Here is a 115,343-nt window from a genome sequence, read left to right on the forward strand (position 1 = left end):
GTCGGTGTCGGCGAAGACGCCGGAGGCCTGGTCGGCGACCAGCGCCTCGTCCTCCCAGCTGTCCCACAGGCGCGTCACGACGTCGAGGAACTCGTGGGCGCGCGCGTACCGTTCGGCGTGCGGCGGGTGCTCCTCCAGGCCGAAGTTGCGGGCGGCCTGGGGCGCGCCGGTGGTGACGATGTTCCACCCGGCGCGGCCCTTGCTGAGGTGGTCGAGCGACGCGAAGAGCCGGGCGAGGTTGTACGGCTCCAGGTACGTGGTGGAGGCGGTGGCGATCAGGCCGATGCGGGAGGTCGCGGCGGCGAGCGCGGACAGCCAGGTGAAGGGTTCGAGGCGGAAGCGGCTGGCGTAGCGGACGTTGTCGGGCAGGGAGGGGCCGTCGGCGAGGAAGACGCCGTCGAACGTGGCGGCCTCGGCGCGGCGGGCGAGGTCCTGGTAGTAGCCGATGTCGAGGAGCCGGGCCGGGTCCGAACCGCGGTAGCGCCAGGCCGCCTCGTGGTGGCCGCCCGGGTAGATGAAGAGGTTCAGGTGCAGTTGGCGGGCGGGGGTGGTCATGCGGGGTCTCCCGGGACGGCGGTGGCGGACTGTTCGTCGGTGACGCCGAGCAACGTCAGCAGCCGGGCGCGCAGTTCGGCGTACGCGGGGCTGCCGGGCGAGCGCGGGGCGGGCAGTTCGACGGGCAGGTCGGCGGCGATGCGGCCCTCCTCCAGCACGAGCACGCGGTCGGCGAGCGCGATCGCCTCGTCCACGTCGTGTGTGACGAGGAGGACGGCGGGCTGGTGCAGGTCCCACAGGCGGCGCAGCAGGGCGTGCATCCGGATGCGGGTGAGCGCGTCGAGGGCGCCGAACGGCTCGTCGGCCAGCAGGAGTTGCGGATCGCGGACGAGGGACCTGGCCAGGGCGACGCGCTGCTGTTCGCCGCCGGACAGCTCGGTGGGCCAGGCGCGTTCGCGTCCGGCGAGGCCCACCTCGGCGAGCGCCGTCCTGCCGCGCGCGGCGGCGTCGGGGGCGGTCAGGCCGAGCGTCACGTTGTCGAGCACGCGTTTCCACGGCAGGAGGCGCGCGTCCTGGAAGACGACGGAGATGTCCTCGGGCGCGGACAGTGTCCCGGCGGCGCCGGTGCCGTGGTCGATGCCGGCGAGGGCGCGCAGCAGCGTGCTCTTGCCGGAGCCGCTGCGGCCGACGAGGGCGGCGAACTCGCCGGGCGCCAGCGTCAGGTCGAGCCCGTCGAGCACGCGCCGCCCGCCGTACGTGCGCGTGAGCGCCTCGGCCCGGACGGCGGGTCCGCGCCGGGTGCCGGTCAGTCCGCCAGGGTGCGGCGCCATGTGAGGGCCCTCCTCTGCACGAGCCGGACGAGTCCGTCCGAGACGAGGCCGAGCAGCCCGTAGACGACCAGGCCGACGACGATGACGTCCGTCTGTCCGTAGGTGCGCGCCAGTTCCATCATGTAGCCGATGCCGCTGGTCGCGTTGACCTGCTCGACGACGACGAGGGACAGCCACGCGGTGGTGACGGCGAAGCGCAGCCCGAGCAGGAAGCCGGGCAGCGCGCCGGGCAGGACGACGTGCCGCAGGAACGCGGCGCGGCCAAGGCGGACCGTCTCGGCCAGCTCGACGTAGCGGGTGTCGATGGTGCGCAGGCCGTTGTGCGTGTGGATGTAGACGGGCACGAGGACGCCCAGCGTGATCGTGATGATTTTCATCGACTCGCCGATGCCGAACCAGAGGATCAGCAGCGGGATCAGCGCGAGCGACGGGATGGACCGCTTGATCTGCACGGGCCCGTCGATGACGCCCTCGCCGAGGCGGCTGAGGCCGGAGACGACCGCGAGAACGAGTCCGGCGGCGATGCCGATGGCGAGTCCGGCGAGGGCACGCCTGGCGGAGGCCCACAGGTGCTCCTGGAGGCGGCCCTCCTCGATCAGGTCGGCGGCGGTGCGCACCACGTCCCAGGGCGCGGAGAGGTTGCGCGGGTCGATCCAGCCCGTGGCGGAGCCGATCGACCAGACGGCGAGGAGGAGGACGGGGCCGATGGCCCAGCCGAACGGGATGGGCCGTCCGGGGCCGAGGCGGCGCGCGCGGCGCAGGGGTGGCGGCGGCGCGGGGGCCTCAGCGGGCGTGGGGGCGGCGGCGCGCGGGGCGTCGGTGGTCGTCACGGCGTGTCACCGCCTTCGCCGTCTGCCAGGGCCGCCTGTGCCGCGTCGGCGGCGACGGACTCGAAGCGGCGGTCGAAGAGGGTCTCCGCGTCGAAGGACTCGTTGCCGAGTTCGGCGGCGAGCAGGTCGATGGTCTGCTGCTGGCGTTCGATGGCGCCCGACCAGTCGGCGGGGATGTCGGGGGTGCCGCTCTGCTCGACGAGGTAGGCGCCGTCCTCCTCGGTCAGGCCCTGGTCCTCGACGTAGTACCCGGCGATCCACTCCTCGGGGTGCTCCTCCACCCAGACGAGGGCGCGCGCCCACAGCTCGACGAACTCCCGTACGGCGGCGGCCTTCTGCGGGTCGGACACGGCGGACACCGGCACCCACAGGTGCGACGGGTCGTCGCGCAGGCCGTGCTCGATGATCGTGCCGCCCTCCGCGCCGTACTGCTCGACGTAGCGGCGGATGTGGACGCCGCCGATGGGGGCGACGTCCACCTGGCCGCTGCCGAGGGCGGTGGGGTAGACGTCGCCGGTGCTGGGCAGTTCGACCAGCTCGACGTCGTCCCTGGTGAGCCCGGCGGCGTCGAGGACGCGGAGGATCAGCGCGCCCTGGGCCTGTCCGGGGCTGAAGGCGATGCGCTTGCCGCGCAGGTCCTCCAGCGTCGCGACGTCCGCGCCCGGCGCGATGCCGAGCTGGTAGATCGGGTGCGCCGTGGGCTCCTGGCGGAACGCGGCGGCGACGAGGCGGGTCTCCAGGCCCGTCCAGTGCGCGTGGATCGACGGGATCTCGGCGGCCGAGCAGATGTCGAGCGCGTCGGCGCGGAACGCCTCGGAGCACTGCGGCCCGCCGCTGAGGTTGGCCCACTCGACGCGGAACGGTATCTCGTCGATGAGTCCGGACAGTTCGAGGGCCACCTGGATCTCGGGCGTGCCGATGGTCAGGGTGGTGTCGGGGTCGACGGCCTCCGGGATCTCGGCGGCGGCGAGTTCGGCGTTGTCCGTGGGGCTGTCCTGGTCGGCGCAGGCGGTGAGCAGCAGGGGCAGGAGGAATGCGGCGCCGAGGAGGCGTCTGTACCGGGGCATGGGAATTCCTGGGACGTCGGGAACGGGGACGGGAAGTCCGGGAAAAAGGGGCGGCACGGCATGCCGGAATGGCGCGGCGAAAGGCGCGGGAGGGAAAAGGGCCGCGCGCGTACCTGTTCGGCCCGGCGCGGTGATTACCGGTGGGGAAATGCGTGGGTCAGCGACAGAGCGCGACGGCGCACGGCACGGCGGTTTCCGTGCGGCGCGGGAAAGGGAATGGCGTGGCCCGCATACGCCGAACGTAGCGAACACGCGGACGAACGGTCAACGGCCGCCGCACGCCCCCGGCCACGGCCGGAAGCGCGCCCGTAACGCGGCTTCATGTGCCGTCATCAGGCCCGGCGGCGCGGCGCAGGTGGGAACGGTCCGCGCTCTTCCGGAGAACGCGCCGTTAATTCCTCGGTACACACCTTGCGCCCGCGTGAATTCGGCGGCGTTCTCCGTCAGGCGGGGAGGAGGCGCTTCTCCATCAGCGTGACCGCGTACGGGCTGCCGCCGAGGCCGCCGTCCTTCGCGGCCTGCTCGCCCACGACCCGGTATCCGGCGGCGAGGTAGTACGCGCGCAGCCGCTCGTTGCCGGCGAGGCAGTCGAGGCGGCACAGTTCGCGGCCCGCCTCCGCGATCCGCCGCTCGGCCTCGGCGAGCAGCTGCCGTCCGGTGCCGGGCGGCGCGGCGCTGCGGTCGGTCATGAGGCGGTGCACGTACCCGGCGACGGGCGGCTGCGGCCCCCAGGCGGCCGGGTCGTCCCACCACAGCTCCCAGGCGCCGACCGGCGGACCGCCGGGCGCGGCGGAGGCGAGCCAGACCTCGCCGTCCGCGAGGCGCCGCCTGAAGTGGTCCTCGCCGAGCTGGCCGGGCAGCCACTGGTCGATGCCGTGGGCGAGCTGCCAGCGGGCGGCGTCGTCACGCAGCCGTACGAGCGCCGGCAGGTCGGCCGTACCGGCGCGCCGGAAGACGGGCGGGGCGGGGGCGAGGAGCCGTTCGCGCAGGGCGGTCACCAGGTCGTCGCCGACGCCGAGCACGGCCTCCGCGTAGGCGCCCACCGAACCGTACTTCCGCCTCAGTCCGTCCAGGAACAGCCGCATCACCTCGGCGGGCGCCCGCCCGTAGCCGGGCCAGCCGGGGCTGCGGCCGCCGTGCGCCGCGCGCCAGTCGGCGAGCAGGCGGTCCCTGGCGAGGCCGGTCAGGGCGAAGTCCGCGACGATGTCGTCGTCGGGGACGCCGAGCAGCGCCAGCACGAGGGCGGCGAGCAGCCCGGTGCGGTCCTTGCCCGACATGCAGTGGATCACCACGGGCCCCGCGCCGGGGTCGGCGATCACCTCAAGGGCCCGGCGCAGTTCGGCCGCGCCGTCGTGGGCCACCTCGCCGTACCGTGCGACGAGGTAGGGGGCGGGATCGACGTCGGGGCCGAGGCCCGGCTGGTCGTAGGGCCGGTGCTCGACGCTCAGGTGGTGCCAGGCCAGGGACGGGTGGTCGGGGACGCGGCCCGCGCCCTCGATCTCCCAGCCGTACCGGAGGTCGATCACCGTGCGCACGCCCAGGTCGAGGAACCGCTCCCAGTCCTCGCCCGCCAGCTTCCCCAGCGAGTCGGACCGGTAGAACCGCCCCCACCGGACCGTCCGGCCGTCCGCCGCCGGATACCCGCCCGTGTCACGGAAGTTGTGCACCCGGTCGAACGGTATGTGTCTGCCCATGCCGGGACTCTACGCGCGGCCCGCAGGCGGATGGCCTGCGGGCCGCCGGTGGGGTCAGTCGTAGGGCTGGAAGGTCATGAACGCCTCGGCCGGGTTCCCGTCGTGCACGAGGGACTCCTGCGCCGTGACGTCGTCGAAGGCGAACGCGTACGCCCTGCCGTCCTCCATCTGCCCGTGGATGAGGCGGGCGTAGTGGTTGGTCACCGGGTCCTGGTAGAAGGAGCCGGGGTCGGCGTCGGGCTGCTGCGCGTTGGTGAGCAGTGTGGTGCGGTTGAAGCCCGCGCACAGCGTCCGGGAGATGGGGCCGCGCACCAGGTCGTTCGGCGCGTCGAGGAACTTGTGGCAGCCGAAGACGCTGTCGGAGTCCGGTTTCTGGAAGCTGGTGACGACGGCGCCCGAACTGTTCGTGAAGTTTATGACGTTGCCGGAGACACGCCCGAAGTACTGGGTGTTCGGCTCGTGGGCGAACGGCGTGACCGTCAGCGTGTTGGAACTGTAGTGACTCCACACGCGGTTGATGTAGTCGTCCATCACGTTGGCGGGCACGCCGCCGACGCCGATGCCGTGGCCGGGCGAGAGGGCGCGCAGCGGGGTGCCGCCCGGCCCGTTCACGATGAGGCCGCCCCAGCCGGCGGCGCGCAGGCCGTCGAACACGGCGCCGTAGCCGCCGGGCCTGAGCGTCCCCGTCGTCCGCACCGCGCCGTCACCGCCGCGCACACCGACCGAGTAGGGGGACGAGAACATGTCCACCTGCGTGCTGTTGATCCACAGGCCCGCGTCGTTGAGCGTGTACTCGGACCAGTTGAACAGCACGTCGCTGTTGGGGTCGGACGGGTTCTGCACGGCGGGCTGCACGAGCCCGCCGGTCGTCAGGAAGAACTCCAGCTTCTGCCCGACGGAGAAGTACACGCGCCCGGAGAACTTGGGCAGTTGGATCGTCAGCGACTGCCCGGGCGCCGGGCCCTGGATCGAGGCGTCGGGGGCGGGAGTGGGCGGACTGCCCCCGGCGGGCCAGGCGTGGAACGCGCCGGAGGCGTCGGCCCAGCCCTGCTGGCCGCTGCTGAGCTGGGTGCCGAGGTTGTAGAGGTACACGGGCTCGCTGCGGCCCGAGTCGTTCGTGATGGTGAGCGGGATCGTGTCGGGCACGGCCTGCGCGGCGGGCGCGGGCCCCAGGACGGTCAGCCCGGTCGCGGCGGCCACCGCCGCGACCAGCGCCGCCAGTCGTCTCGGTACACGGAACACCGTTGTCCTCCTCTGCGACTGAGAGCGCTCTCACCGTCCCGACCCGCCCCGCACATGTCAATCCACCCGACACCGACCCCCACGCCCACCCCGCATCCCTCTCACATCCCCCACAAGCCGTGCGCCTGACCTGAAGGGGTCATGAGACGTACGTCTCGCACGCAACACCTCGAATGCTCACCAAGTTCCTCGGCGGACTCAGGCGTGCCGCTGTCCATCCATCTCCCCGGGAACCCAGTCGATGCACTCGGGCCGATCGCCGGTTCCCAGACGGCAGAATTCCTCAAGGGCGGCGCGAACCCGATCGAGGGGCAGAGTGCTCCTGGGGTCGAAGAAACGCGGAATCCCGGGGTCGGACACGACGCGCGGATCGAAATCAGGGGGACTCTCATTATCGGAAACCCAAATCTGTTCCGAAATAGGGTCCTTCGTCGCACGCTCCTGAGTTGCGAACCAGACGAGTCCACCGTATCCGCTCGTCGCGTTGACTGCGACCTGAAGGGTGTTGTCAGGCCACCAGTCGCGGACGGACTCCGAGTGACGCCCGGGCGCAAACATGAAGGACGCCACCTCCCCCGGACTGATCCATGACTGATCCCGGCGCTCCGATTGCAGGTTCTCCATGACCTCTGCAACCAACCCAGCCTTCTCCAGCCGACTTTCCGCGTACCAGTAGCGGCCATGGATGACCGCATTAAGAATCACGGCGCTAGGGCCTCTCCGGCGATAATTTCTGGCTCCGACGCGCCAGGATACCACACACTCACACTTGAACCTGCGGGCAGAATTGCCCTGACCGCTCGTTGACACCCATACATGCCGCCACATACGCCTGCGTCATTGTTCATCACCACCGTCGCTTCGCGCACCCCGTTCTGACGCATCCACATCGCAAATTGCGATTCGACGTGCTGCGACGCCGGGTAACGCGTCGCCCTCGGATTGATCGGCGCTCCATGCCGCCTCAGGTAAGCGTCGGTAGCCTCGACGAGGCTCCCGTCACCACCTGCCTGTATCTCGCCGTGGAGCCTTCCAGAGGAATCAAAGATCCGCCCGGTCGTCACGCGCCTTGAAGAAAGCTCATTCAGCACACCCGCTATGTCAATTCCGCAAGTGTTGTGGACGAGGATCGAAGTATCACCCGCGATCACATAATACGTGTGAACACCCTCGACCGTCAGATTGTAAGCGGCAGCGAACTCGGAGAAGTGCAGACTGGAAGCAATCTCAACAGTCTCCCCGGAGTCGGCGAGGACTCGGTCGCCCACCGACAATGCGCCTGCGTCCACCCACTCACGGGTGTCTTCTCTCCAGAAAGGGTGTCCCTCTGTCGCGGTGACCGTACGGATCGTCCCGTCGGGTTCTTCTACTCCAAGGGTGACGAATTTCTTCTTCCCGGTTCGGGCGATCTTCGCCGTCACCGTGCGGCTACTCGTTTCACCAGTTCGGGGATCCGTCGCCACCACCGTGTCACCGACAGCCAGCTCTTCGATGGGTTTTTTACTCCCATCAGCCATCAGTACTCCAACCCCTGCAGCAAAGCTGTTGAGGCCGTTGATTACACGACAGAAACTGCGGCTTGTTCTTGCAAAAGAGAGAGATCCAAGCTGCGCCAGTGGATGCGGCACGAGCTGCAGTGCCGCAGCGCCACAGGCGAGGTATTCACCATCGGCACAGTCCGCTATGTGCTGCTCATCTATTCCGACAGCTCGTTTCGCAAATCCGCTGAAACCTCTGAAACCGCTCCCGCGTTCCTGATTCCCCTGGCGATTTCCATCCCCGCGCCCGCTATCGCTTCCGCCGCCGAGGAGTTGACCAAGGCCCTCTTGCGAGTCGTCTCCGGATGACCCTCCGCCGCCGTTCAGCGACAGAATGTAGCGCATCCAGACTTTCTGGCGGAACTTCTTCTCCAGGGCTGCCTTTTGCTTCTTCTTGCGTGCCAGGTCGTCCATGGACGGCTTGAGACCGGTGGGGTCTGTGAAGGTGGTCGGGTTGTTGTTGGAGTAGGCGTAGCCGTTGATCTGCTGGGGGTCGGTGAGGTCGAGGACCGGGTCGACGGAGATGAAGCGGCCGAGGGAGGGGTCGTACTCGCGTGCGCCGAGGTGGGTGAGGCCTGTCGAGTCCGTGGTTCCGCCGACGAATCCGCGGGTGCCTGGCCAGAAGGCGGGTTCGTCGCCGCGTGTACCGCCGAAGGGGAGGGTGCGGCGTTGGGCCAGTTGGTGGGTGCCCGTGTCGACGGCGAGTTCGCCCGTGTTGTGGTGGTCGGGCAGCGTCAGGTAGAGCGTGCCGTCGTTCTCCTGCACGGCGGTGCCGCCGCCGTACAGGTCGATGTAGCGCGTGGCCTGGGCCTCCGGCGCGCCTGTGGGGACGGTGATCTCGGTGTGGCCGAGGTAGAGGGTGGTCCCGCTCGGGGTACTGGCCAGGAGCCGGTTGCCGTCCGCGTCGTAGCCGTACTCGGTGACCGTGCCGTCAGCTTCCTCGACGGTGGCGAGGTGGCCCTCCGGGTCCCACGTCAGTTCCTGCGTGTCGCCGCCGGTCTGACGGGTGAGGGTGTTGCCTGACTCGTCGTAGCTGTACTCCTGGAGGGACGTGACGTCCGGCGCCTCCTGGACGACGGACGTCAGGGTGTGGGGCTGGGCGGCCCCGGGCTCGGGATAGGCGTAGGTGCGGCTGATCTCCTGCTCGTGCAGGGTCTCGGTGCGCCGGTTGCCCACCAGGTCGTACGTGTAGGAGTGCCAGTAGGGGGCCGTTCCGCCCATGGCCGCGTCACTGGGCGCTGCGGAGCAGGTGGTGTCGCCTTCGGCCCACGCCTCCGTCAGACGACGCAGGTAGTCGTAGCGGAAACACTGGTTGTCCGTGCCCACGGCCGAGTCATCCGCGAGGGAGAGCAGGTTGCCCGCGTCGTCGTACGCGTAGGTCACCGACCTGTCGACGCCGGAGACGTCCTCGCGGTCCACCCGCGTGTCGTGCAGGCGCTGGGTTCCCCACTCGTAGGAGTTGGTGACCCAGGTCTTGAGTGCCCCGCCGGTGAGGGTGTGCTGGAGCGGTTTGCCCGTGAGGCTGTAGCGGATGTCCGAGACGTAGGACGTGTTCCCGCTGCCCGTGAGGCCGGTGACGCGACGGATGCCGTCGTAGAGCGGTGTGACGGTCGTACCGGCGAGGTCGCCGGCCGCGGGATAGCTCGTGGATCTGGGGGTGTTGTCGAGATTGAACTCGGTCCCGGTGGTGTAGGTCCCGCTCAGCGCCTCCTCCCCCGGGACCGAGGGGACGATCACCGATGTGCCGAGGGGACGGTTGCGGTCGTCGTACGTCTCGATGCGGGTGGTGTACGCGAAGCCGTCGGCCGTGTGGCGGGTGGAGCTGGTGAGCTGGCCCTCCGCCAGGGTGTCCCAGACCCAGGACGCCATGAGGCGGCCGCTCGCGGACCCCTCGCGCAGCGCTGTCCGGCGGCCCAGGTTGTCGTAGGAGTGGTGGACGGTCTCGCCGCGGGCGTCCGTCGTGGTGACCAGCTCGTCGCGGGCGTTGTACGTGCGCGTGGTGGTGCCCGCGTCCGGGTCCTCGGTGGTGCGGAGCCTGCCGAGGATGTCGTACTCCCATGTCCACTCGTTCCCGGCCGGGTCCTCGGCGCGGATCAGCTCGTCCCGCGCGTCGTACTCGAAGCGGGTGACGTCGTGCTCACCCGTGGGCGTGGAGCCGTGGTACTGCCACAGTTCGGTGGTCCGGCCCTGGACGTCGGTGAGCGTCGTGGTCGCCGTCTCCCCGTCGATCGGGTCGACGCTGACGCGGTCGCCGCCATGGGTGTAGGTGGCGCGCGCCCACTCGTTCGTGGTGCCGTCGCCGTTCCCGGCGAGCCGGCGTTCGGTGACGACCCGGCCGAGGCCGTCGTAGGCGAAGGCGGTCTGGCTCTCGATGTCCCCGGGCTGGGCGGGGTTGAAGAGTTCGGCCCGGGGACCGCCCGTCGTGTAGTAGCTCGCGTACGTACGGTCGGTCTGGCCGCGGTTGTCGTAGAGGGTGTCCGTCAGCAGCCTGCCGCCGTCCGGGCCGGCGGTCTGCGTCTGGCGTGGGCGCAGCAGCCCGTCGTACAGCGTCCAGTCGGTCCGGGTTCCGCTGCCCATGAGGGTGGTCGTGCCGACGGCCGTGATCTTGTTCTCTTCGACACGGTATGTGTACGCGTAGTCGGGGGTGCCCTCCGTGCTGGTTCCCGGCAGCCGCACCTTGCTCAGGCGGCCCAGGGCGTCGTACGTGAGGTGGGTGGCCAGGCCCCGCGTGTCGATGGTGCGTCGGGCGACCCCGCGGACGGTGTCGTACTGGGTCCTGGTGACCTGTGCGGTGTCCGCGTTGCCGACGACGGCGGGCGGTGTGGTGACGGTGCTCTCGGACGGCCGTCCGGTGGCCGGTGTGTAGGCCGTGGTGGTGGTCCGCCCGGCATGGTCGGTGACGGTCAGCACACGCCCGTACGAGTCGAACGTCGAGGAGGCCGTGCGGTAGCTCGGTGTGCCGCCGCTGAGCCCGTCGATGCTCTGGACGCTCGTCGGGTCGCCACGCGTGGGAGCGGCCCCGAAGGATCCGTTGTCGTAGGAGGTGCGGACGTCGGAGACGACGCGTTCCGGCGTGGCCGGCTCGGACGAGCAGGCCCCTGTCCACTCACGGGTGCGGGCGGGCCGGTCGAGAATGTTCGCGGTCGCGTTGTCGGCGTAGGCGGTGGTGGCGCAGCGGTCGTCGCCGGACTCGGCCGTGTCGCCGAGATTGGCGACGCGGGTGACCCGGCCGGCGACGGTGTCGTACGTGGTGTCGACGCGGCTCTCGCGCCAGCGCTGGCCGGCTCCGGCGTCCAGGGAGACGAACGAACGCTCGGACGCGGTACCGGTGAAGTTGGCGGTGACCGTTCCCCAGCTCCGGGTACGGGACGCCGTCTGGTGGTGCCAGGGGGTGCTGACGGTCTTCTCCAGCACGACGCCGTTCGGCTGTGAGAAGGCGACGCTGCGATAGGGGTACCCCGCGTGGGCCTCATGGTCGGTGAGGGTGCCGCCCTGGCCGTCGGGGACGGTGACCTCGCGCTCGCCGCCGTCGGGTCCGGCGCGGTCACCGTCCATGCCGCGCAGGAAGTAGTGGTCGGCCTGCGTCGTCATGCCCTCGGGGCCGCCGGTCTGTACGCGCACCTGCCCGTAGCCGCGCCACTGCGACCACGTCTTGTGCTCCGGCTCGGTGAGGCCGTCATCGTCGTCGTAGTGCCAGGCCGCGCCGCCCAGATAGCTGTAACGCGTGTACATCTCGGGGGCGCCGCCGGTCCGGTCGGAGGCGACGACCTCGGCGACGACGTACTTGTTGAACCATTCCTGCTTCGGGTCCTCCGCGCCGGGCGGGGTCCAGTACTGGGGGAAGCAGCGGCTGGTGTTGCTCTGCACGGTGGGCAGCGCCGTGCGGTCGCAGGCCGCCCCCGAGTAGTTGATGTCGACCTGGCCGCCGAACTCGTCTGTGAGGGTGGAGAGCCGGTGCTTGATGAACGGGGCGATGCCGTCTCCCGGCGCGTCGAGCCGGTTGGCGCCCTGCTCGTACACGAACTCGACGGCGGGGAGTTCGATCGCGGGGCTGGTGGCTCGGCCGGTGCGCTGGATGGACGTCGGCAGCAGGGTCCAGTCGATGTCCGCCCTCCCCCAGCGGTGGGAGATCTGCCAGGTGTCGATCGGTGTGTAGGTGCCGGACTCGTTCAGGTTCTGGGTGGTGATGCTCGTCAGGCGGTTGCGCGACCAGAAGGTCGGGGACAGCCGCCCTTCGTCGCAGTCGGTGCCCGCCTGGCAGTTCAGGTCCCACGGCGTGTCGTACCAGGCGGAGGGGACGTCGTCGATGTCGCCGGGGGCACAGGTGACGCCGGTGGCGGGCAGACAGCGTTCGGCAGTGCCGAAGACGACCTGCGAAGGGGCCTTGGCGAAGACGGCGTTGGAGCGCAGCCCGTAGTTGATGCTCTTCAGCACTCCGCCGCGCACGTAGGGGGTGTCGTCGGAGGCTTCGAGGTAGCGGCCGTAGGAGTTGGCCTCCTGGTCGTAGAAGTAGGTGATGACGTTTCCGCGGGTGTCGACGACGTAGTCGAGGTTCCACCGCCAGGCCTGCTGGCACCAGGAGTTGACGAACGTGGCGGCGCGGCAGGGCTCGCCGGTGTTGTTGCCGTAGACGGGGACGTTCCACACCGACTCGGTCTCCGGCCGCCCGCTGGTCCACCCGGGGAGGCGGTTGTAGCCGAAGAAGTACTGGGTCCCGTCGGAAGTGGTGACCTTCCAGTACTCGCCGTCGTCGTCGCCGCTGGAGCGCGCGGTGTCCGCGAAGCGCTCGATGCGGGTTCCGTCGTCGTCGCGCAGCCGCCAGGCGTTGTCGCCGACGGAGATCAGATCGCCCGCCGTACCGCCCATGCTGAGGGTGGCGTTGTCGTAGGCCCAGCACAGGTCGGGTACGTCCACACCACCGCGCTTGAGGCCTTCGTCGGCGCAGCTGTGGTAGGAGCGTTCGATGTAGCCGGGCCACAGGTCGAAGCCGTCCCCGACCCAGGACGACTGGTTGTTGGTGGCGGAGGTACGGCCGTCAATGCTGCCGGAGGAGTAGCCGATGCTCACACCGGGCGTGAGGCCGCCCGGCACGTCCGGTACCGCGAAGTCGTAGGACCAGGTGAAGTCGCCCGAGTTGAGGCTGACCTCCCAGGTGCCCGAGGGCGACAGCTCGGTGGCGGCGTAGTCGCCGGTGGGGCCGCTGTCCTCGGCGACGGCGGCCAGGACGACGGGGCCGCTGGACAGGTCGACGGCCCCGGATGTGGTCAGCGTGCGGGCGTCGGTGTCGTTCCGGAAGCCGAGCGGTGTCTGCTGTCGGCACTCGGGCACGCCGGGAGTGGTCGCGGCGCAGGCGGGCAGGCTGACGAGGCCCAGCCGTGCTCCGTAGCCGCCGCCGTACGCCTGGGCGAAGGAGCGGTAGTCCAGCTCCACACCCACCCGTTGGGTCGTCGCGGTGGTGCGCGCACCGGACGGGGCGGAGGTGCTGCTGAGGGAGATCAGCAGGCCGTCCACGCCAGCGCGTTCCGTGGCCCGGCGGTCGAGGATCCGGAGCCGGGCGCTGGTCGCCGCGTCGGCCTCCTCGGCTGAACGGGCCGCATCCGGCGGGGAGATGAGCCGTACCGGGGGCTGTCCCGCGTTCCGTGTGGCCAGGCCCTCCGTACCGGTGGTGAGGTCGGCGGTCCCGGCGCCGGGCCAGTCGGTCGCAGGCTCGGGGAGCGGTTCTTCCGCGGCGGGGTCCACGGGCCGCGGCCGGACTCCGCCCTCCTCGCCCTCGATCACCGTCTCGGAAGCGGGCAGGTCCGGGCGGCCCGAGCCGTCGTCCGCCACGGCGATCACCGCCGCGGAGGGCAGCAGCCCCAGGAACAGCGCCGCGGTCACCACTCCTGTCACATGGGACCGCAGCGGCTGGGCCAGTCGTCGCAGCGGACCGACTCTCCGGTACCTGCCGGTGTTCATTGCCCGTGGCCGCCTTTCCTGAGCGGGAAGGGAAGAAGGGACTGCTGAGCGTGGTGCGGATGGGCGGCGACGGTGTGGACGATGTCCGCCGGCCACGGCTTTCAGGGGAGGTCGGAGTCGGCGTCGCGCTCACGTGCCGCGAGCCGGCGGATGTCGTCCTCCGGGACGACGCCACGGAAGGCCCACACGTCGTCGATCGCGCCCGACCAGTACTCGCCCCAGGCACCGGCCGCGCGGCTGCGGCCTATCTGCAGCCCACCGCCGGCGCGGAACGGCCAGGTGGAGGACCGCCAGGAGAGGATGTCCGTGCACTCCGGGTCCTCCGCGCCCTCGCAGACGACCTGGCGGAGTTCGCCGTTGACATAGAGGAGCATCTGGTCGGCGAAGGCGTCGTAGACCGCCGCGACGTGGTTCCAGCCGGCGGAGGTGGGGAAGACGTCGTGCTCGGCGATCTGATGGGTCGTGCCGCTGCCGTCCGCGGTGGCGACGTCCAGCTGCCAGCGCCCGGCGTACTCGGGATCGTCCGCGTCGGGGACATAGCGCAGCACGAGGGCGCTGTCGGTGGTGCCCGCCAGGGAGAGGACGGTCGCCTGCCGCTGGGGCCGGGCGGGTGCGGCCACCCATGCGCTGACGGTCCAGCTGTCCGAGGAGTCGAAGGGCGCGCCGGTGGTGGCGGCGTAGTCGCCGCTGCCGTCCAGGGAGAGGGCTTGGCCGTCCCCGATCACGCCGGGGCCGAACGTGGCGTCGCCACCCAGCGTGGCACCCGGCCCGGCCCCCGTCGCCTCCGGGGTCACCGGCGGAGTGCCCGAGGCACCGTCCAGACGCCAGCGCCCTTCCAGGACAGGATTGCGGCGGAAGAGATCCTGGATCTCGTCGCCGGAGACGACGCGGTCGTACAGGCGGATCTCGTCGAGCCCGCCCCGGTAGAAGCCCGCGAGAGCGCTGCCGTGGAGAGCGGCGCCGATGTACAGGGGACCGTTCGGTGTCCAGTTGTCGGTGTAGGGGACGGTGTCCACCGCTTCACCGTTGATGTGAAGGGTCATCGTCCTGGCGACGTGGTCGTAGACGGCGACGACGTGTGTCCACTCCCCCACGCCCGACGAGGGGCAGGTGCCGTCTTCCGGTGGGCACGCGCCCTGCGCGGCGCGGATGATCCCGGCCGCCGGGTCGTCGGTGCGTGCGCGGGAGAAGACCCAGCCGCCCAAGGCGGTGGAGTGGTAGATCTCGAACGCCGCATTGCCCGTGGACTCCTGGGTCACGGCGGCCATGGGCACGTCCGGTTTGTCGTCCGGCAGGAGGGCCCACAGGGAGACGGAAAAGCTCAGGTAGGTGTTGACGACGGGGCGGGGGACGACGGCGTGGTCGTCCACGCCGTCGAAGGCGAGGCCCGTACCGGAGACGCCTTCCGCGCCCAGGGCGGCGCCGCCGTGCAGTGTGGCCGGGGCGTCCTCCCCCCGGCCGGTCACGACGACTGCGCTGGACGGCTCGTCGAGTGCCCACGCGGCCTTCGTGAGACGGCCCGAGGTGACGGGCGCGCCCGCGTGGAGCGCGGCGACATCCGCGGCACTGAGGGCGTGGTCGTAGAGGCGGACGTCGTCGATGTCGCCGGCGAAGAAGTTGGTGGCCGCGCCGCGGTGGGCCGACGCGCCGATAAGCAGGGAGGCGCGGGAGTCCCAGTGGTCGGTGGACACGGCCGAGGCGACCGCCTGGCCGTCCACGTACAGGGTCATGGTGCCGGTGGCGACGCTGACAGTGCCCACCACGTGCGTCCACTCTCCGAGGCGGGCCTCCTCGCAGGCCGTGTCCCCGGTGGGGCAGGCGGGCTGGGCGGCGCGCAGGGCCTGCGTGCCGGTGATCTCGTCGTTCGTCTGCCGGTACAGCACCCAGCCGCCGTACGCGGTGGAGTGGTGCAGTTCGAAGGCCGAGCGGTTGGCGCCCGCCTGGGAGACCGCGACCATCGACCGGGCTTCCTTGTCGTCGGGCAACCGGGCCCACAGGGCGACGGAGAAGCTGCGTGTGGTGTCCACGACCCCACCGGGGGTGCGGGCGTGGTCGTCCACCCCGTCGAGGTGCAGCCCCGCGCCGGCGACGCCCTCGCCGCCCGGCCGGGCGCCGCCGACGAGGGACGCCTCGTACGGGCCGCCGGTACCGGTGACCGTGGCGGCGCCGCCCCGTTCGTCCAGGGTGAAGGCGGCGCGTTCCGGCTGGCCGGTGCGGACGCGGAAGCGGTAGGTCGTGATGGAGCTGGTGTTGCCCGCGGCATCGACGGCCTGGGCGGTGACGAAGTTGACGCCGACCCGCGTCGGCATGAAGTCGATGGTGCGGGCGGCCCCGCCAGTGGTGGCGACGGTGGCGGCGGTGGACGGGTTCGTGTTGATGCCGTACCGGTACGCGACGACATCGCCGGAGCTGGAGTCGATGGTGAACCTGCCGTACCTGCCGACGCCGTTGAGCCAGGGGTCCTGGGGGTTCTCCGGGTCGGATGGCGGGTACTGCACCGAGGTGACGGCCGGGCCCGCCGGGGCGGTCGGGTCGTATCGGAAGTAGCAGGCCGTGGCCGACCCGTCGTAGCTCCAAGGACTCCAGGACGCGCCGTCGAAGACGCGGACGCCCCAGCCGAGCAACTCGTTCGCCGGGAGACTGTCCGGCAGAGCGTACGTGAAGGTGGAGCCGGACGCCTTGCGGCCCGACGTGGCGGAGGTCCAGACCGTCTGGAAGCCGCTGCCGACGCGGCGACCGGCTCGGAACTGGACGGTGACGTCGTCCCCGTCCGGGTCGTGCGCCTCGGCGTAGACGCGCGGAAGGCCGTTGACCCATGCGGCGTTGCCGCTGGTGACGCAGGCTCCGCCAGGGGACATCGTGAGGCCGGACAGACGCGGCTGGCCGGGCGGGCGGTTGTAGTGGACGCGCAGGAACGCCGTGTCGTCGAAGCGTTTCCAGGCGGTGTACTCGCTCTCGTTCGTGGCGCGCAGCCCGAAGGTGACGGAGGACCAGCCCGCCGCGGCGGCGTCCGCGACGGCGCGCCCTGCCCAGAACTCGATGTCACCCGCCGGGCAGCCCGAGCCCCAGCCGTGCGCCTCGTTCCGCGTCTGGAGACGGTCGATCCAGTAGTCGCTCGTGAGCTGCTTGTTCCACGTGGTACCCGCGCTCACGTCGCGGGTACGCCACAATTGCACTTCCTGCGGAGTGCAGTTGTAGGAGAACTCGTTGCTGACGACGAACTCGGCGTCGATGATTGACTTGCCCACGAAGCGTGAGGTGGGCAGCTGGTAGAACAGTCGCTTCACGTCGCGGTAGTTGCACGAGGAGTCGTAGTCGTAGGGGCACATGCCCACGCCCTCGTCACCGGAGAACTTGAAGAACGAGGAGTTCGGGTGGTAGCTCGACACCATCCCCCATTCGGTGTCCCGCTCGGTCCACCACTGCGGGTCTATGTAGACCGGGTAGGTGGTCTCCGGTCCCTCCAGCAGTCCCTGATCGGGGGTGAGCACGACCTCCCCGCCGTCGGCGGCGACCTCGGCCGTGACGGGTGCCAGGAGCGCGCCGTCCGGGGGGCCGTCCGCGGCAGCCGACCGGGCCCCCGCGGGGGAGGACCCCGATGAGTCCCACATCATCGGCTGGGCAGCGGAGAACACGATGCCTCCGGCGCCCGCGTCAACGGCTTCGAGCCCTCCCCCACCGTCGGCCCGCAAGTCGAGCCCTTCGGCGGTGACGGGCAGGGACAGTTCGTCCAGCGCCGGATCGGCCGCCGCCTCCGGAGTCTTCACCACCAGCAGGTGGGCGACGTTGTCCACCTCCGCGCGGACCTGGAGGTCCACGCCCGGCAGCACGTCGGGATAGGTGGCCACGGCGCCTGAGACCTGGGGCTCGGGCAGGTCACCTGGCCAGTCAACGGTCAACTCGCGTCCGGCCAGGCCTTCCAGCGTGAACATGGGCTCATCGCCGCCGCCGGAGACGACCACGTCGAGTGCCGACGCGACCGGTGCGATTCCCCCGTCCGGCAGCGAACGCAGAGTCGCGTCCGCGTCCACCCATCGCCCGTCCTCGTTCCGTACCCGCACAGGCCGGACGTTCTCCACGGTGGTCAGCGAACCGTCCGGCTCCGCGAACGTCTGGCTCGTCTCGGTCGTCAGGCTCGCGATCTCCACAGCCTCGCCGGAACGCGCCGCTTCCACAACGGCCTCGGTCGGTCCGGGTCCGTCTGCGGAACTCTCCAGCGGACCACCGTTCCCTGTCGCGGCCGCCGTCTGTGGCGTCAGCGGAAGCACCAGTGCCACCGCCAGCAACGACAAGCAGACCCGCCAGCGCACCGGTCGTGAACGCGCGCGTGCCACCATCCCCACCCCTTGGTCACCCTGAGGGACGACGGCAGACGACTGCTCGGCAACTCATCACTTTGCGTCACGGTCCGCTGACAGCGCCCATGCCAACGAACGGAGATCTTCCTCCCGGCAGGGCCTCCACAGGAGAGCCGACAGGTGTCGCTCTCCCCAACAACGGGTTACATCTCCCTGCGCCGTCCGCACGAAAATCCACACATCAGGGCAATCGCCTTCACATCGCGCAGACGAGTCGGACCCCGGCGGGCCCCTCCGACCGCCGCGGCCCACCGCCGACGGCCCTTTCCGATCTCACACACCGCCCCACGGGGCTTCGCACATCAACCGGCCACCAACCTCCACGACCGCTCGGTGCTCCCTCACGTCCCCTCGCCGAACATCCCGGCAAAGGGATCAGGCTCACCGGTCCACGGATCGATCCCCTGTGTGCGCAGCGCTTCTTCGTCCCGTTGATGAAGAAACCTGACGAGATCCTTGCCCCACAGCACCGTACCACTGAGCGGATTTTCACCCAGTTCCGCAGTGAAAATCTCCAGGAGAAGGGAAACCATCCCGCATTCAAATTTTCGCCAATGCGGGTAGCCATGTCGCCGGAAAATGACAATCGGCCAGAGGTCCGGGCTACCTGCTTCTGTAACCTCCCAGCACAACAGGTCCGACTCGACGTTCACTCCCCACGCAATGAGCGAATCGCCACGCACGCCATCAGGAACGCCGTGCGGGGCGTCATCCAGCCATGCTTGTCGAGCATTCTCGGATTCCCGGTACATGCCACTGAGGCTACCGACATCCCTGCTGCCGGGGACAAGGACCTCAAGGAAATCCTCGATTCCACCCCGCCCGTAATGCTGAACAAAAGCGCGATAATCGGAAGGGAATCCGTGACCCCACGTTTCGCATACCTGCCCCCAATCCACCTCCTCACCCGCGTTCGGCGACGGGGGCATCATCTCAAGAAGCCGATCCATACGGTCGTTTCCTTCCATTACCGCCTCTCCCCCTCCGGAGGTTCTGTGAGACGAGGATCATCGACGGGCATCCAAACCGGTCGCCCCCGGGGCCACCCTCTCGGGTATTCTCCCTTTTTGATCACCATCTCCAAAAAATTTTCGACCCCTCCGTCAAATATTTCGAGATCTGGGCACTGACGGAAGGCAATACCAACGTTCCAGACCTCTTCACCTCTCTCCGGCGCCGGCGGCAAGAGGAAACATGTATCTCCGTTCCAGTCGTGATAGGCCCACGGCACAACCGTCTCCCAGACTTCCAAGGCACGCGGATTGATCCAACGTTTCAAAGGCTCGTAGGACTCCTGGAAGGCTTTTCGTTCTTCCTGCATAAAATGCAGAAGCCCTCTGGACCCACTGGGATGAGGAATGTAGAGATGCCCGGCGATCACGCCGTCACCGTAACCTGCCACCAAATCCTTGTATTCGCCGGGAAGTGACTCACCGAGCCACTCCTCGATCGGCGCCCAGCAGCCGTCGGACAAGGAGCGGAGAGAGTTCCGATCCCCAAGGAATGAGAACCGCCGCTCAAGTGTCATGTGCCCCTCCCATACTCCAAGTGCTCGATCATCACATTCCGCGATCAGGCCCGTACCACGTCGTGCCACGGTCATCGCGGAACATCGGCAGGCTCTCGAATTTAATAGGCCCAGGATAGAAAGCCGCGCTGTTCGGACCTACAACGTCTTCCCCCGCGAGATAGCGGAACAGCCACTCGGAGAAATCCATGGCATGCTCGTAGCACTCGTCGTCTCGTATGCGTCAAGAGCGCTTCCACCGTCCCGGTCCGCCCCGCCAGTCCCGACTTCACAGAAGCTTGCGACCGGCCCGGTCCTTTCTCACGCCCCCTCACCGAACATGCCCGCAAAGGGATCTGGTGCGCCCGTCCATGGATCGATCCCCTGAGCCCGCAGGGCCGTCTCATCCCGCCGATGAAGAAATTCGACGGACCGCATGTTCCACACGTCGGTCCCGCTGAGCGGATTCTCCTCAAGACGCCCGGCAAAGGTACTCAGCAAGAATTCAGTCATTCCAAGCTCATAACGCTGCCAGTGTGGATACCCCTGGCGCCGGAAAACCACTACCGGCCATGCATTCGGGTCGGCACCCGAAGCGTCCCAGCAAAGAATGTCCGCCCCAGCGTCAACCCCCCAGGCGACAAGATTTTCTCCGTCCACACCATCGATGACCTCCGAGTGATGGAACTGCGCATCTTCCAGCCAGGTCTGACGAGCGTTGGCTGTCTCTTGATACATACCTTCACTGTCAAGAGCGAAGCGAGTATCCGGAATGAGCAAGGCGAGGAAACCTTCCACGGCCCCCTCGCCATAACAGCGCACGAACTCCCGGTAGTCTTCGGGAAATCCATGCCCCCACGCCGCCGTGACAGCACTCCAATCGACCACATCACCCGCACCAGGCGATGGCGGCATCACCTCAAGAAGCAGTCGCACCAGGACCCCACTCCCCCTCAGCCCCGTCCACACCCTGTCACTCCCCGGAAATCACTCCATCACGTAACCTGCCACCAAATCCTTTCAGGTCCCCTCACCGAACATCCCCGCATATGGATCAGGCTCACCGGTCCACGGATCGATCCCCTGTGCCAGCAGCATCTCCTCATCACGCTGATGGAGAAATTTCAGGCTGCGCTTGCCCCAAAGATCATCACCGCTGAGAGGATTCTCTTCCAGCTCACCCAAGAATATGCTTTCCAAGAAATCCACCATGCCGCATTCATACCGAGTCCAATGCGGATATCCTTGGCGTCGAAATACTACCACCGGCCAAGTATTGGGGTCTCGCTCCGACGCGTCCCAGCAGAGCACGTCGGCGCCGGCGTCGGCCCCCCAAGCGATCAGCCGCCCTCGCACCTGATCCCCACCGCGCCGACGTGCGTGGTCGGACCATGTGAGCCGGGCGTTCTCCGATTCCGAAAGCATGTCGAACCCTTCCGGGAGCCGCCCCGGTTCCGGGACGAGTACGGTCAGGAACTGCTCGACGGAGCCCAAGCCGTACACTTCGACGAATCGTCGATAATCGTCCGGAAACTCCACACCCCAAGTCTCGGCAACCTGCCTCCAATCCACCGCCTCACCCGCATTCGGCGAAGGGGGCATCATTTCAAGAATCCGTTGCCCCAAGACACTATCGAGGTGGCCTCCCTCGCCGATAGACCGAAACCGCCGCTCAGATGTCATGCGCCTCTCCCACATTTCCAGTGCCGATCCCCACATTCCGCGATCAGGCCTCGGCGGACAGCAATTCCGGCGCCTCGGGGTCGACGGGTTCCACCTCGGCCCGCGTGTCCCCCAGCCCGGTGGGAGCCGTTTTCCCCTCGTCGAGAGGCAGTTGGCCGGGGGCGCGGCCCGGGGCCTCGTCGGCCGATGCGCTGTGCGGGAGCCCGTCGGCGCTCCCCCAGGCCTGGTCGGGAGGCGGTCCACCGGCCGACGTTCCGCCGGGGGGCGAGTCGTCGGCGGTCGCCGCGGGTTCCATGGCCGTCAGGCCTGCGAACAACAGCACCACCGACAGCACCAGTGAGCGCACGCGGTACACGCTTCCCCCACACCCCAAGCGAACGAGACGTCACATTCTTGAGGCCGTCACGCGTTCACCACAAGATCACAGTACGGACACCTGGTCGCCAGCAAGTGGCAACCGGGCGTGCACCATCCATCACAGCAAGTCCCTGCTCGGGCAAAGGTGTCCCGGAACAGAGGGGAAACCGGGGAGCCTACCCGTGGGTGGGGTGGGCACACATAAATATTTTGCAGTCGCAGGAAAAAATGCATAGCATCCAACGCCATGTGCCCTGGGGAGATGCCGCTCGGACTGCGGGAGCGCAAGAAGCTTGCGACGCGTGAGGCGCTTGCCGATGCCGCGCTGCGGATGGCCGCCGACCACGGCATGGAGCAGGTCACCGTCGAGGCCGTCACGGCCGCGGTGGGTGTCTCCGTCCGCACGTTCTTCAACTACTTCCCCACCCTGGAGGACGCGTTCGTCAGGCCCGATCCGGACACGCACGAGCGGACCCTGAAGGCGGTCCGTGAGGCGCCCGCCGGGCTGAGCACGCTTGAGGTGCTGCGCGAGGCCATCGGGCGGCAGCTCGCGCACATCGAGGAGGACCACGACCGGTGGCAGCTCCAGGTGTCCGTGCTGGACCGCAACCCCTCGCTCCTCCCCAAGTTCCTGGCGGCCAGGGGCGCCGACGAGACGGTGCTGATCGAGACCGTCGCCGCCCGTGAGGGGTGCGACGCCTCGGACCTCTACCCGAGGCTGGTCACCCATGTCGCCATGGCGGCCGTCCGCGCGGCCGTCGAGACGTGGGCCGCCGACCGGTCCGCATCCTTCCAGGACGTCTTCCGCCGCGCGTTCGACCTGATCGCCGCCGGGCTCGCCCGCTGAGCACAACCGAGAACACCGAGCACCGAGAACTGAGGACCGCACCTTCATGACCGCCACAGCGCCGCCTGCCGAACAGGCGGCTCCCACGATGACGCACCGGCAGGTGCTGGAGGCCATGTCCGGGCTGATGGCCGGCATGTTCGTGGCCATCCTCGCCTCGACGGTCGTCGCCAACGCCCTGCCCCGCATCGTCTCCGACCTCAACGGCTCGCCCTCGTCGTACACCTGGGTGGTGACGTCCGAGCTGCTCGCGATGACCGTCACCGTCCCGTTGTGGGGCAAGCTCTCCGACCTGTACGACAAGAAGCTGCTCATCCAGCTGTCGCTGTCCATGTTCGTCGTCGGCTCGCTCGTCGCGGGCTTCTCCCACGGCGTCGGGCTGCTGATCCTCAGCCGCGTCGTGCAGGGCATCGGCGCCGGCGGCCTGACCGCGCTGGCGCAGGTCGTGATGGCCGCGATCATCCCGCCGCGCGAACTGGGCCGCTACTCCGGCATCTTCGGCGCCGTCTTCGCCGTCGGCACGGTGGCGGGCCCGCTGATCGGCGGCGTCCTCGTGGACACCTCCTGGCTCGGCTGGCGCTGGTGCTTCTTCATCGGCGTGCCGTTCGCCCTGCTGGCCATCTTCCTGCTCCAGCGCACGCTGCGGCTGCCGGTGCAGCGCCGCGAGATCAAGGTCGACTACGCGGGCGCCCTCCTCATAGTCGCGGGCGTCAGCGCCCTCCTCCTGTGGATCTCCTTCGCGGGCAACGAGTTCGACTGGGGCTCGTGGCAGACCGCCGCCCTCGTCTCGCTGGCCGTGCTCCTGCTCGCCGCCGCCGTGCTCGTCGAGTCGAAGGTGGACGAGCCGGTCGTCCCGCTCTCCCTCTTCCGCAACCGCACGGTGACGCTGAGCGTGGTCGCCAGCGCCCTCGTCGGCGTGGCGATGTTCGGCGGGACGGTCTTCCTGTCGCAGTACTTCCAGATCTCGCTGGGCAACACCCCGACAGTCGCCGGCCTCATGAGCCTGCCGATGATCCTCGGTCTGATGGTGTCGTCCACCGTCGTCGGCCAGATCATCAGCAAGACGGGCCAGTGGAAGCGTTATCTGGTCATCGGCGGTGTGCTGATGACGGTCGGCCTGGCGCTGCTCGCCACCATCGGCGCCGACACGCCGTTCTGGCAGCTGGCCGTCTTCATGGCGGTCATGGGCGCGGGCGTCGGCATGCTGATGCAGAACCTCGTGCTCGCCGCCCAGAACGACGTGGCCGCCGCCGACCTCGGCGCCGCCACCTCCGTGGTGTCCTTCTTCCGCAGCCTCGGCGGCGCGATCGGCACCAGCGCCCTGGGCGCGGTGCTCGCCAACCGGGTGGCCAGCGAGACCGAGAAGGGCCTCGGCACCTCGGCGGACGGCGGCGGCTCCAGCCACGCCATCCCCGATATGAGCACGCTGCCCGACGCGGTGCGCGAGGTGATCGAGAACGCGTACGGCGTGGCGACGGCCGAGACGTTCCTCGTCGGCGCGCCGGTCGCGTTCCTGGCACTGGTGGCCGTCCTGTTCATCAAGGAGAAGCCGCTGAAGACGCAGAGCGGCCTGGAGCGGCTCGCGGAGGAGGCGCAGCCGCAGCCGCAGGCGGGTCCGGTGCACTGATCCGCTGCCGGTGATCCCGGACGGCCCGCCCCCGCGCGTACGGGGGCGGGCCGTCCGCGTACGCGGCGCGTCTCAGGCGTCGCCGGGCAGGCCCATCTCGATGGCGACGACCTTGCGCACCTCTTCGTCGTCGGCGAGGATCCGCCGCTCCACCGACCCGTCCTCGCGGGTGACGGTGTACTCCCGCCCGGAGAGCGAACGGTGCACGCCCTCGCCCGTCCGCTGGACGAAGACGCGCTCCTTGAACGGGGACCTGGGGTGCGCCGCGACGAACCAGTTGGCGACGGTCTGGTCCACGGGCATGGCGGGCTCTGTCGTGAAGACGTACTGGTCCGCCCACCCGTCCGCCCCGTGGAACTGCATCACCCAGGCCCGCTCGTCCCCGGTGTCCAGCCCGTCCGTGACCGGCGCGGTGCGCAGCAGCCGGTGGCGGCGCCCTCCGGCGGTCTGTTCGGCGCCCTCGGTGAGCGGCAGGGGCGCGAGCGGTGCCCCGGCGGCGCCGAATCCGGCGTCCGCGAGGAACGGCAGCGGCTCGCCCGGGACGCCCACCAGCAGCGTCATGTGGGTGCGCGGGCGGTCGCCGTGCCGCTCCGCGCCGAGGACCACGCGCGCGGCGACGGGCCGTACGGCCAGCCCGGCGGCCCGGAGGGCTGCGGCGAAGAGGCGGTTGTGCTCGAAGCAGTAGCCGCCCCGGCGGCGCCGGACGATCTTGTCCTGGAGATCGGCGAGTTCGAGGGACGGGACGACGCCCCGCACGGCGTCGAGGTTCTCGAAGGGCACGGCGGTGATGTGGGCGAGCTGGAGCGCGCGCAGCGTGGCGAGGTCGGCGGCCACCGGCCCGCCGTGGCCTATGCGGTCGAGGTACGCGGCCAGGTCGAGGCCGTCCTGCTGGTGCGGGTTCATGGGGCGAACCCTACGGCCGCGCCCGCCCCGCGTACGCTCCTGTCCATGGCGGCCGACGACGACTCGTTCCTCACCCTCGTGACCGCGCGGCTCGCCGGGCTGCCGTCCGTGCGGGCGGTCGCGCTCGGCGGCTCCCGCGCGACGGGCACCCACCGCCCCGACAGCGACTGGGACTTCGCGGTCTACTACCGGGGCGCGTTCTCGCCCGCCGCGCTGCGCACGCTCGGCTGGGACGGCGAGGTGTCCGACGTCGGCGGCTGGGGCGGCGGCGTCTTCAACGGCGGCGCGTGGCTGACGGTCGAGGGCCGCCGCGTCGACGTGCACTACCGCGACCTCGACTCCGTGGAGCACTGCCTCGCCGAGGCGCGGGCGGGCCGCTTCCACGTGGAACGGCTGCTGTTCCACCTGGCGGGCATCCCCAGCTACCTGCCGGTCGCCGAACTGGCCGTGAACCGCGTCCTGTCCGGCGAACTGCCCCGCCCCGCCTACCCCGAGGCGCTGCGCCGTGCCGCCCCCGGCCGGTGGGCGGGCGACGCGCGGGCCACGCTCGCCTACGCCCGCGCCGCCCACGCCCCGCGCGGCCGCCTCACGGACTGCGCGGGGGCGATCGCCACGGCCGCCTGCCAGACCGCGCACGCCGTCCTCGCGGCACGCGGCGAGTGGGTCACCAACGAGAAGACCCTTCTCGAACGCGCCGGGCTGCGCGGCACCGACGCCGTCCTCACCGGCGTCACCCCCGACGCGGACGCCCTCCGCCACGCGCTCGACCGCGCGGACACGCTGCTGGCCGGAGCGGTCGAACGGGCCACGGGCGGCGAGGACTACAGCCCCCTGTAGTGCGGCGGCGCCCGGCCCTCCGGGAGACTTCCCCCATGCGCGAACGATGGGCCCACGTGCGGCGGGGCGGCGGCTACCTGCTGACCAACCTCCTGTCCGCCATGGCGACACTCCTCACCCTGCCGCTGCTGCTCCTGAGCCTGGTGACGACGGCGCTCGGCGGCCTCGGCCTGGTCCTCTTCCCCCGGGCGCTCCTCGGCCTGCGGTGGTGGGCGGAGTGGCACCGGCGGCGTGCGGCCCGGCTGATCGGCGCCGACGCCGCCCCGCGCCGCACGGACCTGCCGCGCGGCGTCCGCGCGCAGTGGCGCGGCATACGCGAGGACCCCGGCGTACGGCGCGATCTGCGCTGGGCGGCGCTGCACTTCCTCGGCGGCTTCGCGGCCGGGTCGGCGGCGCTGGTGTGCCTGGGCGGCGCGGCGGGCAGCGTGGTGGCGGCCGCGCTGTGGTGGGTCTTCCCGGAGGGCGACGGGTTCACGGCCTTCGGATTCACGGTCGACGGCTGGGGCACCGCGCTGTCCCTCGGCCTGGCGCAGGCGGTCGTCCTGGCGGGGCTCGCGTACCTGTGCGTCCCCTGGCTGGCGCGCGCCCACGCCGGGTTCACCGTACGGGCGCTGGAGCCGTCCGCGCGGGAGCGGCTTGCGGAGCGCGTCGGCGAGCTGGCGGAGAGCCGCGCCGGTGTCCTGGACGCGCACGGCGCCGAACTGCGGCGTATCGAACGGGATCTGCACGACGGCACGCAGGCCCGGCTCGTCGCCATCGCGATGCGCCTCGGCGTGGCGCGCGAGGCCCTGGAGGACGACGCGTCGGGCACGCTCGCGCGGCTGCTGCGGGAGGCGCACGAGGGCGCGGAGGAGGCCATGGCCGAACTGCGGCAGGTGATCAGGACGATGTACCCGCCGATCCTGGCCGACCGGGGCCTCGACGGCGCGCTGGCGGCGCTGGCCGCGCAGTCGGCGGTCCCCGCCGAGGTGGAGACGGGCGAGCTGGGGCGGTTGCCCGCCGCCGTGGAGGCCGCCGCGTACTACACGGTCGCCGAGGCGGTCACCAACGCGGCGAAGCACAGCGGCGCATCCCGCGTCGCGGTGCGGCTGAACCGGTACGGCGACAGGCTGCTCGTCGAGGTCACGGACGACGGCCTCGGCGGCGTGGACGAGAGCCGCGGCAGCGGCGTCACCGGCATCCGGCGCCGGGCGGCGGCGCTCGACGGGACGGTGCTGGTGTCCAGCCCGCCGGGCGGACCGACCGCGGTGACCGTGGAGTTGCCGTGCGGGTCGTGATCGCCGAGGACAACGTGCTGCTGTCCGCCGGGCTCGAACTGATCCTGGCCGCAAAGGACATCGAGGTCGCCGAGGTCGTCACGGACGGCCCCGGCCTCGTCGCGGCGGTGGAACGGCACGTGCCGGACGCGGTGATCGCCGACGTGCGGCTGCCCCCGTCGTTCCGCGACGAGGGGGTGCGGGCGGCGCTCGCCGTGCGCCGGGCGCGTCCCGGCCTGCCGGTGCTGGTGCTGTCGCAGTACGTCGAGAGGGTGTACGCGCGGGAGTTGCTCGCGGACAGCGCGGGCGGCGTCGGGTACCTGCTGAAGGACCGGGTCAGCCGCGTGAGCCTGTTCGTGGAGGACCTGCGGCGCGTGGCGGCGGGCGGGACCGTCATGGACCCCGAGGTGATCGGGCAGTTGATGGCGGGCGCGTCCGGCCGCGGCCTCGCGTCCCTGACCGGCCGGGAGCGCGAGGTGCTGTCGCTGATGGCGCAGGGCCTGGACAACGGGGCGATCGGCAGGCGGCTGGTCGTGACGGACAACGCGGTGCACAAGCACGTCGGGAACATCTTCGCCAAGCTCGGCCTGCCGGTCGCGGACGGCGGGCACCGCCGGGTGCTCGCCGTGCTCGCGTACCTCGGCGCCTGACCGCCCGGGCCACGCCGCGTCAGGGCAGGATCGCGTCCACGTAGCCGCCGTCCACGCGCAGCGCGCCGCCCGTGGTGGCGGACGCGAAGTCCGAGGCGAGGTAGACGACCATGTGGGCGATCTCCTCCGGCTCGATCAGGCGCTGGATCAGCGACTGCGGGCGGTGGCGCAGCATGAACTCGTGCTGCGCCTCCTCCCAGGGCAGGTCGCGGTCGACCAGCTGGTAGACGAAGTCCTCGACGCCGCCGGTGTGGGTGGGGCCGGCCATCACGCAGTTGACGGTGACGCCGGTCCCGGCCGCCGCCTTGGCGAAGCCCCGGCCGACGCCGAGCAGCGCCGTCTTGCTCACCCCGTAGTGGATCATCTCGGCCGGTACGACGACGGCGGAGTCGCTGGCGATGTACTGCACGCGGCCGTGGCCCCGGCCGGTCATGCCGGGCAGGTAGGCGCGGGTGAGGCGGACGGCGGTGAGGACGTTGACCTCGAAGTAGCGCCGCCAGTCGTCGTCGGTGATCTCCAGGGCGGGCTGCGCGCCGAAGACGCCCAGGTTGTTGACCAGGATGTCGACGTCCGGGACGAGTTCGAGGAGCCGGGCGGTGCCGTCCTCGGTGGTCACGTCGGCGGCGGCGGGCACCGGCTCCGGCGCGTCGGGGACGTCCTCCGTCAGCCGGGCGACCGCCGCGGCGACCCGGTCGGCGCTGCGGCCGTTGACGGCGACGCGCGCCCCGGCGCGGGCGAGGCCGGTCGCGATCGCCGCGCCGATGCCCTGGGTCGAGCCGGTGACGAGGGCCGTCCTGCCCGCGAGGTCGATGTTCATCCCGGTGTACCGCCTTCGCTGTCGTGAGGGTCACCACCGCGACCCATCACATCATCACCACGGCGCTCGGCGCGGGAGGGCGGCCAGCGTGCCGGGGGTCAGCGCGCCAGGTCCTCGACGACCTCCGCGCCCGGCAGCTCCGCCAGGGCCTTGCCCGGCAGGATCAGCTTGCCGCGGCGCGCCCCGCTGCCGACGAGCACCCAGGGCAGCGCGGTCAGCGACGCGTCGACCAGCAGCGGCCAGGCGGCGGGCAGGCCGACCGGCGTGATGCCGCCGTACTCCATGCCCGTCTCCCCCACCGCCGTCTCGCGCGGGGCGAACGACACCTTCCGCACGTCGAGCCGGCGCCGCGCCACCCCGTTCACGTCGAGCCGCGCCTGCGAGGGCACCAGGCAGGCGGCGAGCCGTACGTCCCCGCCGCGCTTGCCCGCGAGGACGACGAGGTTCGCCGAGGTGGACGACAGGTCCTGCCCGTACGTCGCGACGAACGCGGCGGTGTCCGCCACCTCGGGGTCGCTGTCCACGTACACCACCTCCCCGGCGGGCACCGGGCTCTGCCAGGCGCGGAGGGCGGCGGCCACCGGCGCGGGGAGCAGATCGAGGCATTCGATGGCGGGGCGGGCGTCGTCGAAGTCGCCGAGGGGAGCACGCATGGCGCGCACCGTACCAGCCGCCCGCGGTGCGTCAGCGGCCGGTGCCCGGGACCGAGACGGCCATGGACATCTCGGCGGGCTCGGTGCCGTCGTTCCGGTAGCCGTGCGGGACATGGGACTCGAACGCGGCCGACGTCCCGGCCGGGAGGGTGTGCTCCACGCCGTCCACGGTGAGGACGACCGTGCCCGCCGTGACGTGCAGCAGCTCCGAGGTGCCGACCGGGTGCGGGTCCGACTGGTGGCCCTCGCCCGGCATCAGCCGCCAGTGCAGCAGCTCCAGCGGGCCGGGCGCCTCCGTGCCCGCGAGGAGGGTGCCGTGGCTGCCCGCCTCGGTGTCCCACAGGCGCACGGCGCGGTCGGGCGGGAAGAGCCGGACGGCGGGCTCCTGGTCGAAGTCGAGCAGCGTGGGGATGCCGACGCCCAGCGCGTCCACGATCTTGACGACCGTGCCGATGCTCGGGTTCGTCCTGGCCTGCTCGATCTGCACGATCATGCCCCTGCTGACCCGGGCGCGGGCGGCGAGCGCGTCGAGGGTGAAGCCCCGTTCGGTGCGCAGCCGCTTGAGGTTGCGGGCCAGCGCCTGGGTGAGCTGGTCGATGTCGGTCACACAGGCCCTCTCGTGGGGATTAATATTTTGTCAGCGGCAGTTCAGTCTGATGGACTGCGCACCGGCGGCCGGACGAGACCACGCGTCCCCGGCAGGAGCCGCGACGACCCGACCCGACCCGACCCGACCCGGCCCGGCGAACAGTGAACGAGGTACCCCGATGCTTGCCCTTGCCCTGGCCACCAGCCTCCTGTGGGGACTGGCCGACTTCGGCGGCGGACTGCTGACCAGGCGCATGCCCGCGCTGACCGTCGTCGTGGTCTCGCAGGCGCTGGCCATGGCCGTGCTCGGGGCGATCGTAGTGGCCACGGGCGCCTGGAGCGAGGCGGGCCCCCGGCTGTGGTTCGCCGTGGCGGCGGGCGCGGTCGGCCCGGTGGCGATGCTCTGCTTCTACCGCGCGCTCGCGCTCGGCCCGATGGGGGTCGTCTCGCCGCTGGCCTCGACGGCGGTGGCGGTGCCGGTGGGCGTGGCGCTCCTCGCGGGGGAACGGCCGGGCCTCGTGCAGTATTCCGGCATCCTGGTCGCCTTCGTGGGGATCATGCTCGCGGGTGGCCCGCAGCGCGGCGGGCCCTCGGTCCAGGGCCGCACCATGGGGTACACGCTGGTGGCCGCGCTGGGCTTCGGCGCGGTGCTGGCGCTGATCGCCGAGGCGTCCGAGACGACGACCGGGCTGTTCCTCGCCCTGTTCGTCCAGCGGGTCGTGAACGTCGTGGTGGGCGGCGGCGCGCTGATGGCGGGCGCGCGCCGGGGCGGTCCCGTCCTGCCGCCCGGCGGCCGCGCGGTGGTGACGGCGGCCCTGCCGTCGCTCGCGTTCGTCGGTCTCGCCGACGTGGCGGCCAACGCGACGTACGCCCTGGCCGCGCGGATCGGGCCGGTCACGGTCGCGGCGGTGCTGGCGTCGCTGTACCCGGTCGTCACGGCGCTGGCGGCGCGCGGTGTCCTGCGGGAACGGCTGCGGCCCGTCCAGACGGCGGGCGCCGGTCTGGCGATGGCCGGCACGCTGCTGCTGGCGACCGGCTGACCGGCCCGGCGGGTCAGGGGCACTCCTCGCCGAACTTCACGGCGTCGAGCACCGCCGCCACGCCTTCGAGGGGCAGGCCGGGCGCCGGGGTCTGGGCGCAGACCTGCCAGTTGGACTCGACGAGGATCATGCGGCCTGCCCCGGAGACGTCCCGCGCCGTCACGTCCGAGGCGCCGTCGAGCGCGGCACGGGCCACGTTGACCGACTCGCCGACGAGGTCGGGCGCGGTGGCCCCGGCGCCGGGCAGCGCGGCGGACCGGTCCTCGGCCGGGCACTCCTCCTCGGACTTCACCACCCCGAGGTCCACCTCGGCCGCCCCCCGCTGCGGCCCCGGCGCGGGCACCTGGAAGCACACGACCCAGTTGCCGTCCATGAGCTGCGTGCGGTCCCTGCCGAGGGCGTCGTGCGAGGCGGAGCCGGGGAATCCGGCGGCGTCGAGCGTCTCCTGGGCCGCCGTGAGCGGCAGCCCGGTGACGTCGGGCAGTTCGCCGGCGCCCGCGGGCCGGTCGTGCGGCGCGGGGGTCTTGGCGCTGCCCGCGGGCGGCTGCCGGTCCGCGGCAGGCTCGCCGCCGCAGGCGCAGAGCAGCACGGACGCGGCCACCCCGAGGACGGCTCCGGCGCGGCGGCCGGTGGCGCGTATGCGGCCCGTGGGGCGCGTGGGTCCGGAGCGATGGCCGACGGTCAACGTGTCCCCCGTATGGACGTGCGGTCGATGTCGGCGGAATGCTACGCGGCGGCGCGGGGGCGTCAGTCGTTGGGCCGCAGCGTCCAGCGCACGGTCATCTCGCTCGTGACGGCGCCGTCCGCGCGGCGGACGGCGACGGTGACGGGGAACTCGGGCCGTCCGCCCGCCTCCAGCTCGGCGGCGATCTCCGCGGCCGGGCGCTCCAGTTCGGCGGTGGCCGTGACCTCGCCCTTCGCCACCTTGCGGTAGGCGACCTCGGCGTGGACCGGCAGCGGCACCATGCGGTCGAGGAGGCCGCCGAACGCGGCGAGGACGACGGCGCCGGTCGCGGACTCGGCCAGGGTGAACATCGCTCCGGCGTGCGGCCCGCCCAGGTGGTTGTGGTACTCGGGCCGGTCGGGCAGGCGGAGGACCGCCCGCTGGGGCCCGGCCTCCAGGAACTCGAAGCCGAGCGTGCGGACCATCGGGACGAGGGAGGCGAGCAGTTCGCCGGCCGCGGGAGTGCCTGAGTCGGTCATGGCGGCGATATTACCAGCGGGTAACGCGGCGGTCAGGGGGTGTTCGGCACCGGTGCGGGCGGCGCGCGGAACGGGCTTTCGTCCCAGCACGGCAGCAATCCGGCGGCCGGTGCCCCGGCGCGGGCCCGGCGGCTTTAAGGTCACCTCCCATGGGACCAGGAGAGCAGCGGCACGGGGGCGACGCCACCCCTTCGTGGTCGAACCCCTATCAGCAGCCGGGTTATCAGCAGCCGAATCCGTACCAGTCGCAGCAGGGCGCGTACCCGCCGCACGGCTCCGGGCCGGTGACCGGCGGCGGCACGGTGTGGAACCCGCCGGGCCCGCCCGCGCCGGTGGACGAGCCGGGCGGCGGGCAGGGCGGCGGCCCCGGCGGCAGGCGGCGCGGCGGGCGGCTCGCGGTCGCCGTCGTCGCGGGGGTCACGGTCGTGGCCGCGCTGGTGGTCGCCGGTGTGTACGTCCTCGGCGGCGACAGCGGCGGCGGGGACGAACCGGCGGCGCACGGCGGCAGCGAGGAGCCGGAGCCGGAGGAGGAGCGCTCGATCGCGCCCGACGACCCGCGGCAGGGCGTGCTCCAGGTGCCGGACCCGGTCGTCGCCCCCGACTGGCAGGTCCAGACGAGCGAGAACCGGGGCAGCGCCTTCGACGTCCCGCCCGACGACTGGTCCATAGGCCCCGAGGGCACCTACATCGGCTACGAGGACGACCGGCCCGACGCGGAGGACCCCGGCTCCCCGCTGGTGTCGATGACGGCCGTCGCGATTTATCAGAACGGCTGGTGCCCGGAGGCCGAGGGCGGCAGCGAGCGCGCGCTGGCGGGCACCAAGGGCGCCCAGGGCGCGACGGGCACGGCCGAGGCGGCGGAGAACGAGGCCCGCAACTGGGTGCTCGCCGCCTACGACCAGGCGCAGGAGGGCACGCTCGACGTCTCGGCGGCCGAACCGTTCGAGAGCGACCACGGGCTCAGCGGCCATGTCGTGCGGGCGACCGTCACCGGCGTGCCGGAGGACCCGGAGCAGCCCTGCGGGACGCCGGACGGGAAGGTCGTCGCGTTCACCTACCTCAACGAGCGCAACGACCTCGCCACCTGGGTGCTGGTCGCCGACGCGGGCGTCCCCGACGAGCTGGACGACGAGACGATCGACACCATGATGCGCAGCCTGCGGCCCTACCCGGCCGAATGATCCGCGCCCCCCGCCGACCCGACGCGCGGCGTGCCGAACGTCCCGGCGGGCGGCCGGGGCGAGGGCACGGCGGCCTCGTCGGCGACCGGCCGCGCGTCGCCGGTCAGCCCGGCGAGCGCCGGGCCGTGGACCAGGCGGGCGGGGAACGGGTCGGCGGCGGCCCGGCGCGTCAGCGCGTCGAGCGGCAGCGGGGCGTGCCCGGCGACGATGACGGCGTTCCCGAAGCGGCGCCCGCGCAGCATCACCGGCTCGGCGATCAGGCAGACCTCCGCGAAGGCGGCGGCCAGCGTGGCGAGCTGGGGCCGCAGGAAGCCGAACGGGGCGGTGTCCGCGACGTTCGCCGCGTACAGGCCGCCGGGGCGCAGGACGCGGGCGGCGGCGCGGGCGTAGCCGAGCGTGGTGAGCCGGGCCGGGACGCGCGCGCCACCGAAGACGTCCGCGACGATCACGTCGGCGGAGGCCGCGGGGGCGCGGGTCACGGCGTCGCGGGCGTCGGCCGTCACGACCTCGATGCCCGCGCCGCCGGGCAGCGGCAGCCGTTCGGCGACGAGCGCGGCGAGCGCGCGGTCCGCCTCCACCACGCGCTGGCGCGAGCCGGGGCGGGTGGCGGCGGCGTAGCGGGGCAGGGTGAGGCCGCCGCCGCCGAGGTGGAGGACGTCGAGCGGGCGGCCGGGTGACGCGGCGGTGTCGAGGACGTGAGCGATCCGGCGCACGTACTCGAACTCCAGGTGAAGAGGATCGTCCAGATCGACGTACGACTGGGCCGTCCCGTCCACGGTGAGCAGCCAGGCGTTCGGCCTGTCGAGATCGGGCAGGAGGCGGGCGGTGCCCAGGTCCACGGCCCTGACGACGGGGATCGGCTCGGTCACGGCTCCATTGTCCCGCGCGTCCCGGCGGCCCCGCGGGCGGGTGGGCGCGGCGGCGTCCGCTGTGCGGGGCGGCCGGGCGTCTGGCTTAGAGTGATCTCCGCTTGCCAGCCTTGCCCCGTCCTGCTCAGTCTTGCCCAGCCCGCCCCTCCGCCTCCGCCACACTCACGGGATGCCGCAGAGTCCATGTCTTGGTTCGAATCGTTGATCCTCGGGCTCGTGCAGGGGCTGACGGAGTTCCTGCCGATCTCGTCCAGTGCCCACCTGCGGCTGACGGCGGTCGCGTTCGACTGGGAGGACCCGGGCGCGGCGTTCACGGCCGTCACCCAGATCGGCACCGAGGCGGCGGTGATCATCTACTTCCGCAAGGACATCGCCAGGATCGTGGCCGCGTGGTTCCGCTCGCTCACCGACAAGGCCGCCCGCGCCGAGCCGGACGCGCGGATGGGCTGGCTGGTGATCGTCGGCTCGATCCCCATCGGCGTGCTGGGCCTGACGCTGCAGGACGCGATCGAGGGCCCGTTCCGCGACCTGCGGCTGATCGCCGTCAACCTGATCGTGCTCGGCATCGTCCTCGGGGTGGCGGACCGGCTGGCGATGCGTGACGCGACGGGCGGGCGGCACCGCGCCGTCCGGGAGCGGAAGACCCTCGACCAGCTCACCGTGCGCGACGGCCTGGTCTACGGGCTGTGCCAGGCGATGGCGCTGGTGCCCGGCGTGTCGCGGTCGGGCGCGACGATCACGGGCGGCCTGTTCCTCGGCTACCGGCGGGAGGCGGCGGCGCGCTACTCGTTCCTCCTCGCGATCCCCGCGGTCGTGGCGTCGGGGGCGTACGAGCTGACGTCGATCGGCGAGGAGGGGTCGCACGTCCGGTGGGGGCCGACGATCTTCGCGACCGTGATCGCGTTCGGCGTCGGGTACGCGATCATCGCGTGGTTCATGAAGTACATCTCGACGCGCAGCTTCATGCCGTTCGTCTGGTACCGCATCGTGGTCGGGGCCGTGCTGCTGGCGCTGATCTGGTTCGGCGTCGTGGAGCCGCACGCGGGGGACGACATCGGCACCGGGGACGAGACGTCCCAGGTGGAGGGCTGAGGCCGGCCCCCGTGGCGGGGGCCGGCCCTGGCGTGCTCAGCCCTGGTGCAGGTACGCGCCGGTGACGGTCTGGCGCACCTGGTTCCCGTCGTCGTCGCGCGCGGTGACCCGCAGCGTCACCGGCACGTCGCCCCGTACGCCGCGCGGGCGTTCGAGGGTGGCGCGGAACGTGCCGTCGCGCTGTTCCCTGATCCGCTCGGCCCGGACGAACGAGCCGCCGCCGTCCCACGACGCCTCGACGCGCAGCGTCACGTCGTCGGGGTCCACCGGCCCGTCCTGCCGCCGCACCCGCAGGTCCACGGTGTGCGAGCGGTGCCGGACGGTGCCCGCGGCGTCGGCGCCGAGGTCGTAGTCGAGCTGGAGCAGCGGCAGGGGCCGGGCGGTGTCGGTGTGCCGCGACCGGAACCACCAGGACGTCTCGGTGGCCGTGGACAGGGCCCACGACGCGTCGGCGCGCTCCGTGGCGAGGTCCAGCCGGTAGCCGGCCGTGCCGGGCGGGACCTGGATGTCGGCGTACCCTTCGTCGGCGCGGCCGATCTCCGTGCCGTCGCGGTGGAGGGACAGGGACACCCGGTCGCCGTCGAGCGCGCGTCCCCAGTGGCCGTCCGCGTCGGTGAACTCGGGGACGCGCAGCGCCATCGTGTCCCCTTCGCGGACGCCGGGCGTGCCGGTGCCCTCGGGGGCGGCGGGCCGTACGGGTCCGGCGAACCACGATTCGGTGAGGCGGTCGCGCGGCCCGTAGGTCCGCTGCGCGCCGCGCAGCCCGATGTCGGTGACGGGGATGTCGTAGAAGTAGGGCAGGGTGTGGTGGACGAAGTGCTGCCATTGCGTGTCGCCCGAGCTGACGTACTCGGTGCGCTCGGTGCCGGTCATCACGTCGCGCGGGGAGTCGAGCAGGGCCACGCCCTGGTGCGGGCGCCAGCCGATGCGCTGCGCCGAGGCCCACGGGCTGCCGCCCATCTCGGCGTAGGTGGTGCGGATCTCGGCGGTGTTGCCGTCGCCGACGGTGTGGACCACCCGGTCGGGGATGCGGCCGGAGGACACCTGCATGACGTCGTAGAGGTACGGGCTGGCGGGCGTGCTGTCGAGGGTGACGGTGGTGCGCCGGGCGGCGGCGCGTTCCAGCAGTGCCGTGCCCTCCTCGTGGCTCACCCTGATCAGGGGGACGGCCGTCCTGGTGGAGTCGTTCGGGCGCCAGCGGCTCCAGGCGGTCTGGTCGGGGGCCGCGACGGTGACGACCGCGGCGGCGCCCGCGGCCCTGGCCCGTTCGGTGAAGGCGAAGTAGTCCTCCGGTTCGTCGCGGATGACGGCCAGCGCGCCGCGTGCGCGGGAGAAGTCGGGCCTGGCCGCGCTGCCCGCGTCCACGGCCGTGAGGGTGGTGCGGTCGCGCGGGAGCAGGGACGAGACGGACAGGTAGTACGGGGTGAGGCCGGTGCCGCGCCCGCCGTGCACCTCGCCGGTGAGCAGGGGGGCGACGAGCTGCCAGCGCGAGGCGAACTCGAAGGTGCCGCGCGTGACCTGGCGGGTCGGCGAGACCAGCAGGTGGGACTGGCCGACGGGGTAGGCGACCGAGTGGGTCCAGCGGCGGCCGTCCAGCTCGCGGAAGATCTGGTAGCTGGCCCAGTTGCGCTGCTCGGCGGGGCGGGGGGTGCGGATCTCGACGGGGGTGACGGCGCGCCGGTCGATGACGATCTCGCGGTCGTCGGTGACGTTCACCTCGGGCAGGTAGACCGCGCGGAGCTGCGGCAGGCCGTCGTCGGGGTCGGTGCCGTCGTCGCTGATGTCGGCCACCGTGTAGGTGCCCTCCTCGACCTCGGCCGACAGCGGGGAGGTGGAGTCGGGGACGACGAAGCCGTCCTCGGCCTTGATGAGCGGCCATTCGGAGGGCCTGGGCTCGCCGTTCTGGTCGATGACGGTCGGGGTGAGCGTGTGCTGCGGGCCGTTGACGGCCAGGCTGACGGTCGTGTGGGCGACGGTCGTGCCGTCCGGGGCGGTGGCGCGTACGTAGCCGTACCAGTCGCCGCGCGGGGCGCGTGCCGGGTCGGCGGTGAGGGTGGCCTCGGCGTGGCCGCCCGGCTCGACGCGGACGGTGGACGCGTCCAGGGTGAGGGCGCCGGACGGCAGGGGCTGGCCGCCGTTGGTGGCGAGCGCGGTGTCGAGCGTGAGGGTGACGGGCTCGGTGGAGGTGTTGGTGTACGTGAGGGTGACGGGCTCGGCGTCCTGTCCGGCGTCGTCGGTGCTGAACGGGCCGAGGGCCACCGTGCCGGTCGCGGTGACGCCGCCGAGGACGGCCGCGGCCAGGTCGATCCGGCCGCCGCCCTGGTCGGTGACGGGCGTGCCGGGCCGGGTGACGGCGGTGCTGACCAGGGCGTCCTTGATGCGCTCGCCGTTCCAGTCGGGGTGCTGCTGCGCCAGCAGGGCGGCGGCTCCGGCGACGTGCGGGGTGGCCATGGACGTGCCGGACGCGGCGGTGTAAAGGGCGTCGACGGGCGTGCCCATGCCCGTGCCGGAGGCGCGGGCGGCGACGATGCCGACGCCGGGCGCGGTGACGTCGGGCTTGACCGCGGCGTCGCCCGGCAGGGGGCCGCGGCTGGAGAACGGGGCCAGCTCGTCGTCGCGGTCCACGGCGCCCACGGTCAGCGCGCCCGCGGCGGCGCCGGGCGAGCCGACGGTGCTCCTGCCGTTCTCGCCGGTGTTGCCGGCCGCGACGACGAAGAGGGTGCCGGTCTCGGCGGCCAGCGTGTCCAGGGCCAGGCTCATCGGGTCGGTGCCGTCGGACGGGGTGTCGGAGCCGAGGCTCATGTTGACGACGTCGGCGCCCTGTGCGACGGCCCACTCCATCCCGGCGATGACGTCGGACTCGGAGCCGGTGCCGTCGTCGCCGAGCACCTTGCCGACGAGGAGGTCGGCGGCCGGGGCCACGCCGGGGCGGCTGCCGCCCGCTCCGGCGCCGCTGCCGCCGACGGTGGCGGCGACGTGGGTGCCGTGGCCGTACGCGTCGTGGGTGCCGCCGGAGCCGGAGAAGTCCTCGGCTCCGGCGACGCGGCCCGCCAGGTCCGGGTGGTCCGCGTCGGCGCCGGTGTCGAGGACGGCGACGGTGACGCCCTCGCCCCGGTACCCGGCGTCCCAGGCGGCGGGGGCGTTGATCTGCGCCGTGCTGCGGTCGAGGGTCGCGGTGACGCGGGCGTCGAGGCGGACGCGCGGCAGCGTGGCGCGGGCGGCGGTGAGGGCCGTGCCGGGGGCAGGCGCGAGCGCGTGCCAGAAGTCGTCCAGGTCGTCGGCGGGGACGCGTACCGACGTGGCGTCGATGCTGTCCAGCTCGCGCGACGGCTCGCCGGGCGCGCGCCACCGCGTCAACTCGCCGACGGCGGACGCCGACACGCCCTGCGGACGCAGCACGATCAGCGGGAGCGAGTCGGTGTGCGCGGTGTCGTAGCCCTGCTCGATGAGGGCGGAGACGTCGAAGAGGCCGGGGTCCACCGTCCCGGAGGCGATCAACGGCCAGGCGTCGGAGGGCAGTACGGTCAGGCGGCCGTCCTCCTCGACGGTCTGGAACGCGACGCCGTCCCGGCCGGGTCCTGGGGTGGGCGTGGCGACCTGCCGCCCGTCCTCGACGGTGGTGACGGTCACGGTGTCGCCGGTCACGAGCCGGACGGTGGCCGTGCGGCCCGGCGCGGCGTCCGCCGTGGCGAGGGCGGCGGCGGTGCCCGCCGGTTCGGGTGGTCGCGCCATGGCGGGCGCCGCCGCTCCTGCGGCGAGCGCCAGGCTCGTCGCCAGCACCGCCGCGCGGCGGATGGACCGTGTCATCGTTCTGTTCCTCTCGTGCTGTTCCCCCCGCCTGCCGGGTCCGAGGACCAGCAACAGAATCCGAGTGTCCACCACCGATGTCACGGGCTATCGGTTGTCGCGACAGCGACATGTCACCAACGCGACAACTCCGGCGTCCGCGACACGACATGCGAGGATGAGGCGTCACGGTGGACGGGCGAGCGGTTGCCTGCGCACCGCGCGCGGGGAGGCACGATGCTCGGAGCGGCTGGACTGACGGCGGACGAGGAGCGCGTCTACCGCTACCTGGTGACGGTCGACACCGCGGAGGCCGGGGAGATCGCGGCCCGTACCGGGCTCACCGCGCCCCGGTGCGCGCGCGTGCTCGGCAGACTCGGGCGGATGGGGCTCGCGCACCGCGTGGAGGGCGCGCCGGGTGCCTTCGGCGCCGGGCCGCCCGATGTCGCGCTGCTGCCGCGCCTGCAGGAGGGCGCGTTCGCGCTCGACCGGGCCAGGGAGGCGGTGACCGACCTGCTGGAGACCTACCGCGACACCCGCCGCCGCCACGACGCGATGCAGCTGATCGAGGTCATCACCGGCACGGAGGCGCTGCGCCACCACCTGCACCAGCTCCAGGCGGGCGCGCGGCGGGAGATGCTGTGGTTCTGCAAGGCGCAGTACGTGGCGATGTCGTCGGAGGACAACACCGCCGAGTTCGAGGCGCTGGCCAGGGGCGTGCGCTACCAGGTGCTGTACGAGCGGGCGTGGCTGGAGGGCCCGGGTGCCGTGGACAGCCTGGTCGCCGGGGTGCGGGCGGGCGAGGTGGCCAGGTCGGTGCCGGAACTGCCGCTGCGGCTCGTCGTCGCGGACCGCGCGCTGGCCATCTGCCCGCTGGTGCCCGGCGGTCCGCAGGGCAGCCCGGGGCAGCCGACGGCGGCGCTGGTGCGCGACAGCAGCCTGCTGGACGCGCTGATCGCGCTGTTCGAGCGGTACTGGGAGCACGGGGTGCCGCTGCGGGCCGACGGCACCGAGGCGCCCGGCGGGGCGGTGGGCGCGGACGCGGCCGGGCTGACGGACGGCGACCGGCACCTGCTGTCGCTGCTGGTGTCGGGGGTGACGGACAAGGCGATAGCCAGCCAGCTGCGGCTGAGCCAGCGGACCGTGCAGCGCCGCGTCCAGCAGATGATGCAGGTGACGGGCGCCGCGACGAGGACCCAGCTCGCGTGGCTGGCCGCGCGGAAGAACCTGCTCTAGAGCGCGTTCACCGGTCCCGTGCGGCGGCCTGGACGATCCGTTCGCACAGCTCGTGGGTCAGCAGGGCGTCGCGGGCGTCGAGCGTGCGGCCCGCGCGGACGGCGTCGAGGAACCCCACCGCGACCTGTTCGATGCCGCGCTGGCGTGCGACGGACACCCAGTCGCCGCGGCGGCGGACGCTCGGCTGGCCCTTGTGGTCGATGATCGCGGCCAGGTCGCGTACCTCGCGCTTGGCGTCCTGCCCGGACACCTCCAGGATCTCCTCGGCCGACCCTGAGAGCCTGTTCATGGCGCCGACGGCGGTGAAGCCGTCGCCGGAGAGCTGGAGGACGACGTGGTGCAACAGCCCGTCGCGGACGCGGGTGGTGATGTGCGTGTCCTCGACCGGGCCCGGCACGAGGAAGCGCAGTGTGTCGGCGACGTGGATGAAGTCGTCGAAGACCATGCGGCGCGGGTCCTCGGGGAGGCCGCGGCGGTGCTTCTGGAGGATGATCAGGTCGCGGGGGTGGTCGAGGCAGTGCGCGTACGCGGGGGCGTGCCGCCGGTTGAAGCCGACGGTGAGGCTGATCTCGCGGGCCTCGGCCAGGTCGGCGAGACGCTTGGCGTCGTCCAGACGGAACGCGAGGGGCTTGTCCACGAACGTCGGTATGCCCGCCGTCAGCAGCCGCGTCACGATCTCGGGGTGCGCGGCGGTCGGGGCGTGGACGAACGCCGCGTCCGGGCGGGCGGCCAGCAGCGCGTCCAGGTCGGCGTGGCGGTGGGCGTCGGGGACGCGGTAGGCGCGCGCGACCCGTTCCAGCGTGGCCGGGGTGCGGGTGTACAGGTGGGGTTCGACGCCCGGCTGGGTGGTGAGCACCGGCAGGTACGCCTTCTGGGCTATGTCGCCGAGCCCGATCACGCCGACTCTCACGCGTGCTCCTCGCTGTGCATGTCTTGGGGTCCGCGCGTCGCGGCCGGCGGGCGCGCGGTGGGGGGAGGCGGTGCCGTGGAGCGGAAGCATACGCGGACGGCCGTGCCCCTCCGCGCGCCGGGAGGGGCACGGTGCGCGGGTCAGGCGCCGAGGTCCGGGATGCGCCAGTCCACGGGGCTGTGGCCCTGTGCCTCGATCGCCGCGTCGATCTGCGTGAACGGCCGCGAGCCGAAGAACTTCTTGGCCGACAGCGGCGACGGGTGCGCGCCCTTGACGACGGCGTGCCGTTCCGTGTCGATGAGCGGCAGCTTCTTCTGGGCGTAGGCGCCCCACAGGACGAAGACGGCCGGGTCGGGGCGGTCCGCGACGGCGCGGATCACCGCGTCGGTGAACTTCTCCCAGCCCTTGCCCTTGTGCGAGTTGGGCTCGCCCGACCGCACGGTCAGCACCGCGTTGAGCAGCAGCACGCCCTGCTCGGCCCACGGCATGAGGTAGCCGTTGTCGGGGACGGGCAGGCCCTTCTCGGCGTGCAGCTCCTTGTAGATGTTCCGCAGCGAGGGGGGCGTGCGGACGCCGGGGCGCACGGAGAAGCACAGCCCGTGGCCCTGGCCCTCGCCGTGGTACGGGTCCTGGCCGAGGACGAGCACCTTCACCTGGTCGAAGGGGGTCGCCGCCAGCGCGGCGAACACCTCGTCCCGGGGCGGGTAGACCGGCCCGCGTGCCCGTTCCTCCTCAACGAACTCGGTCAGCTCCTTGAAGTAGGGCTTGCCCAGCTCGTCGCCAAGAACGTCCTGCCAGGACTCGGGCAGCATGCCGATCACCTCTGTGTTGGGTCCAAGATCCGTTGTGGGCCCAACGTACCGGCCGCCACTGACAACGGTGCGCCGCTCCCCCGAAGTCCCGTGCGGGCGCGGTCAGTCGAGCGGTCCGCCCGCGACGTACAGGACCTGTCCCGAGACGAACCCGGCGTCGTCGCCGGTGAAGAAGGCGATCGCGTTCGCGACGTCGTCGGGGCGGCCGACGCGGCGCACGGGGATGCGCTCGGCGGCGGCCCGCTGGAAGTCGTCGAAGCCGACGCCGACCCGCGCGGCGGTGTCCGCCGTCATGTCGGTGGCGATGAAGCCGGGCGCGACGGCGTTCGCGGTGATGCCGAACTTGCCCAGCTCGATGGCGAGCGTCTTGGTGAAGCCCTGGAGACCGGCCTTGGCGGCGGAGTAGTTGGCCTGGCCGCGGTTGCCGAGGGCGGAGCTGGACGAGAGGCTGACGACGCGCCCGAACCCGGCGTCCACCATGTGCGCCTGGCAGGCGCGCGCCATCAGGAACGCGCCGCGCAGGTGGACGCCGAGCACTGTGTCCCAGTCGCTGTCCGTCATGCGGAACAGCAGGTTGTCGCGCAGGACACCGGCGTTGTTGACGAGGACGACGGGCGGGCCGAGTTCGTCCGCGACGCGGGCGACCGCGGCCGTCACCGCGTCGGTGTCGGCGACGTCGGCGCCCACCGCGACGGCGGTGCCGCCGTCCGCCCTGATGCGGTCCACCGTCCCGGCGCAGGCGGCCTCGTCGAGGTCGAGCACGGCGACCGCGCGGCCCTCCGCCGCCAGCCGGACGGCGGTGGCCGCGCCGATGCCCCTGGCCGCGCCGGTGACGATCGCCACGCGCTGCTCGCTCCGCACCATGGATGTCCCTCTCCTCGCCCGGTGGACGACCGGTGACTACCGGCCGGTAACTCCCTCGGCGACGACGCTAGGAGGCGCGTACCGCTCTGTCAACGGACCAGTATGTCCAGCAGCCGGTCCGCCTCGGCGGCGGGATCGCCCGTGAGCCCGGTGTGCACCGGCCCCGGCTGGACGACGGTGCTGCGCGGGGCGACCAGCCAGCGGAAACGGCGGCCCGTCTCGTCCCCTGCCGCCGCGCCCGCCGCAGCGCCGCCGCGGCAGACGCACTCGGCGGCGTGCAGCGCCGCGCGCACGCCGGTCGTGTCGGCGCCGGGGTCGAGGGCGCGCAGGCGGTCCTCGTCCAGGTGCGTGCGGGCGGCGAGGAACGAGCGTGCGCGGCAGTAGACGAGCACCCCGGCGTTGATGAACTCCCCGCGCTCGACGCGGGGGACGACGCGCAGCACCGCGTACTCGAAGACGTCGCGGGCGGCGTTCATCGGGTGCTCCCGTCGGTGGTGCGGTGGAGGCGGCCGGTCAGCCAGCCGGGGGCCTGGGACGGCCGGTCGGGGGTGGGGGCGCCGAGGGTGATCCGCTCCGCCAGGCCGGTGGAACGGGCGGCGAGCGCGGCGGCGTAGGCCGCGCGTACGTCGTCGGGGCCGTCGAAGCCGGGCTCGTCGGCGAGCCAGGCGTCGGGGACGTCGGCCACGGCGTCGGCGATCAGCCCGGGCGTCAGGCGGGGCGCCAGCTCGGCCGACGCGGCGGCGAGGTCGGGGCCGAAGGGGGCGAGCGCGTGGTCGGACGCGTCGTAGGGCCGGGCGGCGGACGTGGCGGCGCCGGGCCAGTTGTGGTGCCAGATGAGGGCGGCGCCGTGGTCGATCAGCCACAGGTCGCCGTGCCAGACCAGGAGGTTGGGGTTGCGCCAGGACCGGTCCACGTTGCCCACGAGGGCGTCGAACCAGACGACGCGCCCGGCCTCCAGCGGGTCCACGGCGTAGGCCAGCGGGTCGAAGCCGAGGGAGCCGGGCAGGAAGTCCATGCCGAGGTTGAGGCCGCCGCTGGCCTTGAGGAGCTGCTGCACCTCCTGGTCGGGCTCGCCGAGGCCGATCACCGGGTCGAGCCACATCGCCACCAGGTCCGGCACCCGCAGCCCGAGGCGCCGGGCGAGCCCGCCGCAGATCACCTCGGCGACCAGCGACTTGCGGCCCTGCCCCGCGCCGGTGAACTTCATGACATACGTGCCGAGGTCGTCCGCCTCCACGATCCCGGGCAGCGATCCCCCCTCCCGGAGGGGGGTGACGTAGCGGGTGGCGGTGACTTCTGTCAGCATTTCGCCAGGCTATCCGACCCCCGCGCGCCCGCCCGGCTCACCTGCCCCTGCTCGCCCTGACCCGTTCGGCGTCGGGCAGTTCCACGGATCCGGCGGATGCGGCGCTTGGGCGATCCTCCGGGCTCCGGCGCCGCGGTGGCCGGGCTTTCTGTGGTGTCGGCCAGTCGTCCGGGCCGCGCCGTGAATGCTTCACTGACGGTCATGGACCTGAACACGGTGGTCGAGGTGCGCGACGCCCGCGATCCCGCGCCCTGGCGCCCCGGCGACGCCTGGCTCGGCGGCGGCACGTACCTGTTCTCCGAGCCGCAGCCGCACCTGCGGCGCCTGGTGGACCTCAGCCGCACCGGCTGGACTCCCGCGCGGCTCCACGGCGACGGCTCGCTGGAGATCGCCGCGACGTGCACGATCGCCCAGCTGTCCCGTTACGCCAAGGGCCTCGCCGCCGCGGCGGCGCCGCTGTTCGAGCAGTGCTGCCGCGCGTTCCTCGCCTCGGCCAAGATCTGGAACATGGCCACGGTCGGCGGGAACCTCTGCAACGCCCTCCCGGCCGGTCCGATGATCTCCCTGACGGCGGCGCTGGACGGCGAGTGCCTGCTCCTCGCCCAGGACGGCACGCGCCGCCGGGTCCCGGTCGCCGACTTCGTCACCGGCGCGGGCCGCACCGTGCTGGCCGAGGGCGAGTTGCTGCGCTCCGTCACCCTGCCGGCCCGCGCGCTCGCCTGCCGCACGGCCTTCCGGCAGGCGTCTCTGTACGGTCTCGGCCGCTCCGGCGTGCTGGTGACCGGCACGGCGGACCCGGCCACGGGCGCCCTCGCCGTCACGGTCACCGCCTCGACGGTCCGGCCGGTGCGGCTGGCGTTCCCGCTGCCGCCGGACGCCGCCGCGCTGCGGGCGGCGCTGGACGCGGCCGTGGCCGACGGCGAGTGGTTCGACGACCTCCACGGACTGCCCGCCTGGCGCAGGCACATGACGCTCGGGTACGCGGAGGAGATCCGCCGCGAGCTGGGGCGGGAGGCCGCGTGACACCGGGAATCGAGGTGAACGGGCGCGCGTTCGCCGAGGAGCCGCGCCCCGGCCAGTGCCTGCGCACCTGGCTGCGCGAACGCGGCTGGTTCGGCGTGAAGAAGGGGTGCGACAGCGGGGACTGCGGGGCGTGCACGGTCCATGTGGACGGCGAGCCGGTGCACAGCTGCCTCTACCCGGCGTTCCGCGCCGCGGGCCGCCGCGTCACGACGGTCGAGGGCCTGGCCGCCGAGGACGGCGGGCTCCACCCCGTGCAGCGGCGGTTCCTGGACGCGCAGGGCTTCCAGTGCGGATTCTGCACGGCCGGGTTCCTCATGACGACGGCCGCGCTGGACGAGGAGCAGCTCGCCGACCTGCCGCGCGCGTTCAAGGGCAGCCTGTGCCGCTGCACGGGCTACCGGGCCATCGAGGACGCGGTGCGGGGCGTGTGCCACACCGAGGCGCCGGAGGCGGGCGAGGCGGTGGGCCGCAGCCTGCCCGCGCCCGCCGGGCCGGAGATCGTCACCGGCAGGGCCCGCTACACGTTCGACGTCGATATCCCCGGCGTGCTGCACATGAAGCTGCTGCGCTCGCCGCACGCGCACGCCCGCATCACCGCCATCGACACGTCCGCCGCGCTGCGCGTCCCGGGCGTGCACGCCGTCCTGACCCATCACGACGCGCCCGCGCGGCACTTCTCCACCGCACGCCACGAGCACCCCACCGAGGACCCGGCCGACACGCGCGTCCTCGACGACACGGTCCGCCACGTCGGGCAGCGCGTCGCCGCCGTCGTCGCGGACAGCGAGGCGGCGGCCGAGGAGGGCTGCCGCCGTGTGCGGGTGACGTACGAGGTGCTGCCCGCCGTCCTCACCCCGGAGGCGGCGATGCGGCCGGGCGCGCCCGTGGTGCACGACAAGGACGCGGCGGAGGCGCGGATCGCCCGTCCGGCGGACAACGTGGTCGGCGAGACGCACGTGGAGACGGGCGATGTCGCGGCGGGCTTCGCGGAGGCGGACGAGGTATACGAGGGGGTGTACCGCACCCAGCGCGTGCAGCACGCCAGCCTGGAGACGCACGGCGCGGTGGCGTGGCTGGACGAGGAGGGGCGGCTCACCGTGCGGTCCAGCACGCAGACCCCGTTCCTGACCCGGCGCGGCCTGTGCGACCTCTTCGGCCTCCCTGCGGAGCGCGTGCGGGTCGTCGCGGGGCGGGTGGGCGGGGGGTTCGGCGGCAAGCAGGAGATGCTGGTCGAGGACGTCGTGGCGCTGGCCGTGCTGCGGCTGCGGCGGCCGGTGAAGCTGGAGTACACGCGGGCCGAGCAGTTCCACGGGGCGACGACGCGGCATCCGTTCACGGTCAGAGTGAAGGTGGGCGGGCGGCGGGACGGCACGCTGACGGCGATCCAGCTGCACGTGGTCGCGGACACGGGGGCGTACGGCAACCACGGGCCCGCCGTCATGTTCCACAGCGTCGGCGAGTCCCTGGCGGTCTACCGCGCGCCGCACAAGAAGGCAGACGCGTTCTCCGTCTACACGCACACCGTCCCGGCCGGGGCGTTCCGTGGCTACGGGCTCGGGCAGGTGACGTTCGCGCTGGAGTCGGCGCTGGACGAGCTGGCGCGCGGGCTGGGCCTCGACCCGCTGGAATTCCGCGCGGCGAACGTCGTCGGCCCGGGCGGGGCGGTGGACACCCCGGGCGAGGACGGCGACCTGGGCATCGGCAGCTACGGCCTCGACCAGTGCGTCGGGATCATCCGCCGCGCGCGGGACGAGCCGGTGACGGAACCGGTGCCGGACGGCTGGCTCGTCGGCGAGGGCGCCGCCCTCGCGATGATCGCCACAGGGCCGCCCGGCGGCCACTTCGCCGACGCCACCGCCACGCTGCTGCCGGACGGCACGTACCGACTCGCCGTCGGCACCGCCGAGTTCGGCAACGGCACCACGACCGTGCACCGCCAGATCGCCGCCGGTGAACTCGGCACGACGGTGGACCGGATCACCGTGCGCCAGTCGGACACCGACCTCGTACGGCACGACACCGGCGCGTTCGCGTCCACCGGCGTCGTGGTGGCGGGCAAGGCGACGCTGCGCGCCTCCCGCGCGCTCGCCGCCGTCCTGCTCGACTTCGCCGCCACCCACCTCAGCGTGCCGCGCGACGCCTGCCACCTCACCGGGGCAGCCGTCGTCCATCCCACCGGGCGCCTCCCTCTCAAGACCCTCCACGAGGCAGCCAGGACGGCCGGGGTCCCCCTGACCGCCCACGGCCACTTCGACGGCACGCCGCGCTCGGTCGCGTTCAACGCGCAGTGGTTCCGCGTGGCGGTCGACCCGGACACCGGCGAACTCCGCATCCTGCGCAGCGTCCACGCCGCCGACGCGGGCAAGGTCATGAACCCCCTCCAGTGCCGGGGCCAGATCGAGGGCGGCGTCGCCCAGGGCCTGGGCGCGGCGCTCTGGGAGAACGTGCGCATCGACGCGCGCGGCGAGGTGGAGACGGCCTCCTTCCGCCAGTACCGCCTCCCCCAGTACGCCGACATCCCGCGCACGGAAGTCCACTTCACGGAGACAACAGACGCGATCGGCCCACTGGGCGCCAAATCGATGAGCGAAAGCCCTTTCAACCCGGTGGCCCCCGCGATCGCCAACGCACTGCGCGACGCGACCGGCGTCCGCTTCACCACCCTCCCCCTGACACGCGACCACATCTGGCTCACCCTCCACGACACGGACCTGCCGCCCCACCACAAGGGGCGTCGATCCGACGCCAAGAGCACCTCCCCTCAGCCTTCTCCACATCCCGACAATGGGGCATTTCCAGTAGAGTGAGCACCCCCTTGCTGCTCGACTTCACTCATCCAGCCGATCGCGCCGCTTACCTGGCCGTGGCCATCAACTAATGGCAGGCGACAACCGTGAAGCGGACGCCACACCCGTTCGACACACTGCAGGAATCTATACCGAACTAAATTTTCTGCTCGCCTGGATAATAGACGGATCGCTGGATCGATAACAGCCACTGAACACCGACCTCACGAGCATGGCAACGCTTAGCTCAATTCGCGTGAATTATTTTCGCTTGCCTCGTTGGCGACATGCGGAAATTACTTCTCAACAGGTCGCCAAGTTGCGGGCGTTGGCGGGTGGCGGAAATGTTGACAGCCGACAGCGATACCGCCGCCCGCTCGGCAACATCCATCCGATTCCGCCCTTCACTGGCCCACAACACCATGCACGTCCTCGAAATCCGTCTCGTCCAGCGAAACGTCAGCAAACTTGTCGCTAACAACACAAAGCAACTGCGGCGGCGGCACGCGAAACTAGTTCTCCAGATCGAGCAAATTTAGTCCATCGCGATGCATCCCTGCAAGGGCACTTTCTTCGAGGCCGATTTTTTTTTCGCTGACAATTTGAAGGAGAGCGACTCTCATGGATGCGTAATCAGCACGCGGCGGCACATTAATTGCCCACAGAAAACCGGTTACATCAACCTCCCAGGAACAATCAAAAGCACGGAGAATGGCATCCACCTCCTCCCTCACGCCTTCATCTTTAATGATGACACGGACCGCGGAATGACCAGACTCAGAAACGAATTCCTCGAAGACGAGCTCCCTGCGCTCATGATCAGCTTTGACTTTCACGATATCCCCAAAGGCAACACCCTTTACATAGAATGGGGTATTCCGAAGCTGGACCTCCATCTTCACAGAAGTCTTTCCAGCCCAAAGCCGCTCTGCAGACGCACGCGCCCAGCGGGCTTTCTCTTCAGGGAGGTCAAAAGCCACCTTGTACAGCCTCTCAGGATTGTCGCCCGACGCGGAGTGCCCACCGCTATTCATCGAGGAATTCCCTGAGCTCATCGTCCCAATCCTCCAAAGACTTAGTGTATTTATCTCGGTTGCACCGGCGGCAAGCCACAGCACCATTATGGTCGCCGCCGTGTCCGCCACTGGCCCTCGGCACTACGTGGTCGATCTGCGCGTCGTCGGGCCTTCCCGCGATGGGGTTTCCATTGGCATCTCGCGATGCGCGCCGCTCCACCGGCTGCCCGCAGTAGTCACAGCTGTACTCTCCCCCATTCCTCGCAGCGTTAGCGTCGTAGACCTTTTGCCTCTCAGCATCAGTGAAATCCTGACCAGCTCTGTTGCAGTTGTGGACGAGGACCGGTGTGGCGTCTGCCAGCACGTAGTACGTGTGGAGGTCGTTGACGGTGAGGTTGTGGACGGTGGTGGTGGTGGTGTAGCGGGTGATTGCTGTGATCTGGACGTGTGTGCCGGCGCTTGTGCGGAGCCACTGGCCTGGGTCGAGGTCAGTGGCGTCGGTCCAGGCGTCTGCTTCGGGGAGCCAGAAGGGGTGGCCGGCGGTCGCCGTCAGGGTCGCGGTGCGGTCGCCCTCATCGCCGTCGGTGTCCACGGTGATCCGCACCAGATTCTTGGTGCCCTCGCCCGTGATCTCCGCCGTGACCGGCTCGACGCTCGTCTCACCCGTCTCCGGGTCCGTGGCGACGACCAGCTCGCCGTTCTCCAACTCCTCGATCGGCCGCGCCGATCCGTCTGCCATCAGGACCAGCGTGCCCGCCACGAAGCTGTTGCACTGAGGGTCCGCCGCCGCACCGCCCGTGGAACTGTTGTCCTCGTTCTGGGAACGTCCGCCGCCGCCGCTACGGCTCCCGTTACCGCTTGCGTCATCGCGGTTGGTCGGTTTCGAGCGCGCGGCATCCGGTCCAGAACGGTCGGAGGCCGTTCGTTGAGCGCTGTTGCCCGAATTCCGTGCGGCGGCCTGGCGCAGCCGGGTTTCCGCCGCCTCGGCCCGTTCCCGCATCTGTGCGGCTCGGTGGGCGAGCGCACGCATCCGCTGCGCTATCCGTTGCGCGTTCTCGCGCGCCTCCCGGATCGCCGCCAGAATGCGATTCGCGCGCTCCAGTGCATCGCGCCAGGCATCGATGGCATCGATCGTCCGGCCGACCGCCTTTCGGACCTTGTTGATCTTGCTGACGATCGACCACCCCCACGGGATGGCGTCGATGGCAAGGGACGCGCAGGACCACAGGTCGCCCCGTGAGAAGCAGCCCACCACGTCGTCCCAGCCGATGAACTCCTGCAGCACCGCCCACCCGACGTTGCGGATGACGTCTTGCAGCGTGGTGTTCTTCACCTCGTTGGCCCACGCCGCGGTGCCCTCCGCTGCGGAAGCGCCGTCGGGTCCCCACAGGAGGCCGGTCGGGTCCGCGAAGGTGACCGGGTTGTTGGCGCTGTAGAGGTAGCCGTTCATCTGGACGGGGTCGGCCAGGTCCAGGACGGGGTCGGCGGACAGGAAGCGCCCGGTGTAGGGGTCGTACTCCCGCGCGCCCAGGTGCACCAGGCCGGTGCTGTCGTCGTCCCCGCCGCCCACGAAGGAGCGGTGCGACCGCCAGCCGGTCGCCTGGCTGCGTTCGGCGCCGAAGGGGTCCGTCCGGGAGAACGACACCGCGCTGCCGCCGGACAGGTTGACGTCGGCGTACGCCGTGCCCTGGTGGTCCGTCACCTGCGCGGAGAGCGTCGCCACGCTGCCGGACTGCACATGCCGCATGACGGTCGGCGCGCCCGGGTGCGAGTAGTAGCGCTCGCTGTAGGTGTGGGCACCTGCGGCGTTCGTCGCGATCGTCGTGTCACCGAGGTAGAGGGTGTGTTCGGCGCCGCTGATCGCCATGAGCCGTTCGCCCGAGGCGCCGTAGATGTACCGGGTCTCGTCCGCCGGGGACCACGACTGGTTCGCGCCGTCCGCGTCGCAGGCCGCCAGGACGAGGTCGGTACCGCTGCCCGGGGAGGCGCCCGGCGCAGTCAGGCACCTCTCCGTCGCGACGTGCCGCACCTTGTGCCCGTCCTCCGACGCCGTCCACTGCTGGTCGGCCGCGCCGGTGCAGGTCGCGATCACCACGGCGGTGCCGCTGCCGGCGGGGGCGGCGCACATGCCGAGGACCTTCAGCGCGCCCGTGCGCGGATCGCTGCCGGACGCGGCGGCGTCGATACGGAACTCCTGCGCGGAGCTGCTGTTGCAGTTCCAGAGCTGGAGCGGTGTGCCGGGCGCGGTGGCGGCGCCGGCCAGGTCGAGGCAGCGGCCGCCTGCGCCGGTCCAGGTGCCCGCGCCGTTCTCGCCGAAGCCGGTGACCTTCTCGACCATGCCGTCCCAGGTCCAGGCGAGGATCTGGCTGTCACCGCCGTCCGTACGGCTCACGGTGTTGCCCGCGCTGTCGTAGATCCAGGCGCCGTTCTCGGTGACACGGGCTCCCGAGTCGGTGGAGAACTCGGTCTGCGTCCCGGTCAGTGTGTGCGGCCGGGAACCGTCCGGGCGGCCGTACGTGGAGGTGGTGACCGAGTCGCGCGAGGGGTCCGTGACGGTCGTGTTGCCCGACCAGGCGAGGTGGTGGCGGACGAGTTCGGTGCGGTTGCCGATCTGGTCGTAGGAGTAGTTGTGCCAGTAGCCGTCGCCAGCGGGGCCTGCCGAGACGGAGGCGGGTGTGCCGTCTGCCTTCACCGCGCAGTCGGTCGCCCCGGACGTCCACGCCTGGGTCAGCTGCCCGATGGGGTCGTAGCGGAAGCACTGCTGCTCGGTCACGGTGTTGCGGCGCTCGGCGATGCCGGTGACGTTGCCGGCGTCGTCGTACGTGTAGTCGCGGGATGCGACGCGATGACCCGGCACGGTCGTGATGTCACCGATCGCCTCGCGGTCCACGATGGTCCGGCTCAGCTCGCCGCCGGACTCGTCGTAGATGCTCGTGGACCAGAGGCGGTTGGGGTGCTCGCCGCTGACGGTGCGCAGAACCTCGCCGTACGGGCTGTAGGTGGTGTCGGCGGTGTACCACGCGTCGCCTGACGTGGAGACCGGCAGGCCCTCCTCGTTGTACCGGGTGATGACCTCCTCGGCGGGCAGGACACCGGCAGAGGGAAGGGCGACAGATTTGCCGAGTCCTGTGCGCGTGTAGGAGTACGCGTAGGAGTAGTTCTCGGCGAAGCCGTACTCCTCGGCTATGGAGGCGGGCAGCGTGAGCCGGGTGCCGGTGGGCTGGTAGTCGGCCGTGTAGCCGGTGATAGAGGTGGTGTACGGGAGGCCGTCGGTATAGCGGATCGCGCTCGCTGGGAGGCCGATGCCGCCAGGGGCGGTGTCGTAGGTACTGCGGGTGAGCAGTGCGCCGTCGCTGTCGCCGAGGCGCTGGTCGGTCGGGCGGGAGAGGTTGTCGTAGCCGTTCCAGACGGTGATGCCGCGGGCGTCCCGGGTGGTCACGGGGCGGTCGAGGACGTCGTAGGTCGTGCTGGTCGTGCCGGTGTCCGGGTCGATGGCGGTGAGCTGGCGGCCTCGGGCGTCGTAGGTCCAGGACCAGGTGTTGCCCTGGGCGTCGCGGGCGGAGGTGCGGTCGCCGCGTTCGTCGTACTGGTAGGTGATGGCGCGTCGGCCGTCGGGGACCGTCCCGGCGTATGTGTCGATGCGTACGGGCCGGCCGAGGGCGTCGTTGTACGTGCGCTGGGAGGCGGCGCCGGCCGGGTTGATGGTCGTGGAGTGGTCGTACCCGTACTCGTAGCGGACGGCCTTGCGCGGTTGCGCGACGGCGGCTTCGTAGGGGGTCTCGGAGACGATGCGGCCGAGACCGTCGTAGGCGTAGAGGGTCGCGTTGGGTATCCGGAAGTCGGAGGCGACCTCGTACATCACCGTCTGCGGGTCGCCGGTGGCGTAGTAAGCGTTGTCCGTGCGCTGGATAGTGCCGTTGGCGCTGTAGTGGACGTCGGTGATGAGCCGCCCGTCCCCGACAGCGGGAGTCTGGCTCTGGCGTTCACGCCCCAGGCCGTCGTAGAAGGTGACGTTGGCTTCGTACGCGCCGTCGTCGCGCAGGATGGACGCGACGATGTGGACCGGCTCGTCGGGAGTGGTGTGGTAGGAGAACTTCACGGACGCCGGACCGTCCGGGTCCTGGCCCGCCGCCCAGGTGTGGGTGGTGCGGCCCAGCGCGTCGTAGACGAACGTGGTGGTGCGGTCGTTCGCGTCGGTCTCTCGCAGGGCGGTGCCGCGCCCCGGATCGACGGTCTTGGTGGCCGCGTGGCCTGCGGCGTTGGTGAGGGTGATGCGGTGGACCTGGCCGGTGGCGGGGGTGTACGTGGTGGTCGCGGGGTTGCCCAGGGCATCGGTGGTGCGGGTGCTGCGGCCGTAGGAGTCGTAGGCGACCGTGCCGACCTGTGTCCAGCCGCCGCCCGTGCCGCTGATGTCCCAGCTGCTGGTGGGCAGACCGCTGAGCGGGGCGTCCCCGTAGTCGCCGCCGTCGTATGCCGCGCGGGCGCCGCCCAGCCAGTCGGCGGCCGGCGCTGTGTCGGCCTCGGCACAGGTGCCGGCGGTGGTCAGCGTCTGCCGGGGCAAGCCGATCAGGTGGCGTTCAGTGTTGTGGACGTACGAAGAGACGGTGCACGTCTCATCGCCGGTCCGGCCTGTGTCACCGGCCATCTCGACACGGAGCGGCAGGCCGTAGGTGTCGTCGTACGTGGTCTGCGTGCGAACTGTGCGGGTGGTTCTCGTGTCACCCGGGAGGGTGCCGGAAGCGCGGTTCTCTGTGAAAGACCGGTCGGTGAGGACGCGGTACGCGCGCAGGTCGGGGATGCCGCCGGCGCGGTCGCGAGTGGCGAGCACACGGAGCGTCGGGTGGTCCACGGTGCGGGTCAGCAGCGTCCCGCCGTAGGCGGTGTACGTCATCTGTTCGGCGACACGGCCGGCGTAGGGCGGTTCGTCGGTGGCGATCGGGTCGCCCGCGCTGTCCCGGATGGTGACCGAACGGGTGCCGCCGCCCGGCAGAGGGTCGCCGTCCATACCTCGGAAGTAGCGGACCTCGGTCATGCCGCGTTCGGTGCCGGTGTAGGTGGCGGACGAGTCGGCGCCGGTGAGGGTGCGGACGACACCGTAGCCGCGCCACTGGTCGTAGGTGCGGGTCTTCTTCTTGGAGAACTCCGCCTGGTTGAGCGCCCAGGCGCCGCCGCCGAGGTACTCGTAGGAGGTGGTGACCGGCGGGACACCGGCCATGCCCGGCTGTTCCTGGACGGACTCCACGACGTACTTGTTGAACCAGTCGAGCGTCTCGTCCGCCCGGTCGGGGTCCGGGTGCCAGTGGACGGGGAAGCAGCGGCCGGTGTTGTCCTCGGGGGCGGGGAAGCCGCTGCCGGTGGCGCAGGCACCGGTGGGGGTGGCGTAGTCGACGACCGTCTCGCCGCCGTACTCGCCGACGATCCGGGCGATGCGCAGCCGGTCGAACGTGGGGTTGGGATCCCGCGCGCCTTCCCTGACGCGGTTGGGCATCGGGGTGGTGTTGGCGAGGAATGTCACCGGGTTGAGGGTGATCGTCTCGCCGTCCGTGCCGTATCCCGCGCGGGTGATGGACTCCAGCCACAACGCGGTGCCCTCGTCGGTGCGTTCGGCGGGGAGTGACTGCTGGAGGGTCCAGCGGTCCACCGGGGTGAGGGTGGTGGAGCCGGAGGTGCGCTGGGTGTAGGTGACGACGGTGCTGAGGCGCTTGCGCGACCAGAAGGTGGGGGCGCCGACGTAGCAGTCCTTGCCCGATGCGGCGCAGTAGAGGTCGGCTGGGGTGTCGTACCAGATGCGGTTGCGGGAGAAGTGGCCGCTGGTGAAGTTGTCGTCGGTGCAGGCGATGCCGTCCTCGGCGTAGCAGCGTTCGGCGACGGCGAAGGTGACTCGGGCGAGGGGTTGGGCGTCGAAGAGGGTGTCGGTGCGCTGCCCGTAGTCGATGCGGGTCAGGTAGCCGCCGCGGTCGTAGGCCACGGGGTTCTTGAACTGGAGATTGCGTGCGTAGTGGTTGGTCTCCTGGTTCCACCACAGGGACATGGCGTTGTTGCGGGTGTCCACGACGTAGTCGAGGTTCCAGCGCCATGCCTGGGAGCAGAAGGAGCGGGCGAAGTTCGCGTCGTAGCAGGGCTCGCCGGGCTGATTGCCCGCGACGGGGACGGTGAGGACGGAGTCGGTCGTCTCGTCGCCCTCCGACCAGCCGGGGAGGCGGTGGCGGCCGAACCAGTACTGCATCCCGTCGCGGGTGGTGACGCGCCAGAACTCGCCGTTGTCGTCACCGTTGTCGTACGAGGTGTTGGTGAGCAGTTCGACGCGGGAGCCGTCGCCGCTGGCGGTCTGCCACTGGCCGGTCGTGTCGTCCCTGACGAGTTCGGTGGTGGAACCGCCGAGGGTGAGGGTGGCGTTCCAGGAGCCCCAGCAGAGGTCGCCGGTTTTGTGTTCGGCGTTGTTGCTGCCGTCGGTGCGGTCGTCACTACAGGAGCGGTAGGTGCGGGTGATGGAGCCGGCGTTGTACTCCCAGCCATCACCGACCCAGGAGGCCTGGTTGTTGGTGGCGGAGGTGCGGCCGTCCACCACTTGCGAGTTGTAGGCGAGCGTCACGCTGGGTGACGGACCGTTGGGGACGTTGGGGGAGGCCAGCGGGTAGGAGTACGAGAACCCGCCCGAGCTACTGCCCGCCGACCACGATCCCGCGCTGACCAGGGGAGTCGCGGAGAAGTCGCCCTTCGAGCCGCTGCCGGAGGACGTGGCCACGAAGACTGAGGCACCCGGCGCGGCGGCGGCCAGCGGGGCCAAGGGGGCGTCGGACGACGCCGCTCCCCGTCCCGCCGTGGCCGCGCCGGAGTCGACCAGGGTGGCGACGTCGACGGTGGCCTCGATGCGCCGGGTGCCGTCGATCCGTCCGTCGCCGACGACGTCGCCGTCCCGCTCCTCCGTGACGTTCTCGGTGTGCACCTCGGTCGGCCGGCTGCACACCTCGTCCTCGGGCGTCGTCAGGAAGCACTCGGGGTACTGCGTGAACTGGAGCCGGTCCGCCCAGTCGGCCCCGTACAGCTCGGTGAACTCCGTGTAGTCCAGGGCGACCACGGCCTCGCCGGCTGCCCCGTCCGGCGGAGTGACGGTGAAGACGGGACCGCCGACGTCCGCCGCGACGAGATCCGCCGGGTCGGCGAGCGCGACGCTCCAGTCACCTTCCAGCGCCTGGACCTGCTCCGCCGACGCGTCGTCGGGCGCGCCGACCGCGACCGGCAGGTCGCCGACCTGTACGAGGTCACCCGCCGCGAGCCCGGAGAGGGCGGTGGTCGCCTCGGCGCCCGGGGGCAGCGTGGTCCGGCTGGGCTCGTACTCCGCCGCCTGTTCGATCTCGGCGGTCGTCAGCTCGGCGAAGACACCCCCGTCCTCGCCCTCGGCCGTCGCCGGCTCCGGGAGATCGACGAGTTCGACTCCGGCGCGGTCGCTCCCGGCGGGCGGCACGGCGAGGGCTGCGGGCAGGGCACCGGCCGTCAGCGCTCCGACGACCGTGAGCGTCACGCCGAGTCGGAGGCGTGCCCTGCGACGCCAGGCGGCGCGTGCGCGGGACATCTCGTCCCGGCCCCTCCAGGAAAGCGAATTCCACACGAAGCCCACAGCCTTCACACACCGGAACGGCGCCTAGGGCTTCGACGTTCAACCCCGCCGCTGATCGAAAACGCTGACGAGCACGCATATTCGAGCACGACGTCACAGTCCGTCAAACATTTGACAGAGTGAGTGATGTTGATCACGGAGCGCTTCGCCTTATCGAGGAGAGCACGCGCCATTCATCCCCAAGAGCCTTAACATATAACTCACAGATACATTACATTGTATAGAGAATGTGCGACCGCACTTCAGGTCAAATGGGATATTTACACAGGGTATTTGGCCAGCCGATGCCCGGAAATGTTCCCGGCAGTAGCGGTCCGCCCCGCTCCGCAAAACCCACTCGTCCCGAGCAACGGTGGCAGGGCGACCGGTCGGCACGCCGGGCCGGCGCGTCCAGGCCGGCCCGGAGGGGGATGGCGCGACCCCCTTCCATCGGCCATGCTTCAGCCCGGCTTCTCCTCGCCGAGGTCCCCCGCCCAAGGCACGCCCGGGGCCACCGGACGGGGAAAGACCATGTCACCGCACTCGCACCGGGCAACCGCCCGCCCACGGACCATGTCCCCGGGTGTCGCGGCGTCCGGCTCCCGGCGAGGCCGAACCGAGAGGGACCCCGAGCACAGTGAAACGTCTTCGCCCGCTCCGGGCGGTGCCCCGCCGCGTGACGGCCGCAGTGGCCACGCTGGTCGTGGCCGCCGTCACCGCGACGCTGCTCATCCCCGCGGGACCGGGGAGCGACAATTCCGGCACGGACGACGCCCGCTCGGCCGCCACCGCGACATCCGCCGAGAACGCCGCCCAGGAAGAGGCCCGGCGGACCGGGGACCGCGTGGAAGTGACCTCCCTGCGCAACGCGACCTCCAGGACTTTCGCGCTTCCCGACGGGTCATTCGAACTGACCGCTCACGCCGTCCCGGTACGCGTGAAGGTGAACGACGAGTGGCAGGACATCAACACCGACCTCGTGGAAAATGACAATGGCTGGACACCGCGGGCGACTTCCCATCCCGTGGTCTTCTCACGTGGCGGAAGTGAATCCGCGACAACCGCTTCGCGCAGTGGCCCGGCATCGGCCGTCCTCGTGGAGCAGGCCGTGTATTCCGCCAGTGCGGCGGTCGCGGACAGCACGCCCGCGGCCGACACCGCCTACACCGATCTCGTCACCTTCACCAGCGACGGGCACGAGCTGACGGTCGGCTGGCCAGGCCCGCTGCCGGAGCCGGTCGTCTCCGGGCCCACGGCCCTGTACCAGGGCGTCTTCGACGGCGTCGATCTGATGCTCACCGCACGGGACAGCGGCTTCAGCCACCTCCTGATCGTGCACAGCGCGGAGGCCGCCGCGGCCGCGCCCATCGAGGACATCCCCTACCGGCTGACTTCTCCTGACCTGACGTTCCACCTCGATCCGGTGACCCAGGTGGTGACGGCCCATGACGAGGCGGGTGAGGAACTGGCCGTCTCACCCACGCCTTACATGTGGGACTCGGCGGGCACACCGGCAGTGACCGAGGGTCCTGATCCCGAGCCGGTCGAACCGCCCGAGCCCACGGCGCCGCCGTACTCCGAGGAACCCGGCGCGGACCCGGAGCCCGATCCCGGACCCGCCTTTCCTTCGGACGAGCTGGACAGCGACGCGCCGTCGCCGTCACGTGACCCCGAGGGCGAACCGTCGGAGAACGCCGGGGACATGCCCACCGAGCAGGCCGCGCTCCCGGGCGACGGCCACGACAGCCCCTCCACCATCCGCCGCGCGGCCAGCCGGACGGACGGGACTCTCTCCACGGAAGACGTGCTGGAACTGCCCAACCTCGTCGGACCCCAGCCGGGAACACACTCCGCGGTGGGACGCGTGACCCTGTCGGGTCAGGGCAGCGCATCGGCCGAAGTGACCGTCACACCGGACGACAGATGGCTGACCGACGAGGAGACCGTCTGGCCGGTCTTCATCGACCCCTCGATCACCGGCAAGACCCGCAACTGGACGACCGCGTACGAGAAGTACCCCAACTCCAGTTTCTACGACGGGGCCAACTACAACACCGGCACCACCGAGGCCCGGGTCGGCTGGGAGTCCACGACCGGGGGTCTCTCGCGATCCTTCTTCCGTCTCGGCTGGACGTCCAGCATCCGGGGCGCGGACATCATCTCCGCCGGCATCCGGCTCAGGGAGACGTACGCCTGGTCCTGCGCGCCGCGGGAGATGCAGGTGTGGCTCACCGGCGGCATCTCCTCCTCGACCACCTGGAACCGGCAGCCCGCGTGGCGGGAGCAGATCGGCGCCAAGTCGTTCGCGCACGGCTGGAGCTCCTCGTGCCCCGACGCGTACGTCACCTTCGACGCCCGGGGCGTGGCCCAGGACGCGGCGGACGGCGGATGGACCGACTTCACCATCGGCCTGCGCGCGGGGAACGAGGACTCGGCCGCGTCGTGGAAGAAGTTCACCGCGGAGGGCGAGGCCGCCCCCAAGATCACCATTGTCTACAACCGGAGACCGGGCGTTCCGACGGGCCTCGACATGAGCCCGGGTCCCGGGTGCGACAACTCGGCGCCCTACCCGTCCATCGGCAGGCGCGACCTCGTCCTGTCCGCCGTCTACTCCGACCCGGACGGCGACCAGGGGCATCTGGACTTCGAGCTGTGGCTCACCGGCGACAACCCGCGTGACGTGGGGGCCGACGTGTCGCTCCGCAGCGGCCAGCGCGGGTCGGCGACCATTCCCGCCGCCCAGCTGGTCAGCGGCCGGGAGTACGCCTGGCGCGTCCGGTCCGTCGATTCGACGGGCTCCGCCTCGGCGTACGCGTCGACCAGCGGCGTCTGCCGCTTCCTCTTCGACGGACGGGCGCCCAACCCGCCGCTCGTCACGTCGCAGGACTTCCCCGAGGCGGACGAGGACGGGACGATCTGGTCGGTGAAACGCTTCGGCAGCACAGGGGCATTCACCCTGAGCCCGGACGGCGACCGGGACGTGACGGCGTACCAGTACAGCTTCGACTCGACCAGCTACGGCACCTCGCGGACCGTCGCGGCGGGCCAGTCGCTGACCGTCACCCTCTCTCCCCCGGCCGCCGGGCCGCACATCCTGTACGTCCGGGCGGCGGACAGCGCGGGCAACGTCTCCTCGGGAACCCGTTATTTCTTCTACGTGACCCCCAGAGACGCGGCGGACGGGCCAGGCGACACGAACGGTGACGGAACGTCCGACCTACTCGTCATCACCTCCTCGGGCGACCTCAGCATGTACGCAGCCGCTTCGGGCGGTGACATCCACACCAGTCTCAAGGCCGCGCACCTGAACGGCAGACCCATCCAGAACATCCCCGGTATGGCCGGGTACTGGCGCAACCCGGACGGCACGCCCGTACCGTTCACCCACGGCGGGGACGCGCTGCCCGGCGACGGCATCACCGACATGTTCGCCAGACTCCCGGACGGGAAGCTCTACCTCTTCCCGGGCGACGGGTACGGCAGCTTCGACGTCGGACTGCGCGAGGCCGTGCGCCTGCCCGCCGGCGCCCCCGACCCGGCGACCATCTCGCAGCTGATCTCCGGTGACTACAACCTCGACGAACGGCCCGACCTCTTCCTGAAAACCACGAGCGGAGGCGTCTGGCTGCTCACCGGCTACACGGGGGCGTCATTCTCGGCCGCCCACCGGATCTCCGCCACGGCGGGGAACGGGCTCGACCTCCTGTCCCTCGCCGACTTCAACAAGGACGGCGCGCCCGACCTCCTCTTCCGCTCGCACAGCAGCGACAGGCTGTGGCTGCGCTACGGGATCAGGAACGGCACGCAGGGCTCGACCGTCGCCTCGCTGTCGTCGGCGGGCGGGTCACTCAACGGAGCCGACACGCTGTACGCGGAGGGCTGGTCGGAGACCTCGATGCCCATCACCCACATCCATGCGGCTCCTGACGTGACGGGGGACCGCATACCCGACATCTGGAGCATCGCCCCTGACAACAGCGTCAGGCTCTACCGAGGTGGCGCGTCCGCGCTCGGCAGCAACACCGTCGTGATCAGTGCCGGCAGTGGGTGGCGGGACAGTAAGCTCGCCTTCGGCTGAGCGGGTCGGGAGACAACCTGCCGGGAGCCCCGCCGGTCACCGGCGGGGGTTCCGGGCCGACGGCGCCGCGTCGTTGCTGATCGTCCGATGTCGAGTGGTCGCCCCGGCGGCGGGGCGTGCGCGTCCGGGCTGGACGAAGGGCCTGGTCAGGCGCCGGATGCCGGGTGAGGCGCAGGCGACGGAGATGGCACAGGCCACCAGTACCGGCGTGGCTTGCTCGGGGACCGTGTCGATCCAGGCGAACGCGTCGGCGGCGTTCAGCGGGCGCAGTAGGAGGGGGTTGAGAAGATAGATGTACAGCCCTCCGGAAGCCAGGTAGGTGATGAGAGGGAGGCGGTGGGCGGGGGCGAGGCGGATGACGCTGAGCGCTGTGGCCATGCCGCCGAGCAGGATCACGCAGCGGACCGTCCAGGCCCACGGAAGGTCCAGGGGCAGACCGATGGCGCCGTACGTCTCGCGGGGCGACAGCGTGTCCCGGTCGTCGTGGTCCTTGACGAGCCAAGCGGTCACGCAGGTGATGCCCAGGACCGCCGTTGCCGCGGTCCGGCTGCGCGCACCCCGCGGCCAGGGGTCGAGCGCGCCCTGACGCAGTTTCCAGCCGAGCAGGAAGAGGGGCAGCAGAGCGACCGCCCGCGACAGGGCGAACGGCAGCGGGTCGAGCGGAAGGTAGCCGGCGACCAGCGCCACCACGATGGAGGTGGCCAGCGGGTACCGCAGCCGGGCCAGGCGGGGCAGCGCCACCCGCCACAGGAAGAGTGCCTGGAGGAGCCAGAGCGTCCAGGCCGGGCCGTGGATCGGCTCCGACCAGTCCTGCGGGCTGCCGGACATCAGTTGGATCTGCACGACGGCGCGCAGTTGCAGGGCCAGGCAGGGGACGAGGAACTGGGTGGCCAGGCGGCGCAGTCCGTGACGGGTGAGGGGTGCCGTCTGCTGAAGTACCCGGCCGGGAGGGCGAAGAGCGGGACCCGCATGGCCCAGGTGACCAGGTACAGCCAGAACAGTCCGTCACGGTCGTCGAGCGACTCCGTCAGGTGTGTCAGATTGACCAGCGTTCCGGCGAAGTACCGGAGATTGTCCCAGCGCGGTGCGCGCTCCGTAACGGCCTTCGGCCGTGTATCGGCCTTGCCCTTCAGGTCATGCGCGCGTCAACGCATAGGTGCGGTGAGTACGCGGCGGAGCGTGGTGTCGCCCCGCCGCGGTAAGGGTGGGAAGGGCACAGCCGACGGGTGAACGCGTCGGCCCACGGCCAGGGGGCGGCACGTCGGGGTCCGGCGGGTGGTGGCAGTGCCTGCAACCGGTGTGAGGGCCAGCCACCCGGTTCCTCGACGCGCCGGCCTGAGGTGGGGCCGCGTCGGCGGAGCGGGAGTCGGGGTGTGACCCGTCCCTGTGACGAGCGCGAGATGATGAACCGGCGCGCATCGCGGTCGTCCCCACCGGGAACGACGAACCGGGCTCCGTCTGCGGTACTACCCGGCTCCCTCGCGCGAGGGAGCCGCGCGGCGCGGGTTCAGCCCCAGCGCGTGGCGGCCGGTGCGTGTGCGGTGCCGATTGCCGTGGTGATCGCGTCGGCGAGGGGGGTGATGTCGTCCTCCCGCAGTGTCGAGACCGTCAGGCGGATGCCGGGCGGTGCGTCCAGGCGGAAACGTGCGCCCGGTGCGGGGACCCAGCCCGCCTGGGACAGCGCCGCTACGGCCGCCGTCTCGTCGGGTACGGGCACCCACACGTTCATCCCGCTGCGGCCGGTGGCGTCCACGCCGCGTTCCGCGAGGGCGGCGAGGAGTGCCTCGCGGCGGGCGTCGTACGAGCGGGCGGCGGCGGACGGGCTGTCCTCCCACAGCCGCTCCACCGCGTCCTGCAGCAGGTGGCTGACCCAGCCGGGGCCGAGGCGCTGCCTGCCGCGCACCCGGTCGACCGTCACGCCGTCGCCCGTCCAGACCGCGAGCCGCAGGTCCGGGCCGTACGCCTTGGCGGTGGAGCGGACGAACGCCCAGCGGTGGCTGTGGCCCGCCAGGGAGTGCAGCGGCTGGTCGACGATGCCGTGGCCGTGGTCGTCCTCGATCACGAGGGTGTCGGGGTGGTCGGCGAGCACGGCGCGCAACTCCCCGGCGCGCGCGGCGGAGACGGCGGCGCCCGTCGGGTTCTGGGCGCGCGTGGTGACGATGAGGGCGCGCGCGCCGCCCGCGAGCGCCTGGGCGGCGCGCTCGGGCAGGGGCCCGTCGTCGTCCACGGCGACCGGGACGGGGCGCAGGCCGAGGGCGGGCACGAGGTCGAGGAGGCTGCCCCAGCCCGGGTCCTCGACGGCGACGGCGTCCCCCGGCCTGAGCCAGGCGGCGAGGACGCGTTCCACGCAGTCGAGGGTCCCCGAGGTGACGGCCACCGGCCCGGCGGGCACGCCCTCGCGGTCGAACGCGGCCCGCGCGGCGCGGGCGAGGCCGGGTGAGACCGGCGGGGTGCCGTACCACGCCGGGGAGCGCCCGGCGCGTTCCGCCGCCGCCGCGAGCGCCGGGCCGAGCGGGGGCAGGAGGGCGCGGTCGGGGTTGCCGTCCGAGAGGTCGCGGGCGCCGGGCGGGACGGGGGCGCGTACGGCGTCCCGCGGTGTGGAGGCCGGGCGGGCACGCACGCGGCTGCCGCGGCGGCCACCCGTCTCGATGACGCCCCGGTCGCGGAGGAGCCGGTAGGCGGCGGCGACGGTGTTGGGGTTCACGCCGAGCCGGGCGGCGAGGTCGCGCAGGGGCGGGAGCGGCAGTCCCGGGCCGAGGGCGCCGTCGGCCACGCCCCGTTCGACGCTGGCCGCGATATCGGCGGCGCCGCGCCCCTCGATCGTATATTCTCCTGACACAAAGCACAGTATGCACTAGTTCAAAGCCGTGTGCCAAGCGGTCAGGAAGGAACGTCCGGTGCCCGAAACCGACAGCTACTCCCCCACTCCCCGCACCACGCCCACCCGGGGGCGCGAACGGGCCTCCTACGACCGCGCGCTGGTGCACTCCATCCTGGACGAGGGCTACCTCTGCCATCTCGGCTTCGTCCGCGACGGCGCGCCCGTCGTCCTCCCGACCCTGTACGCGCGGGTCGGCGAGCGCCTCTACCTGCACGGCTCCACCGGCCAGCGCCCCGCCCGCGCCGCCGCCTCCGCCCCCGACGGCCTGCCGGTGTGCGTGACGGTGACGCACGTCGACGGCATCGTCCTCGCCAAGTCCGCGTTCCACCACTCGATGAACTACCGCTCGGTCGTCGTGCACGGCACCGCGACGCCCGTGACGGACCCGGAGGAACGCGCCCTCGGCTTCGACGCCACCGTCGACCAGGTCGTCCCGGGCAGGGCCGCCGACTGCCGCCCGGGGAACCGCAGGGAACTGGCCGCCACGGCGCTGCTCGCCCTCGACCTCGCCGAGGTCTCCGCGAAGGTCCGCACCGGCGGCCCGAACGAGGACCCGGCGGACGCCGCTCTCCCCTACTGGAACGGGGTCCTGCCGGTCCGCACGGTCTACGGCCCGCCGCTCGCGGCCGGCGACCCCCGCATAACCGGGGCGAACGGGGACACCGCCGGGGACGCGGGAGCCCCCGCGTACCTCACGGCGTACGCCAGGCGCTGACCCGGCGGCCCCCCGCACCGGCGATGTCGCGCCTTCCGTGCGTCCGGTGGCCCCGGGCAGGGCAGCAGGAAGACATGCGCGAAAGCGGACGGCCCGCCGGCCGCGACGACCCCGCGGCCGGCACCGGGCGGACGGCGGCGGTGGAACCACGTGTTCCGCCACGACGTCACATCCGCGAGCAGCACGGAGCGACCCTCCGCGCCATCGGTTCCCCCACGAGAAGGACCATCATGGCTGTTCATCACCGGCGTCCCGCCGCACTCACCACGCTCGCCGCCCTCGCCGTGCTCGCCGCGGCCGGATGCGCCGAGGACCCCGCCGAATCGTCCGCCGCCGGGGACCCCCCGGCCTCCTCGGAGAGCCAGGACGCCTCCCCCACGACACCGCCGGACACCGGGGACGACGCCCCCTCCGCCGACTCGGGCGGCGCGGGCGAGGAGGCCGGCGGCGCGCCCGACGAGGGAACGGAGACCGGCGCCGCCTCGGACGACTGGTGCACGACCGACGCGCTGTCGGCGGAGATCACCGGTCTCGACTCGGGCGCGGGCCAGCGCTACGCCGCGCTCGTCCTCACCAACACCTCGGACACGGCCTGCCGCACGGAGGGCTGGCCCGGCCTCCAGCTCACGACCGAGGACGGCGAGCCCCTCCCCACCAACACCGTGCGCGACGACTCGGAGGAGGCTGCGCAGATCACCGTGGAGCCGGGTGCCAGCGCGTGGGCCCAGCTGCACTGGACCGTCGTCCCGGGCGAGGACGACCCGGCGGACGGCTCCTGCGGGCCCGATCCGGCCGGGGTGCAGGTCATCCCGCCGGACGAGTACGACCCGACGGACGCCGCCTGGGACCTCGGCGCGGTCTGCGGCGGGGGCACCATCGAGGCGCTGCCGCTCGCCGAGGGCGCAGGGCCCGCCGCCTGACACGGCCCCGCGCACGCGCGCGGGCCGCCCTGACCCGCTGGACCCGGGCCACGCCGCCCGGCACCACCAGCGGGTCGGCGGCCCGGGGCCGGGCGCGGCTCAGGCGGTCGGCAGCCAGCTCACATGGCCGGCCAGCAGCCCGTACCCGACGAAGGCCACGATGTCGATCAGCGCGTGCGCGACGACCAGCGGCATCACGCGTCCCCAGCGCCGGTAGAGCCAGACGAAGATGACGCCCATCGCCACGTTCCCGAAGAAACCGCCGACGCCCTGGTAGAGGTGGTACGAGCCGCGCAGCACCGAGCTGGCCACCAGGGCCGCCACGGGCGACCACCCGAGCTGCTGGAGGCGCCGCAGCAGGTAGCCGACGACGATGACCTCCTCCAGCACCGAGTTCTGCACCGCGGAGGCGATGAGGACCGGGTACTTCCACCACTCGTCCGGCAGGGACTCCGGCACCACGGTGAGGCTGGCCCCGGCGGCGTGCGCGCCGAGGTAGAGCAGCAGGCCGCTGCCGCCGATGCCCGCCGCGACGAGCGCGCCCCACCCGAGGTCGAAGCCGGGCCGCCGCAGGTCGAAGCCGATGCCCCGCAGCCCCGGGCCGCTGTACGCGCCGCCGCGCTCGCGCAGCAGCAGGTGGGCGACGAGCGCGACAGGCACGAGCGCGGTGCTGATGCCGAACAGCTGCCACGCCAGGTCGAGCCACGGCCGGTCGGGCGCCCGGGACCCGTTGAGCGTCGCCGCGTGGTCGCTCAGGCCGCCCGGCCTGGTGAGGACCCCGGTGAACGAGATGATCGCGCTGATGCCGCTCGCGCCGAGCGACAGGGCGAGCACGAGCAGCAGTTCGTGGCGCAGCACGCGCCGCGGCACCCGCGGCGCCGTGTCCGGCGCTCCGGTGTCCCGCGCCACCGCGTCCCGTGGGGGCGTGGTCGAGCCCACTCCGTCTCCCGTCCGCACGCGCCGGGCCGCCGGTCCGTGCGCGGGCCCGGCGCGTGCGGCGGGGTCAGTCGCCGGTCGGCCAGGTGTGCACGGGGGCGTCCGTACGCGACAGTTCGCAGTACCGGCGTACGAGCCCGCGCAGCGCGCTCGTACGGTCCGCTCCGTCCGCCACCAAGCGGTGGTACACGGCAGTCTGCCAGCCCGCGCCGGTGACGCGGCGGCGGCACCGTTCCCCGATGATGCCCAGGTAGTGCTCGCGGTCGGACGCGGCGACGCCCGCGGCGGCGAGGCCCTGGTCGGCGAGCGGCAGCAGGCGCTCGGGGATCAGCTCGTACGCCGGGCGGTTGCCCTCGCCCGGCCAGGTCAGGAGCGCCTCGACGCCGTTGCGGCAGGCCTCGTCGAAGTTGCGCTCCGCGTCGGCGAACGCGAGCCGGGTCCACACGGGGTCGGGGTCGTCGGCGAGGGCCCTGACGAGGCCGTGGAAGAACGCGGCGTTGGCGACCGTGTCGGTGACGGTGGGGCCGGTGGAGAGGATGCGGTTCTCGACGCGGAGGTGGGGGACGCCGTCGGCGATGTCGTAGACCGGGCGGTTCCAGCGGTAGACGCTGCCGTTGTGGAGGCACAGCTCGGTCAGCTCGGGGATGCCGCCGGAGTCGAGGACGGCGAGGGGGTCCTCGTCCGAGCAGACGGGCAGCAGCGCCGGGAAGTAGCGGACGTTCTCCTCGAACAGGTCGGCGGCCGAGGTGATCCAGCGCTCGCCGAACCAGGTGCGCGGGCGCACGCCCTGCGCGGCCAGCTCGGGCGGGCGGCTGTCGGTGGCCTGGCTGAAAAGCATCGGCCTGGTCTCGTGCCACAGCTCCTGGCCGAAGACGAACGGGGCGTTGGCGCCGACGGCGATCTGCGGGCCGGCGATGGCCTGGGCGGCGTTCCAGACGGCCGCGAACCGGTCGGGCGTCACCTGGGTGTGGAACTGCACCGAGGTGCAGGCGGCCTCCGGCGCGATGGACTCGAAGGACCGGTCGAGCGTCTCCGCGCCGCTGATGGCCAGGGTGATGGCCTCGCCGCGCAGCGCGAGGATCTGGTCGTTGAGCAGGGTGTAGCGGCCCTCGGGCGAGAGGGTGCCGGGGCCGACCTGCTCGGGTTCGATCGTCGGCAGCACGCCGGTCAGGACGAGCTGGGCGCCGAATTCGCCGCCCGTGCGGTCCGCGTATCCCACGGCGACACGGAGCTCTTCGGCCATATCGTCGAAGACCCGGCCGGAGAGCCGGTGGGGTGGCATATTGAGTTCGATCGTGAATTTACCCAGTTCGCTCTGGAAATCCTGGGTGGCCATTCGCGCGAGGAGGTCCTTGTTCACCATCCGCGGCGCCCCGTCCGAATCGGCGAGGCACAACTCCATCTCCAGGCCGATCAGATCGCGCGGCCCCTCGAAGCGCTCCTCGCGCAGCATGCGGTCCAGCGCGTCGAGACACTCGCGCAACCGCGCGCGGAACCGCTGCCGGGCGGTCAGGTCGAACCGGTCGGCCACGACTTCTGCCCCCATGGGACACCTCCTGCGTCGAACAGTGCTCCGATACTGCCCCCGTCCCGCGAGACCTAACGTGTCCCGTCGGGCCCCGGGCACCGCACACCGGCATATTCCACTGGAATACGCGCCCCTCGCGCCCCCCGCTCCGGCGTCCTGTTTTGTTCTTGCCGAAACATCACGGGTCGGCTACTGGAAACATGAAGAGAACACCCGGCGGATAACATTCCCCTACGGCGTGTCTCCTATTAAGAGGCGACCTACTCCAAAGCGAGAGGCGACCCATCATGCCCTTGAACATTCCCCCGGTACCCGCCGGAGCGGAGGCCAGCGTCCTGGACGCCCTCCGCGAGCCCACCGTGTGGCTCCCGCTCCCGCTGCAGCGCCACCGTGAGTCGCTGCGGCTCGTGTGCCCCCTGCCCGTGCACGAGCTGGCCCCCGTCACCGGCCTGACCGTGCCCCCGCGCTCCCGGCTCGCCGGGTGGCGCTTCCTCCTCGACCGCGACGGCGTGACCGTGGGCGGAGCCCAGACCGATCTCACCGCGAGCGGCTGGGAGTTCTCCCACTTCTCCGCCGGACCGTTCATCGCCTCGACGGCACGTGCCGTGGCGCTGGCGGAGTCGATGGCGACTCCGTTCCAGCCGCGGCTGCTGTCCGTCCCCGAGCTGTACATGGTCACGCTGTGGCTGCACGCGGACCCGGCCGCCGACCCGGCGTCGGGCAGCCCCGAGCCGCAGGACCTGCTGGTGCCGCTGGCGCCGGCGCCGCCCGGCATCGCCGCCGAGCGCCCGGCGCGCACCGACGCGCTGCTGCCGCTCGTGACGAGCCGCCTGGCGCCGCTCGGCCTGGCGAGCTGACCGGACCGGGGCGTGCGCGGACGACCGTCGGCCCGCGTACGCCCCGGTGCCGGGCGTCAGCCCGCGTAGTCCTCGATCGGCGGGCAGGAGCAGACCAGGTTGCGGTCCCCGAAGGCGCCGTCGATGCGCCGGACCGGCGGCCAGTACTTGTCGTGACCCGTGCCGTGCCCGGCGCCGAGCCCCGCGCCGCCCGGGTAGACGGCCTCCCGCCGCGTGTACGGGTGCGGCCAGTCCCCGGCGGTCTGCTCGGCGGTGTGCGGGGCGTTGCGCAGCGGGTTGTCGTCGCGCGGCCACTCCCCCGAGGCGACGCGGTCGATCTCCCCGCGGATGGCGATCATCGCCTCGCAGAACCGGTCGATTTCCGCCAGGTCCTCGCTCTCGGTCGGCTCGATCATCAGCGTCCCGGCGACCGGGAAGGACATCGTCGGCGCGTGGAACCCGTAGTCGATCAGGCGCTTCGCCACGTCGTCGATGGTCACGCCGGTGGCCTTGGTGAGCGGCCGGACGTCGATGATGCACTCGTGGGCGACCAGCCCGCCCGGCCCGGTGTACAGGACCGGGTAGTGCGGCTCCAGGCGCTTGGCGACGTAGTTGGCGGCGAGCACGGCGGACTGCGTGGCGCGGCGCAGGCCCTCGGCGCCCATCAGCCGCACGTACGCCCAGGAGATCGGGAGGATTCCGGCGGAGCCCCAGGGCGCGGCCGAGACCGGGCCGGTGCCGCCGCCCTCCGGGCCCGCCGCGGGCTGGAGCGGGTGTCCCGGCAGGTACGGCGCGAGGTGCTCGCGGACGGCGACCGGGCCGACGCCGGGGCCGCCGCCGCCGTGCGGGATGCAGAAGGTCTTGTGCAGGTTGAGGTGCGAGACGTCGGCGCCGAAGCGGCCCGGCCTGGCGAGTCCGACGAGCGCGTTGAGGTTGGCGCCGTCCACGTAGACCTGGCCGCCCGCGTCGTGCACGGCCGCGCAGATGGTGGTGATGTCCTCCTCGAACACGCCGTGCGTGGACGGGTAGGTGACCATGAGGACGGCCAGTTCGTCGCGGTGCCGCTCGATCTTGGCGCGCAGGTCGTCCGCGTCCACGTCGCCGTTCTCGCCGGTGGCGACGACCACGACCCGCATGCCCGCCATCACGGCGCTGGCGGCGTTCGTGCCGTGCGCGGAGGACGGGATCAGGCAGACGGTGCGCTCCGGCTGCCCGTTCGCGCGGTGGTGGGCGCGGACGGCGAGGAGCCCGGCCAGCTCGCCCTGCGAACCGGCGTTGGGCTGGAGGGAGACGGCGGCGTAGCCGGTGATCTCGGCGAGCGTGTCCTCCAGTTCGCGGATCAGCGTCAGGTAGCCCTCGGCCTGCTCGGCGGGGGCGAACGGGTGGAGGTCCGCGAACTCGGGCCAGGTGACGGCCGCCATCTCCGCCGTCGCGTTGAGCTTCATCGTGCAGGAGCCCAGCGGGATCATGCCGCGGTCGAGCGCGTAGTCGCGGTCCGCGAGGCGCCGCAGGTAGCGCAGCATGGCCGTCTCGGAGCGGTGGCGGTGGAAGACGGGGTGGGTCAGGTACGCGTCGGCGCGCAGCAGTCCGGCGGGCAGCGCGTCGTCGGTGCGGGCGTCGAGCACGTCGATGGCGCCGCCGTCCGCCGGGACGCCGAACGCCGCCCAGACGGCGGCGAGATCGGCGCGGCGGGTCGTCTCGTCGCAGCTGATGCCGACGTGGTCGGCGTCCGTGAGGCGGAGGTTGACGCCCGCCTCGCGCGCCGCCGCGACGACCTCGGCGGCGCGGCCCGGCACCCGGGCGGTGACCGTGTCGAAGTACCGCTCGTGGACGGTCTCCACGCCGCCGTCGCGCAGCCCGGCGGCGAGCAGGGCGGCATACCTGTGGGTGCGGCGGGCGATGGCGGCGAGGCCTTCGGGGCCGTGGTGGACGGCGTACATGCCGGCCATCACGGCGAGCAGGACCTGCGCCGTGCAGATGTTGCTGGTGGCCTTCTCGCGGCGGATGTGCTGCTCGCGGGTCTGGAGGGCCAGGCGGTACGCCGGGTCGCCCGCCGCGTCGCGCGAGACGCCGACGAGACGTCCTGGGAGGCTGCGCGCGTACGCCTCGCGGACCGCCATGAACCCGGCGTGCGGGCCGCCGAAGCCCATCGGCACGCCGAACCGCTGGCTGGAGCCGACCGCGATGTCCGCGCCGAGTTCGCCGGGCGACGCCAGCAGGGTGAGGGCGAGCAGGTCGGCGGCGACGGTCACGACGGCGCCGAGCGCGTGCGCCGCCTCGATGACGGGCCGCGGGTCGCGCACCGCGCCGGAGGCGCCGGGGTACTGGAGGAGGACGCCGAAGACGCCGCGCTCGGCGGCCTCCGCCGGGATGCCGTCGGACAGGTCGGCGACGACGACCTCGACACCGGTGGGCTCGGCGCGGGTGGTGACGACGGCGACGGTCTGCGGCAGGCAGTCGGCGTCCACGAGGAACACGCCGTCCTTCACCTTGCCCACGCGGCGCGACAGGGCCATCGCCTCGGCCGCGGCCGTGGCCTCGTCGAGCAGCGAGGCGCCGGCGGTGGGCAGGCCCGTGAGGTCGGAGACGACCGTCTGAAACGTGAGGAGCGCTTCGAGGCGGCCCTGGGAGATCTCGGGCTGGTAGGGCGTGTAGGCCGTGTACCAGGCGGGGTTCTCCATGACGTTGCGCAGGATGACCGGCGGCGTGAACGTGCCGTGGTAGCCGAGCCCGATCATGGAGCGGGCGACCGTGTTGCGGGCGGCGAGGGAGCGCAGTTCGGCGAGGACGGCGGCCTCGTCGCGGGCGTCGGGCAGGGCCAGCGCCTCGGTGGCGCGGATCGTCTCGGGGACCGCGGCGGCCGTGAGGTCGTCCAGGGAGCCGAAGCCGACCTGGGCGAGCATCTTGGCGTGGTCGCCCTCGCCGGGGCCGATGTGGCGGCCGGCGAACGGCGCGGCCTGTTCGAGAGCGGAGAGCGGGGTACGGCTGACGGTCATGTGTGGAGGCTCCTCACGGGGCACGGCGACCTCGGGGCACCGGGCGGCGCTGCCCGGCCTGCCTCCCCCTCTGTCATCCGGGTGCGGTCCGGACCTGAGAGCTTCACCGGGCGGTCGTGCGCCCGGCTTGCACCGTCGGTGAGGGCAGCCGGCCGGCTCGCGCCGGGTACGCCGTCCTGCTTTCCAGAGTGGTCTGACTCGTGCGGTACGTGGGCCTGAGAGATTCCGGGGAGGAGTTGCTCCTTCGGCGCCTGCCGTCCGGGGACGCCAGGGCTCTCCCGCACGAGGTCGTCAACCACTTCGAGCCTACCAGCGCCCCCCGCCGGGGCTACCGGGGGAACGCCCCGACTGGCCGCCCGGCCGGAAGTGACCTTTTGTTGGGGGTACAGGGCATCTGCCGGACCAGTGGCGATCAGTTGGAGGAACCCGTGCAGACCGACATCGACCCCCGCAGTCTGATCGGGCGCAAGGCCCTCGACCGCGACGGCACCAAGATCGGCACGGTGGACGAGGTCTACCTCGACGACGCCACCGGCGTGCCCGAGTGGGCGGCCGTGCGCACGGGGCTGTTCAGCCGGGACGCGTTCGTGCCGCTGGAGCCGAGCGAGCTGGTCGGCGGCGTCCTGCGCGTGCCGTACGAGCGCGCGCTCATCAAGGAGGCGCCGGACTTCGGCGTCGGCAGGCACCTGTCGCCCGAGCAGGAGCTGCAGCTGTACCACCACTACGGCCTCGACGTGCCGGGCGCGGCCCCGCCGCCGGACGCCGACTTCGGGCGGCTGGCACGTCCCGAGCCGCCGGCGGGCGACACCACCGGCGAGAGCTGACCCTGCACGAGCGGCAGGGGCTCCCCCGGGCTCAGCGCCGGGTCGTCCACCGGGAACGTGCGCACCCGGCCCGGCGGCGTGTCCGGCCGCTCGAAGCGCACGGTCACCCGGCCCACGCCGCTGCCCTGCACCCAGCCGGGACCGTGCTCGGCATGGCGGACGTCCTGCCCCGGCAGCCAGCGCCGCTCGCGGGGCGTCCCCGCCTCGCCCGGCGGCCCCGCCGCGGCACCGTCCCGCGGCACTCCCTCGGGCGGCGCCCACACGGCCGCCGCGTCACCGCCGTCCGGCGCCCGCACCGCCTGGGCGAACAGGTCCTCCTGCGTGAACCCGGCGAGCCCCGTGACCCCCACCCCCAGCAGCCGCACGCCCTCGGTCGTGTCCACGCCCTCCAGCAGCCGCGCGGCCGCCTCACGCACCACGGCGGGGTCGTCGGTCGGGCCCCTGAGCGTCTCGGAGCGGGTGAGGGTCGTGAAGTCGTAGCGCCGCACCTTGAGCACGACCGTGCGGCCCGAACGCCCCGCCGCGCGCAGCCGCTCCACACACCGGCCGACGAGGCGCGCCACCTCGTACCGCACCTGGGCACGGTCGGTGACGTCGGTGTCGAAGGTGTCCTCGACCGAGACGGACTTGGCGTCGCGCTCCGCGACCACGGGGCGGTCGTCCCTGCCGCGGGCCATGGCGAAGAGCCCGTGCCCGTGCGCCTTGCCGAGCAGCCGCAGCAGTTCCGCCTCGCCCGCCTCCGCGGCCTCGCCGACCGTGTGCAGCCCGGCGCGGCGCAGCGTCTCGGCGGTCGCGGGGCCGACGCCCGGCAGGGTGCGGACGGGCATCGGGGCGAGCAGCTCCCGTTCGGTGCCCGGCTCGATGAGCAGCAGCCCGTCCGGCTTGGCCTGCTCGGAGGCGATCTTGGCGAGCATCTTGGACCCGGCGAGGCCGACCGAGCCGGTCAGCCCGGTGTGCGCCAGGATGCGGCCGCGCAGCTCCTCGCCCGCGGCGCGGGCCTCGGCGGCGGTGGCGGCCGTCCCGCCCGCCGCCAGGTCGACGAACGCCTCGTCCAGGCTCAGCGGCTCGACCAGCGGCGACAGCTCGCCGAGCAGCGCCATCACGCGCTCGCTGACGGCACGGTAGACGGCGAAGCGCGGGACGAGGAAGGCGGCGTTCGGCGTGAGGCGGCGTGCCTGGGCCGTCGGCATCGCCGAGTGGACGCCGGAGCGGCGCGCCTCGTACGACGCGGTGGCGACCACGCCGCGCGGCCCCAGGCCGCCCACCACGACCGGCTTGCCGCGCAGGCTCGGCTTGGCCGCCTGCTCCACCGAGGCGTAGAAGGCGTCCATGTCGAGATGGAGGATGGTCGGACTGCCGCGCACGTGTCCGATGGTGCCGCACGGGTCTGACATCCGGCGGGCGGGCGCACGGCGGGACGTGCGGCGGGGTCACAGCCCCCGGTTGCGGCGGCGGGCCAGTTCGTCCGCGGGGTGGTCGGCGGCGACCGTCTCGCCGGTGAGCGCGTGCTCGGCGTGCAGGCCCTCCAGGGCGCCCTGGACGTCCTGCCAGACGGCGCCGACCGCGATGCCGAAAACGCCCCGGCCGTCCTGGAGCAGCTCGGCGAGGTCGTCGGGCGAGGTGCAGCGGTAGACGGCCGCGCCGTCGCTCATCAGGGTCATGCCGGACAGTTCGGCCAGGTCGGTGGCGCACAGGGCGCGTACGGCCGTCCTGATGGACTGGAGCGAGACACCGGCGTCGAGCAGCCGCTTCACGATCTTGAGGACGACCACGTCCCGGAAGCTGTACAGCCGCTGGGTGCCGGAGCCGTGGGCGGGGCGCACGCTCGGCTGGACCAGGCCGGTGCGGGCCCAGTAGTCGAGCTGCCGGTAGGTGATCCCGGCGGCGGCGCAGGCGCTCGGACCGCGATAGCCGAGCGCGTCCGGGGTGGGCCGCCCCTGCGGCGCGGCCGACGGCAGCTGACCGTGCCGTGCCGGGCCGGGAAGGGCGGTCGCGCCCCCGACCGCTCTGCTGTCGCCGTTACCTGTCACGCCGGCCTCCGTTCCGCATGTCCTGTCCGCGCCCTCGTCGCTCACCGGCTGTCACGGCGGGCACGCGCGCGGCGTTCCTCACAAGACATGCCCCGTCGACGCTGGGCATCCACACCCGTCGTGCGGGTGATCCTCCCGCGCACCGCTACTGGCTGCTCCTGCCGAAGTCCTCGGGAGAGATCTGGTCGAGGAACTCGCGGAACCGTTCCACCTCGTCCTCCTGCTCGTCGGGGATGATGATCCCCGCGTCGTCGAGGACCGCGTCGCTGCCGTAGATGGGGCTGCCGACCCGCAGGGCGAGGGCTATGGCGTCGGACGGCCTGGCGCTGACCTCGACCCCGCTGGCGAACACCAGCTCCGCGTAGAAGACGCCGTCCCGCAGGTCGGTGATCCGCACGGAGCTGAGCTCCTGCCCGACGGCTTCCAGCACGTTCTTGAAGAGGTCGTGCGTCAGCGGCCGGGCAGGGGTCATCCCCTGCTGGGCGAACGCGATGGCGGTCGCCTCCCCCGGTCCGATCCAGATCGGGAGGTAGCGATCACCGCCGACTTCACGGAGTAGCACGATGGGCTGATTGTTGGGCATTTCCACCCGTACACCCACGACGTCGAGCTGATTCACACAGCAACCCTAGGCGGTGCCCGGGGCATTTGGATAGTCGAGCACCGCCACGCGGCCCCCGGCGTGCCCCGGGCGAGTCGGTCAGAACCCCTGCCTGCTGGCGAAGAAGACCAGCCGGTACTTGCCGATCTGGACCTCGTCACCGTTCGCGAGCACCGTCGAGTCGATGGGCTCGCGGTTGACGTAGGTGCCGTTGAGGCTGCCGACGTCACTGGCGGTGAACGTGCCGTCCTGCTCCCTGCGGAACTCCACGTGGCGGCGGGAGACCGTCACGTCGTCCAGGAAGATGTCGCACTGCGGGTGGCGCCCCGCGGTGGTCAGCTCGCCGTCCAGCAGGAAGCGGCTGCCCGAGTTCGGGCCGCGGCGCACGATCAGGAGCGCGGAGCCGGGCGGCAGCGCGTCCACGGCGGCCTGGGCCTCCGCGGAGAGCGCGGGGGCGGGGTGCTGGCCGGTGATCTCCGCCTCGTAGGCCTCCAGGCCGCTGATCGAGATCGTGGAGGTCGTCTCGGAGGAGCCTTCGAGGCCGGGGCGCAGCGGGTTGCCGCAGTTGGAGCAGAACCGGCTGGTCCCCGCGTTGCGGTGGCCGCAGCGCGAGCAGGTCTGGACGTCCGCGCCGGCACCGCCGGGGGCGCCTATCCCGGCGGGGGCGCCGACCTCGTCACGGAACAACGGCCGCCCCTGCTCGGCACCGGACGCCGACGCTGGCGTGTCGCCATGCTGGCGGGCGCGGGGCCGTGCGGCACTGTGCATGCCGCTCTGACGCCTGCCGAACAACCGAGCGAAAAAACTCACCAGCGATCCCCTCGCACCTAGCCCGTCCCACCGGCGGCGGGACGGTCCATTCTCTCTCACCGGCCGCCGCGGACGAACCGAGAACGTCCGCGGCCCCGTTCAGTTTCCCTTACACAGCGCCACCGGGGACGGGCAGCCCCCGGGTGGCCGGTCGGCTCACGGTGACGACTGAGCGTAGTCAGGCTGCTCCGCCCGCCGCAAGGCGTCCACCGTGATCCTCTCGGGCCGCTCAACGCTCACGGACGCCGAATCGTTCTCCAGGGACTGCACGACTCCTCCGGGGATGTTGAGCGCCGGCTCCAGATCCTGGGGCCGGCCGATGGCCCGGACGACGTACGGCGCGGAGACCGGCTCGCCGTCCAGCCGGACACCGCCGTTGCGGTCCGTGAACGCGGTCTCCGCGACGATCCTGACCTCGTTGATCTGGATGGCCTCGGCGCCCGCCGCGCGCAGTTCCTGCACCGCGTCGAGCAGCATATCGGCCCCGACGGCGCCCAGTGGATCACCGATGCGCAGCATGACGCCGGGTCCCTCGGCGGCGACGGTCCCGGCGAGGATGCCGAGGCGGCGTTCGCGCTCCTCGTTCTGGCGGCGCGCCTCCTCGGCCTGGTCGGAGCTGGTCTCCAGCTCGGTCCGCTGGGCCTCCAGCTGCCGCTTCTCGTCCTCCAGGCGCGCCGTGCGGTCGTCGAGGTCGCTGAGGATGCGCACGAGGTCCTCGGGGCGTGCGCCGCGCAGCGCGGTGTCGTCGCTGCCGGCCGCGCGGACCTGGATGGCGAGGCCGAGGCCGAGGACGAACAGGAGGGCGGCGGCGACGAGCTGGCCGCGTGTGGCGCGCGGGGGCCACAGGGCGGCGAGGAGGAGGCGGGCGCCCGTCGCGGCGGCGGGGTCGGGAGCCCCGGCGTCCGGCGGGCCGCCGTCCGGGTGAACCGGCTCGTCGGCGGGCGGCGCGTCGGCCGCGGGCTCGCGTTCGTCCGCCGCCTCGGGGGCCGCCGGGGCCTCGGGGGCCGGGGCCGCCGGGGTGGGCCGTTCGGGTTCGCCGGGCGGGCGGCGCGCGGCGGGCAGCCGGGCTGCTTCCGCCTCATCCTCCCGCTCGCGCGGTCCGGCCGGTCCTGGGCGTTCCGGTGAGGTCACCTGGTCACGCTCCGAAGACATGGCGGCGGATGGCCGCTGCGTTGGAGAAGATCCGGATGCCGAGGACGACCACGACGCCGGTCGACAGCTGGGAGCCGACGCCCAGCTCGTCGCCGAGGAAGACGATCAGCGCGGCCACGGTGACGTTCGAGAGGAACGAGACGACGAACACCCGGTCGTCGAAGACCCGGTCGAGCATGGCCCGCAGCCCGCCGAAGACCGCGTCGAGCGCGGCGACCACGGCGATGGGCAGGTACGGTTCGACGCCGGTGGGCACCACGGGGGTGGTGAGCACCCCGGCCAGCACGCCCAGGACGAGTCCGATGACGGCGATCACTGGTCTTCCTCCCCTGTGTTCCCTGTGCCGCCCGCGCCGCCCGGGTCGCCGAGCGGCGTCGCCGTGCGGATGGCGGGGTTGGCCGCGGCGGGCAGCCGCAGGCCGTCGCGGAGCCGGGTGGCCACCCGTATCCCGTAGTCGTCGCGGAGTTCGGCGAGGTACGCGCCCGCGGGCGTCGCGTCGAAGCCGTCCGCGAACTCCGCGCCGCCGCCGATGGCGAGCAGCGTGTACGGCGGGACGAGCGGCCGGTTGTCCACCAGGACGGCGTCCCCCGCCGCGCGGATGGCGGACAGGGCGGTGAGCCGCTGCCCGTTCACGGATATCGCCTCCGCGCCCGCCTCCCACAGCCCGTTGACGACGCGCTGGAGGTCGCGGTCGCGGACGCGGCCCGTGTCGGAGAAGCCGTCGTCCCCCGCCTCTCCCCCGCCGTCCTGCGCGCGCTCGGCGTCGTCCACGGTCAGCTCGACGCCGGGGCCCTCGACGGCGGTGGCCCCGGCCAGCAGGGCGGTCGGGCTGTCCCCGGCGCCCTCGTCGGCGAGGACGTCGCGCCGCATGGCGGCGACGTCCTCGCGCAGGGCGTTCACGTCCTCCTGGAGCACGTCGAGCCGGTCGGTGCCGGCCTCGACGCGCGCCAGCAGTTCCTCGCGCTCCCGGGCGACGGTGGGAGCGGCCTGCCGGGCGTGGGCGGCGCCGAGCGTGACGACGAGGGCGGCGAGCAGGAGGCCTCCCGCGAGCCACAGCCGGGCGCGCAGGGGGCGGGGCAGCGGTGCCCCGGCCGCCGCCCGCCGTCCTCGCGCCGCCCGCGCGTAGCCCTCGTCGAGGGTGTGGCTCATGACGGTGGTCAGCAACGACATGGAGGCGTCGGGGCGCGCGGGGCGGCGCGGTCCTGACTCCTGCTGTGGCATGGCGGGCATGATTGCACGCCGCCCCCGGATTGATCGAAACGGGCCGGTGGCCGGGCCCTTCGGCCGGTGTGCGGCCGGTCAGTGTTCGGCGCTGTCCACGACTCCCGCCCAGACGTCGAGCAGTTCCTGGGCCGCCGCGTCGTCCGGTCCCTCGGCCCACAGGTGGGTGACGGCCTCGGCCGGGTCGGGCAGGACGAGGACCCACCGGCCGTCGGACTCGACGACGCGGACGCCGTCGGTGGTGTCCACGGACCGGTCGCCCGCCGCCTCGACGACCCGCCGCATCACCAGGCCCTTGATGGCCCAGGGGGTGGCGACGTCGCGGCTGAGGACGTGGGCGCGCGGGATGCGGGCCTCGATCTGGCTGAGCGACAGCTGCGTGCGGGCCACCAGGCCGATGAGCCGGGTGAACGCGGCGGTCGCGTCGAAGACGGAGCTGAACTCGGGCACGATGAAGCCGCCCTGCCCGTCGCCGCCGAAGACGGAGCCCTCCTTGTGGGCGACGCGGGTGAGGTCGTCGGGCGAGGTGGTCGTCCACTCGACCTCGGTGCCGTGGTAGGCGGCCACCTGTTCGGCGATGCGCGTGGTGGTGACGGGGAGGGCCACGCGTCCGCTGCGGCGTTCCGCGGCGATCAGGTCGAGCATGACCAGCAGGGCGCGCTGGTCCTCGATGATCCGGCCGCGTTCGTCCACCAGCGCGAACCGCTCGCCGACGGGGTCGAAGCGGACGCCGAAGGCGGCGCGGGCGGACGAGACCATCTCGCCGAGCCGTACGAGCCCGGCGCGGCGGGCCTCGGCGGTCTCGGTGGGGCGTGCCTCGTCGAGGCCGGGGTTGATGGTGAGGGCGTCCACCCCGAGGCGGCCGAGGAGGCTCGGGAGGACGAGTCCCGCGCTGCCGTTGGCCGCGTCCACGACGATCTTCAGCCCCGACTCGGCCACGCCCGTCGTGTCCACGGCGCGCAGCACGGAGCCGGTGTACGCGTCGAAGACGCTGGCGGGGAAGGTCAGGTCGCCGATCTCGCCGGGGAACGCCCTGCGGTACTCCTGCCGGGCGTAGACGCGGTCGAGTTTGCGCTGGCCGCCCTGGGAGAGGTCGGCGCCGCGCTCGTCGAAGAACATGATGTCCACGGAGTCGGGGACACCGGGCGTGGTGCGGATCATGACGCCGCCGGCGCTGCCGCGCGCGGTCTGCTGACGGGCGACCGGGAGCGGCACGTTCTCCAGGTCGCGCACGTCGATGGCGCTGGCCTGGAGGGCGGAGATGACGGCGCGCTTGAGGGCGCGGGCGCCGCGCGAGTGGTCGCGGGCGGTGGTGACGGTCGAGCCCTTCTTGAGGGTGGTGGCGTAGGCGCTGGCGAGGCGGACGGCCAGTTCCGGCGTGATCTCGACGTTGAGGATGCCGGAGACGCCGCGGGCGCCGAAGAGGTTCGCCTGGCCGCGCGACTCCCAGATGACGGAGGTGTTGACGAACGCGCCCGCCTCGATCGTCTTGAACGGGTAGACGCGGACGTTGCCCTGGACGATGGATTCCTCGCCGATGAGGCACTCGTCGCCGATGACGGCGCCGTCCTCGATGCGGGCGGCGCGCATGACGTCGGTGTTCTTGCCGACGACGCAGCCGCGCAGGTTGGTCTGCGGGCCGATGTACACGTTGTCGTGGACGACGGCGCGGTGCAGGAACGCGTCGGACTTCACGACGACGTTGGAGCCGATGACGGTGTGCTCGCGCACCTCGGCGCCGGCCTCGATCTTCGCGTAGTCGCCGACGTAGAGCGGGCCGCGGAGTTTGGCGTCGGGGTGGACCTCGGCGCCCTCGGCGATCCAGACGCCGGGGGAGATCTCGAAGCCGTCGATCTCGACGTCCACCTTGCCTTCGAGAACGTCCGCCTGGGCCTTGACGTAGCTCTCGTGGGTGCCGACGTCCTCCCAGTAGCCCTCGGCGACATAGCCGTAGATCGGCTTGCCCTCCTTCATCAGGCGGGGGAAGACGTCGCCCGACCAGTCGACGGAGGTGTCGGGTTCGACGTAGTCGAAGACCTCGGGTTCCATCACGTAGATACCGGTGTTGACGGTGTCGGAGAAGACCTGGCCCCAGGTCGGCTTCTCCAGGAACCGCTCGACGCGGCCGTCGTCGTCGACGATGGTGATGCCGAATTCGAGCGGGTTGGGAACGCGGGTGAGGCAGACGGTGACGAGGGCGCCGCGTTCCTTGTGGTAGCGGATGAGTTCGGTCAGGTCGAAGTCGGTGAGGGCGTCACCGGAAATCACCAGGAACGAGTCGTCCTTGAGCGCGTCCTCGGCGTTCTTCACACTGCCGGCCGTACCGAGTGGCTTTTCTTCATGGGCATACGTGAGGTCCATCCCGAGTTCCTCGCCGTCGCCGAAATAGTTCTTCACGAGGGAGGCGAGGAATTGCACGGTGACCACGGTCTCGGTCAGTCCGTGGCGCTTCAGGAGCCGCAGGACGTGCTCCATGATGGGACGGTTCGCCACGGGCAGCAGCGGTTTCGGCATGCTCGCGGTCATAGGGCGAAGCCGGGTGCCTTCGCCACCAGCCATTACTACGGCCTTCATATCGGAAGTGTCCTCCTTGAGGATTCGCCAGTCACTCCGACCGCGCCCGTCCGGAGGGGCCCGGGCCCGGGGTGGCTCCCCGGAAAAGTGCGGCACAAGCGGGCGCCGGGCCCCTGCGACACTGCCAGGGCGGGCTCAGTCGGCGGTGGAATGGTCCGTCGTCAGCAAGCGGCGGACCTGGACCACGTAGAGAATCCCTGCCCACCAGTACAGCCCTGTACCCCAGCCGGCGAACGCCCATCCGAAAATAGCAGCGAGTGACGCGAGCCATCCACTTCCGTCACTGAGCAGGAGGAGCGGGAAGGCGTACATCAGGTTGAAAGTCGCGGCCTTGCCGAGGAAGTTCACCTGCGGGGGCGCGTAGCCGTGCCGGTCGAGCACCCAGACGGTGACGAGCAGCATTAGTTCGCGGGCGACCAGCAGGGCGGTGAGCCACCAGGGCAGGATCTCGCGCCAGGTCAGTCCGACGAGGGTGGACAGGATGTAGAGGCGGTCGGCGGCGGGGTCGAGGATGCGTCCGAGGGCGCTGATCTGGTTCCAGCGGCGGGCGAGCTTGCCGTCGAGGTAGTCGCTGACGCCGCTGGCCGCCAGGACGAGGAGGGCCCAGCCGTCGAGGTCGGGGCCGTCGAAGACGGGTGAGAGGACGAGCCAGAGGAAGACCGGCACGCCCACGAGCCTGGCCATGCTGAGGATGTTCGGAATGGTGAGGACGCGATCCGTCTGGATGCGTGTCTCCTGGACCTCCACCCGGAAGCCTCCTGTGTCCCCGTGTCCGCTGTGCCTGTGCACCTTACCGGGCGCCCCGCGCGGCACGGGCGGAGGGGCCGATCGCCGCGACTTAGGCTTTTATGTGGTTTGCGGTCCTGAACGGGTCGGCGGCGAGCGCAAGGCGGGTGCGATGGAGTCCAGGCTTCGGGGTGTCGGCGTCAGTCACGGGGTGGCGATCGGTGAGGTCAGGCACCTGGGTACGGCGGTGCTGGACGCGCCCGACCGGCGGATCGGGCCGGACGAGGCGCCGCGCGAGCTGGCCAGGGCGCGGCAGGCGGCGGAGGCGGTGGCGGCCGACCTGCGGGCGCGGGGGAACCTGGCGGGCGGCGAGGCGCAGGCCGTGCTGGAGGCGCAGGCGCTGATGGCGCTCGACCCGGAACTGCTGGCGGACGTCGAGCGGCGCATCGGGGTGGGCGCGGCGGCGGAGCGTGCGGTGTCCGACGCGCTGGCGGCCTACCGTGCCCTGCTCGCGGGCGCGGGCGAGTACCTCGCGGGCCGGGTGGCGGACCTGGACGACGTGCGCAACCGGATCGTGGCGCGGCTGCTCGGCGTGCCGATCCCCGGCGTTCCGGACAGCGAGGAGCCGTACGTGCTGATCGCCAGGGACCTCGCCCCGGCGGACACGGCGCTGCTCGACCCGCGGCTGGTGCTCGGCTTCATCACCGAGGAGGGCGGGCCGACGAGTCACAGCGCGATCCTGGCGCGTGCGCTGGGCGTGCCCGCGGTGGTGGCGCTCCCGGGTGCGCGGGCGGTCGCGGAGGGGACGGTCGTCGCGGTGGACGGGAGTTCGGGCGAGGTCGTGGTCGATCCGGGGCCGGAGCGGCGGGAGGCGCTGACGCGGGCGGCGGAGGAGCGGCGCGCGGCGCTGACGCGTTCCCGCGGGCCGGGGACGACGTCGGACGGGCACAGGGTGCCGCTGCTCGCGAACATCGGCGGGCCCGGGGATGTCGCGGGGGCCGTGGAGGCGGGCGCGGAGGGGGTGGGGCTGTTCCGCACGGAGTTCCTGTTCCTGGAGCGGGCGCAGGCGCCCACGGAGGAGGTGCAGGCCGCCGTGTACCGGGAGGTGCTGGAGGCGTTCCCCGAGGGGCGGGTGGTGGTGCGGGTGCTGGACGCGGGCGCGGACAAGCCGCTGGCGTTCCTGACGCCGGGGGACGAGCCGAATCCGGCGCTCGGGGTGCGGGGGCTGCGGGCGCTGCTGGCGCATCCGGAGGTGCTGGGGACGCAGTTGCGGGCGCTGGCGCGTGCGGCGGAGGGGCTGCCGGTGCATCTGGAGGTGATGGCGCCGATGGTGTCCGACCGGGCGGACGCGCGGGCGTTCGCGGAGGCGTGCGGGGAGGCGGGGCTGCAGGCCAAGGCGGGGGTGATGGTGGAGGTGCCGTCGGCCGCGCTGCGCGCGCGTGCGCTGCTGCAGGAGGTCGAGTTCCTGTCGCTGGGGACGAACGACCTGGCGCAGTACGCGTTCGCGGCGGACCGCCAGCTGGGCGGGGTGGCACGGTGGCAGGACCCGTGGCAGCCCGCGCTGCTCGACCTGGTGGCGATGGCCGCCGAGGCGGCGGGGGCGGAGGGCAAGAGCTGCGGGGTGTGCGGGGAGGCGGCGGCGGACCCGCTGCTGGCGGCGGTGCTGACGGGGCTCGGTGTGACGAGTCTGTCGATGAGTCCGGCGGCGATCGCGCCGGTGCGCGAGACGCTGGGGCGGCACACGCTGGCGCAGTGCGAGCGTGCGGCGGCCGCCGCACGGGCGGCCGAGAGCGGTCCGGCGGCGCGGGCGGCGGCGCAGGGGGTGCTGTCCGGGGAGTGAGCGCCGGGGCGTGGCGGTGGGCGGGTGCGGGGGCGCGCCGCGCCGTGCTCCTGTGCGCGGCGCGGGGGGCGCTCGCGGCGGGGGCGCGGGGCGCGTTCAGGCGCCGAGGCGGTTGATCTCGCGGCTGGTGAGGATGCGCGGGAGGTCCTCGGTGGTGTGGATGAGGGCGATCATGGCGCGGCCCAGGGTGTCCGTCGTCGTCGTGTGCCGGGGCAGGAGCCTGTGGAGGAGCGGGTAGAGCCAGGACGTGGCGGCGTAGAGCAGGCGGTAGGAGCGTGTGCGGGAGCGGGCGCCGTGGCGCGGCCTGATGTAGGCGGGCCGGATGATGCGGGTGCGGGGCGAGAGAGCGAGGAGGGCGTTCTCCGTGCGGCCCCTGACGCGTGCCCACATGGTGGAGCCGGACTCGGAGCTGTCCGCGCCGGAGCCGGAGACGTAGACGAACGTCAGGTCCGGGTTGCTGGCAAGCAGCGTCCTGGCCGCCGCGAGCGTGTAGTCGTGGGTGATGACGGTGTACTCGGCCTCGCCCAGTCCGGCCGACGAGATGCCCAGGCAGTAGAAGCACGCGTCGGGTGTGCCGAGTGCCTCGGCGAGGGCGGACAGGTCCGTGAAGTCCGCGTGCACGACCTCGCGGAGCTTGGGGTGCGCGCGGCCGAGCGGGCGGCGGACCACGGCGACGACCTCGGTGACGGTCTCGTCCAGGAGGCAGGCGCGCAGCGTGCCCTGGCCGATCATGCCGCTCGCGCCGAAGATGACGACCTTCATGCGGACTCCTCGTCAGATTGCGCCCCGTAAGCGGAGCTTCCTCCGATTGGAGCCCGAGCGTACCGCGCCGCCGCGGCCGGGCACCACGGGCGGCTCCGGCGGCGGGCACGGATGCGGGGGCGCCGGGGGCCACTTGAGGGCCGTCGCTCGCGCTGAGGCGCGCCGCGCACGGGCAGCAGGCATCACCTTGGCTCCGCGTGGGCAACGGCATCCTCCCGCCCGCCGGTCACCGCGGCGAACCCGCTTGCGAGGAACGACCGTTGGGGCGCTGCGGCGGAGCCCGGCCAGGAGGCAGTTCGGGCGGAGTGCCCAGGCCGAGCGTGACGAACAGCCACCGGCCCGGACGGATCGGGAGCCCGTCGCCACCCGGGCACGGGGACCGGAGAGTGGGACGTGCTTCAGCTCCCCCGCCGCCGCGCCCGTCCGGCGCGGACCTGGCAGCGGCTCCGGCGGCAACGTGGAAGCGCCACCACCCGGAGAGCGCGCGGCGACACGGCAGGGGGCTCCGTCGTGGCCCCCGGTGCGAAGCCGGAACGGGCCGCGGCACCGTGGGATGTGGGGCCCAGGGCTCGTCTTCGAAGGGGGCGTCCGGCCGCTCGCGGCTCCCTCGGCCCGACGGCCGGGAGAGCCCCCGGATCCATGCGATCGCCGGGCGCCGGATCGTCCCCGTACCGGGCGTACGGGGCACCGTCCAGCCGCCAGGCAGGGGGAGCGTCACGAGCGGAGCGCCCCCCGTTCGAAGACGGACCCTCGGGGCCCCCGGTGCCCGTTGCCGGGCGGACACCGGGGCCGCGCGGGGTTGCCGTGCCGTCAGGTCTCCGGGCAGGCGGGCCGGGCGATGGTGGGTGCCGCCCGGTAGACGACGTCCGGTTCCGGGGGGACCGGTTCGCCGGTCAGGGCGTCCGTGCAGTAGGCGGTGAAGACCTCCCCTTCGGTGAGCGCGTGCAGACGCCCGCCGCGCAGGCTCCAGCCGCAGACCTGTTCCGGCCACTCGCCGGTCTCCCCCGGCGACGAGCGCAGGACCAGGCCGCCGGGGTCGTCGGTCGCCAGACCGGCCGCGAGGACGGTGCACAGCACCAGCGCGTCGGCCTCCGCCAGCCGGATGCCCCCTCCGGCGGCCGTGTCGGCGTGCAGGGCGGCCGTGAGCGCACCCGCGCCGGTCAGCAGGCTCGCCACCATGTGGTGCGTGCCCGGCCCCGTGCGTTCCAGGACGCGGGTGAGCAGCGAGGCGGCGCGCTGGAAGGCGCAGCGCACGAGCGGCGCGCCGCAGTCCGCGCAGGAGCCCGACCCCGCCAGCAGGTCACCGGCCCGTTCCCACGTCTCCTGCCGCCGCCGCTCGGCCAGCAGGGCCGGCACGAGTGTGCCGAGCGGCTGACCCTCGTACGGGACGGTGGCGCCGCGCGCGGCGATCTCGGCGGTGTAGCGGGCGCGGCTGGCCGCGCTGTCCTGGTCGAGCCCCTCCTGGCCGCAGAACTCGGCGAAGTCCGCCGGGTCGAACAGCGCGACGCTCGTGTGTCCATGACGCCTGGCCAGGGAGCGCAGCAGGTCCTCGGTGTCGCGGAGGTACCCGGCGTGGTCGGCGTGCGCGAAGGTCGGGTAGCGGCGCATGCGGGCGAAGCCGACCTCGTCCGCGACCACCGCCACCGTCCCCGCGCTCTCGCGCCAGCGCGCCGCGCGTCCCGGGCCCCTGCTCCCCCGGCCGCCGCTCCTCCTGCCGCCGCCCCTGCGGGCGCGTCGGGTGCTGGATGCCATGGCTCCCCCTCGTTCTCGTCTCGCTGTGCTTCTCGTGGTGCGGCGCGGTCACCCGTGCCGTGCCGTGCCGGAGCCGCGCCCGCGGCCCCGCTCACGCGGGGTGCGGGCGGCGGACCAGCACGTCACTCAGAGTAGTCGGCACCACTGACAGCGGCCCGCTCGCGGGCGAGCCGCTCGTAGAAGCGCAGCAGTTCCGGGTCGTCGACCGAGCCGGGATTGACGGCCTCGGCGAGCGCCGCGCCCTGCAGGAGGCGCTTGACGGGCACTTCGAGGCGCTTGCCGGTGAGGGTGTGCGGCACGGCGGGGACCTCGACGATCTCGTCCGGGACATGGCGCGGGGAGAGTTCGGCGCGGATCGCCGTCCTGACGCGCTCCCGCAGCCCGTCGTCCAGCACCGCGCCCTCCGCGAGGCGGACGAACAGCGGCATCCAGTACCCGCCGTCGCGCTCCTCCACGCCGACGACCAGCGACTCGCGGATCTCCGGCAGCCTCTCCACCGTCTCGTAGATGTCGGCCGAACCCATGCGCACGCCCTGCCGGTTGAGCGTCGAGTCGGAGCGGCCGTGGATGACGACGGTGCCGCGCGAGGTGAGGGTCACCCAGTCGCCGTGCCGCCACACGCCCGGGTACACGGCGAAGTAGCTGTCGCGGTACCTGGCGCCGTCCTGGTCGTTCCAGAAGCCGACCGGCATGGACGGCATCGGCGCGGTGACCACCAGCTCCCCCACCGCGTCGGTCAGCGGCTCGCCCGCCGGGCCCCACGCGGCGAGCGCCGTGCCGAGCCCGGGGGCCTGCAGCTCGCCCACCCACACCGGCAGCGTGGGCACGGCGCCGGCGAAGCAGCTGCACACGTCCGTGCCGCCGCTCACCGACGCGATCCACAGGTCCTCCCCCGCCTCCTCGTGCAGCCAGCGGAAGCCGTCGGGCGGCAGCGGCGAACCGGTGGTCGCCACGCAGCGGGTCGCGGACAGGTCCAGGTCGCGGCCCGGCCGGACGCCCGCCTTGGCGCACGCCATGACGTACGCCGCCGAGGTGCCGAAGACGGTGGCCCGGGTGCGCTCGGCGACGCGCCACTGCGCGTCGGTGCCGGGGTGGGCGGGGCTGCCGTCGTAGAGGACGGCCGTGGTGCCGGTGAGGAGCGCGGAGACCAGGAAATTCCACATCATCCAGCCGGTCGACGTGTACCAGAACAGGCGGTCGCCGGGCCCGAGGTCGCAGTGCAGCCCGATCTGCTTGAGGTGTTCGAGCAGGATGCCGCCCTGCGAGTGCACGATCGCCTTCGGCAGGCCCGTCGTGCCGGACGAGTAGAGCACCCACAGCGGATGGTCGAACGGCACCGCGTCGTACACGGCGGGCGCGTCGCCGCTCGTGACGTCGTCCCAGGCGAGCGCCCCCTCGGGCGGCGCGCTGCCCAGCAGCGGGACGTGGACGACGGCGCGCAGTGTGGGCAGGCCGCGGCGCAGTTCGGCGACGGTCGCGGTGCGGTCGTGGGCCCGGCCGCCGTAGCGGTAGCCGTCCACCGCGATCAGGACGACGGGCTCGACCTGCTGGAAGCGGTCGAGCACGCTGCGCGCGCCGAAGTCCGGCGCGCAGGACGTCCACACGGCGCCCACGGCGGCGGTGGCGAGCAGGGCGACGACGGCCTCGGGGATGTTCGGCAGGTAGCCGCTCACGCGGTCGCCCGGCCGGACGCCCAGGTCCCGCAGCGTGGCGGCGAGGTTGGCGGTGGCCCGGCGCAGGTCGGCCCAGGAGACGGGCTCGGGCGTGAGCCGTTCGTCGATCCGCAGCAGCGCCGGGGTGTCGGCGCGCGCGGGGTCCTCGGCGGTGCGCAGGGCGTGCTCGGCGTAGTTCAGCGTCGCGCCGGGGAACCAGCGGGCGCCGGGCATGGCCGCGTCGGCGAGCGCCGCCGTGTACGGCGTCCTGAAGCGCACGGCGAACCAGTCGGCGACCGCGCGCCAGAAGGCGTCGGCCTCCGCGACCGACCAGCCGTGCAGGGCGGCGTAGTCCGCGGCGGGGTCGCCCGCCCTGGGGGTGGGGGCGCCGTACCGGTCGGCCGCGAAGGCGTGGAACGCCGTGAGGCGGGCGTCCGCGATCTGCTCCGGCGCCGGGCGCCACAGCGGGGCCGGCGTCGCGGGGTGCGGGGTGGTGTCGGTGGGCATGGCGGCTCCAGTGTGCTCGTGGCGCGGCTGGTCAGGACGATGCCAGGTGACCGGCGCGTACACCAGGCCCTTGCCCCGGCCGCCGCCGGTCACGCACCACCCGGATGCCGCGCGGCGGGCCGCCCCCGGTGTCGTGCGCGGGGCGCGTCCGGTACGTGTGGAGGGTGCGCCGCCGATACACCGCAGCCGTCGGGCTCGCCGCAGCCGTGGGAGTCGTCGGCGTGCTCGCGGCCGGGCTCGGCGGCACGGCGCGGCACGGGGGCGGCGCGGACGGGGCCGACAGGTCGCGGGCGCCCGAGGAGTTCGTCGCGCTGCGGGACGTGGCCCCCGGCATCGAGCAGGACATCCGCTACGCGGGGGACCACAACTTCGTCGGCGAGCCCGTGGACGGCTACCGGGACGCCGAGTGCCTGCTGACGGAGGAGAGCGCGCTCGCGCTGCGCCGCGCCCACCGCTCCCTGGACGGGCGCGGCTACGGACTGCTGGTCTACGACTGCTACCGGCCGCAGCGCGCCGTGGACCACTTCCTGCGCTGGGCGGACGACCGCGGCGACACGCGGACGAAGGACGAGTTCTACCCGCGGGTGCCCAAGGACCGGCTGTTCGACGAGGGGTACCTGGCCGAGCGGTCGGGGCACAGCCGCGGCAGCACCGTGGACGTGACGCTCGTCCGGGACGGCGAACCGGTCGACATGGGCACGGACTTCGACTTCTTCGACCCGCGCTCCCACGTCGGGGAGCGCGATCTGACGAAGGAACAGCGCACGGCCCGTGCCACCCTGCGCGGCGCGCTGACGCGGGAAGGCTTCGTCCCGGTGACGACCGAGTGGTGGCACTTCGGGTACGAGCCGGAGCCGTTCCCCGACACCCACTTCGACTTCCCGGTGTCGCGCGGCGCGCTGCGCGGGGACGGGCGGGAGCGGGGCGGCGGGACGGACAACGGGAGCCCGGAGCCACCCCCGTAGGTCCCGGGCCCCGTTGTCGCAGCGTGGGACGGCGCCGGGTGCGGGAACGGTTCGCCGGGAGCCGCCGTTGTCACCGGTTCGCGACACTCGTGGCGCGCCGGAGATCTTTCACCCGGTGCCACGGCGTCAGGTGCGTGCTCAGCGGAAGCCCGCGTGCGGCGGCTGGTTGAGGAGCGGCGCCACCCGCTTCACCAGGACCGCCATCTCGTAGGCGACCTCGCCCAGGTCGGAGTCGGCCTCGGCGAGCACGGCCAGCGCGCTCCCGTGCCCCGCCGCGGTGACGAGGAGGAAGGCGCCGTCCAGCTCCACCAGCGTCTGGCGCACCGCGCCCGTCTCGAAGTGCCGCCCGACGCCGCGCGCCAGGCTGTGGAAGCCGGACGCGACCGCCGCGAGCTGTTCGGCGTCGCTCTGGGCGAGCCCGCGCGAGCCGCCGCGCGGCAGGCCGTCGGAGCCGAGCAGCAGGGCGTGTCTGATGCCGGGGACGCGGTCCGTCAGGTCGGCCAGGAGGCCGCCGGGCCCGGCGCCGTCGCCGCCGTGGCCGCCGTACGGAGGGCCGGCGGCCGTGTCCTTGGGTGCGCTCATCGGTCCTGCCTCACGGGTGTCGCTGGGGACGGTGTGTCATTCGGGCGGGCGTCCGCGCCGTCCGCCGTTCTGCTCCCTGCCGCGCTGCCAGCCGCGCTGGAGCGCCGCCATGCGGGCGCGTGCCTCCTCGGCGTCCGGTACGGGGTCGCCGTCGTCGGGGCCGGGGTGTCCGGCGGGCTCGGGCTCGGGGTCGCTGGGGACGGCCTGTACGCGGCGTACGCGGCGGGGCAGGCCGGTGGCGGTGGTGGGCGGTGCGGTGGGCTCGGCCGGGCCGGTGCCGCGCGTGCCGGTCCCGGGGACGGGCGGGGCGGGGGCGGCGGGGGCGTCGTCCGCGCCGGGGCCGACGGGGCGCCCGTGGTCGGCGACGAGGACGGGCGCGCGGTGTCTGCGCGGCAGGTCGGGGCGGGCGCCCGTGCGTTCGGCGGGGCGGGCCCGTTCGTGGCCGCCGTCGGTCTCCCGGGAGCGGCCCGGGTCCTGGCCGCCGTGCGGGACGTGCCCCTCAAGTTCCACGGGCCCGTCCACCGCGCCGCCGTGCAGGGCGGGCCTGCCGGGGGTGTGCGGGAGCCGCGCGGCGGGCTCCTCCCTGGCCTCGGACAGCAGTTCGCCGGGGATCAGGGTGACGGCGGTGGTGCCGCCGTACGGCGACTCGCCGAGCGCGACGCGGATGCCGTGCCGCGCGGCGAGCCGTGCGACGACGAACAGGCCGACGCGGTCCGTGTCGGACGGCTCGAAGTCCGGGTCGCCGGTGAGCCGCCGGTTCGCCTCGTGCAGCGCGTCGGCCGTCATGCCGAGGCCCCGGTCGTGGATCTCCAGCGTGAAGCCGTGCGGGACCCGCTCGCCGCTGACCTGCACGGCCGTGTGCGGCGGGGAGAACAGCGTGGCGTTCTCCAGCAGTTCGGCGACGAGGTGGACGAGGTCGGCGACCGCGCCGCCCTCCACGGTGAGCGGCGGCAGCATGCGGACCTCGATCCGTTCGAAGTCCTCGACCTCGCCGACCGCCGCGCGCACGACGTCCATCAGCGTCTCCGGCTTGCGCCACTGGCGCGCGGGCGCGGCGCCCGAGAGGATCACGAGCCCCTCGGCGTGCCGCCGCATGCGGGCGGCGAGGTGGGCGGCGCGGACGAGGTCGCCGGCGTCCTCGGGGTCGTCGGTCCTGCGCTCCAGCGACTCGATGAGGTTGAGCTGCCGGTGCAGGAGCACCTGGCTGCGGCGCGCGAGGTTCACGAACACCTCGGAGACGCCGCGCTGCGTACGGGCCCTGTCGACGGTGGCGGAGACGGCGGCGCGCTGGAGGGTGTTGAGCGCCTGGCCGACGCGGCCCATCTCGTCGGGGCCGTAGTCGAGCAGCGGCGCCTCGGTCTCGACGTCGATGTGCTCCCCGGCCGCGAGTCTGCGCGTCACGCCCGGCAGCCGGACCTCGGCGGTGTCGGTGGCCTCGCGGGCGAGGGCGCGCATGTCGCGGATGAGGCCGCGGCCGACGCGGGCGGCGACGTACGCGGTGAGCGCGAGGGCGGCGAGGCCGAGTGCGGCGAGCAGCATGGCGCGGTCGCGCGGGCCCGACGCGCCCGGCGCGACGGCGTCGCGGTAGCGGTCGCGCGCCTGGTCGGCGAGGCCGGCCAGTTCGTCGAGCGCGGTGGTGGTCGCGGCCTCCCAGCGGTCGGACTGGACGGTGGCGGTGCGGCCCGCGAGGAGGTTCTCCTCCGCGCCGGTGAGCACGCCGACGGTGCCGCCGCCGGTGAACTCCTCGAACGCCTCCCGGTCCTCCACCGGCAGTTCGGGCAGGGCGGTGTCCAGGGTCAGCCGCCGCTGGGCCACGAGGTCGGTGAGGGCCCGGAGTTCGCCGTCCGTGGTGCGGCCGAAGGCGAGGGCGCCGGCGACCAGCGCGTCCTCCTGCGAGAGCAGGTCGCGGACGCGTCCGAGGCCGACGACGGCGCCGCCCTGCGCGTCGTGGTCCGGGTCGGCGGCCGGGCGCAGGGCGTCGAGCAGCCGGAACGCGGGGGCGATCACGTCCGTGTACGCGTCGAGGGCGTCCGGGCGCGAGGTCGTGTTGCTGCCCACCGCCTCGCGCAGGCGCGCGAGTTCGTCCAGCGCGCCGAGCAGGCCGTCGAGCCGGGCGCGCGCGGTGGTGCCGAGGCCGTCGCCCGCGTCGTCCGCGAGCCCGCGCACGCGCTCCGCGGCGGCGTCGGCCGCCTCGCGGGTCGCGGTCAGGGCGTCGAGGCCCTCGGCGCGGCGGGGGTCGGCGAGGTGCACGAGGGTCTGGCGGCGTTCGTCCTGCACGGCGTCGACCACGTCGAGCACGGGGTCCGTCAGGGTGTCGGCGGCGTCGCCTGACGCGCCCGCGCGCCGCGCGTCGGATATCGCGACGGCCGTGGCCAGGGCCCACAGCACGACGAGGGACAGCGACGGCACCAGGACCAGCGCCGCCACCTTCCGCCGGATCGACTTGCCGCGAAAGCGCATGCCCTCCCCTTGGATCGAATCGGCCTGTGGGGTTACCGCGTCCGCCAGCGCGAGCCTACTACCGGCGCTGGGACGGGGGGTGCGTATCGGACGGGCCGGACGGGGCCGTGCGCGGCGTGAGTTGGCGTACAGGCGCTTCATCCTCGTCCGTCCCCCGGGACGGCGCAAGGCGTTCTACCATGGGCACCGCGGGCATTTCCGCGCATCCGACGGTGCAGGAAGCGAAGGCGGCGTGTACGCGAGACGGCGTATGCCGGACCCGGTGCGGGCGGCGTGTGTGCGTGCGGGGATCATCATCGCACTGACCCTCAGTCAGCTCGTCGTCGTGCTGCTGAGCACGCTGGCCGGATCGTGGCTGGCGTTCCCCATGCTGGTGGCCACGCTGGCGAGCAGCGTGGTGTCCACCTGGTCGGTGCTCGACATCTGGGTCACGCGGCAGCAGTGGCGGCAGCGGCACGGGGTCGTCTCCGTGCCGAGCAGCGCGGCGCGGGAGCGGCCGCTGCGGCGGTCCTGACGGGCCGCCGGCGCGTCAGGACGCGGGGACGGCGGCCTCCGCCTCCCCCGGCGCGGGCGGCGGGCGGCGGTACACGCGGGTCGCCGTGATCTCGCCGTGCACGGTCGCGGCGTCGGGGTCGGTACGGGGCAGCCCCGGCCGCAGGTGCTCCTCGACGCTGATGTACTTCAGGCCCGCGCGGAGGTCCGCGTCGTTCCGCAGCCGGATGACGAGGGGGAACTCGGCCAGCGCCGTCGTGTCGAACAGCCCTGTGGTGTAGAGGAGTTGCACGCCGAGGGCGTCGGCGACGGCGCGCTGCAGCTCCAGCAGGTATGTGGCGTTGGCGCGGCCGATGGGGTTGTCGAGGAACAGCGTGCCCGCGTGCCGGTGGCGGTCGTGGCCGCGGTCGTTGCTGCGCAGGGCGGCCATCGTGCAGTAGAGCGCGATGGCGGCAGTGAGGAGCTGGCCGCCGGAGAAGACGTCGCCCATCTGCCCGACGGGGACGCGTTCCGCGCGCAGCACGGCGTCCGGCTTGAGGATCTCGACGCGCACGCCGCGCGGCTGGAGCGCCGCGTGGACGCCGCGCAGGAGCAGCGACATGCCGTCGCGGCGCAGATCGGAGTTCTTCTTGACGGCGGCGCTCGTGGTCTCGTCGACGACCTCGCCGAGCCGTTCGGCGAGGGTCGCCTGGTCCGGGTCCTCGAAGCGGATGCGCAGGAACTCCTGCCCCGACCACTCCCCCAGCCCCTCGGGCAGCCGGGAGAGCCGCTGCGCGGCGCGGAGCGTGGCGAGGGACGACTCGACGAGGCCGCGCAGGCGGTCGGTGATGCTGTCGCGGTTGCGTTCGAGCTGGGCCAGTTCGTCGGTGAGGACGCGCAGGCGCGGGGCGAACGCCTCGGACCAGGCGGCGGCGTGCGCGGGCAGGGCGGCGGCGGGCAGTTCGCGGATCTGCTGCCTGGCGGGCGTGCGGACCTGCTCGTAGCGCGTGGAGTTGGCGTGCCGGACGAGGCGGTCGGACGCCTCGCGGACGGCGGCCTCCGCGGTGGCCAGCGCCGCGGCGCTCGCACGGAGGGAGCGGCGTGTGTCGGTCGCCGTCTGCCTGGCCTCGGCGAGGGTGCCCGCGTACGGCTCGTCCTCGTCCTGTCCCGTGGCCGCGGGGGTGTCCCCTTCGGCGGGGCCGTGGCCCGGGGGCGGGTCGCGCAGCAGGTCGCGCAGGAGGGCGGCGATCTCCTCGAAGCCGCCGGCCGCGTCCTGGGCCGCCCGGTGGTCGCGCAGCAGGTCCTCGTGGGTGTCGCGGGCGGTGGCGAGGGCGTCGTCGTGGGCGGCGAGGGCGGTGGTGGCCTCGCGCAGGAGGTCGCGGGCGCGGTCGGCGTCGACGGGGATCGCGTCGGGGGGCAGCTCGATGTGGCTGATGCCCTCGGCGGGGGCGAGCCGTTCCGCCTCGCCGCGCAGGCGGCCGAGCTGCTCGCTTGCCGCAGAGGCGCGGGTCTCCAGCAGCTGGACGAGGGACTCGGCGCGGGCGGCTGCGGCCTGCCGCGAGGGGCCGTCGGCGCCCTCGGTGCCCTCCAGCAGGCGGGCGGCGCGGGTGCGGACCTTGTTGCTGAGGCGGTCGAGGGCGGCGAGCGCGGCGCTCTCCTCGCTCTCGGCGCGGGCCTGCTCCGCGCGGAGGTCCGCGCCGACGCCGACCTTCTCGTAGAGCTGGGACGCCGAGCGGTACGCCTCGCGCAGCGCGGGGAGCGACGCCGGGCTGCCCTGGCGCTTCCCCTTGGCGTCCTTCTCCGCTTTCTCCGCCTTCTCCGCGCCGGACGCCTCCGGCCCGTCGGCGAGGTCGGGGTCGTCGGCGAGGTCGGGGGCGCCGGTGACCTCGGCCCGTTCCGCGCGGAGCGCGCGGGCCGTACGGCGCGCGTCGTCGGCTGCGCGCTGGACGGCGCGGCGGTCCTCGTCGGCGGCGCGGGCGCGGTCGAGGAACGCGGCGGCGCGCGCCTCCGCCTCGGCCGTCTCGGCGGCCAGCTCCCGCAGCCTGGCCTGCTGCCTGGGCCGCTCGCGCAGGCGGAACGCGAGCCCGGCGAGCGCGTCGGCGGCGCGGCGGGCGCGCTGTGCGGCGTCCTGGCGCTCGTCGCGCGCGCGGGCCGCCTCCGCCGCCGCGTCGTCCGCCTCGGCGCGGGCGGCGTCGGCCTCGGTAAGGCGGCGGTGGGCGGCGTCGGCCTCGGTGGAGGCGCGCTCCGCGGCGGCGGCGAGTTCGGTGAGCCGCCCCGCGGGGCAGCCCGCGCGCCAGGAGGCGAGGCGCGCGGCGAGGGCGCGCTCCGCCGCCGTGCGGGCGGCGAGGGCGCGGATATCGGTGTCGCGGTCGGCGGCGCGGCGGCGCAGGGCCTGCCGTTCGTCGTCGGCGGCGCGCTCGTCGTGCATCGCGGGGTTGGGCGGCACGAGGAACACGCCGCTGTCCCGGTCCGCCGGGGGCGGGGTGGGGGCGAGCAGCGCGGCGGCCGTGCCGACGGCGACGGCGGAGCGCGGGAGGAGGGCCGCCTGGGCGAGGACCTCGCGGGCCCGCGCGTGGCTCGCCGGGTCGGTGACGACGACGCCGTCGACCAGTTCCGGGCGGGCGGCCAGGACGGTGGCGTGGTCCGCCGGGTCCACGGCCTGGGCGAGGTAGCGCCAGCCGGGGAGCGCCGGGATGCCGTGCTCGCCGAGGTGTTCGACGGTGGCCAGGACGTCGGGGCCCGGGGGCAGGAGGCCGCCGTCGCCGAGGGCGGCGAGGATGCGGGCGTCGTCCGCCGCAGCGGTCCGCAGGTCGAAGAGGCGGCGTTCGTCGGCGGTGGTGCGTTCGTCGAGGAGACCGGCCAGTTCGTCGGCGGCGCGATCGAGTTCCCCGGCCGTGAGCGCGGGGGCGGCGCCGGGGTCGTCCGCGGCCGTGCCGATGGCGGGCAGGCCCAAGAGTTCGGCGAGGCGCGGCTCGGCGGCGAGCGCGGCGGCCGTGCGGTGCTCGCCCTGCCATGCCGCGCGGGTGGCCTCCGCGGCGTCCGCGGCGCGCGCCGCGGCCAGTTCGGCGCGGCCGTGCGCGGCGGCGGTCTGCCGGGCGTGGTCGGCCGTGCGGGCGGCGGCCTCGCGGGCGGACTCGAACGCGGCGGCGGCGGTCTGGGCGGCGTCCTCGGCCGCGAGGGCGGCGCGGGCCGGGTCGGCGCCGTCCAGCCATCCGGCGCCGACCGCGCGTTCGGTCTCCTGGTCCATCTCGGCGAGCCGCTGCCGCAGGTGCTCGGCCTCGCTGCGGGCGCGCTGCGCCTCGGTGGCGGCCGTGGTGGCGTCGCGGTGGGCGGCCTCCGCCCCGGCCTGGAGGGCGGCGGACCGCTCCTCGTGCCCGGTGGCGACGCGTTCGCTCTCGGCGGCCGCGGTGTGCAGGGCGCGCACCAGGGCGGCGGCGGCGCGGCCGCGGGCGGCGAGGGCGGGCGCGGCGTCCCGTTCGGCCTCGCGGATGGCGGCGGCGACCCGGGCGGCGCGGTCGGCTGCCGCGCGGTGCTGGAGGACGGTCTCGGCGGCCTGCCAGGCGGCCTGGAGGGTGCGGGCGTCGGTCAGTTCGCGGCGCTGCGCGGTGGCGGCCTTCTCGGCGGCGGCGAGGGCGAGCGAGGCGTGGCGGTAGGCGAGTTCGGCGGCGGTGCGGGCCGCGAGGCCACGGGTCCGTTCGGCGTCGGCCACGGTGCGGGCGGCGTCCGCGACCCGGTCGGCGAGCACGGCGGCGCGCTCCCGTTCGTCCCGGCCGCGCGCGGTGAGGCGCTGGGCGAGGGCGCGGGCGCGGCGTTCGGCGGCGGTGTGGACGGCGCGGGCCGCGTCGCGCTCGGCGGCCGACTCGCCGATGCGGGTGAGCAGGTCGACGGAGCCCGCGGTGAAGTCGCGCTCTGCGGACAGCTCGGCGCGGCGGCCGAGCTTGTGGGCGAAGCCGTGGACGAGGTCGGCGAGGCCGTCGGTGTCCCGGGTGTCGGTGACGGCGCGCAGCAGCAGGTCGGTGAAGTCCGCGTCGCGGCGGACGGCGAACAGGCCCGCGGCCTCGCCCTCGTCCGCGTTCATCTCGCGCTGGTAGCGGAAGAGTTCGGGGTCGAGGCCGAGGGCGCTGAGGTGGTCGATCCAGCGCTCGTGGATCTCCTCCCAGACGACGTCGAGGTTCGGGTACGCCTTGGCCGTCTCGGTGAGGACATCGCGGAAACCCTTCATGGTGCGGCGGCGCCCCCTGGCCCCGGAGGAACCGTCGGCGCGCGGACGCAGGGCGGTGGACTCGGCGACGGGCAGCGAGTCCAGGCTCATGCCGGGGCCCGGCCGGAACGAGTACCACGCCTCGGCGAAGCGGCGCGGGTCGCTGGAGACCTGGTGGCCGCGCCACTCGCTGACCTTGCCGACGACGATGGTCTCGCCGGTCAGGGTGTGCTGCCATTCGAGGGCGACGTGGCCGCAGTCGTCGGCGAGGAGGAACTTGCGCAGCACGCCGGAGCTGGCGCCGCCCAGCGTGTTGCGGTGGCCCGGGAGCATGACGGAGAAGATCAGCTTGAGCAGGACCGACTTGCCGCCGCCGTTCTCCAGGAACAGGACGCCGGCGGGGGCGGGCCTGCGGGGCGGCCCCTGCGGCTCGTCCTCGAAGAAGTCCGCCTGGGCGGGCGCGGGCTTCGGCACCGGGTCGCCGACACCCCGCAGGTCGAGGACCGTGTCGGCGTACCGGGCGCCTGCCGGGCCGATGGAGTAGAGGCGGATGCGGGCCAGCTCGTACATCGGGTGGGGTCCTTAACCGTGGAACGGGAGGCCGGCGTCCGGCACCAGGCCGAGCGCGTCGTCGTCGGTGGGGGGCACGAGGGAGCCGCTGCCGTCGCTGACCGGGACGACGCCGAGTGCCAGCAGCTCGGCCATGGCGCTGCTCGCGGCCAGCTCGCGGACCTGCAGCTGGTAGCGGGCGGTGGTGCGGTAGGTGCCGCCCCCGTCGTCGCCGGTGCGCTGGAGGAAGCCCGAGTCGGCGAGGAACGCGACGGCCTTGCCGACGATGCCGGTGGTGGAGCCGGCGAGGCGCCGCGCGTCCTTGGTCGCGCCGGTCGCGGTGCGCCGCGACCAGACGCGCCAGGCGGCTTCGAGGCCGGGGGCGTCGGTGGCCGGGTCGGTGTTCTCGCCCTCGGCGGCGGCCTGTTCCTCCAGGCGGCGGCAGGCCTGGCGGACGAACGCCTCCACGCCGTTGACGGTGACGCGGCCGATGTAGCCGTCGTCGGCGAGGTCGGCGGGGCGGGGGAACGCGAGGGCGGCCACCGCGAGATGGGCCAGGCCGTGCAGGAAGCGGTCCGCCGTCTCGGCGGCGGCGCGGCGGGCGTACTCGCTCATCCGCACGGCGAACACGGAGTCCTCGGCCGCCGCGACGGCCATCCCGGCGCGCGGGGACACTTCGAGGACGACCAGGCCGAGTCCGGCGGCGACCGCGTCGGCGAGCCGGGCGAACGGCGGCTCCTCCTGGTAGCGGCGCAGCAGGGCGCCGTACTCGGCGTCGCGCGCCGGGGACGTCCTGGGCTGGAGGCCGAAGGACACCAGCCGTGCGGCGTCGGCGGCGTCGGCCGGGGTGACGGGTGCGGCGGGGGGCCGCTGCGTGTCGGTCATGCGGTGCCTTCCGTCCGCTCGGCGGCCATCCCGGCCGCGTCCAGCAGGGCGGTGCCGACGATGAGGTCGGCGCCGCCGATGTCGGGGTCCGTCAGCTCGGTGCCGTCGTCCACCGCGAACAGCAGCCGGGGCTCGCCCTGGCGGTAGGCGGTGCCGACCGGGGGGCTGGCGGCGTGGACGGCGAGGAGGGCGACGAGGTGGGGCAGTTCGGGGTCGCGACGGCGCGCCTCGGCGAGCAGGCCGGACAGGCGGCGGGGCGCGTCCTCGGGGAGCCGCAGCAGTTCGAGGGCGGTGGCGAGCTGCTCCTCGCTGAAGCGGCTGTCGTCGGGGGTGGCGACGAGGTCGGGCTCGGGCAGTTCGGCGCCGAGGTGTTCGCGGGGCGCGGGCGGGGTGAGGAGCAGCTCGGTGAGGTCGGTGAGGCGTACGGCGCCCGGCGGGCGGGGCCCGGTCGCGCGGGCGAACCAGGCGTCGGTGACGCGAACGGCGCGCTCGACCGGCTCGGTGAGCAGCGGCGCGAGGAGCTGCCCGTACAGGTCGGCGCCCGCGCGGGCGGCGGGGGCGCGGAAGGCCTGCCGGTCCTGCTCGGCGCGGAACAGCGGTCCCGCTTCGAGCAGCCGGGACTGGAGCTGGGTGTGGCGGCGGATGCAGTCCTTGACGATGTCCACGAGTTCGGCGGCGCGCAGCCGGTGCCCGGAGGCGGTGGCCTCGTCGCGGGCGCGGCGGATGTTGGTGAGGATCGCGTTCTCGTGCCGGTAGCGGTCGGCGATGTGGTCGAGCGCCTCGGTGATCATGTCGGGGACGGCGTGCAGCCAGTCGACGGAGCGCACGTCGCGGCGGGTGCTCTCCAGGGTGCGCCGCAGGGTCTCGGCGTACTGGACGGTGCGGTAGCGGGCCTGTTCGGCGGCGAGCTGGGCGTCGGCGAGGCGGCCCCTGGCGACGAGAACGTCGAGTTTGACCTCGGCGGCGATCTGGGCGCTGGTGACGTCGGTGTCGAGGGCGCCGACGAGGACGTTGACCGCCTCGTCGGTGGTGCGCAGCCACACGCCGCCGCCGGGGCCGGGGACCTCCTCGATGAGCTTGAAGTCGTAGTCGCGGCGCACGTACGCGCCCTCGGGGCCGAAGGTGCCGTAGACGGCGCGGAAGCCGCGGTCGACGCTGCCGACGTTGATCAGGTTGTCCAGGACCCAGCGGGCGACGCGTTCGTGCTCGGCGGCGGGGCGTGCCGGGGCCTGCGCGGCGACGCGGGGCAGGAGGCGGGCGACGACCAGTTCGTGGTCGGCGCCGGTGTCGAAGTCCATGGCGAGGGTGACCGCGTCGATGGCGGCGAGCGCGACCTCGGCCATGCTGTAAGTGCTGTACTCTCCCGCGAGGTTGGCCTTGCGGACGTCGAGGTCGTGCAGCGGCGCCGTGCAGGCGAGCGCGCGGAGGCGACGCGCCAGGCCCTCGTCCGCGGCGGGGCCCGGCGCGGGTCGGCCGAGGGGTGCTCTGAGGCCGACGGGCGATCCGTCCGGCAGGGCTGCTGCGGTCACGTGGCACACCCTAGGCGGTGACACTGACATCGAGCGATTCGGGCCGGATGCGGCTGTTGTCCCGGTCGGGGAACGGGCTCAGCGCGGGCGGTGGTTGCGCGCCAGCAGGAGGGCGACGTCGTCCGTGGGCGTGGTGGGGCGCAGGCCGTGCAGGACGCGGTCGCAGGTCTCCTCCAGGGAACCGGACACGTCCTGGAGCAGGTCCCGCATCGCGTTCAGCCCGGCGTCGATGGGCGCGTCGCGCTCCTCCACCAGCCCGTCGGTGAACAGGGCGATGGTGGCACCGTCCCGCAGGTCGCGCCGGTGGGAGGTGAACGGGACGCCGCCCACGCCGAGCGGCACCGCGTTGGGGAGGTCGAGGAGTTCGGCGGTGCCGTCCGGCTGGACGAGGACCGGCGGCAGGTGGCCCGCGCTGGCGATGTCGCAGTGGCCCGCGACGGGGTCGAGGATGGCGTAGACGCAGGTGGCGGTCGTGTCGCCGAGGGACTCGACGGTGTCCTCCAGGTGGCCGAGGAGCGCGTCGGGCGTCAGGTCGAGCCGGGCCAGGGCGCGGATGGTGGACCGCAGTTGGCCCATGATGGCGGCGGCGTGCACGCCCTTGCCCATGACGTCGCCGACGACGAGGCCGATCCGCCCGCCCGGCAGCCGCAGCACGTCGCACCAGTCGCCGCCCGCCTCGCTGATGGCGGGGAGGTAGCGCAGGGCGACGTCGATGTCGTCGCCCTCGGGGAGCTGGGGCCGCATGCTGCGCTGGAGGATCAGCGCGGTGTTGCGTTCGCGGCTGTAGAGCCGGGCGTTGTCCACGCTGATGGCGGCGCGTGCGGCCAGTTCGGTGGCGAGGGCGAGGTCGTCGGTGTCGAACGGGCTGCGGTTGCGCGTACGGCACAGGGTCAGGGTGCCGAGGACGTCGCCGCGCGCGGTGAGCGGGACGACGAGCGCCGAGTGCACGCCGGTGTCGCGCAGGATGGCGGCGGCCTCGTCGTCCCGCGCGATCCCCTGCAGCTGGTCGGGCCCGAGGCGGGGCAGGAGGCGGCCCTTGCCGGTACGGACGACGCCGGTCACGATCGGCGAGGCGTCGTAGCTCCCGGCCTTGCCGACCGGGTAGGCGGCGCAGGCTCCCTGGCTGCCGTCGCAGGCCGTGGCGGCGAGGGTGCGGAAGCGGGCGGGGCCCTCGCGGGCCACGGACGCGCCGGGCGCCTCGTCCAGGACCGCTTCGAGGATGTCCACGGTGGCCAGGTCGGCGAGCCGGGTGACGGTGGCGTCCGCCAGCTCGCGGGCGGTGGTGGCCAGGTCGAGTGTGGTGCCGATGGCGGCGCCCGCCTCGGCGATCAGGGCGAGCCGGCTGCGGGCGGCGGCGAGCCCGGCGACGGCGTTGCGGCGTTCGGTGATGTCGATCGCGAGGCCGACGACGCCGCAGGTGCGGCCGCGCGGGACGGCGACGCGGTAGTAGGAGACGGACCAGACGTGCTCGTGCGCCGGGTCGGCGGGCGGCCGGGCGGTGACGCTCTGGCCGAGGAGCGGTTCGCCGGTCTCCAGGACGTGCCGCAGCGCCTCCTCGATGACCGACAGGTCGGTCTCGCGCAGCACCTCGCCGAAGCCGTGGCCGATCAGCCGGTCGGCCGGCACGCCGACCATCTCCTGGAGCGCCGCGTTGGCCCGCACCCAGTGGAGCTTGGCGTCGAACAGGCCGATCGCCAGCGGCGACTGGTCCACGATGGCGGCGGACAGCGCGAGGTCTGTCTCCAGGCGGCGCACTGTGCCGGTGTCCGCCGCGATGACGAGCGCGCGCGGGTCGCCGCCCATGCCGGCCGTCCACTGGGCGCGGAACTCGGCGCGCCGCAGCAGGCCGTCGGCGAACCGCACGGGCAGGCTGCCCGACCAGTCGGGGCCGCCGGGGTGACGCAGCCACATCTCGGCGAGGCGGCGCGGCCTGCCGGGGCCGAGGAGCTGGGTGACGGGGCGGCCCGTGACGGCCTCGGCGGAGTGGCCGAAGAGGCGTTCGGCGCCGGAGCCCCACAGGAGGACGCGGCCCGCCTCGTCCAGGACGATCCCGGCGATGGTGAGGGTGTCGAGCAGGCTCCCGGGCAGGGTGACGGCCTCGCGTCCGCCGGTGGTGTGGCGGGACGTCTCCTCGGCGGGGTGGCCGGGGGCGGGGGCGCTGTCCGGGGTCTCCGGGGTGGGGTCTGTGGTCATGGCCGGTCCCGGTTCAGTTCCGGTCCAGGGGCTGTTCGGTCCAGATCGTCTTGCCCGCGCCGGTGTAGCGGCTGCCCCAGCGGTGGGCGAGCTGGGCGACGAGGAACAGGCCGCGGCCGCCCTCGTCGGTCGGGCGCGCGCGCCGCAGGTGCGGCTGGGTCTCGCTGGGGTCGGACACCTCGCAGACCAGGCTGTCGTTGAGGATGAGCCGCAGCCCGATGGGGCCGCCCGCGTACCGGATGGCGTTGGTGACGAGTTCGCTGACGATGAGTTCGGTGGGGAACGCGTTCCCGGTCAGGTTCCAGCTCTTGAGCTGGCCGATGACGGCGTCGCGGGCCCGGCCGACGACCTCCGCGTCGGCCGGGAACTCCCAGTCGGCGGTGGCGTCGGGCGGGAGCGGCTGGACGCGTGCGACGAGGAGCGCCACGTCGTTGTCGGGCGCGCGGCCGGGCAGCAGCGCGTCGAGCAGGGCGCGTCCTGTGTCGGCGGGCGAACGGGAGTGCGCGGCCTCCTCGGTGACGCGCTCGCGCAGCAGCGCCATGCGTTCCTCGGAGCTGCGGCCGTCGGGCCCCGGCGCGACGAGTTCCTGGCTGAAGAGGACGAGGAGGCTGCCGGGGTCGAGCCTGACGCGTACGGATTCGAACGGTGTGCCGCCGACGCCGAGGGGCGGCCCCGCCTTCAGGGCGATCTCCTCGGCGGCACGTCCTGGCAGCGCCAGCAGGGGCGGGACGCGGCCCGCGGCGGCCAGGACGCACTGGCCCGACACGGGGTCGTACACGCAGTAGAGGCAGGTGGCGCCGACCGCGCCGCCGGGGCTCGTGCCGCCGTCCGGCTGGGTGTCGGCGAGCCGGATGGCCAGGTCGTCGAGCCGGGTGAGGAGTTCGTCGGGGGCGAGGTCCAGGTCGGCGAGGGTCTGCACGGCGGTGCGCAGCCGCCCCATCGTGGCGGTGGCGTTGAGGCCGTGGCCCGCGACGTCGCCGATGACGAACGCGACGCGCGCCGACGACAGGGGGATGACGTCGTACCAGCTGCCGCCCAGTCCGGCCGCTGTGGCGGCGGGGATGTAGCTGCCGGCCGTGTGGGCGCCGGGCAGTTCGAAGACGGGCTGCGGCAGCAGGCTGCGCTGGAGGGTCTCCAGGGTGCGGTGTTCGCGGGTGTAGCGGCGGGCGTTGTCGAGGCTGAGGGCGGCGCGGGAGCCGATCTCCTCGGCGAGGTCGGCGTCCATGCGGGAGAACGGGGGGTTCCCCTGCGCGCGCCACAGCACCAGGACGCCCAGTTCCTGGCCTCGGGCGCGCAGCGGCACGAGCATCCGCGAGCCCGGCGCGGGCGGCATCAGCCCGATGCCCTCGCTGGCGTACGGGCCCTCGTCGGTGACCGTGCCGACCGGGACGGAGACGACCGAGTCCTCCGGCGGTTCGAGTACGGCGTGGTCCTGCAGGCCCGCGATGCTCTTGCCCTTGACGCGGAAGACCGCCCCCGCGCGGTGCAGCCCGTCGGGCCAGCCGCCGTCCGCGCTGATGGCGGCGACGCGGCGCACGGGCGGGCCGATCAGCGTGGGGCCCGGGTCGTCCCCGCTCAGCACGGCGTCGCCGAGGTCGACCGTGGCGATGTCCGCGAAGTCGGGGACCAGCAGCCCGGCAAGCTCCTCGGCGTTGCGGGTGACGTCGAGGGACGGCCCGATGCGTTCGGCCGCCGCGTGGAGCATCGCGAGGCGGCGGCGTGCCAGGTGCTGCTCGGTGATGTCGGTGTAGATGCTGACGACGCCGAGGACGCGGTGGTCGGTGTCCTTCAGGCGCAGGGCGGTGACGGCGAGGACGCGGTCGCGTTCCGGCGCGGCGGCCAGGCGGGCGGAGTGCTCCCAGTAGATGAGCGGCTCACCGGTGGCGGCGACGCGTTCGAGCCGTTCGAGGGTGTGTGCGGCGTCGTCGGCCCGCATGAGGACGTCGAGCGGCTGCGGCAGCTCGGGCCAGGCGGGCGCGGCGGGCTCGTCCGTCCCGTGGCGGCCCGACGTGGCGTTCATGCGGGTGACGCGCAGCGTCTCGTCGTGGATGGCGATGCCGACCTGGTGCTGGGCGAACAGCGCCCGCAGCAGCGCCTGGTCCTCTTCCTGGCGGCGCGCGGCGCGGCCGGGCGTCAGGACGGCGAGGAAGCGGGGGCCCACGCCGGACCGGGTGTCCATCGGGAAGAGGTCCAGCCGGACGTCCGCCACCCGGCCGTCCTGGTGGCGCAGCCCCACGGTGCGGTGGACGGGGGAGCCCGCCCCGGCGAGCACGGCCCATGCCCCGGGGTCGGCGAGCAGATCGGGCAGCAGCCGTCCGGCGAGTTCGTCGAACGGGCGGCCGGTCAGCTCCTCGGTCAGCCCGCCCGCGTCACCGGCGCGGGCCCTTATCTCACCGTCGGCACCGACCACGAGCAGCAGCGACGCTCCGCCGGGAAGCTGACCGGCGGGCGGGTGCGGGGTGGCGCTCACGTTCCTCCCTCGGCCTGACTGCCGGACCAGAGCCCTCCCCTGCCGACCACTGTGGGGCAGCCGCGGCGGCGCGGCGACCCGGGCGCGGCCGTACGGGTCGGCGCCGCAGGGATGCGGTCGCGCGGGGGCGGGAGTGCAATGGAAGGGCGGGCGCGCGGGCTCGCGTCCCGCGACGGGAGGAGGCGCACGATGACCGCACCACCACGGCTGCTCAGGGCCCTGGCGCCGGAGGACCGCGACCGGCTGATGACGCTCGCCCGGGAGGTCTCGTTCGGCCAGGGAGAACGCATTTTCGAGGAACGGGGGCGCGCGGACCGGTTCTGGATCATCAGGTCGGGGACCGTCCGGCTCGACCTGCGGCTCGGCGGGCGGCGGCCCACGGCCGTGTCGTCGCTGGACACGGGGGAGCTGCTGGGCTGGTCGTGGCTGTTCCCGCCGTACGAGTGGGACTTCGGCGCGGAGGCGCTGAGCCCGGTGCGGGCGTACGAGTTCGGGGGCGCGGAGGTGCAGGCGCTGTGCGACGGGGACCCGGCGTTCGGCTACGGGCTGCTGCGGGTCGTCGCGGAGATCCTGGCCTCCCGGGTCCGCTCGGAGCGGACCCGGCTGCTCGACCTGTTCGCGCCGCACGCGGGGCAGGGCTGACGCGTTGCCCTCAGGGCGTGGCGGGGCCGTCGAGCCGGCCGCGCACGGCGGTCTGGACGGCGGCCTCCTCGGCCGGGTCGGCGGCGAGGCGGCGCAGGCGCTCCATGACGCGCGTGTCGCCCGTGGTGGCGTGGCGGGCGCCGGTCTCGCGCGTGTCCTCCTCGCAGTCCCAGAGGCACTCGACGGCGAAGCCGGCCGCGAAGCCGGGATCGACGCGGGCCAGCGCCCGCGCCGTGTGGCCGCGCAGCTGGGAGGAGGCGGTCTCGCGGTAGATGTACCGCAGGAGCGGGGCCGCGGGGCGGACCGTGAGGCGGCCGACGCCCTCGACGAGGGGCTGGGTCTCCGCCGCGTTGGCGCCGCCGGTGCGCAGGACGTGGTGCAGGGCGGCGAGCACGGACGGCGCGTCGCTCTCCTCGCCGCGGCGGGCGAGGACGGTGGCGGCCGTGGTGCCGAGCGCGTCCGTGCGCCCGGCCCACCGCCGCGCCTGCGGCAGGACGCCGGGGCCGCACATGCGGGCGAAGGCGGTCAGCGCGGCGCGGGCCACGTCCGGGTCGGCGGCGGCCGCGGCCGCCTCGATGAGCGCGCACGCGTCCGGGTCGTCGCGCTCGGCGAGATGCCTGAGGGCGGCGGCACGGACGGGCGGCTCGCCGTCGGCGGCGGCGCTGAGCAGCGCCGGGCGGTCCTCGGGGCCCGCCACGGCGGACAGGCAGCGGGCGGCCGGGGCCTCGCGCCACTGGCGGGGGACGGACTCGTAGCCTTCGAGCGCCCAGGCGAGGACGGCGGCGACGCTCCAGCCGGGGCGGGGGCCCGCGGGCCTGAGCTGGCGCTGCCATCGGGTGAAGTGACCGCCCTCGGACGCGCGGGCGAGGCGGGCGCGCTGTGCCGGGCGGGCGGGGTCCTCGGCCCACAGGCGCCAGGGGCGGGGTTCGAACGCGTCGCGGACGGCGGTGACGAGCGCCGCCTCGCCCTCCTCCGTGGCCGGGAAGCGGTCCAGGACGGCCGGACCGAGGGCGCGGAGCGCGGCGTCGTCGTCGCGGACGGCCAGCTCGTCGAGGGCCCAGCGCCAGTTGGCGCCCGAGACCGCGTAGCGGCGCAGCAGGTCGAGGGCCGCGCGGTTGTCGTACGAGGTCAGGTGGCCGAGGACGGACAGGGCGAGCCCGGTCCTCTCCTCCTCGGGCCGGGACAGGTCGTCGGGGTGGAACAGGTGCGCCGCGAGGGCGCCGAGGTCCGCGCCCAGCTCGGCGTAGAGCCGTGCGTAGTAGAGGGAGCGGTGTTCGAGCTGCCAGTCCAGGCGGGGGTCGTGGAGCACACACAGGTCGAGGGCGGCCACCGCCTCCGGCCGGGGCGCGGCCAGTGCGTGCAGCCAGCCGTCGCCGCGCCCTCGCTGGAGGAGCCCGAGGAGGCTTCCGCTGGGCGCTATGTCTGTTTCGGTGGGACTGGCGAACATATGAGTCAGCATCCGGTGCGGTTGTGCCGGTGGCAACGGGATTTCCGGTCCGGCGGCTCCGCCGGGGGTGCGGAGCCGTGCTCCACCTTGCCATCCCGAGGCGCCTGGGCCCTAACGAACGGCGGTCCCGGGCGGCTGATTCCCGCGCGGAGTGGGTAGGGCTGTGCGAGAGTCTGGGTCTGCCGTGGCGGGCCGTACCGCGTGGCCGGGCCCGTGCCCGCGGGGTCCCCGCGCGCCCTTCCGCCCCTGCCGGGCGGCGCCCCGCGCGGACGGCGGCGACGGCCGGGCACGGCGGGCACGTGAGGACCAGGGGCGCACGCGGCGCGGCGGCCCCGCGACCGGTGGGAGGCGGCGATGGGACAGCTCGACGAGGCGGGCGGGGCGCTGGAGCGGCCCAGGCCCGCGCCGGGCGGCGCGCGCACCGGCCGGGCCGAGTGGGACCTCCTCACGGACGAGGCGCGGTGGTCGCCCGGCCTCTACGCGATCTTCGGCAGGGCGCCGGACGACGGGCCGCTCACGCTGGACGAGCTGCCCTCCTGGCTGCCGGCGGAGGACCAGCCCGTCCTGACGGCGGCGGTCACGGGCTGCCTGGTGGACGGGCGGGCGATGGACTGCGAGTTCCGCGTCGTGCGGTCCGACGGGACGCTGCGCACGGTCCGCATGGCGGGCGAGCCCGTGGTGGACGCGGTGGGCGGGACCGTCGCGATGTGGGCGCGGATCGAGGACGTGGGCGGCGGGCGGCGCGCGCCGGTGCCGCCGCGCCGCGCGGTCGCGCCGGGGACGCTCGAACTGGCCGCGCGCCTCCTGCTCGGCGGGCGGGGCGGCGCCACCGGCGGCAAGTGGCACGACGTGCTGGGCCTGCCGGGCGGCGGGGTGCTGCTGAGCGTGGGCGACCTGTCGGGGAACGGGGCGGGGGCCGCCGCGGACACGGCGACGGCGCTCGGCGGCATCTGGGGTATCGCGCTGACCGGGGCGGGCCCAGGACCGCTGCTGGGGCACGTCGGCCACCTGCTCGACCGGGGCGAGCAGCCGGTGCTCGCGAGTGTCCTGTGCTGCCGGTACGTCCCGGCGGCCCGGACGCTGACCTGGGCGCAGGCCGGGCATCCGGCGCCGCTGCTGTGCCGGGACGGGCGGGGGCGCGCGCTGCCGCGTCCGGCCGGTCCGCTGCTCGGCGCCGTGTCGGACGCGCGCTACGCCGAGCGCACCGACCGGCTCGAACCGGGCGACGTACTCGTCCTGCACACGGACGGTCTCTTTTCGGCCATCCCGGGGGCGGGGGCGCCCGACCACGCGGGGGACCCGCGCCTGCGCGCGCTCGCGCCCCGGCTGTCGGCCGCCGGGTCCGCCGAGGAGGCGCTGCGGGTGATCACCGGGGCGTGCGGCGAGGCGGACCGCGAGGAGGAGGCCTGCGTCCTGGTGGCGCGCGTCGGACCCTAGGGCGTGTCCCGGTGCGCAGGGCGCTCCGGTGCCTCGCGACGCGCGGCGTCCGACGACACGACGTGGCCGTGCCGGGTGCGGGCGCCGCGCACGGCGCCCGCACCTCGTCGGAGCAGGCGCGGTCAGATCAGGCGCGTGCCGAGGGCCGAGGTGTCCGTGCGCCGGGGCGCGGGCATGGCCTGTTCCAGCTCCTCGCGCAGCTCGGCGATACGGGGCTGGCCCGCGTACCGCCCGGTCAGCCGGTACATCTCCCGCAGGCGGTCCCACGTGCGGTGCGACGAGTTCTCACCGATGCTGGCCAGCGCCAGCCGCGCCGAGCGGTCCGCCTGCTCCGGGTCGTCCGCGATCAGGCAGGCGGACGCGAGGGAGATCTGGTCGAACAGCCGGGACCGCGCCTTCGCGCCGTCGCGCAGGTCGAGCGCCCGTTTGGCGTGCCGCTCGGCGGTGCGGGCGGCGGCCGGTTCGCGCTCGGCCAGCGTCCGGTGGGCCAGGGCCTGCATGCCGTGCAGGTCCGCCTCGTCGAACATCTGCATCCAGCTCGGCGGCGGCACGTCCCCGTCGTCGGAGACGAACAGCTCCTCCGCCTCGCCCAGCCTGCGGCGCATCGCCTGCCCCTGGCCGCGCGCCGCCTCGGCCCACGCCTCGATGGTCGCGAGCATCGCGCGGGTGCGCGGCAGGGCCTCGTCGCCCATGCCGGAACGCGCCAGCTGCATCAGGTCGAGCGCGTCGTCGGGGCGGCCGAGGTGCACCATCTGCCGGGCGGCGCGGGACAGCGCCTCCCCGGCGCGCGGCCGGTCGCCGCCCTCGCGCGCGGCGTGCGCGGCGATGACGAAGTACTTCTGCGCGGTGGGTTCGAGGCCGACGTCGTGCGACATCCAGCCCGCGAGGACGGCCAGGTTGGCCGCCACGCCCCACAGCCGCCGCTGGACGGCGGCCGGGTTGTGGTAGGCGAGCATGCCGCCCACCTCGTTGAGCTGGCCGACCACCGCCTTGCGCTGCAGTCCGCCGCCGCGCGCGGCGTCCCAGGCCCGGAACACCTCGACCGAGTGCTCCAGGGCGTCGATCTCGTCGGACCCGACCGGCGCCGCCTCGTACCGGTCGAGACCGGCGGCGTCCGCGTCGTGCGGGGAACCGTGTGGGGGGGCGCCCAGGGGGGCGCCGAGCCAGTCGTACAGGGCATCGCTGAGCACTGATCCCGCGGCGAGCGCGGCGCCCGCGCCCACCATGCCGCGTCGGTTGAGCATGAGATCCATTCCCGTGAATTCGGTGAGGACCGCGGCGGTGCGACCCGGCGACCACGGGAGTCCGCGCGGGGACGGCTGGCTCCCCGCCTCTCCCGGCCGGCGCAACCCGAGGTCCTCGATGGTCACGACACGGCCGAGTCGCTCGGTGAACAGCGTCGCCAGCACCTCGGGAACGGGATCGCGGGGGATCTCCCCCATGTCGATCCACCGCCGGACGCGCGAGGTGTCCGTCGCCAGCTGGGGGCAGCCCTGGGCCGCCGCCTGCCGGTTCACGAGTCTGGCCAGCTCGCCCTTGGACCATCCGGTGAGCCGGAAGAGGTCCGCGAGGCGGGTGTTGCTTCTGCTGCTCACGTCAAGCCCCCAGGATCTCGGCTGAGTTGACAGTAGCCAACGCGCAACGCGCCCAACCGCATTCGCCAGGGTTCGCCAGGGTGCGCCACGTGGTGTGCCACCCGTAAGAGGGAGTGATGTAGACACCGCGTCACTCCGGTCCGGCACCGGCCGGCACTTCCCCAGGGGTGCCCGGCTCCGCCGGGCCGGAGGGCGCCGTGAACCTTCCGGCACACGAAGGGACCATGCCCGCTTATGTATCCGTCACCCTCACCCGTGGCCAGCCGGGTCCGGCCGCAGTCGCGCGGCACGGCAGGCGAGCCGTACGCCCCGGGCCCCGACGACCGTTCCCTCCGACACCGCCGCGCGGTACCGGGGCGGGCGGCCGGAGGGCGCCTGGACTTCTCGGGAGCGCGAGGGGAGCGGCTGCGCGACGCGCTGGCGGCCGTGCACGAGATCTGCCCGGAGTTCAGCCCCGCGCAGGTGCTGCGGGACGCGGGCCCCTCCGTCGTCCTGGCCGGTACGGCGGGGCGGCGGGCCGTGGTCGCGAAGTGCCTGCCGGAGCGCGGCGGGGCGCGGGCGGAGCGGTTCCGGCTGGAGATAGCGGCCTACCGGACGTTCGTCCGGCTGAGGCCGCCGGTGCGCGTGCCGCGGCTCATCGCGGACGACCCGCACCGCTGCACGCTGCTGACGGAGTTCGTGCCGGGCCGGGCGGCCGCGCAGCGGCGGCATCCGGTGGGCGTGCCGTCGTCGGCCGACCAGCGCGCGATGCTGCAGGCGCTCGCCCGGGTCAACTCCTGGTCGCCGCCGGAGGACGCGTTCCCCGATGCCGTGAACTACCCGGCGCAGCTCACGCGGTTCCACGCCCTGGGGCTGCTGACCGACCGTGACGTGAGCGATCTGCACGCGCTGCTGTGCGGCCTCGCCAGGCCCGGACGCGAACTGCCGCGCGAGTTCAGCCACGGCGCGGCGCGGCTGGGGAACGTCCTGCTGTCGCCGACGGGACCTGTGCTGGTCGGCTGGGACTCGGCGGGCTGGTACCTGCCGGGGTACGACCTGGCGACGCTGTGGACCGAGCTGGGCGAGGCGACGGGCACCCGGCGCCGCATCAGCCAGGTGGCGCACGCGGACGGGCGCGGCGGCAGGGACGCGTTCCTGGTGAACCTGATGCTGGTCCTCACGCGGGAGATCCGGCAGTGCGAGGAGAACGTGCAGCGCGCGATGCGGGACGCCGTGGTGGCGCCGCCCGGCGGCCTGTCGTACGGCGAGGAGCAGCGGCTGCGGCTGCGGCGGCTGCACGACGACTGGGCGCTGGCCAGGCGCGCGGTGCGCGCCGCGGTGGGGACCCGCTAGGGTCCGTCCTCCTGGTTGTGTCGGATCGGGCCGCGGTGCCTCGCAAGGCGGAGCATCGCAGCTCGTACTCGGACGTACTCTTCGCGAGGCGACAACGCGGCGAAGTGCCGTAGCCGGCAGAGCGTGCCAGGGAGATCCGGAGGACGGACCCTGGGACGCGGCGGGCCGCGGTGGGGGTGGACGGGCGCAGGTCACCGCCCGTGTCGGGGGTGGCGTGTAGGGTCGGTGCGACGCGCGCGGCGAACGCGCCGCCGCGCGCCGGGCCCAGGGGCGGTGCCGCCCGGTTCCGCCGCCCGAGGACCACGCGCCGGAAGACCGTATGGAACTGACCCTCATCGCCGTCGTCGGCGTCGTGGCGATCGTGGCCGTCGCCGCGTTCTCCGAACGGCTGGGCCTGGCCGCGCCCCTCGGCCTCGTCGTGGTGGGCATCGCGGTGAGCTTCGTGCCGGGGGTGCCGCGGCCGGAGATCGAGCCCGACTGGGTCCTGGCCGGAGCGCTCCCCCCGCTGCTGTACTCGGCGGCGGTCAACGTGCCGGCGATCGACTTCCGCCGGAACGTCAAGCCCATCAGCGGGCTGGCCGTGCTGCTGGTCGCGGTCACGACGCTGGGCGCCGGGTGGCTGTTCCACCTCCTGCTGCCCGGCGTCGGCTGGCCGGCGGCGTTCGCGCTCGGCGCGGTCGTCAGCCCGACGGACGCGGTGGCCGCCACCGCCGTCGGCAGGCGGCTGGGCCTGCCCGCCCGGCTCCTGACCGTGCTGGAGGGCGAGGGGCTGGTGAACGACGCGTCGGCGCTGGTGCTGCTGCGCTCGGCCGTGCTGGCGACCGCCGGGTCGGTGACGCTCGCGGAGGTGGCGGGGCACTTCGTCTACTCGGTGGTGCTCGCCGTCGCCGTGGGCACGGTGGTGGGCGTCGTGAACGTGCGGGTCCGGGCGCTCCTGGAGGACTCCGTCCTCAACACGGCGATCTCCTTCGTCGTCCCCTTCGTCGCCTTCGTGCCCGCCGAGGAGTTGGAGGCGTCGGGCGTGCTCGCGGTCGTGGTGGCCGGTCTGGTGACGGGCCATCGCAGCCCGGAGCGCCTCCGCGCGGTGGACCGGCTCGCCGAGGCCACGAACTGGCGCACCCTCGCGTTCCTCCTGGAGGGCGGAATCTTCCTGCTGATGGGGCTGAGCCTGCACGGCCTCCTCGACGAGGTCCACGACGAGGGCCTCGGCGTGGGGCGGGCCCTGGCCATCGGGCTGCTCGCGTCGGCGTTCGTGATCGTCGTGCGGATGGTGTTCGTCGCCCCGCTCGTCGCCGCCCTGCGCAACGACGAGCGCCGCGCCGCGCGGGCGAAGCCGCACCTCGCCCGCATGCAGGAGCGGCTGGCGGGACTCCAGGAGGAACGCCGCGTCAGCGAGAAGCGGATGCGGCGGATCGAGCAGCGGACGGCGCAGGTGGTGGCGAGGATCGACTTCATGCTGCGGGAGGCGCTGGGCTGGCGGGGCGGGGTGGTGCTCGCGTGGTCGGGGATGCGCGGCGCGATCACCGTGGCGGCGGCGCAGACGCTGCCGGAGGACACCCCGTACCGGCCGCAGTTGGTCCTGATCGCGTTCGTCGTCGCCGTCACCACGCTGCTCCTGCAGGGGCTGACGCTTCCCTGGGTCATCCGCGCCGTGCGGGTTCCCGGGGACGATCCGGAGCGGCTGCGGGAGGAGTACGCGCGGCTGCTCGGCGAACTCGGCGCGGCGGCCTCGGACGTGCTCGACGCGGCGGAGCGGCCGGCCCCTGGCGGTGCGGTGTACGACCCCGCGATCGTCTCCCGGGTGCGGTCCGACTTCGCCTTCCGCGGCCGGGGGCCCGGGCCCGTCGGCGAGGCGGACCGTGAGGCGCTGGAGACCGGGCGGGAGCAGTACGTCCGGCTGCGGCTGCGCGTCCTGGAGGCCGAACGGGCGGCGGCGCTGGCCGCCCGCGCCAAGGGGGTCTACAGCTCACGCGCCCTCAGCCAGGTGCAGCACCGGCTGGACGTGGAGGAGGCGCGTTTCCAGCAGTTCGCCGACGAGGCGGACGAGGCGGGCCGCTGAGGCGGGTCCTTCAGCGCTGGAACATCTCGGCGGGCAGCGGCTTCAGCAGCTGGTACAGCTCGTCGGTGATCGGCCGGTCCCAGCTGGCGATCGTGACGAGCACGCCGTCGCTGCGGTCGAACTGGACGCAGGACACCCGGCTCTCGCTGCACGTGATGCGCCGGACGATCAGCAGGCTGTCCTCGTGCATCACGGGCACCTCCTCGGTGCCGGTCGCCTCGACCTCCTCGTCGATCTCCAGGGCCGCGAGCAGCTGGTGGACCTCGAAGGGGACGTCGCCCTCGGAGACCTCCCGGGCGGGCGAGCCCTCCGGCAGGTTGCCGATGACCATGGCGGGGCCGCGTCCGCCGAAGAGGTCGTACCGCAGCACCACGCCCTGACAGCTGCCGTCCGGCGCGGGGAGCAGTCCCGCGCCGAGCACTCCAGGCCAGTCCCCCGGGTCCATGGCGAGCACGTCGAAGTCGGGGCCTGCGGGTGAAGCGGCGCTGCGGCGGCGGAGAAACGACATGCCGCCATGGTACGTGGGCCGCGTCACGCGCCGGGGGTCCCTCGTTCCCACAGGGCGGCCACCTGCCGGTGCAGTTCGGCGGCCTCCGCGGTGCGGCCGAGCTGCTCCAGGCACAGCGCCTCGTCGTTGCGGCTGGCGAGGGCGTCGGGGTCGCGCGGGCCGAAGATGCGCTCGCGCGCCCGGCGCACCTCGCGGTAGACGGACAGGGCCTCCTCCCAGCGGCCGAGCCAGCCGAGGGCGACGGCCATCTCGCGGCGGCTGACCAGGGTGTCGAGGTGGTCGGGGCCGAGGCTGGACGCGCGCAGGGTCCACACCTCGTGCGCCTCGGCGAGCGCCTCGTCCCAGCGGTCGAGCCGGCCGAGGCTGATGCCGTGGCCGTGCCGGGCGCGCAGGGTCTCGGGGTGGGTGGGGCCGCCCGTCCTCGCCCTGGCCGCGATCAGCGTCTCGTACAGCTGGAGCGCCTGGTCGGGGCGTCCGAGGCGGCCGAGGCAGACGGCGATCTCGTAGTGGGTGTCGAGGGTGGCGGGCGCCTCGGGGCCGAGGACGTGGGCGCGGGACCCGGCGACGTGGAGGTGGCCGGCTAGGGCCTCCTCCCAGCGGCCGAGGCGGCCGAGGGCGTGGTACGCGGCGTCGTGGGCGGCGAGGGTGGCGGGGTCCTCGGGGCCGAGTGCCTGTTCGCGCGCCCCGGCGACGGCGCGGTGCACGTCGTACGCCTCCTGCCAGCGCCCCTGCCGTCCGAGGTCGAGGGCGGCGCGGTGGTGGCTCTCCAGGAGGGCCAGGTACTCGCGGCCCTGGCCGCGCGCGGCGGCGGGGGCGGGGCGGACCAGGGTGGGCACCATGCCGGTCCACTGGCCGGTGAGTCCGGCCGAACGGTCGGGCGGGGGCAGGCGCGTGGCCCAGGAGCCGGAGGCGCGCGACCCGGCGCGCATGCCGCGGGTCCAGGCGGGGAGGCGTTCGGCCGGGCGCTGCTGGTGGGGCACCCAGGGGGCGGCGGCGGGCGGATGGGCGACGGGCCGCAGGGCCTTGGCGAGCTGGGAGGCGTCGTCGGGCCGGTCGTCGGGGTCCTTGGCGAGCAGGGTGAGGATGAACGCGTCGAGTTCGGCCGGGAGGTCGGGGCGGCGGACGCTGGGCGGTTCCGGCGGGGTGTCGCGGTGGCCGATGAGGATGGACCAGGGGTCCCCGAGGTCGAACGGCGGCGCACCAGTGGTGATCTCGTACAGCACGCAGCCGAGGGAGTAGAGGTCGCTGCGGTGGTCGACGTCCACACCGGCGATCTGCTCGGGCGACATGTAGTGCGGGGTGCCCATCGCCATGCCGACGCTGGTCAGTTTGGACGTGAGGCCCATGGTGTCGGCGAGGCGGGCGATGCCGAAGTCGCAGATCTTCACCGTGCCGTCGGTGAGCCGCATGATGTTGGCCGGTTTGAGGTCCCGGTGGACGATGCCCTGCTCGTGGGTGTAGGCGAGGGCGACGGCGACCTGTTCCGCGATGTCGGCGATGTCGGGCACGGGCAGCGGGGTGCCGTCGCGGCCGGCGAGGAGTTCGCTGAGGTTGCTGCCGTCCAGCAGTTCCATGACGAGGAAGAGCACCCCGTCGTACTCCCCGAAGTCGTGGACGACGGTGACGCCGCGGTGCTGGAGCGCGGCGGCGACGCGGGCCTCCCGCCGGAACCGTTCGCGCAGCGTGCGCAGGAACGACTCCTCCTGCCGCGGTCCCACCGGTTTCAGGCACTTGACCGCGACCTTCCGGTCGAGCGCCTCGTCCCGTGCCCTCCAGACCTCCCCCATGCCGCCACGCCCGATGAGTTCGAGCAGGTGGTACCGGCCCTGGATCAGCATGCCTTCGGCCATAGCGTGTCCATCGCCCCCCGTCAGTCGGCTGCGCCGCCCCCTCCGCCTTCCAGTATGGCCGCCGTACGGGGGACGTTCCTATGCCAATGCGCGGGAACAGCGGGAAATCGGCGGGGCGGGGGCGGGAGCCGCAAGGGCGCGCGCCGCGGGGGAAGTTCGCTCGTCCGTGTGAGCCGTCGACGGCCCGGTGTGACCCGCACGGTGTGCCGTCGCGGGCGTCAGGCGGCGGCCGGGGCGCCGCGGAAGCGGGAGGCGGCGAGCGTCCCGGCGACGGCGGCGACGACCGTCGTGTGGTGGTGCTCGCGGAACGCCTGCTCGGGGTCGTCGGGCACGGGCCGCCCGTCGCGGGGGACGATGCCGTCCTCGCGCTGG

At 73.3% G+C, this 115,343-nt stretch carries 82 protein-coding genes and 1 riboswitch (2 of these 83 running past the window's edge); of the genes, 23 read left to right on the top strand and 59 right to left on the bottom strand.

Annotated elements, in window-relative coordinates:
• From ACIBPC_RS11815 to ACIBPC_RS11885, 15 genes are all read right to left on the bottom strand, one after another.
• A protein-coding gene (locus tag ACIBPC_RS11815) for an LLM class flavin-dependent oxidoreductase (RefSeq protein WP_398843310.1) crosses the window boundary here: on the bottom strand, nucleotides 1–555 show its start. 813 nt of this gene lie to the left of the window's left edge; only the first 555 of its 1,368 coding nucleotides appear in the window; its start codon is at nucleotides 553–555; its stop codon lies off the left edge, out of view.
• Nucleotides 552–1,325, bottom strand: coding sequence for an ABC transporter ATP-binding protein (locus tag ACIBPC_RS11820; RefSeq protein ID WP_398843313.1), 774 nt, complete (start codon nucleotides 1,323–1,325; stop codon nucleotides 552–554). The genes ACIBPC_RS11815 and ACIBPC_RS11820 overlap by 4 nt, the downstream gene beginning before the upstream one ends.
• Entirely contained in the window at nucleotides 1,301–2,155 is an 855-nt protein-coding gene (locus ACIBPC_RS11825) for an ABC transporter permease (RefSeq protein WP_398843316.1), read from the bottom strand. Before ACIBPC_RS11825 ends, ACIBPC_RS11820 begins: the two co-directional genes overlap by 25 nt.
• Nucleotides 2,152–3,222, bottom strand: a complete 1,071-nt coding sequence (locus ACIBPC_RS11830; protein ID WP_398843318.1) for an ABC transporter substrate-binding protein — start codon at nucleotides 3,220–3,222, stop codon at nucleotides 2,152–2,154. The genes ACIBPC_RS11825 and ACIBPC_RS11830 overlap by 4 nt, the downstream gene beginning before the upstream one ends.
• 443 nt (nucleotides 3,223–3,665) lie before the next feature.
• Nucleotides 3,666–4,916, bottom strand: coding sequence for a GNAT family N-acetyltransferase (locus ACIBPC_RS11835; protein ID WP_398843321.1), 1,251 nt, complete (start codon nucleotides 4,914–4,916; stop codon nucleotides 3,666–3,668).
• A gap of 54 nt (nucleotides 4,917–4,970) precedes the next feature.
• Nucleotides 4,971–6,158: a glycoside hydrolase family 64 protein gene (locus ACIBPC_RS11840; protein WP_398843323.1), complete on the bottom strand. Its 1,188-nt coding sequence runs from the start codon at nucleotides 6,156–6,158 to the stop codon at nucleotides 4,971–4,973.
• Between the two features lie 198 nt (nucleotides 6,159–6,356).
• Complete coding sequence (locus ACIBPC_RS11845; RefSeq protein ID WP_398843326.1) at nucleotides 6,357–6,863, bottom strand: Imm1 family immunity protein; 507 nt, start codon at nucleotides 6,861–6,863, stop codon at nucleotides 6,357–6,359.
• Complete coding sequence (locus ACIBPC_RS11850) at nucleotides 6,860–13,651, bottom strand: DddA-like double-stranded DNA deaminase toxin (protein ID WP_398843329.1); 6,792 nt, start codon at nucleotides 13,649–13,651, stop codon at nucleotides 6,860–6,862. Before ACIBPC_RS11850 ends, ACIBPC_RS11845 begins: the two co-directional genes overlap by 4 nt.
• Before the next feature lie 101 nt (nucleotides 13,652–13,752).
• The gene (locus tag ACIBPC_RS11855) at nucleotides 13,753–17,799 is read right to left on the bottom strand and encodes a LamG domain-containing protein (protein WP_398843331.1); all 4,047 of its coding nucleotides are present in this window, start codon (nucleotides 17,797–17,799) and stop codon (nucleotides 13,753–13,755) included.
• Nucleotides 17,800–18,350: 551 nt separating this feature from the next.
• Complete coding sequence (locus ACIBPC_RS11860; protein WP_398843334.1) at nucleotides 18,351–18,977, bottom strand: hypothetical protein; 627 nt, start codon at nucleotides 18,975–18,977, stop codon at nucleotides 18,351–18,353.
• The gene (locus tag ACIBPC_RS11865; protein WP_398843336.1) at nucleotides 18,977–19,537 is read right to left on the bottom strand and encodes a hypothetical protein; all 561 of its coding nucleotides are present in this window, start codon (nucleotides 19,535–19,537) and stop codon (nucleotides 18,977–18,979) included. Before ACIBPC_RS11865 ends, ACIBPC_RS11860 begins: the two co-directional genes overlap by 1 nt.
• A gap of 31 nt (nucleotides 19,538–19,568) precedes the next feature.
• Complete coding sequence (locus ACIBPC_RS11870; RefSeq protein ID WP_398843339.1) at nucleotides 19,569–19,727, bottom strand: hypothetical protein; 159 nt, start codon at nucleotides 19,725–19,727, stop codon at nucleotides 19,569–19,571.
• 110 nt (nucleotides 19,728–19,837) lie between these two features.
• A complete protein-coding gene (locus ACIBPC_RS11875; RefSeq protein ID WP_398843342.1) occupies nucleotides 19,838–20,452 on the bottom strand; it encodes an SMI1/KNR4 family protein in 615 nt (204 codons plus the stop codon).
• Nucleotides 20,453–20,536: 84 nt separating this feature from the next.
• Complete coding sequence (locus ACIBPC_RS11880) at nucleotides 20,537–21,235, bottom strand: SMI1/KNR4 family protein (protein WP_398843344.1); 699 nt, start codon at nucleotides 21,233–21,235, stop codon at nucleotides 20,537–20,539.
• A 7-nt stretch (nucleotides 21,236–21,242) separates the two neighbouring features.
• The gene (locus tag ACIBPC_RS11885) at nucleotides 21,243–21,545 is read right to left on the bottom strand and encodes a hypothetical protein (protein WP_398843347.1); all 303 of its coding nucleotides are present in this window, start codon (nucleotides 21,543–21,545) and stop codon (nucleotides 21,243–21,245) included.
• Nucleotides 21,546–21,803: 258 nt separating this feature from the next.
• On the opposite strand from ACIBPC_RS11885, the gene ACIBPC_RS11890 reads away from it, so the two are divergent.
• Entirely contained in the window at nucleotides 21,804–22,403 is a 600-nt protein-coding gene (locus tag ACIBPC_RS11890) for a TetR family transcriptional regulator (protein ID WP_398843349.1), read from the top strand.
• 46 nt (nucleotides 22,404–22,449) lie between these two features.
• Nucleotides 22,450–24,030, top strand: coding sequence for an MDR family MFS transporter (locus tag ACIBPC_RS11895; RefSeq protein ID WP_398843351.1), 1,581 nt, complete (start codon nucleotides 22,450–22,452; stop codon nucleotides 24,028–24,030).
• A gap of 72 nt (nucleotides 24,031–24,102) precedes the next feature.
• On the opposite strand, the gene ACIBPC_RS11900 is transcribed toward ACIBPC_RS11895, so the two are convergent.
• The gene (locus tag ACIBPC_RS11900) at nucleotides 24,103–24,933 is read right to left on the bottom strand and encodes an arylamine N-acetyltransferase (RefSeq protein WP_398843353.1); all 831 of its coding nucleotides are present in this window, start codon (nucleotides 24,931–24,933) and stop codon (nucleotides 24,103–24,105) included.
• 45 nt (nucleotides 24,934–24,978) lie between these two features.
• Here ACIBPC_RS11900 and ACIBPC_RS11905 point away from each other — a divergent pair, with 45 nt between their 5' ends.
• Genes ACIBPC_RS11905 through ACIBPC_RS11915 form a run of 3 tightly spaced genes read left to right on the top strand, consistent with a single transcriptional unit; the run spans nucleotide 24,979 to nucleotide 27,676 of the window.
• Complete coding sequence (locus tag ACIBPC_RS11905) at nucleotides 24,979–25,770, top strand: nucleotidyltransferase domain-containing protein (protein WP_398843356.1); 792 nt, start codon at nucleotides 24,979–24,981, stop codon at nucleotides 25,768–25,770.
• Between the two features lie 35 nt (nucleotides 25,771–25,805).
• Nucleotides 25,806–27,047: a sensor histidine kinase gene (locus ACIBPC_RS11910; RefSeq protein ID WP_398843359.1), complete on the top strand. Its 1,242-nt coding sequence runs from the start codon at nucleotides 25,806–25,808 to the stop codon at nucleotides 27,045–27,047.
• On the top strand, nucleotides 27,035–27,676 hold the full coding sequence (locus tag ACIBPC_RS11915; protein WP_398843361.1) for a response regulator: 642 nt from the start codon (nucleotides 27,035–27,037) through the stop codon (nucleotides 27,674–27,676). Before ACIBPC_RS11910 ends, ACIBPC_RS11915 begins: the two co-directional genes overlap by 13 nt.
• 19 nt (nucleotides 27,677–27,695) lie before the next feature.
• Here the strand turns inward: ACIBPC_RS11915 and ACIBPC_RS11920 are convergent, their stop codons facing one another.
• From ACIBPC_RS11920 to ACIBPC_RS11930, 3 genes are all read right to left on the bottom strand, one after another.
• Complete coding sequence (locus ACIBPC_RS11920; protein ID WP_362959034.1) at nucleotides 27,696–28,493, bottom strand: SDR family oxidoreductase; 798 nt, start codon at nucleotides 28,491–28,493, stop codon at nucleotides 27,696–27,698.
• A gap of 98 nt (nucleotides 28,494–28,591) precedes the next feature.
• Nucleotides 28,592–29,146, bottom strand: coding sequence for a YbaK/EbsC family protein (locus ACIBPC_RS11925; protein ID WP_398843364.1), 555 nt, complete (start codon nucleotides 29,144–29,146; stop codon nucleotides 28,592–28,594).
• Nucleotides 29,147–29,177: 31 nt separating this feature from the next.
• Nucleotides 29,178–29,753 (bottom strand): XRE family transcriptional regulator, encoded by a 576-nt coding sequence (locus ACIBPC_RS11930; protein WP_362959028.1) that lies wholly within the window; start codon nucleotides 29,751–29,753, stop codon nucleotides 29,178–29,180.
• Between the two features lie 160 nt (nucleotides 29,754–29,913).
• On the opposite strand from ACIBPC_RS11930, the gene ACIBPC_RS11935 reads away from it, so the two are divergent.
• Nucleotides 29,914–30,774 carry an EamA family transporter gene (locus ACIBPC_RS11935; RefSeq protein WP_398843367.1) on the top strand — a complete coding sequence of 287 codons (861 nt, stop codon included), beginning with the start codon at nucleotides 29,914–29,916 and terminating at the stop codon, nucleotides 30,772–30,774.
• Between the two features lie 13 nt (nucleotides 30,775–30,787).
• On the opposite strand, the gene ACIBPC_RS11940 is transcribed toward ACIBPC_RS11935, so the two are convergent.
• Both ACIBPC_RS11940 and ACIBPC_RS11945 read right to left on the bottom strand, forming a co-directional pair.
• Nucleotides 30,788–31,459 (bottom strand): hypothetical protein, encoded by a 672-nt coding sequence (locus tag ACIBPC_RS11940; RefSeq protein WP_398843369.1) that lies wholly within the window; start codon nucleotides 31,457–31,459, stop codon nucleotides 30,788–30,790.
• Nucleotides 31,460–31,521: 62 nt separating this feature from the next.
• The gene (locus tag ACIBPC_RS11945; RefSeq protein WP_398843371.1) at nucleotides 31,522–31,977 is read right to left on the bottom strand and encodes a DUF4442 domain-containing protein; all 456 of its coding nucleotides are present in this window, start codon (nucleotides 31,975–31,977) and stop codon (nucleotides 31,522–31,524) included.
• 149 nt (nucleotides 31,978–32,126) lie between these two features.
• On the opposite strand from ACIBPC_RS11945, the gene ACIBPC_RS11950 reads away from it, so the two are divergent.
• Complete coding sequence (locus tag ACIBPC_RS11950) at nucleotides 32,127–33,158, top strand: hypothetical protein (protein WP_398843374.1); 1,032 nt, start codon at nucleotides 32,127–32,129, stop codon at nucleotides 33,156–33,158.
• On the opposite strand, the gene ACIBPC_RS11955 is transcribed toward ACIBPC_RS11950, so the two are convergent.
• A complete protein-coding gene (locus tag ACIBPC_RS11955) occupies nucleotides 33,143–34,027 on the bottom strand; it encodes a fused MFS/spermidine synthase (RefSeq protein WP_362959014.1) in 885 nt (294 codons plus the stop codon). The genes ACIBPC_RS11950 and ACIBPC_RS11955 overlap by 16 nt on opposite strands.
• A gap of 183 nt (nucleotides 34,028–34,210) precedes the next feature.
• On the opposite strand from ACIBPC_RS11955, the gene ACIBPC_RS11960 reads away from it, so the two are divergent.
• A complete protein-coding gene (locus tag ACIBPC_RS11960; RefSeq protein WP_398843377.1) occupies nucleotides 34,211–35,119 on the top strand; it encodes an undecaprenyl-diphosphate phosphatase in 909 nt (302 codons plus the stop codon).
• 36 nt (nucleotides 35,120–35,155) lie between these two features.
• Here the strand turns inward: ACIBPC_RS11960 and ACIBPC_RS11965 are convergent, their stop codons facing one another.
• Complete coding sequence (locus ACIBPC_RS11965; RefSeq protein WP_398843380.1) at nucleotides 35,156–38,926, bottom strand: S8 family serine peptidase; 3,771 nt, start codon at nucleotides 38,924–38,926, stop codon at nucleotides 35,156–35,158.
• Nucleotides 38,927–39,142: 216 nt separating this feature from the next.
• Here ACIBPC_RS11965 and ACIBPC_RS11970 point away from each other — a divergent pair, with 216 nt between their 5' ends.
• Nucleotides 39,143–40,141: a helix-turn-helix domain-containing protein gene (locus tag ACIBPC_RS11970; protein WP_398843382.1), complete on the top strand. Its 999-nt coding sequence runs from the start codon at nucleotides 39,143–39,145 to the stop codon at nucleotides 40,139–40,141.
• Between the two features lie 7 nt (nucleotides 40,142–40,148).
• Here ACIBPC_RS11970 and ACIBPC_RS11975 read toward each other — a convergent pair whose 3' ends face one another.
• The 5 genes from ACIBPC_RS11975 to ACIBPC_RS11995 form a co-directional block, all read right to left on the bottom strand.
• The gene (locus ACIBPC_RS11975) at nucleotides 40,149–41,051 is read right to left on the bottom strand and encodes a Gfo/Idh/MocA family protein (protein ID WP_398843385.1); all 903 of its coding nucleotides are present in this window, start codon (nucleotides 41,049–41,051) and stop codon (nucleotides 40,149–40,151) included.
• A 140-nt stretch (nucleotides 41,052–41,191) separates the two neighbouring features.
• The gene (gene ung / locus ACIBPC_RS11980; RefSeq protein WP_398843388.1) at nucleotides 41,192–41,863 is read right to left on the bottom strand and encodes a uracil-DNA glycosylase; all 672 of its coding nucleotides are present in this window, start codon (nucleotides 41,861–41,863) and stop codon (nucleotides 41,192–41,194) included.
• A 102-nt stretch (nucleotides 41,864–41,965) separates the two neighbouring features.
• A complete protein-coding gene (gene fabG, locus ACIBPC_RS11985) occupies nucleotides 41,966–42,727 on the bottom strand; it encodes a 3-oxoacyl-ACP reductase FabG (protein ID WP_362958999.1) in 762 nt (253 codons plus the stop codon).
• A gap of 89 nt (nucleotides 42,728–42,816) precedes the next feature.
• Complete coding sequence (locus ACIBPC_RS11990) at nucleotides 42,817–43,203, bottom strand: DUF3037 domain-containing protein (protein WP_362958996.1); 387 nt, start codon at nucleotides 43,201–43,203, stop codon at nucleotides 42,817–42,819.
• Nucleotides 43,200–44,033, bottom strand: a complete 834-nt coding sequence (locus ACIBPC_RS11995; protein WP_362958993.1) for a HipA family kinase — start codon at nucleotides 44,031–44,033, stop codon at nucleotides 43,200–43,202. Before ACIBPC_RS11995 ends, ACIBPC_RS11990 begins: the two co-directional genes overlap by 4 nt.
• A gap of 201 nt (nucleotides 44,034–44,234) precedes the next feature.
• Here ACIBPC_RS11995 and ACIBPC_RS12000 point away from each other — a divergent pair, with 201 nt between their 5' ends.
• Together ACIBPC_RS12000 and ACIBPC_RS12005 are read left to right on the top strand one after the other, a co-directional pair.
• Entirely contained in the window at nucleotides 44,235–45,056 is an 822-nt protein-coding gene (locus ACIBPC_RS12000; protein WP_398843391.1) for an FAD binding domain-containing protein, read from the top strand.
• On the top strand, nucleotides 45,053–47,863 hold the full coding sequence (locus tag ACIBPC_RS12005) for a molybdopterin-dependent oxidoreductase (RefSeq protein WP_398843393.1): 2,811 nt from the start codon (nucleotides 45,053–45,055) through the stop codon (nucleotides 47,861–47,863). The genes ACIBPC_RS12000 and ACIBPC_RS12005 overlap by 4 nt, the downstream gene beginning before the upstream one ends.
• A gap of 491 nt (nucleotides 47,864–48,354) precedes the next feature.
• Here ACIBPC_RS12005 and ACIBPC_RS12010 read toward each other — a convergent pair whose 3' ends face one another.
• Nucleotides 48,355–48,822: a DUF4265 domain-containing protein gene (locus ACIBPC_RS12010; RefSeq protein ID WP_398843394.1), complete on the bottom strand. Its 468-nt coding sequence runs from the start codon at nucleotides 48,820–48,822 to the stop codon at nucleotides 48,355–48,357.
• Nucleotides 48,823–48,868: 46 nt separating this feature from the next.
• Entirely contained in the window at nucleotides 48,869–56,431 is a 7,563-nt protein-coding gene (locus ACIBPC_RS12015) for a ricin-type beta-trefoil lectin domain protein (protein WP_398843397.1), read from the bottom strand.
• A 1,132-nt stretch (nucleotides 56,432–57,563) separates the two neighbouring features.
• Between ACIBPC_RS12015 and ACIBPC_RS12020 the strand changes: the two genes are divergently transcribed.
• Nucleotides 57,564–60,533, top strand: a complete 2,970-nt coding sequence (locus ACIBPC_RS12020) for an FG-GAP-like repeat-containing protein (protein WP_398843399.1) — start codon at nucleotides 57,564–57,566, stop codon at nucleotides 60,531–60,533.
• Between the two features lie 36 nt (nucleotides 60,534–60,569).
• Here ACIBPC_RS12020 and ACIBPC_RS12025 read toward each other — a convergent pair whose 3' ends face one another.
• Complete coding sequence (locus ACIBPC_RS12025; RefSeq protein ID WP_398843401.1) at nucleotides 60,570–61,361, bottom strand: acyltransferase family protein; 792 nt, start codon at nucleotides 61,359–61,361, stop codon at nucleotides 60,570–60,572.
• 679 nt (nucleotides 61,362–62,040) lie between these two features.
• Nucleotides 62,041–63,372 carry an aminotransferase class I/II-fold pyridoxal phosphate-dependent enzyme gene (locus tag ACIBPC_RS12030; protein WP_398843403.1) on the bottom strand — a complete coding sequence of 444 codons (1,332 nt, stop codon included), beginning with the start codon at nucleotides 63,370–63,372 and terminating at the stop codon, nucleotides 62,041–62,043.
• Nucleotides 63,373–63,400: 28 nt separating this feature from the next.
• Here ACIBPC_RS12030 and ACIBPC_RS12035 point away from each other — a divergent pair, with 28 nt between their 5' ends.
• Nucleotides 63,401–64,129, top strand: coding sequence for a pyridoxamine 5'-phosphate oxidase family protein (locus tag ACIBPC_RS12035; protein ID WP_398843405.1), 729 nt, complete (start codon nucleotides 63,401–63,403; stop codon nucleotides 64,127–64,129).
• A gap of 230 nt (nucleotides 64,130–64,359) precedes the next feature.
• Nucleotides 64,360–65,049, top strand: coding sequence for a DUF4232 domain-containing protein (locus tag ACIBPC_RS12040; RefSeq protein ID WP_362958979.1), 690 nt, complete (start codon nucleotides 64,360–64,362; stop codon nucleotides 65,047–65,049).
• Nucleotides 65,050–65,148: 99 nt separating this feature from the next.
• On the opposite strand, the gene ACIBPC_RS12045 is transcribed toward ACIBPC_RS12040, so the two are convergent.
• The gene (locus tag ACIBPC_RS12045) at nucleotides 65,149–65,958 is read right to left on the bottom strand and encodes a CPBP family intramembrane glutamic endopeptidase (protein WP_398844343.1); all 810 of its coding nucleotides are present in this window, start codon (nucleotides 65,956–65,958) and stop codon (nucleotides 65,149–65,151) included.
• Between the two features lie 94 nt (nucleotides 65,959–66,052).
• Nucleotides 66,053–67,531 carry a glutamate--cysteine ligase gene (locus ACIBPC_RS12050; protein WP_398843408.1) on the bottom strand — a complete coding sequence of 493 codons (1,479 nt, stop codon included), beginning with the start codon at nucleotides 67,529–67,531 and terminating at the stop codon, nucleotides 66,053–66,055.
• Nucleotides 67,532–67,800: 269 nt separating this feature from the next.
• On the opposite strand from ACIBPC_RS12050, the gene ACIBPC_RS12055 reads away from it, so the two are divergent.
• A complete protein-coding gene (locus ACIBPC_RS12055; protein WP_362958974.1) occupies nucleotides 67,801–68,370 on the top strand; it encodes a hypothetical protein in 570 nt (189 codons plus the stop codon).
• 56 nt (nucleotides 68,371–68,426) lie between these two features.
• Here ACIBPC_RS12055 and gcvP read toward each other — a convergent pair whose 3' ends face one another.
• Entirely contained in the window at nucleotides 68,427–71,345 is a 2,919-nt protein-coding gene (gene gcvP / locus ACIBPC_RS12060) for an aminomethyl-transferring glycine dehydrogenase (protein WP_398843410.1), read from the bottom strand.
• Nucleotides 71,346–71,538: 193 nt separating this feature from the next.
• Nucleotides 71,539–71,636, bottom strand: a riboswitch (glycine riboswitch).
• 137 nt (nucleotides 71,637–71,773) lie between these two features.
• Here gcvP and ACIBPC_RS12065 point away from each other — a divergent pair.
• On the top strand, nucleotides 71,774–72,169 hold the full coding sequence (locus tag ACIBPC_RS12065; RefSeq protein ID WP_398843412.1) for a PRC-barrel domain-containing protein: 396 nt from the start codon (nucleotides 71,774–71,776) through the stop codon (nucleotides 72,167–72,169).
• Here ACIBPC_RS12065 and ACIBPC_RS12070 read toward each other — a convergent pair.
• The 9 genes from ACIBPC_RS12070 to ACIBPC_RS12110 form a co-directional block, all read right to left on the bottom strand.
• Nucleotides 72,067–73,533, bottom strand: coding sequence for a DNA polymerase IV (locus ACIBPC_RS12070; RefSeq protein WP_398843414.1), 1,467 nt, complete (start codon nucleotides 73,531–73,533; stop codon nucleotides 72,067–72,069). The genes ACIBPC_RS12065 and ACIBPC_RS12070 overlap by 103 nt on opposite strands.
• A 66-nt stretch (nucleotides 73,534–73,599) precedes the next feature.
• Nucleotides 73,600–74,199 carry a MerR family transcriptional regulator gene (locus tag ACIBPC_RS12075; protein ID WP_398843417.1) on the bottom strand — a complete coding sequence of 200 codons (600 nt, stop codon included), beginning with the start codon at nucleotides 74,197–74,199 and terminating at the stop codon, nucleotides 73,600–73,602.
• 145 nt (nucleotides 74,200–74,344) lie between these two features.
• Nucleotides 74,345–74,818: a bifunctional nuclease family protein gene (locus ACIBPC_RS12080; protein ID WP_362958962.1), complete on the bottom strand. Its 474-nt coding sequence runs from the start codon at nucleotides 74,816–74,818 to the stop codon at nucleotides 74,345–74,347.
• An 81-nt stretch (nucleotides 74,819–74,899) separates the two neighbouring features.
• Nucleotides 74,900–75,610 (bottom strand): FHA domain-containing protein, encoded by a 711-nt coding sequence (locus ACIBPC_RS12085; protein ID WP_362958959.1) that lies wholly within the window; start codon nucleotides 75,608–75,610, stop codon nucleotides 74,900–74,902.
• 156 nt (nucleotides 75,611–75,766) lie between these two features.
• Entirely contained in the window at nucleotides 75,767–76,741 is a 975-nt protein-coding gene (locus tag ACIBPC_RS12090; RefSeq protein ID WP_398843420.1) for a DUF881 domain-containing protein, read from the bottom strand.
• 4 nt (nucleotides 76,742–76,745) lie between these two features.
• Nucleotides 76,746–77,078 (bottom strand): small basic family protein, encoded by a 333-nt coding sequence (locus tag ACIBPC_RS12095; protein ID WP_362958953.1) that lies wholly within the window; start codon nucleotides 77,076–77,078, stop codon nucleotides 76,746–76,748.
• Nucleotides 77,075–77,983, bottom strand: a complete 909-nt coding sequence (locus ACIBPC_RS12100; protein ID WP_398843422.1) for a DUF881 domain-containing protein — start codon at nucleotides 77,981–77,983, stop codon at nucleotides 77,075–77,077. Before ACIBPC_RS12100 ends, ACIBPC_RS12095 begins: the two co-directional genes overlap by 4 nt.
• 78 nt (nucleotides 77,984–78,061) lie before the next feature.
• The gene (locus ACIBPC_RS12105) at nucleotides 78,062–80,557 is read right to left on the bottom strand and encodes a mannose-1-phosphate guanyltransferase (protein ID WP_362958948.1); all 2,496 of its coding nucleotides are present in this window, start codon (nucleotides 80,555–80,557) and stop codon (nucleotides 78,062–78,064) included.
• A 135-nt stretch (nucleotides 80,558–80,692) separates the two neighbouring features.
• Nucleotides 80,693–81,304 (bottom strand): CDP-alcohol phosphatidyltransferase family protein, encoded by a 612-nt coding sequence (locus ACIBPC_RS12110; RefSeq protein ID WP_362958945.1) that lies wholly within the window; start codon nucleotides 81,302–81,304, stop codon nucleotides 80,693–80,695.
• A 151-nt stretch (nucleotides 81,305–81,455) separates the two neighbouring features.
• On the opposite strand from ACIBPC_RS12110, the gene ptsP reads away from it, so the two are divergent.
• Nucleotides 81,456–83,123: a phosphoenolpyruvate--protein phosphotransferase gene (ptsP, locus tag ACIBPC_RS12115; RefSeq protein ID WP_398843425.1), complete on the top strand. Its 1,668-nt coding sequence runs from the start codon at nucleotides 81,456–81,458 to the stop codon at nucleotides 83,121–83,123.
• A gap of 96 nt (nucleotides 83,124–83,219) precedes the next feature.
• Here ptsP and ACIBPC_RS12120 read toward each other — a convergent pair whose 3' ends face one another.
• The 3 genes from ACIBPC_RS12120 to ACIBPC_RS12130 form a co-directional block, all read right to left on the bottom strand.
• The gene (locus ACIBPC_RS12120; RefSeq protein ID WP_398843427.1) at nucleotides 83,220–83,885 is read right to left on the bottom strand and encodes an NAD-dependent epimerase/dehydratase family protein; all 666 of its coding nucleotides are present in this window, start codon (nucleotides 83,883–83,885) and stop codon (nucleotides 83,220–83,222) included.
• Between the two features lie 810 nt (nucleotides 83,886–84,695).
• Nucleotides 84,696–85,637 (bottom strand): hypothetical protein, encoded by a 942-nt coding sequence (locus ACIBPC_RS12125; protein WP_398843429.1) that lies wholly within the window; start codon nucleotides 85,635–85,637, stop codon nucleotides 84,696–84,698.
• Nucleotides 85,638–85,759: 122 nt separating this feature from the next.
• Nucleotides 85,760–87,796 (bottom strand): acetoacetate--CoA ligase, encoded by a 2,037-nt coding sequence (locus ACIBPC_RS12130; protein ID WP_398843432.1) that lies wholly within the window; start codon nucleotides 87,794–87,796, stop codon nucleotides 85,760–85,762.
• 164 nt (nucleotides 87,797–87,960) lie between these two features.
• On the opposite strand from ACIBPC_RS12130, the gene ACIBPC_RS12135 reads away from it, so the two are divergent.
• Nucleotides 87,961–88,761, top strand: a complete 801-nt coding sequence (locus tag ACIBPC_RS12135) for a M15 family metallopeptidase (protein ID WP_398843435.1) — start codon at nucleotides 87,961–87,963, stop codon at nucleotides 88,759–88,761.
• Nucleotides 88,762–88,899: 138 nt separating this feature from the next.
• Here ACIBPC_RS12135 and ACIBPC_RS12140 read toward each other — a convergent pair whose 3' ends face one another.
• Nucleotides 88,900–89,343, bottom strand: coding sequence for a roadblock/LC7 domain-containing protein (locus tag ACIBPC_RS12140; RefSeq protein WP_362958929.1), 444 nt, complete (start codon nucleotides 89,341–89,343; stop codon nucleotides 88,900–88,902).
• 36 nt (nucleotides 89,344–89,379) lie between these two features.
• Entirely contained in the window at nucleotides 89,380–91,803 is a 2,424-nt protein-coding gene (locus tag ACIBPC_RS12145) for a nitrate- and nitrite sensing domain-containing protein (RefSeq protein ID WP_398843438.1), read from the bottom strand.
• A 277-nt stretch (nucleotides 91,804–92,080) separates the two neighbouring features.
• On the opposite strand from ACIBPC_RS12145, the gene ACIBPC_RS12150 reads away from it, so the two are divergent.
• Nucleotides 92,081–92,317 carry a hypothetical protein gene (locus ACIBPC_RS12150; RefSeq protein ID WP_398843440.1) on the top strand — a complete coding sequence of 79 codons (237 nt, stop codon included), beginning with the start codon at nucleotides 92,081–92,083 and terminating at the stop codon, nucleotides 92,315–92,317.
• 15 nt (nucleotides 92,318–92,332) lie between these two features.
• On the opposite strand, the gene ACIBPC_RS12155 is transcribed toward ACIBPC_RS12150, so the two are convergent.
• The 5 genes from ACIBPC_RS12155 to ACIBPC_RS12175 are packed head-to-tail and all read right to left on the bottom strand — an operon-like array spanning nucleotide 92,333 to nucleotide 104,101.
• Nucleotides 92,333–97,045 carry a hypothetical protein gene (locus tag ACIBPC_RS12155; protein WP_398843442.1) on the bottom strand — a complete coding sequence of 1,571 codons (4,713 nt, stop codon included), beginning with the start codon at nucleotides 97,043–97,045 and terminating at the stop codon, nucleotides 92,333–92,335.
• A gap of 12 nt (nucleotides 97,046–97,057) precedes the next feature.
• The gene (locus tag ACIBPC_RS12160) at nucleotides 97,058–97,909 is read right to left on the bottom strand and encodes a hypothetical protein (RefSeq protein WP_398843444.1); all 852 of its coding nucleotides are present in this window, start codon (nucleotides 97,907–97,909) and stop codon (nucleotides 97,058–97,060) included.
• Nucleotides 97,906–99,468, bottom strand: a complete 1,563-nt coding sequence (locus ACIBPC_RS12165; protein WP_398843446.1) for a hypothetical protein — start codon at nucleotides 99,466–99,468, stop codon at nucleotides 97,906–97,908. Before ACIBPC_RS12165 ends, ACIBPC_RS12160 begins: the two co-directional genes overlap by 4 nt.
• 48 nt (nucleotides 99,469–99,516) lie before the next feature.
• Nucleotides 99,517–101,631: a SpoIIE family protein phosphatase gene (locus tag ACIBPC_RS12170; protein ID WP_398843449.1), complete on the bottom strand. Its 2,115-nt coding sequence runs from the start codon at nucleotides 101,629–101,631 to the stop codon at nucleotides 99,517–99,519.
• 13 nt (nucleotides 101,632–101,644) lie between these two features.
• Nucleotides 101,645–104,101, bottom strand: a complete 2,457-nt coding sequence (locus tag ACIBPC_RS12175) for a SpoIIE family protein phosphatase (protein ID WP_362958914.1) — start codon at nucleotides 104,099–104,101, stop codon at nucleotides 101,645–101,647.
• 189 nt (nucleotides 104,102–104,290) lie between these two features.
• Between ACIBPC_RS12175 and ACIBPC_RS12180 the strand changes: the two genes are divergently transcribed.
• On the top strand, nucleotides 104,291–104,743 hold the full coding sequence (locus ACIBPC_RS12180) for a cyclic nucleotide-binding domain-containing protein (protein ID WP_362958912.1): 453 nt from the start codon (nucleotides 104,291–104,293) through the stop codon (nucleotides 104,741–104,743).
• A gap of 10 nt (nucleotides 104,744–104,753) precedes the next feature.
• Here ACIBPC_RS12180 and ACIBPC_RS12185 read toward each other — a convergent pair whose 3' ends face one another.
• Nucleotides 104,754–106,190, bottom strand: a complete 1,437-nt coding sequence (locus ACIBPC_RS12185; protein WP_398843452.1) for a HEAT repeat domain-containing protein — start codon at nucleotides 106,188–106,190, stop codon at nucleotides 104,754–104,756.
• Nucleotides 106,191–106,544: 354 nt separating this feature from the next.
• Between ACIBPC_RS12185 and ACIBPC_RS12190 the strand changes: the two genes are divergently transcribed.
• Complete coding sequence (locus tag ACIBPC_RS12190; protein WP_398843454.1) at nucleotides 106,545–107,627, top strand: SpoIIE family protein phosphatase; 1,083 nt, start codon at nucleotides 106,545–106,547, stop codon at nucleotides 107,625–107,627.
• Nucleotides 107,628–107,749: 122 nt separating this feature from the next.
• Here ACIBPC_RS12190 and ACIBPC_RS12195 read toward each other — a convergent pair whose 3' ends face one another.
• On the bottom strand, nucleotides 107,750–109,222 hold the full coding sequence (locus ACIBPC_RS12195; RefSeq protein WP_362958905.1) for a hypothetical protein: 1,473 nt from the start codon (nucleotides 109,220–109,222) through the stop codon (nucleotides 107,750–107,752).
• A gap of 234 nt (nucleotides 109,223–109,456) precedes the next feature.
• Between ACIBPC_RS12195 and ACIBPC_RS12200 the strand changes: the two genes are divergently transcribed.
• Both ACIBPC_RS12200 and ACIBPC_RS12205 read left to right on the top strand, forming a co-directional pair.
• Complete coding sequence (locus ACIBPC_RS12200; protein ID WP_362958902.1) at nucleotides 109,457–110,554, top strand: aminoglycoside phosphotransferase family protein; 1,098 nt, start codon at nucleotides 109,457–109,459, stop codon at nucleotides 110,552–110,554.
• A gap of 319 nt (nucleotides 110,555–110,873) precedes the next feature.
• Nucleotides 110,874–112,613 (top strand): cation:proton antiporter, encoded by a 1,740-nt coding sequence (locus ACIBPC_RS12205; protein ID WP_398843459.1) that lies wholly within the window; start codon nucleotides 110,874–110,876, stop codon nucleotides 112,611–112,613.
• A 10-nt stretch (nucleotides 112,614–112,623) separates the two neighbouring features.
• On the opposite strand, the gene ACIBPC_RS12210 is transcribed toward ACIBPC_RS12205, so the two are convergent.
• From ACIBPC_RS12210 to ACIBPC_RS12220, 3 genes are all read right to left on the bottom strand, one after another.
• Nucleotides 112,624–113,121: a hypothetical protein gene (locus ACIBPC_RS12210; protein ID WP_362958895.1), complete on the bottom strand. Its 498-nt coding sequence runs from the start codon at nucleotides 113,119–113,121 to the stop codon at nucleotides 112,624–112,626.
• A 23-nt stretch (nucleotides 113,122–113,144) separates the two neighbouring features.
• Nucleotides 113,145–114,971: a serine/threonine-protein kinase gene (locus tag ACIBPC_RS12215; protein WP_362958892.1), complete on the bottom strand. Its 1,827-nt coding sequence runs from the start codon at nucleotides 114,969–114,971 to the stop codon at nucleotides 113,145–113,147.
• Between the two features lie 218 nt (nucleotides 114,972–115,189).
• On the bottom strand, nucleotides 115,190–115,343 hold the 3' portion of the coding sequence (locus ACIBPC_RS12220; RefSeq protein ID WP_398843462.1) for a DUF6895 family protein. The gene runs 785 nt beyond the window's last position; the window shows 154 of its 939 coding nt (coding positions 786–939); the start codon falls outside the window, past its right edge — the gene reads right to left on this strand; the stop codon is at nucleotides 115,190–115,192.

The sequence above is a fragment of the Streptomyces sp. NPDC049879 genome (assembly GCF_044461265.1).
Classification (GTDB): Bacteria; Actinomycetota; Actinomycetes; order Streptomycetales; family Streptomycetaceae; genus Streptomyces.

What these genes read in the sequence shown, in the direction of transcription:
- ACIBPC_RS11820 (WP_398843313.1), bottom strand. Translation starts at nt 1,325, where the DNA reads ATGGCGCCGCACCCTGGCGGACTGACCGGCACCCGGCGCGGACCCGCC.
- ACIBPC_RS11830 (WP_398843318.1), bottom strand. Translation starts at nt 3,222, where the DNA reads ATGCCCCGGTACAGACGCCTCCTCGGCGCCGCATTCCTCCTGCCCCTG.
- ACIBPC_RS11835 (WP_398843321.1), bottom strand. Translation starts at nt 4,916, where the DNA reads ATGGGCAGACACATACCGTTCGACCGGGTGCACAACTTCCGTGACACG.
- ACIBPC_RS11850 (WP_398843329.1), bottom strand. Translation starts at nt 13,651, where the DNA reads ATGAACACCGGCAGGTACCGGAGAGTCGGTCCGCTGCGACGACTGGCC.
- ACIBPC_RS11860 (WP_398843334.1), bottom strand. Translation starts at nt 18,977, where the DNA reads ATGGAAGGAAACGACCGTATGGATCGGCTTCTTGAGATGATGCCCCCG.
- ACIBPC_RS11865 (WP_398843336.1), bottom strand. Translation starts at nt 19,537, where the DNA reads ATGACACTTGAGCGGCGGTTCTCATTCCTTGGGGATCGGAACTCTCTC.
- ACIBPC_RS11870 (WP_398843339.1), bottom strand. Translation starts at nt 19,727, where the DNA reads ATGGATTTCTCCGAGTGGCTGTTCCGCTATCTCGCGGGGGAAGACGTT.
- ACIBPC_RS11880 (WP_398843344.1), bottom strand. Translation starts at nt 21,235, where the DNA reads ATGTGGGGATCGGCACTGGAAATGTGGGAGAGGCGCATGACATCTGAG.
- ACIBPC_RS11890 (WP_398843349.1), top strand. Translation starts at nt 21,804, where the DNA reads ATGTGCCCTGGGGAGATGCCGCTCGGACTGCGGGAGCGCAAGAAGCTT.
- ACIBPC_RS11895 (WP_398843351.1), top strand. Translation starts at nt 22,450, where the DNA reads ATGACCGCCACAGCGCCGCCTGCCGAACAGGCGGCTCCCACGATGACG.
- ACIBPC_RS11900 (WP_398843353.1), bottom strand. Translation starts at nt 24,933, where the DNA reads ATGAACCCGCACCAGCAGGACGGCCTCGACCTGGCCGCGTACCTCGAC.
- ACIBPC_RS11905 (WP_398843356.1), top strand. Translation starts at nt 24,979, where the DNA reads ATGGCGGCCGACGACGACTCGTTCCTCACCCTCGTGACCGCGCGGCTC.
- ACIBPC_RS11910 (WP_398843359.1), top strand. Translation starts at nt 25,806, where the DNA reads ATGCGCGAACGATGGGCCCACGTGCGGCGGGGCGGCGGCTACCTGCTG.
- ACIBPC_RS11920 (WP_362959034.1), bottom strand. Translation starts at nt 28,493, where the DNA reads ATGAACATCGACCTCGCGGGCAGGACGGCCCTCGTCACCGGCTCGACC.
- ACIBPC_RS11925 (WP_398843364.1), bottom strand. Translation starts at nt 29,146, where the DNA reads ATGCGTGCTCCCCTCGGCGACTTCGACGACGCCCGCCCCGCCATCGAA.
- ACIBPC_RS11935 (WP_398843367.1), top strand. Translation starts at nt 29,914, where the DNA reads ATGCTTGCCCTTGCCCTGGCCACCAGCCTCCTGTGGGGACTGGCCGAC.
- ACIBPC_RS11945 (WP_398843371.1), bottom strand. Translation starts at nt 31,977, where the DNA reads ATGACCGACTCAGGCACTCCCGCGGCCGGCGAACTGCTCGCCTCCCTC.
- ACIBPC_RS11950 (WP_398843374.1), top strand. Translation starts at nt 32,127, where the DNA reads ATGGGACCAGGAGAGCAGCGGCACGGGGGCGACGCCACCCCTTCGTGG.
- ACIBPC_RS11960 (WP_398843377.1), top strand. Translation starts at nt 34,211, where the DNA reads ATGTCTTGGTTCGAATCGTTGATCCTCGGGCTCGTGCAGGGGCTGACG.
- ACIBPC_RS11965 (WP_398843380.1), bottom strand. Translation starts at nt 38,926, where the DNA reads ATGACACGGTCCATCCGCCGCGCGGCGGTGCTGGCGACGAGCCTGGCG.
- ACIBPC_RS11970 (WP_398843382.1), top strand. Translation starts at nt 39,143, where the DNA reads ATGCTCGGAGCGGCTGGACTGACGGCGGACGAGGAGCGCGTCTACCGC.
- ung (WP_398843388.1), bottom strand. Translation starts at nt 41,863, where the DNA reads ATGCTGCCCGAGTCCTGGCAGGACGTTCTTGGCGACGAGCTGGGCAAG.
- fabG (WP_362958999.1), bottom strand. Translation starts at nt 42,727, where the DNA reads ATGGTGCGGAGCGAGCAGCGCGTGGCGATCGTCACCGGCGCGGCCAGG.
- ACIBPC_RS11990 (WP_362958996.1), bottom strand. Translation starts at nt 43,203, where the DNA reads ATGAACGCCGCCCGCGACGTCTTCGAGTACGCGGTGCTGCGCGTCGTC.
- ACIBPC_RS11995 (WP_362958993.1), bottom strand. Translation starts at nt 44,033, where the DNA reads ATGCTGACAGAAGTCACCGCCACCCGCTACGTCACCCCCCTCCGGGAG.
- ACIBPC_RS12000 (WP_398843391.1), top strand. Translation starts at nt 44,235, where the DNA reads ATGGACCTGAACACGGTGGTCGAGGTGCGCGACGCCCGCGATCCCGCG.
- ACIBPC_RS12015 (WP_398843397.1), bottom strand. Translation starts at nt 56,431, where the DNA reads ATGTCCCGCGCACGCGCCGCCTGGCGTCGCAGGGCACGCCTCCGACTC.
- ACIBPC_RS12025 (WP_398843401.1), bottom strand. Translation starts at nt 61,361, where the DNA reads ATGTCCGGCAGCCCGCAGGACTGGTCGGAGCCGATCCACGGCCCGGCC.
- ACIBPC_RS12040 (WP_362958979.1), top strand. Translation starts at nt 64,360, where the DNA reads ATGGCTGTTCATCACCGGCGTCCCGCCGCACTCACCACGCTCGCCGCC.
- ACIBPC_RS12050 (WP_398843408.1), bottom strand. Translation starts at nt 67,531, where the DNA reads ATGGGGGCAGAAGTCGTGGCCGACCGGTTCGACCTGACCGCCCGGCAG.
- ACIBPC_RS12055 (WP_362958974.1), top strand. Translation starts at nt 67,801, where the DNA reads ATGCCCTTGAACATTCCCCCGGTACCCGCCGGAGCGGAGGCCAGCGTC.
- gcvP (WP_398843410.1), bottom strand. Translation starts at nt 71,345, where the DNA reads ATGACCGTCAGCCGTACCCCGCTCTCCGCTCTCGAACAGGCCGCGCCG.
- ACIBPC_RS12100 (WP_398843422.1), bottom strand. Translation starts at nt 77,983, where the DNA reads ATGCCACAGCAGGAGTCAGGACCGCGCCGCCCCGCGCGCCCCGACGCC.
- ACIBPC_RS12105 (WP_362958948.1), bottom strand. Translation starts at nt 80,557, where the DNA reads ATGAAGGCCGTAGTAATGGCTGGTGGCGAAGGCACCCGGCTTCGCCCT.
- ptsP (WP_398843425.1), top strand. Translation starts at nt 81,456, where the DNA reads ATGGAGTCCAGGCTTCGGGGTGTCGGCGTCAGTCACGGGGTGGCGATC.
- ACIBPC_RS12120 (WP_398843427.1), bottom strand. Translation starts at nt 83,885, where the DNA reads ATGAAGGTCGTCATCTTCGGCGCGAGCGGCATGATCGGCCAGGGCACG.
- ACIBPC_RS12125 (WP_398843429.1), bottom strand. Translation starts at nt 85,637, where the DNA reads ATGGCATCCAGCACCCGACGCGCCCGCAGGGGCGGCGGCAGGAGGAGC.
- ACIBPC_RS12130 (WP_398843432.1), bottom strand. Translation starts at nt 87,796, where the DNA reads ATGCCCACCGACACCACCCCGCACCCCGCGACGCCGGCCCCGCTGTGG.
- ACIBPC_RS12140 (WP_362958929.1), bottom strand. Translation starts at nt 89,343, where the DNA reads ATGAGCGCACCCAAGGACACGGCCGCCGGCCCTCCGTACGGCGGCCAC.
- ACIBPC_RS12145 (WP_398843438.1), bottom strand. Translation starts at nt 91,803, where the DNA reads ATGCGCTTTCGCGGCAAGTCGATCCGGCGGAAGGTGGCGGCGCTGGTC.
- ACIBPC_RS12155 (WP_398843442.1), bottom strand. Translation starts at nt 97,045, where the DNA reads ATGTACGAGCTGGCCCGCATCCGCCTCTACTCCATCGGCCCGGCAGGC.
- ACIBPC_RS12160 (WP_398843444.1), bottom strand. Translation starts at nt 97,909, where the DNA reads ATGACCGACACGCAGCGGCCCCCCGCCGCACCCGTCACCCCGGCCGAC.
- ACIBPC_RS12165 (WP_398843446.1), bottom strand. Translation starts at nt 99,468, where the DNA reads ATGTCAGTGTCACCGCCTAGGGTGTGCCACGTGACCGCAGCAGCCCTG.
- ACIBPC_RS12170 (WP_398843449.1), bottom strand. Translation starts at nt 101,631, where the DNA reads ATGACCACAGACCCCACCCCGGAGACCCCGGACAGCGCCCCCGCCCCC.
- ACIBPC_RS12180 (WP_362958912.1), top strand. Translation starts at nt 104,291, where the DNA reads ATGACCGCACCACCACGGCTGCTCAGGGCCCTGGCGCCGGAGGACCGC.
- ACIBPC_RS12185 (WP_398843452.1), bottom strand. Translation starts at nt 106,190, where the DNA reads ATGTTCGCCAGTCCCACCGAAACAGACATAGCGCCCAGCGGAAGCCTC.
- ACIBPC_RS12190 (WP_398843454.1), top strand. Translation starts at nt 106,545, where the DNA reads ATGGGACAGCTCGACGAGGCGGGCGGGGCGCTGGAGCGGCCCAGGCCC.
- ACIBPC_RS12200 (WP_362958902.1), top strand. Translation starts at nt 109,457, where the DNA reads ATGTATCCGTCACCCTCACCCGTGGCCAGCCGGGTCCGGCCGCAGTCG.
- ACIBPC_RS12205 (WP_398843459.1), top strand. Translation starts at nt 110,874, where the DNA reads ATGGAACTGACCCTCATCGCCGTCGTCGGCGTCGTGGCGATCGTGGCC.
- ACIBPC_RS12210 (WP_362958895.1), bottom strand. Translation starts at nt 113,121, where the DNA reads ATGTCGTTTCTCCGCCGCCGCAGCGCCGCTTCACCCGCAGGCCCCGAC.
- ACIBPC_RS12215 (WP_362958892.1), bottom strand. Translation starts at nt 114,971, where the DNA reads ATGGCCGAAGGCATGCTGATCCAGGGCCGGTACCACCTGCTCGAACTC.